We start from the raw sequence: 115343 nt of genomic DNA, 5'->3' as shown, positions 1-115343 counted from the left end.
TCTTCCGGAAGCACCTCCATTTTAATTGCCCCATTATCGGAATGACTTGCTCCATTTAATGGTGCAACAGAATCACTGGCTGCATTCTCTTTGACAACCACATTTAGTGCAGCTGATGTTTCAGGCCGAGCAGAAATAGCCGCGGTAACAACTTCCGTCAGAGGTTCGCCGTCAATTTGATATTTTTCTGGCAGATCATCAAAATCAACTGTGCCATAGGGATATAAAATCACCAGCCTTTCCACCACATTAGCAAGCTCTCGAACATTTCCGGGCCAGCTGTAACGACATAACGAAGCGATTGCCGCCGGGGTAAATCTCACAGCCCCACGGTTTTCATGTTCTATGCGCTGGGTCAGCTCATGAATCAGTAATGGGATATCTTCTGGTCGTTCACGTAACGCTGGCATATCAATCGGAAAGACGTTTAAACGATAAAACAAGTCCTCTCGGAAACGACCATCATCAATATGGGTTTCTAAATTCCGGTGAGTTGCCGCAATGACTCTGACATTGGCTTTTTGCGTTTTATTACTACCAACCCGTTCAAACGTTCTTTCCTGTAATACCCGCAACAGCTTGACCTGCATGGGTAATGGCATATCCCCAATTTCATCAAGAAACAGGGTGCCACCTTCGGCCATTTCAAAACGTCCTTTTCGGGCCGTTATCGCACCAGTAAAAGCGCCTTTTTCATGTCCGAACAGTTCACTTTCAAGAAGCTCACCGGGGATCGCGCCACAGTTTACTGGCACAAAAGGTTTTTCCCGACGGGAAGAAAAGTAATGTAAATTGCGGGCAACCACTTCCTTACCCGTCCCGGATTCCCCCAGAATCAATACATTTGCTTCAGAGTCTGACACCTGCTGAATCATTTTCTGAACCCGCTTCATTTTTACACTGTTTCCAACCAAGGAGCGAAACAATGGTTCGGTTTCAACTGTATTTTGAGCCTGATTTTTATAAACCGAAGCTTGCTGTAAGGCATTACTTAACTGAGGATACTTAACAGGATAATGCAATGCGCCGATGGTACCGGGGAATTCGCCAGTAACATTTTGAGGATAATCAAGCGTGAAAACCGGAACTCTTGCTTCATGATTGACCAGTTCACGAAGTAATTGTTTGGTCTGGCTGCCCCCTCCACAATCACCAACCAGCGCCAACGCAATATCATTTAAATCATCAATGCTATCAAACCAACTTTCCATGTCCTTCACCACCACTGCGTGGCAATTCAAAAACGCAATAAGCGTGGAAAGCGTTTCTCGGCGTTGGGGGTCAATATCTATCACCAAGATATTACACGCATTCATAACTGCTCCTGAAGACAAGCTCACTCCGTACCTGACGGTATCACTACAAGGATTTGTGAAATCAAGTTAAGCACTTTACGGTTAGTTGTCAAAAAAATGACACTAAATTTGGGAACTTTATCAGAATTAAGTACGCTAACTAATTGGATTGATAAGCAGTTACGGCTTTTTGGGTGAATTTTGCGTCACGCATTTGCAGCTGAAGAGACTGTTTCCCTTTTTGGCAATGCGCAATAAGCTCATTATTGGTGTCTATGAGCTTTTGTAAATCTGTTGCCACCTTTTTGATTTCAACAGAGCTATCGGCTAAGGGGAAGAGTGCATCTAGCAAAAGTTGTCTTTTTTTTTCGATAGGATCAAGTGCTTCCCAGTTTTTTTGTTTAGCCAGGTTCAGCATGTTCTGAGTGAGTTGCAAAGCCTGTTGCAACATTTCAATTTTATCGTCTGAATTTGACATAGCAGATTAATGAAACTCGGCGGGAATATTATCCCATCCTGCTTTGACTTCCATCAGCAAGCTACTGACTTCATCCAGAATGGCGACATCGTTGGTCACATTAGCTTCCAGCAAACGCCGTCCCATATATTCATAAAGTGAATCAAGGTTCGCCGCGACTTCACCACCTTTTTGCGCATCAAGGCTGGTTCGTAATCCCTGGATAATATTCATTCCCCAGGTAATCTGACGACTTTTCTCTGCAATATCGTTACGAGCAATGCAACCTTTGGCCGTGGCGATTTTTGATAATGCGCCTTCCATTAACATCTGAATAATACGATGCGGAGAAGCAAAGTTCACCTCTGACTCGACTGCGCCTCGACCATAACCATCCAGCGCTTTTTTATTGATCATGTTTTGCATCATCCCAAGTTCGCTCTGTGTTAATTATTACGATTATTCAATGACGCTAACTGTTGCGTCAAAAAGCTCGACGTATTATTTAAGCTGCTGACTAATGTATCCAATGCCGTAAATTGTGCTCTAATTCTTGCCTCAACGGAAATCATTCGATCTTCCATTCGCAAAATCTGCTCATCAATACTTTTAACTTGTGTATTCAAACCATCTTCACGGGAATCAATCAAGCCATCATTGGCTAACCAGCCATCGGCCAAATTCGACAGTTTTGCAGCAAAACCACCATTTTCTGAAGCAAATAAATTGCTAAACGATTCAAAATCGGTGTTCATGATTTCAGTGATACGATCCGAATCAACCTCCATCACACCTTGTTTATTAATAGATACACCTGCTTCAATCAAATAACTAAAGGATGATCCATCAATGGCGGTACCAGCATTTAATACATCAAATATTTGCCGTTCCAGGGACAACAACGTACTGTCTGCTTCCAGTTGACCATTGCGCTGTTTATTGATTTCTGAGCGTAACGCATTAAAAGCAGAAGCAAAGGCTTCAACAGATTCGAGAATTTGCTCGTCATCTCTTGTCACGCTTAAAGTCGAAGAGCCTACAGATGCGGCATTGATAGTGACACCATCAATAGCACCGGTAATCGTATTGGTATTACTGCTGACATCAAAGCCATCAATCCTGACCAGGGCATTTTGTGCTGACGAGATTGGCGCACGGAACTCTACGCCACCTTCCGGGTTATAGGCTAAAGCCGATAAACCCGTTTCATCGGTATTATTACCGTCACTATCTGTCACACTTATCCGTAACGCATTATCGAGTCCGGTTTCTTTTGAAGACAGAACTAAACGAGCACCTTCATCACCAGTCACAATAGTCGCCGAAACACCGGTGTTGTCGGTCGCGTTATTAATGGCATCCCGGATGCCGGCAAGCGTGTTATTGGTTCCATCAATAGTCAGTTCGAAACTATCCGCTCCGATACTGATATTCAGTGTGCCTTCTCCTACAACGGTGTTGGAATCGGTATAGGCTTTGGTGGCAATTTTGTCCCTTTCAGCCAGACTCACCACTTCAATATTGTAGTTTCCCGCAACAGCACCACTGGAAACCGAGCTGGTGAAAACAGATTCACTTCCACTTGTGGCCTGATAGACTTGAAATTTCTGTGGTGAATTAAGATTCGCCATTGCCGACTGAAAATCAGCAACTTTGCTTTTTAGCGAGCCATACGCACTTATCTGGGCATTAACCTGAGATTTTTTACTCGTTAAATTGGTGATTGGCTGGCGCTCAATCTCCATCAACTTAGTCACAATGTCGTTTACATCTAGGCCAGACCCTATGCCTGGTGCTTGTATTGTAGCCATGATAATGCTCCCGATTAGTGTGTAATTTTAAGCAAATTACACGCCAATCAAACTCTCATTTCCAATAGCATGCCGCGATACTCTTCCAGAGAGCTACGAACTACCAGTAATTCTTCAGCAGGAATCTGTCTGATAAGTTCATCTGTTTCTGAATCAATGACTCTGATAACAGTTTCACCACTTTGGTCATCTACTGAAAATTGTAAAGAACGATTCAGATTTTGCATGTAGCTATTCAGCTCAACAACGCGATCCTGAATCGCTGCTAATTGCTCATCAGTTGCTTCCAATTGCCTTGAAAGTGCATTTGGCTCTGCAACGACATTAACCCGTTGTATAGTTGCAACCCCTGAAACAACTTCAGCAGGAACATTACTGCCCTGCTGAATATTGCCAGAAATTGGTAATGACAACGAATCATTTTTAACTGTGAAATCGTTTGTAGTCATCCCTTCATCCTCCAAGAGTATCGGGTAAGCGTTTCCCGGCTATATTTGCCGGGAAAGCCCCCGGTAACTTATCCGAGCAATGAAAGTGCTGTCTGAGGCAGGGTGTTCGCCTGCGCCAGGATTGATACGCCCGCCTGCTGCAAGATCTGTGCACGAGTCAGATTCGCAGTTTCTGCAGCGAAGTCGGCATCTTGAATTCGGCTACGTGCAGCCGTCAAGTTTTCGGCATAGTTCTGCAGATTGGAAATAACCGCTTCAAAACGATTTTGCAGCGCACCATAAGTTGCACGTGACTGGTTAACGGTATCCAGTGCAGTACTCAGGTTGGCAAGTGCACCAGAAGCCGCACCTGCTGTGCTGACGTCAATGGTACCTGTTGCAGCCAAGTCTGCAGAGTAACCGGCAATACCTGTCATACTTACTGTTGAAATTGACAATTGGTTTGATGCCGCACCACTGGCACCAACTTGGAAAGTCAGTGAATTCACAGCACTCAACAAGCCATTACCAGCGAATTCAGTAGTCTGGATAATACGTGAGATTTCTTGGGTCAGCTGATCAACCTCAGCCTGGATACCAGTACGGTTTCCAGTCGTAGCGTTAGCAGATTGTACCGCCAGTTCACGGATACGTTGCAGGTTGTTACCGATTTCACCCAGTGCGCCCTCGGCAGTCTGACCAAGAGAGATACCGTCTGATGCATTACGAACGGCCTGGTTGGTACCACGGATATCACGAGTCAGCTGTTCAGCAATGAAGAGACCAGCCGCGTCATCTTTTGCGCTGTTAATACGCAGGCCAGATGATAAACGTTGCAGTGACTGATTCAGACTGCTTTGTGAAGATTCAAGATTACGCTGAGCATTTAAGGATGCCAGATTCGAGTTTACAATAACCGCCATGAGAATTCTCCTAGGCTTTAAAGGGCTTTTTGCCCCACTAAACATGGCGGACAGACTGTGGAAATCCCAGTATTTACCGCCTCCGAAATGTTTAGCGTCCTGCGGTTATTTTTCTTTAATCTTTTTTTCAAAAAAACCGGAAAGCGATAAAAGCCAGTCTTTCCGGTAACTTTGAAGACCTCATTTTTAACCCTGTAGTAAGGTGAGTGCACTCTGAGGCAGACTGTTAGCCTGAGCCAATATTGACGTGCCTGCCTGCTGCAGGATCTGCGCCCGGGTCAATCTTGCCGTTTCGGCGGCAAAATCTGCATCTTCGATCCGACTTCGTGCCGCTGTCAGATTCTCGGCATAATTCTGCAGATTGGAGATCACTGCCTCAAATCGATTTTGCAAAGCACCATAAGTTGCACGGGTTTGGTTGACCGCATCAATATCCAATGACAGACCAGAGAGTGCCGCAGAGGCGTTAGCTGCATTACTGACGTCGATTGTACCGGTTGCCGTTAAATCCAACGAGTATCCACCGATACCGGTAATATTAACGGTCTCCAATACAACCTGGTTATTTGTCGATCCACTGGCACCGACCTGAAAGACTAAGGATGTCGCACCGCTTAGTAATTTGGTTCCACTGAACTCGGTTGTTTGAACAATACGTGAGATTTCTTGAGTCAACTGGTCAACTTCTTTTTGCAAACCAGTTCTGTCGCCTACTGTTGCGTTTGATGCCTGGATGGCGATTTCACGAATACGTTGTAAATTGTTTGCGACTTGGCCTAAAGCACCTTCGGCCGTTTGTCCAAGCGATATCCCATCTGCCGCATTTCGAACAGCCTGATTGGTGCCCCGAATATCACGAGTAAGCTGTTGAGCCACAAACAGACCGGCAGCATCATCTTTGGCGCTATTGACACGCAAACCGGATGATAACCGTTGTAATGACGTATTCAGATCATTCTGTGAGTTACTCAGATTACGCTGAGCATTCAAAGATGCCAGATTACTATTGACGATTAGTGCCATAACACTCTCCCTAATTGAGCGATTCTATTCAGAACCTGCCGGCGCTCCGAACAGGTATAAAATCAACTAAGCAGGGTTCATGCCAATAATCTTTATTTTTTCAATGCAACACGGCAAAACCTAGAAAAATAAAGGGCCGAGGTCGGCCCAAAATCGTTATCTACTCTTTGTTAGGCCGCTAAGCCACTCATCAAGGTAATCTTCAAGCATGTAATGCTCAAGAACCCAAGTCTTTAATAACGATCCAGCATTAGCAAGTGCCGCTTTATCGGCCAATATTTGCCGGATTGCCGCAATCCATTCATCCACCTGATTTTGCACGTAAATGACAGGTGGATTGTTGGTTCGATATGGATAGATGTCAGTACAGATAACAGGCCAGCCCAATATGCCGTACTCTAATAATCTTAGATTACTTTTAGCTTCATTAAACGGATGGATTTCCAGAGGTGCGATAGCCAAATCTAAATTCAGACTGGCAAGTTTTGCCGGGTATTCGGCCATCGACACAAAATAATGAAATTCATGGACATACGGTTTAATATCTTCCGGGCACATCCCCATAAAAACCCAATCCACTTCATCTGCAGTCGCTTTAACGACCTCGGACATAATGGCGAGATCACCTTGATGCTGCTGAGCGCCCGCCCACCCTACACGTGGTTTGGGGCCTTGATTACGTAATGAAGTGACCGATAGCCATGGTTTTTTGGGTAGCCGATTAGGAATAACCCGAATATCGGCAACCATACCCTCACACAAATCGGCTAAAGGCTGTGTTGATACGATTAAGCGATCAGAAGATTGTAATGCACGGCGCATTCTCGATTTCGCGTCAGCAAAATGACGTTTTATTTCTTTATAAGCTGAACTTTGCTCGGGCACGTTAGTTAATAAGTCATCAATACTGTAAACTCGGAAAACATCGGGTAAAAATTCTTTGAGCTGCTCTAATTGCTGTAGTTGAATATCATTTAGCGCCGCATGAAACACCACAGTGTCTGGTGCAATTCGCGCATATTCTGAGATCATAATCGGTCGGGTAATATTATTGTTGAAACGATAATATTCACATTGTGCCAATGCCGCATGACTTAATGCAGAAAACGGCTGTATCACACGATAATCCCCGCTTCCCCCCTGTAAGGGCAAGCCAAGAATTTTCGAACGATCATGAAAGTATGTATCCCAATTGGTAGGCATGGCCGATTCAATCAGACAGTCGCGATAAACCAAACTTAAGTTTCGATTAAATGCCGGATCATTGGCAATAACCGGCAACCATTTTTTAAGCATATGCTTCCGCTCACTCTGGAAGCGCTCGGTCTTGAAAGTTTGATCAACGGGTCGAGAGAGTTCACTCTTTTGGGTCACACTACCATGATGGACTAATACTGAATAAGGTGTCCATGTCACCAAAAATCCGGATTGACGCACCTTCAAACATAAATCGACATCGTTGTAGGAAACAGCAAATTGCTGTTCGTCCATTCCGCCGACTTGCTGATAAATTGATTTTCTAATCAGCAAACAAGCAGCCGTCACCGCCGAAAAATTCTGGTCTACCTGCGCTCGGCCCATATAACCTGGCTCTTTAATATCCAGCGCCCCCAGATATATATGATCGGCTATGCTCTCCATACCAAGAATGACACCGGCATGCTGAATCAATCCGGTTTCCGGATAAACCAGTCGAGCACCGACAATACCAACTTCTGGACGTTGTCCATGGGCCACCATGCGTTCAAGCCACTCAGGGTGCAATGCTTCAGTATCATTATTCAGAAATAAGAGATACTCACCCCGCGCCTGTTCTGCAGCCAAATTGCTGATCGCTGCATAATTGAAAGTATGGGGATAATCAATGACTCGAAGCGTATCTTCCGGCAGCTCGGACAGTTGTCGAAAATACTCCAGTGTATCCAGTTCTTCGCTGAGATTATTTACAATAATAATTTCAAAATTCGGATAACTGTTTTTTAATAGTGCCGCCTCGACACTAGGTCGAAGGAACTCAAGCTTATCTTTGGTGGGAATGATAATGCTGACTTTTGGAGAAGTAGGCCATTGATAGACCACTCTGACCGTTTTATCCAATAAACCCGGCTCAGCAAAAGCATAAAGTTGCTGTCGAACCAGATGCTGCTGAACAGCCTGCTGGGTCATCTGCGTACTGTAAAGTGATAACACGCTTTCGGGTAAATGCATCAACACATCGGCAATATGGCCGACTCCATCCGCCCCAACACGTTCATAAATCTTAAAAGCCAAGCTCATATTTTCATGGCCTGGAACCTTATCAAAACCACCTAAAGCTTCAAACAGCGTTGTTTTACACAGGATAGGTCCAATGTAATCCTGCGAGCGTAACAGATCCAGATTAAAGTCAGGTTTGAATCGGGGCTGACTGCGCTCCCCTGCACTGCTGATTACATCATCATCGCAATAAAAGGCCGTTTGTTCCTTAAAAAGATTTATATAATCACCAAATTGCAACCATATTTGTGGCTCAAAACAGGTTCCTGCCGGAATGAAAGCGACCCATTCGGCAGATGAAGCTGCCATATTGGCATTGAGGTAATCATAGGGCTCTGTTTGATCTGGCAATGTAAGCCATTCCAATACATCCAACTCTTCAAACATGACATCAGGTGAAGCAGAGTCGGCAATCACCGTCAGCTTCCAATTTTGATAAAACTGCTGGCCTAATGATGCCAGTGTATCGGCTAATAAATTTTGTTCCTCTTTAAATACAAACATATACAAATGGAACGTTGGTTTGTGACGCCATTGCATCATCCTTTCGGCATGAATCTGGGCATCAATTTCCATCAAAGCATGGTTATGAATCCAGTATTGATAACGTTTCTGCTCCCACCATTGGCGCAATAACAATTTGAGCTGCAGGACAGAATCGGTCACATCATTCAACGAAGTGGAAGTTAATAATTGCAGACAGTCGCGGATGCTGGTTTCTTGGTGTTTACTTAGTAATAGATTTGAGGATGTATTACTTTCTAACTCATTAAGCACTAATTGAACGGCATTGAGCACAAAAACGTCTTTCAACTGATTGTGGGTTAGCCAGTTTATGTTTTTATTTACTATCGACTTCACGATATTTTGTACACTTAAGTCGGTTTGTTGCAGGTTAATTTGCAACAGATTCAACAAATTATCCAAAGAGACCTCTTTCGAGTTCTGCTGAGAGAGTTTTAGAAAATAAACAGGATCAATCGACACTAAATTGTTTAAAACAGTTTTTAGTTCATCTTCGCTTAGTGGATCAGTTGGGCTGGCTAACAGATTTGAACCAATATCAAATGCCTGCTGTTTTAATATATCTGCTACTTTTTTATCGCTAGAGAAGTAGACAACGAGCGGATTTAACACGTTTAACCATAATAACGACCGAGAGCGTTGTGATTTGGATGACCAATAACTATCGCCATGCACTCTATAAACAGCCATTGGCTCGGAAAAATATTTAATTTTTCCATGCTGTGCAAAGTATAGATGTAATAAATAATCTAAAACCGGAGTTGTATTAAAGAAAGCAGGAAACTCTTCTGGCAGGAGATTTCGGTAAACAACCGATGGTGTATGGATGAAATTCCCGCGCGCCAAATCATAGATAGAAAACTCGTCCGCTTTTCCTTTAGTCAGGTTATCTGCTTTTTTCTCACCGTCGATATCCACATCCACAGCATGAAAACTCATGGAAAACTCAGAATGCGATTGCAAAAACGAGACTTGTCGTTGAAGTTTGTTTTCATCACTCCAGTAGTCATCACCTTCACATAATGCGATATAGGCTGTCCGGGCTGCTTTTAATGTATGGATGGTGTTGTATCGACCCGGCCCTCCCGGAAAAGCAGAACGATCGATATTGCGATCCCAACAAAACAACCTAATGATTTCTGGATACTGTTCAGCATAAGCTTCACAGATTTCACGTGTCCCATCGACAGAACCATCTTCACCAATCAAAATTTCGAAGGAAAAATCAGTCTTTTGTGCCAGGATTCCATCAAGACATTGTTTTATATATTTTTTATGTTGATATGTGATCACACATACTGAGACCAGAGGCACTGCCATATTTCAACCTATATTGCTTCAAAAAGAAAAAAAGGCTCATCTTGATTGACACCATAAACCTCTGGAGCAATATCAGATAAAACTTGTTGGTGTGACACCACCAATGAATTAAAACCAGCACTTGAGAAACGATCAAAAATATCCCGCCCATATAGACGCACATGATCCTCCTGACCATAGACTTCACGGCAGAGATAATCACCTTTTATACCGTCATCCGCAAAAGTAGTGTGTAATTGATCACTATAAGGGGTTTGTAAAATCGCCAGCCCACCCTTTTTGAGCACCCGTCTAATTTCGCTCAACGCCAACAAATCATCGTTAACATGCTCAAGTACATGATTTGCGATAATTACCGAAAAAAACTCATCTGGATAAGGTATTGCCAGCATATCTATCTGCTGTACATCGTCCGTTTGGGGAAACAAATCCGCTTTAATATAAAGCTCTGGGGACTGCAGCTGAATCACATTTGAAACCCATTTTTCTGGTGCAAAATGCAACACCTTTGCTTGACTAAAGATGGAGAGTAAATTCAAGGAAGCGAGGTAAATCAACAAGTGTCTTTCACGATCGTGGCTACGGCAGGAAGGGCATAGAAAATGATCGGTATTACTGCCGACAACTTTGAATAAGCGCATCAGAAACGGTCGGTTAGCAGTTCCCCCTCGAAAGGGTTCAAATTTGACAACATTTTGTCCGCAGACAACACAGTATGATTGGGTTTGCTGCATTGATAATCCTTTAGCTGCCTTTTATGACAAATGGAAACTTACAAAAAGTTAAACAAGGATAATCCCTGAACTTTTACATAAACCTGTTGCGCAGCTTGTAGTCCAACTGATTGTTTATTCAACTCAGTGATGGCCTCAGCATAATCGAGATCTTCAATTTGAGAAAGTGTAGCGGTCATGCTGAACTGTGAACTCTCATTAATATCACGTTGCATTTCGATGGCATTTTGTCGAGTACCGATTCGGGTACGACCTTCCAGAGAAGCATCCATCGCATAATCCATATTCGCCAGAAAATCACCGTCGTTAGGCGCTGTTCCAACAGCTCCATTGTTAAGTGCAGTAGTAAAATCCTGGATTGTCTGAAAGATTGCCTGATTAGGCCCGGCAACTGTCTGAGTAACAAATAAGCCATCTCCCGGCTCGTTTATCGCCACCAGATAACCGTCACTGACTCGCAATTGCCGCTGTCCGCCATCCCCATTGTAGGCAAATGTTGCCGTATCAAAAGGCTGCACATCGGATTGATATCCGGAAAAAAGATATTCTCCATTCGCATCCGTCGTATTGGCTAACGCGACAAGTGACTCGTTTAACTGATTGATCTCTTCAGCAATCCCCTGGCGAGCGCTGTCACTGTTTGTATCATTCAACGCCTGTACAGCCAGTTCCCGAATCCGTTGCATAATATCACCCGCACTTTTGAGCGTTCCATCGGTTGTGCTCAGACGACTGTCAGCGACATCCGCATTATCCTGATATTGCTGGGACAACCCGATCTGTCTTTGCAAGTCCAGCATTTTGACAGCACCGATGGGATCGTCCGAGGGTGTTTGAATCCGTTTTCCCGATGAAACCTGTAACTGCGTTTTCGCCAATTCATTCTGCTGTCTCAGCATGGCTTCCAGGCCCTGCTGAACAATACTATTCGTCGAGATACGCATAAGTTAATCTCCTAAAATGCGTTAATTAACGAATTAAACACGGTATTCGATACCGTGATTATTTGTGAAGCCGCCTGATAAGCTTGCTGAAATTTGATCAGATTGGCCGCTTCTTCATCCAGATTCACCCCAGATACGCTTTCCGCCCGTTGACGAATCTGACTCACCAGTCCCGCCTGAGTTTGCTGGGTAACCGTTGCCTGATTCGTTCGTGTTGCAACTTGAGACACGATGGAGCCGTATTGATCGTTAAATGATCTCGAAACAACTGGAGGGCCGGGGTCAAGTACTACCGTTGTTTTATCGGTTTGCAAAGCCGCCATCGCCAGTGCATTTTCATTATTACCCACCCCGGGATCGGTGGTAGAAGAAGCGGCGATTAACCGCGTATCCGTAATATTCAAGCTTATCGTAGCGGCAGTCGTACCTGCGGCATCAAAGAAATCTGTTCCGGCATTACCGTTCAGATCGATACCGTTACCATGGGCAGCATTAAATGCGGTAACGATTGATTCGGCCAGAACATCCAGCTCAGCACGTGTACTATCCACTACATCACTGCGTGCCAGTATCGCGCCGCCAATTTCACCGCCACTAATCTGCTGGGTGATATTAATCTGTGAAGGGCCATAACCGATAGCGGTACGCGGGGGATTCGTGCTGTTATCCGCAATAGTTGAAAGTTCAACGCGACTATTGCCTACCACCAGTCCTTGTCCATTACCGATAAAGACATTGACTGATCCATTATTCTGCTCGACCACGTTAACTGAGACTAGCTCAGACAAATCGCTGATCAGTTTATCGCGTTTATCCAGCAAATCATTGGGGTTATAACCAGCAGCCAATGACTCAGAAATAGATTGATTTAAATCTACTATCCCCTGAGAAAGCACGTTGATGTCCTTAACTGACGCTGTGATAGTGTTATCAATCTGTCTGTCCAACTCTCCCAACTGGCTGTCCATAGTATTAAACCGGTTGGCCAACAAGTCACCCTGTGTGAGCATCACCTGTCTGGCGGCAATTGAAGTTGGATCATTAGCAACTTCCTGAACAGAATTGAAAAACGCTTCCAACCCACCACTGATACTCAGTGAGGAAGAACCCAGCAGATCATCAACCTGTTTGGAAAATGTCAAAAAACCGTCTTGCTGAGACTCAGCCGAAGTATAAGTACGCAGTTGATTGACTAAAAACTGATTGAAAATACGGTCGACACCAGTGATGCCAACACCATTTCCAATGTAATAACCACCTTCAAAATTGGCCGGCTGTGGGCCCTGATCGGTTCGCTGACGCGAATACCCCGGGGTATTTACATTACTGATGTTATGACTGGTGGTCGCCAGTGACGTTTGCGCGGCTAATAAAGCAGAACTACCAATATTCAGCATGCTCATTTAGATGATCCTCTGAGAGCTTTTACAGGGGGTTAGTACCCCATATTCTGAATATATTTATGCGAAATCTGTGCCAGCGTATCACCCTTCATGATGCGTTTTATTTTGTCAGCATATTGCGGATCGGTGGCATAGCCAGCTTCATGCAATTTCTCTACAAATCGTTCCGGTCGGCCGACATGTTTTAATGCTTCCTGATAACGCGGCTGTGACTGCAGGAAACTGACATAATCATCAAAGGATTGCTGATAATCTTCGTATGAACGGAAGCGGGACTGTTCTGTTATTGGCTTGCCATCACGATATTCCAGCGCGTTTTTCGCAACATACTCACCATCCCAGCGACTATCGGCTTTGATATTGAATAAATTAAAACTGGATTGGCCTTCACCATCTTTAAGCACATACCGACCCCAGCCGGTTTCCAATGCGGCCTGCGACAAAATAACATCGGCGGTGGTACCCAATTTATCTGCAGCTTTCTGGGCCAAAGGCCACAGTTGTTCTACAAAGTCTTCAGGCGATTTAAAACGCTGTGGCATGATTTTTAATTTACTGCTGTCAATGCTATTGATGCTTTCTTCAGAAGTTTTATCAGCGTTATCATGAATCTCTTTGACCATACGCCGTAAATCTTGCCGTACCGTCACGGTATCAAAACTAAACGTCCCGCCACCAATTGGGATATCGGATCGTACTTCGCCCCCCAGTTGGCGAATAATCACGTCCTGCAGGCCTAATCCGCCACGTTTGGATAAATCCATCGCCAGCTGCTGATCGGCCATATCACGATAGGTTTTGCTGTGATTGGAATCGAATATTCCCTCCGCCAGACTGGCCTGACGCATGCTTTTCAGCATCATTGTGGTAAACAAGGATTCAAATTGAGCGGCAACCTGACGTAATGTTGTTGCATCATTATCAGAACGTATTGCCGATTGACGCAGCTGATTTAAACCATGGAAATCCGTTGCGTTTTGCTGAATATCAGAAGGAATCGTCATGACTTAATCTATAAACTCAGATAATCACCAGCTCAGCGCGTAACGCACCCGCCTGTTTCAAGGCCTCTAAAATAGCCACTAAATCTCCCGGCGCTGCTCCCACCTGATTGACTGCACGCACAATTTCATCCAAAGAAACCCCCGGATTGAATACAAACATCCGGCTGTTTTCTTCCGATATTTCAATATCGTAATTCGGTGTGATAACCGTTTGTCCTGCTGAAAAGGCATTGGGTTGAGAAACCTCTGGATCTGCTGAAATGGTCACGGATAGACTGCCATGTGTAACCGCTGCTGGACTCACCCGGACATTCTGTCCGATCACGACAGTACCACTACGCGAATTGACCACCACACGGGCCGCCGCCTCGCCTGGGCTTAATTCCAGATTTTCAATCAATGATAAAAATGGAATACGTTGATTCGGATCTCTCGGCGCATTAACTCTAACTGATGCTGCATCCATAGAGCTCGCCGTCCCACGTCCCAACGTTTGATTAATGGCATCTGATAATCGACTGGCCGTAGTAAAGTCGGCCTGATGTAGATTCAGAATAATGTGATCGCCAACATTTAACGCGTTCTGTACCGTACGCTCAACGGTAGCACCATTGGGTATACGGCCCGCACTGGGAATATTCACCGTCACTCGGGATCCATCCCCTGCTTCAGCACCAAAACCACCTACCACCAGATTACCTTGTGCCATAGCGTATATTTCACCATCAGCACCTTTTAGCGGTGTCATGATTAAACTGCCGCCTCGCAGACTTTTTGAGTCACCCAATGATGAGACTGTAATATCAATCGTTTGACCGGGTTTGGCAAAAGGCGGCAAATCGGCATGGACAGAAACTGCCGCTATATTTTTGCTTTTGGGGTCCACACCTGCCGGTATGGTCACACCCATTTCTCGCAACATACTGCGTAAGGTCTGGCCGGTAAATGCGGTCTTATCTCCTGTGCCACTCAGCCCTACAACCAAACCATAACCAACTAACTGGTTATTACGAACGCCACCAATAGAGGCCAGATCTTTAATGCGTTCTGCCTGAGCGGCTGACATCATCACCATCAGCAAAGCGGCAAAAAAGGTATTTATCGACGTTTTCATTTTTATAACCTCTTAGAAAGGCATTAATGCGCTGATGAAGAAACGGCTCAGCCAGCCCATGGTGTTTGAGTCATTGGATGGACCATCACCGACATAGGTAATTTGGGCATCGGCAATCCGAATGGACGAAATGGTATTGGTGGAATCAATATCACGTGGGCTGACAATACCGGTTAAACGGACGTATTCATTACCCTGATTAATGGTGACCACCTTCTCGCCACGAACAATCATATTGCCGTTGGCTAACACCTCAACCACAGAAACACTGATATCACCGCTTAACCGGTTGTTCTGTTCACTTTCGCCTTCCCCTTCAAAACTACTGTTGGCACCGGTACTGAAGGCCAGATTATTATTATCTGTGTTCGCCAGTGGTAATCCACTGGGGAGGCTGAATTGGGGCGTAGTACCGAATAAAGTCGGATTGTTGATATTGTTGGTACTGCTTTTATCAATAGTTGTCGTTGCTTCTTTCTCGGCATCCGTCCGTTCCTGCAACCGCACTGTCAAAATATCGCCGACACGACGTGCTTTGTAATCTTCATACAATGCAATATTGCTGCGCGTGTCAAAGATTGCACCATCATTACGTTCCGCCGGAGCTGTAGCTACGGGACGAACAGCCGCGTAGGCCGGGTCACGTTTTACTTCATTACTGACACAGGCGGAAAGCAAAACGACGGATGTGATTCCCAATAGTCGGTAAATGAATTTCATACGAATCTCCAGGACAAGCTCATGTACAGAAATTAACTTGCAGAGTCCATGCCAAAATATTATTACATTGAGAAATCCAACACCTTATTCTCACACACAAAAAAGCCCCGACATACAAACACTGTAATACCGGGGCTCTCAGTATGGGTCTATAGATTCTGGCTAGCGTACTGCAACATTTGATCAGCTGTAGAGATGGCTTTTGAATTCATTTCATAAGCCCGTTGCGTTTCGATCATATTAATCAGCTCGGTCACAACGTTAACGTTGGAAGTCTCCAGTGCACCACCAATGACTCGCCCAAAACCATCCAGCGTCGGCGTACCGGCAATGGGTACGCCACTGGCACCGGTTTCTTTAAATAAATTCTCACCGACAGCCTGTAAGCCAGCAGGATTTACAAAATCGGCCAACTCTATTTCACCGATGACAGTGGGCTCATTATCACCAGGCTGAGTCACACTGACCGTTCCATCAACACCTACGGTGATACTCTGAACATCATCTGGAATATTGATACCCGGATCCAGCAGATATCCATTTGACATCACCACATCACCATCAGCATTAATTTGAAATGTGCCATCGCGGGTATAGGCAAGATCACCATCTGGCATCAGGATCTGGAAAAAACCACGGCCATCAATAGCCACATCCAACGCATTATCCGTTTGGATAATATTGCCTTGAGTATGCAGTTTTTCGGTGGCAACCGTTCTGACACCGGTACCAATCATCAATCCCGAAGGCAACTGATTATCAGTAGTGGTTTGTGCACCAGGTTGACGAATAGTCTGATACAACAAGTCTTCAAACACTGCCCTATCCTGCTTAAAGCCGGTGGTGTTAACGTTGGCCAGATTATTCGAAATGACCGACATTCTTGTCTGCTGAGCATCAAGCCCGGTTTTTGCAATCCATAATGCCTGATTCATAAGGTCTCTCCTAAAAGCATGCTTGCGATGTTACTAACCATTCAGTTGCAACATACGTGCCGAAGCGGCGCTATTTTCTTCTGCGGTGCTCATCATTTTGACTTGCATCTCATATTTGCGCTGTAACTCAATCATATTCACTAAGGCACCCACGGCATTAACATTGCTGCCTTCTATCGTGCCTGATGCAACTTTGACAGTTGCATCCAGGGGGGCTTCTGTACCATCTGCCATTCGCATTAAGCCATCCTGGTCTTTGAATACATTTTGCAGGTCAGGCTTGACCAGTTTAATCCGGTCAATCACGGCTAACTCATTTTCAGCCCCGCCAATCGGACGAACGGAAATGGTGCCATCCGCGCCGATATCAATTTTTTCAGCCGGCGGAATGGCGATTGGTCCGCCCTCTCCCATCACCGGCAAACCAGTGCCGGTCACTAATTGGCCAAGCTCTGTGACATGCATATCACCGGCACGGGTATAACCTTCACGACCGTCTTTGCCCATCACGGCAATAAAGCCTTCACCTTGAACCGAAATATCCAGTTCTCGACCGGTAGATTGCACACTGCCTTGTTGATAATCGGTGGCAGGCCGTTCCGTCATTGAATACACTCGTGTCGGCAAACCTTCACCAAATACCGGCATAGAACGGAACTGTTCCAAATCAGCTCGAAAACCAGTGGTGTTGACGTTCGCCAGATTATTGGCATTGGTGGCCTGCGCCAGCATGGTTTGCTGGGCTGCATTCATGGAAATAAACAGCATGCGATCCATAATTAGCCTCTTTTTTCTGTATTAAACATCATTCACTCTGGCGAAATTAACGCAGGTTGATAATGGTTTGGGTGATAGCATTATTGGTTTCTATCGCTTTTGAGTTCGCCTGGAAATTACGCTGAGCTGTAATTAAACCAACCAGTTCTTTAGTCAAATCCACATTGGATGTTTCCAAAGCACCCGACTGAATCAAACCAAAACTGCCGGTTCCCGCCTCACCGATACGCACATCACCGGAATCCAGTGTGGCTTCCCATGCCGTATTACCTATCTGTTTTAACCCTTGCGGATTAGGAAAGTCAGCCAACACAATCTTGGCAACATTGGTCGTTTGACCATTAGAGTATTGAGCCTGAACCAAGCCGCTATCATCAATATCCAGCCCAGTCAGCCGTCCAGTCGGAAAGCCATTCTGATCGGTATCCAAAACGGCAAAAGCTGCCGAGTTCTGAGTGGTGCCGGCAAAGTTAATATCAAAAGTCAAATCCACTGCACCACTGCTTAAACCGGTAAAAGTGTACGTTTCGGTTGGTGTGACACCCGCATCCAGAGCTCCGCCTAAAGCTGGATCAAAGGTTAGCGTTTTGGTAGTTTGTCCGCCCCCGAACTCCACAATCGTTTGACTGCCAGCTGGCTCATTGATGTAGACCTGAACATTCCATTCATTGGGAACATCCGTTTTTTGATAATAATAAGTCAACGTACTTTCATTACCCAGAGAATCAAAAATATTGCTGGATGTAGAATTGGTATAAGTCGTAGGGTCTGTCGGATCGATAGGTGTCGCCACGGGATCAATATCATCAGCTGTCGAGGGAAGATTTGCAGCTATATCAACTTCCGTGGTTGCCCGGGGCACACCTGCCGATACAGGCAAACGAATTGGATCTGTTCCGCCCAAAGCTGTAGATGAAACACTGCCATCAGCATTAACTGGGAACCCCAATAAAAACTGACCTGAACTGTTGGTCATATAGCCATCGCGGTTAATATTAAAAGCCCCTGCCCGGCTATAGAGAACCTGCTGGGTATCTAAAGCTGGTGCAAGTGCAAAAAAACCCTGCCCATTACCGCTTATCGCCAAATCCAGTGAATTATTGGTGACTTCCAGATTTCCCTGGTTGAATTGCTGAGCTACGTTATTCAGTACCACACCAGTACCGATAGCCGTATTACTGTTACCAAACGTTGACAGGGCGTAAACATCACCGAACTCTGCTCGTGAACCTTTGAAACCAATGGTATTGATGTTGGCAATATTGTTTGATTTCACATTCAAATCGGCAGTGGCGGCATTAAGGCCTGTTAGAGCTGTATTAAATGACATGATGCTTACCCCTTAAATAATTTCTTGAACTTCACTAAATGGCACCGAACCGATACCCGCCAGATTCATGGTCAGGCCTTGCCCGCCAGAGCCCACCAATACGCTATCTACTTTAGCCATCACAGCAGTAGCAAAGGCGGTGTTTTGTCCATCAACTGTGCCTGTTGCCATAAATTGATAAACACCTTCAGGCATGGCTTCACCATCATTATTCAAACCATCCCATTCAAAATTGGTGTAACCAGATGCCGCTCCCATCGGAATGGTTCTGACCAACTCACCCGTATCGCTATATATCTTCATTTCTAAATTAGATACGGGCTCAGCCACATTAATCTGTCCTCGCATTGGAGAGTCGGCTGTCATCACGCCAATTGAAGATGGAACCAACACTGAACGACCAACTAATGAAGAACCTTGTAAGGCCTGGTCAGATTGCATTGCCTTAGCAAAACTGGCAAATGAATCCTGTAAATCACTGATACCACTCACTGTGCTGAAAGAAGCGATTTGCCCGAGAAAATCACCACTCTCCATTGGTTTGAGTGGATCCTGATTCATCAGCTGCGTCGTCATCAAGGACATAAAATCCTCCATCTGCAACTTGCCGGGATCCTTTTCCTCTTCAGTTGAACTTGTCTTGTTTGTACTGTTGAGAAAAGCATAGGGATTTTCATTTACACCATTTATTGCCATTTCAATGACTCCCTGCGTTATTTGCCAAGCTGCAGAGTCTGCAGCAGCAATTGTTTGGAAGTGTTGGCAATCTCAACATTGTTCTGATACGAACGAGATGCCGACATCATATTTGCCATTTCTGCAATGGCATCCACATTAGAGTGATAAACGTAACCATTTTCATCAGCCAATGGGTGTGATGGATTGTATTCCTGACGCACCGGTGCCTGACTTTCCGTAACGCCAAGAACCTGAACAGAACCTGATTTATAACCTTGTTGAGCATCATCCAAGACCGTGGCAAAAACGGGTTGCCGGGTACGATACGTTTCATTCACGCTGCTGCTGACACTATCTGCATTAGCCAGATTACTGGCTGTGGTATTAAGCCGCAGTGACTGTGCACTCATGCCGCTACCTGCTATATCGAAAATATTAAATAATGACATGGCAGATTATTCTCCTTTGATCGCCTTGGTCAGCCCCTGAAAGCGCGAACCTAAAAATTCCAGGCTAGCCTGATATTGAACAGCGTTCTGCATAAACTGTGCCTGCTCTACCTGCTCATCGACCGTATTGCCATCTAATGAATCCTGAAGTGTTGTGCGGTATAACGTTGCCGCCTCAAATGGATTTTCACCGTTACCGGCAAGGTGTTTTTGATGGGTGGTGTTCAAAGCGGCAGATTTTTGCCCGGATGCCGCCATCTGCAATGCCGTTTGAAAATCCATATCCTTCGCTTTAAAGTTTGGCGTGTCCGCATTCACCAGATTGGTTGCCAGCATTTCTGCACGCTGGGTGCGAATTCGCAATGCATCGGCATGAATACCAAGGGCAGAATCAAAATTTATCGGCATGCTGTTTCTCCACAACAAACATTCACTTTCACTTGGATAAGCATCAAGCATGCCACAAATTATTTACATTACTTATCAACAACTTAACCATTCTGCGGCAAACTCAATAAACCAAAGCGGCAAGCTATTGCCACTCGGCATAATCAGTCAGATACAACTGATATAATTCCCTTTTTACTAATGTGTAGATTGAAGAAAACTTCGGCATGGACGATACATTTGCCAACTGGCTCACGTATTTAAAAAATAGATAGTGATGAACCAGCATAAGTGCTTGACCCACAATGCTTTTAGCGTTAAAACCGAATACCTACAAGGAGCGTCACCAAAGTGAAAAAGTTTGCGGCAAATAATGGTTTCACACTGATTGAATTAATGATCACACTGGTCGTGGTCATCATCTTGGTAGCAATTGCCGCCCCGAGTTTTACCTCCATGATTCGTGAAAACCGTGCCGCTACTCAGGCAAATAATCTCCTGTCTTCCCTACAAGTCGCTCGTTCTGAAGCCATTAATCGTGGTGTTCGGGTCAGTATGCGTCGTCTAAGTAACACAAATAGCGTTTGGGAGGATGGATGGCGTATTTTTACCGACTGGAATGGAGATCTACAAATTCCTAATGCAAACTTGAACATAAAGGATTGTAGTGTCGATGGTCAGGATTGCTTGTTAATGGAGCAACAAGCGTTAGGGAACAATATCACTATCAGGACAGGTGGAGCTTTTCTAGTCGGATTAACTTTTTTGCCGTCTGGAGAAATCATTTCTGCAGGGGGTGGGCTTGGAATAGGTACATTCAGTTTGTGTATTCCTGGAGCAGTTCAAAGGAACATCACTATCAGTCCGGGCGGCAGGGCTAGAATTGCTCAGGGGGGAGTATGTCCATGAAACAACAACGTGGTTTCACATTACTCGAAGTAATGATTGCCGTATTTGTTCTTGCTGTTGGATTACTTGGTATGGCCCATTTACAAATTACTTCTTTAAAACACAATCAAACTGCCGAGTTTCGTACACAGGCCGCGCTTTTGGCTGCAGATATGCTGGATATGATGCGCGCCAACCGTGATGCGGCCCAAAATGGAAACTATGCAATAGATATTGATGCTGAGCCACCCAGCAGTACCAGTGACATGGCGGATGCGGATATTGTGGAGTGGCGAAATAAACTTTCTCAATATTTACCCAATGGGACGGGACAAATAGCTTGTGGGGCATTTAATCCCAATAGCGAGTTTATTTGTGACATTACCATAGGTTGGACGGAAACTCAGATTGACACTGATTCGAGTTGTGAGTTAGGCAATAACACTTCTTGCTTTACGCTTAGTGGAGCTATTTGATGAGTCATCTAAAAAAACAACAAGGCTTATCATTAGTAGAATTGATGGTCGCTATTGTCCTAGGGTTGATTCTCGTTGCAGGTGTTATCGAATTATTTGTCAATAACCGGCAGGTTTATCGTGTTCAGGATGCTCAATCCCGACTGCAGGAAAATGGCCGCTACGCTATGAAAGTTCTTACGCAGTCTATAGAACGTGCAGGCTATCTTGGCTGTGCAACACGTTCCGCTCTCAATATTAATAATATGCTGAATACCCCTAATACTTATTTATGGGATATCACTACCCCCATTGAAGGGCAAGAAGCAACTGGAGCAAATTCATGGACTCCACCGCGTGATGCCAGTACCAATAGTTCTGTAAGTGGCTCAGATATTCTCACCATACGCACTATTGAGCCGCCTGAATTGCGAGTGGTCTCACATCCTACAACCGGCACACCGGGCAGTGCTGCCATCACAGTTAGCAACAATAATGGACTGGAAGCTGGAGATATCGTATTAGCTCATGACTGTGTTGCTGGGTCAATTTTTCAAATTACTTCTGATCCCACTGCCGGCACTATAGAGCATGCTACAGGGGCTGGTACGCCTGGAAATGCAACCGAAACATTAGGTTATAACTTTGGTTCAGGTTGGGTTAACAAAATTTCCACCAACAGCTTTTTTATCTCGAACAATCCTGACAATGTGCCCTCTCTCTATCGCAAAACTGGGAACGACAATGCTGTTGAATTAATTGAAGGCATTGATTCAATGCAAGTTCGTTATGGTGTAGATACTTCTGGTAATGGCTCTGCTGACGCATATCAAACAGCAAATCAAGTTGGCAACTGGAACAACGTTGTCAGTGTTCGTATCAGTTTAGTGATGGTCAGCGTGGAAAATAATCTTACGGTGGATGGCGCCCAATCTTATAACCTGGAAGGGGCTACCGTTACACCTGCTGATCGACGCCTAAGACGCGTATTTACCCGAACAGTCACCTTACGTAATCGTGTTTCATAGCAGGAACAGTAAATGAAAAATCAAACCGGGGCTGCCCTTATTGTAAGTTTAGTCATATTAGTCATCATGACGATGATTGGCCTTGCCGCGATGCGCACCAGTTCGATGGCCGAAAAAATGGCGGCTAATACCATGGACGTTGAAATTGCTTTTCAAGCAACAGAAATAGCATTACGTGGCGCAGAGGCATGGATTTCAGGTTTAACTGTTGAACCTGATCCAAACAACACCGGCTCCGGCAATATCTGGGTAGCTGACGTAATGGATCCTGATGATGGTAATGCTGAAAGCTGGTGGCATGAACGTGATGCAGCCTGGTGGGCAGCTAATGCAATTCCCTTTCCCACTGCGATTACATTTGAAACAAATTCCGGTACATCAACCATTACCACACCAAGATATATTATCGAATATCAACAATTTGTCACTGACGATCTGGTTGTCGGCACAGGGGGCGGGCCATCAACTGGCCGGGTATATTATCGAATAACCGCACGCGGTACTGGTGGTAGCAATCAATCCCGTGTATTGCTGCAAAGCACTATGGCTAAGAGGTTTTAATCATGAACAAGTCCCCTCATCAGTTATTACACTTCTTTTTTGTATTGCTGCTGGTACCAGTTATCTCAATCGCTGCCCCATTAAACTTAAGTAATGCACCTTTATATCTAGGTGGAAATGCCGATCCCAATATCATGTTCATATTGGATGACTCAGGCTCCATGCAATGGGAAGTGTTACCCGACGAAGAAATTTCACAAAGCATTTATCATATGTTTCCAACCAATCAATCAATGTATGGAAGTAGCTGGTACGATGTTTGGAGTAATAGTACTTATACCTCCAATCAAGGAGGGTTTGAAGATGATAATATCCACAACTATCGCAGACGTTCCAGCCATAACAATAAAAACTACTATGATCCAACCAGACGATATCGGCCTTGGGTAACTTCTGAAAATGAAACTTGGCCTGATGCCATTACCAGTTGTGCATATCATAATCCTGCTGATACCTCATTAGGTTGCAGAGACCTTACCGTGCAGAATGCCGGTAATGCTAATACAAGTACGGATAGTTACGGTCGCTGGCGTCGTCGTGCTTCCGGTGGTGGCTATAGCTGGTCCACGGGTAACTATGTTGATGCACAAACAGGTGAAGCAGGATTTTGGCCTGCCACCTATTTTGTCTGGTCACCGGGAAATGTAGGTTGTAATAACAATGCAGATACTCGAGCTTGTTATACCAAAGTTGAAATCCGAACAGGAAACACATACCAAGGCAGTGATGCACGAAGTGATTGTGCCAGTAAACCAAGCTGCACTTATTTGGAAGAAATACAAAACTTTGCAAATTGGTATACCTATCATCGCTCCAGAGTGCTAACTTCCCGAGCAGGTATAGGCCGCGCTTTCGCTCAACAGGCTGAAAATATGAGGGTTGGGTTTGGAGCAATAAATAAAGGCGCTTCTGACATTGATGGGCTTAATACTAGTGCAATTATTTCCGGTGTTCGCCGCTTTACCAGTTCAGATCGAGACAACTTTTTCCAAAATTTATATGAACACCCCATGCCTGCATCCAATACCCCTTTGAGGTGGGCGCTAGATCGAGCGGGAAGATACTACTCATATGATGACAATAGTGGACCATGGGGACAAACACCCGGCAGTAATAATTCAGCTGAACATTTACAATGCCGAGCGAGCTACACCATTTTAATGACCGATGGTTATTGGAACAGCTCAACAGCGGGAGTTGCAGCGGCTAGAGCCAATAATGATGGAACTGACGGGCCGACAATTACCGGACCTGGAACAACTTCATTTACCTTTGAAGCTGAATCACCTTTTAGTGATGAGCATGATGATACCTTGGCAGATGTTGCCATGTATTATTGGAAAAATGATCTTCGAACCGATTTAGGTAACAAAGTACCAACTTCTTCTATCAATCCAGCATTTTGGCAACATATGGTCACGTTTGGAGTTGGATTGGGAGTATCAGGATCAATCGATCCAGATACTGCTTTTGCGGCCATTGATAATGACACTATTATTAACTGGCCTGACCCTACTTCTAGTAATGCAGCGAAACTTGATGATGTGCTACATGCGGGAGTTAACAGTCGTGGTGGCTTTTTTAGTGCCAGTGACCCTGATAGTTTCGCCGAACAATTGAGCGGTGTATTGAGTAACATCGTTGACAGGACATCTTCAGCTTCTTCTGTCGCTTTAAACTCCGGTTCAATATCCAGTGATAGCAGAGTGTATCAGGCACGTTTTAATAGTGAAGGTTGGACAGGTCAGTTATTAGCTTTACCGATTACAGGAGAAGGGACTTTAGGTTCGCCAATTTGGGATGCGAGAGATCTGATCCCTGCTGCAAATGACAGGATAATCATTACCTTTGATGGTTCCGATGGTAAGCCTTTCATTTTTGACAATCTTAATGATGAACAGAAAAGTTTGCTTAATAATGATGAGGATCTTCTTAAATATCTGAGAGGAGATCAAACACAAGAAATAAGTAATGAAGGAACTCTGAGAAATCGTAATAGTATATTAGGGGACATCATTAATTCGGCTCCAGCTTTTGTTGGTGCGCCAATACAACGCTACCCAGACAACTGGGGTGAACCTAACGAAGATGATCTCAAACTTGAAAATTCAGCACCCTATTCAACCTTTAAAACAGGCATCAAAAATCGCCAGGCTATCATCTATGTAGGAGCTAATGACGGTATGTTGCATGCATTTGATGCAGTTACCGGTGCGGAGGTATTTGCCTATGTACCTCAAAGTATTTACGACAAGTTAGCAAGCTTAACTGATCCGAATTACACGCATAAATACTTTGTCGATGGCAGCCCCACAATAGTCGATGCATTTATCAATAATCAATGGCGAACAGTTTTAGTTTCTGGTTTAGGTGGCGGTGGCCAGGGTGTATTTGCTTTGGATGTAACAAATCCTGGTGATTTTTCAAATGAAGCTACCGCTGCCAATCGAGTTTTATGGGAATTTACCGATGAGTATGTGAATGGTTCTAAAAATGGAAAAGATTTAGGCTTTACTTATGGGCAACCTAGTATTGTCAGACTTCAAACCGGTGATTGGGCGGCAGTATTTAGTGGTGGTTATAACAATACCGTTGATAACAATGGGGATGGTAATGACAGTACTGACAGTTCTTCTGGCAATGCAGTCTTGTTTATTGTTCGTCTTGCAGACGGAGAAATAATTGAAGTCCTTGATACAGGTGTTGGATCAGAAGATACTCCAAATGGCCTGGCATCTCCTGCGGCAGTGGATGTTGATGGGGATTTTATTGTCGACTATATCTATGCTGGTGACTTGCTGGGTAATATGTGGAAATTTGATTTAACTTCTAGTAAATCGGAAGAATGGGGAGTTGCCTATGAAACGGGTGGGAATCCACAACCGCTATTTAGAGCCTGTTTTGACAACAACTGTATTCCAGAAAATATCCAACCAATAACCACTCGACCACAAGTTGTTAGACATCCGACCTCAAATGGTTTCCTTATTTTATTTGGTACGGGTAAATATCTTGAGGTAGATGACAATAATATTGATAATCAGACTACACAAACATTCTATGCCATTTGGGATAAGCGTGAGGAAGATTTAACAGCATTTGACCGCTTAGATTTAGTACAACAAGAAATAATCAATCAAGGAACCGTGACCTGTACTGATGAGGATGGCTGTATTTTGACTCCAGATCTTACCGGTGGAACAACCCGGATTACTTCAGACACCCCGATTACATCAACTGACTGGGCAACTAAGCTTGGCTGGTACATTGATCTGATTGGTCCAAGTACCGCAAATAACTTTGGTGAGCGTCAAGTCAGTAACTCAATTATCCGTAACGGCAAGGTTATCTTTACCACCCTGTTACCATCTGATGATCCTTGTGATTTTGGTGGCTCTGGCTGGTTGATGGAGTTAGATTTAGCTTCTGGCGCGAGACTACAATATTCTCCCTTTGATACGAATGATGATGGTAATTTTGATAGGGCTGACTATATTTGTATCGCGAATTGCGACCTGGATGCGGATGGCAACCCTGATCCAGACAGAGTCGACGTACCTGCCAGCGGTAAAAAATCTGAGGTAGGTATTATTCCTACGCCAAGCATAGCTTCTGAAGCGGGAGGACAAAAAGAGTACAAATATACCAGTGGCTCTTCAGGTCAAATTGAAGTAACCGTTGAAAATCCTGGTCCAGGTTTCGAAGGCAGACAATCATGGCGTCAACTTGATTTTCAATTCAGGTAGGAGCAGCAAGCCAAATGAAGTTACTATTTAGTACATTCGTTTTATTAATGAGTGCTGTTGTATATGCAATGGCCCCTTTTCAACAAACAGGTTCAGTAACAGACCATTTCAATGACTCATCTACTATAGAGATAAACGGGCAGACTTTTTTAGTGAATAATGAGACCACGATTCATCATTATGAAAATGGTATTTTAACTGAAAAAGTTATTCCAGAAGGTACATCTATCGGATATGAGATCAATACAGATGCGGATGGTATTTTAAAAACAATATCGACTATATGGCTTATCAGAAATGATGAGTAAATCATTTAGGAATACCAATGAAAAATAAGTTTGTCGGTGGATTTACCCTGGTTGAATTAATGATTACTGTTGCAATCATTGCTATCATCGCTGCAATTGCTTATCCATCCTATCAGGAGCAAGTTAGAGAAACTCGAAGATCGAATGCTCAAGCTGATTTACTAGAGCTATCCAGTTATATGGAACGGTTGTACACACAAAACTTTTCATATGCTGCCGCAGCTCTACCGTTTGATGAGTCTCCCAAACAAGGTAATCCCAAATTCTATGACCTTGATCTGCAAAATGTAGGTGCAAATGCATACACATTAAGAGCCATCCCAAAAGGTGGTCAGGCAGGTGACCGTTGTGGCACCATGACACTCAATGAAGTTGGTCAAAGAACCCCTGCAAATGATTGTTGGTAAAAACCTTAAACCCATAAAAAACCCGCTTAACGCGGGTTTTTTTATTGTTTAAAACCGCTGCTGGTTAAGGTTAGCTATCTACATTCACATGGCCATCCTGCACCAGTTTATTGATAATTTCAGCCTGTTGCGTTGAGGCATCAAAGCCACCGACGCCTAAATCAGCGAGTGATTTACCCTCAAGCGTGATCGTCTGTGTTACATCACTCGCGTCAGGTTTGAGTTCAATCACAATATCCGAACCATCTTCAGTAATCGAAATATAATCCGTTAGATTACCCGACTCTTCGCCAACAAGGATGTCTGAAAAATCCAGAACATCACCTTCTGCAATATTAAAATCCGTAACCGTATCATTCGCAGGGGCTCCAGCGACACCGTCGTCCCCGGCATTCCAGACAAAAATATCTTTACCCTCACCACCGGTTAAAATATCATCACCTGCTCCCCCGATAATTAATTCATCTGCATCCGTTCCGAGTAATTCATCATTGGCATCGCTTCCTGCCAACTCAGCGTAGGCAGTAGATGAAATATCCACAACTGTACCGTCATCCGACACAAAGGTTAAAGAACCCTCAATAGAATTGATTATCTCAGGGGTTAAAGGGTTATCAGAAACCAACGTTAATGTCAGTGGTTGATCATTTTCAACTTCGATTTCAAATGTTCTGTTTGGAAAACTGATCACCGGATCGTAACCCAGAATGTCGACACCCAGAGCAAACAATTTAGTTGCATCAATTTTGACAACACCAGCATTACCATCCGTATCAAAAGCAGCTGATGCCAAAATACTTAAATCATACTGATAGTAAGCATTTTCGATATTTGGTGTTAACGCGACATTATCAATGGCTATACCATGGTTATCAATTGAACCAATCTCATTGAAAACTAAAGTGTTACTGCCATCAAAGCTTCCGCCAATAACGGTAAAGTTAACCGATTGCCATGTAAGATTATCGCCATCAATCGTTGCAATCACTTCGCCATTCCAAATGACTTGCATAGCGCCCGAGTCGGCGTTATTGGCCATTTTTAATGCTTTATCAAGATAATCGAAGCTTAACGTATACTCCAAACCGTCCACTAAACCGGATATTTGTTGATATATTGCACTGTTGCCGGGTGTGGCCCCCAAGTCCATATAGTGGCTGCCATCGGTTGTACCTAACTTACCATGTCCACCGGAATGCGGCTCCATCGGAGGCATTGAATCATCGACGAGTTGCCAGCCGGTAATCGATTGCATTGACACCAGTTGACCACTGCCCGCCAGGCTTCCTTCAGCGACGCCTGAAACGATATTTCCATTGGCATCAATGCCATTTATATCCTCAAAGCTGCCATTGACAATAAAGTTAGTTGAGCTTTCAATTAATGTTTCACTACCAATGCTCATTTGTAATGAGATTGGTGTTTCAGCAATTGCCGGCAGAATCGAATATTCAGCTGCAAAAGTTGTTGTGTCACCATCCCCATCTGTCACGGTTAGTTGAATGGTTTCAATGGCAGGTTGCTCGGCGCCTGACGTCGATTGATATTGGTAGTCGCCTTGTTCGGTTACGCGAATAAAGCCAAATTCTGTGTCGACTGATTGAGACCAGCCATCATTACCAAAGATAAGAACCGTGCCATTGATAGCACTTAATCCACCGCCATCAGCCCCAACATTAAAGCTGAATTGTCCTGAAGTTGATTCTCCAGAGGCAGTCTCCTGTCCAACATAATCTGTAGCAGAAGGGCCATCGTCATTAAAGGCAATGATAACGCCAAGATCAATACTGGCATCTGCCGTATCACCATCGCTATCAGTGACGGTCAGTACCGCATCAATGGCTCCCGGATTAATGGTTGCCGGTGTGAGTAACTGCAATGAGTCGGTAGGATCGTCATGAAACACGGCCCTTAACTGCTCAAGCGTTACCAGGCCAGTCTGATCAATGGATAATGTAAAGACGACCAACGTATCAGAGCCATCGTTAATAAATCCTTCAACCACACCGGATTGGGGATCATCATTTTGATAGCGTAAAGACACCATTTCTCCGGTTTCGGTATCATTTAAACCGGTGGCTACACTGGTATCGATATTTAAAGAATATTCAGAACTCCCTGCCCCATCGGCCCCATACTGTGTCGAAAAGTAATTACTTATATCAAGGGTGGCAATGGCTGCAGTTGCATCATCACCATCAGCCAGTAAATTTTCGTTTACTGTTAAGCCTTTGGATTTTATAAACTCTACGTTAATGTTGACGTCATTATTATCTTGATCACCACCACCAATAACATCCTCCCAGTTCTGATTTCCAGGATTTTCATTACTGTTTAAGTATTGATAGTTATTCAGGTTTAATTCCGAGTTATCAAATAATGCAGGTGCTTTGTCGAAATTACTTATTAATGCGACACCATCACTTGTCACTGCTTGCCAGCTCCCATTCGGTAGCTGTTCAAAGGTGACTTCTGCTCCATTTTCCAACTCTGAGTTCAACCGGCCACCGTTGGAAATAATAAAAAATCCAATATCTTCCGGGTTAACACCCTCAACCTGAACAGTGGAGGAAATATTCTGTTTCACATTAGCAAACAGCACGACACCGGTGGTAGGCTGACCGTTTTCCCCTTTAACATAATAACCATAGCTGTTGTCGTAACCAGCAGATATGGAACCCAAATTAGTGATCTGCATCTCAAAGCCCATTTCAGGCTGTGTAGCAGAAACTAATGGGGCGTCATCCGTAATGGATACGTCGACATTAGCAGAGTCACTTAAACCATTAGCATCGGTTACAACAATTTCAAAACTGTTGCTTAATTCATTGTCATTGTCTGGTTGAGCATGACCGACTGCGTTATTCAGTGTATAACTATAATTAACTGTATAAGTGCCATTCGGATTAAGCGTAATATCCGTGATACTCAGTGTATTACCAGCTCCGCTTGTGAGCGTTGGAAGGTTGTTTACGATATTGCCATCCTGAATAATGGGTTCTCCCCCAATGCTCAGGGACTCCACACCTGAAGATGCGCTCACCGTAAACATTCCTGTTTTTGTCAATAAACTGCCATCAGGATCGGTACCGGAACTTAAGTTTTTCTCAGCAAAATTGAGTTGATCCGGAGAAAGGATTGAGATTGAGGATTCAGGTGGTGGCGGCGGATTTGGTGAGTCCGTACCATCACCAGAGTCCGTTCCAACCAGATTAAGTAGCTGCTCTTCTTCCGGGGTTGTAAAAATAATGCTGGGGCCAATCGTTTCAAATCCCGCTTGCGGGGTAACTCGTGGAGCAAGATAGTCCACTTGAACCGCATCGCTTCCACCTTCACTAGCAGGTTGTGCACCAGGACCAGCAGCCGTCGGGTCAGCAATCTGTGTTGGATCCTCGCCAGCTAATAACGCTTGTTGAATAGCTTCGATATCATCCAGGTCATCTGCTAAAGGTGCTGGGCTCTCTGATTCTGCAATATCAAGTTCAAATGTTTCGGTGTCAAGAACAGCTTGAGAGTTACGCCCCAAGTCCATCACGCTACCATCAGGAAATTCTATTTCAATAGCGCCAGCCAGACCGGTTGTAATAATCTCGTTGGGGTAAACCTTGTCACCAACCTGTAAATTTCTAACTGTCCCATCGACTGCTGTAGCAGTTGCAGTACCAATTAAGGCTGAAATAATACCGGCTTCTGTAGCCATAATGCTTCTCCGATGAAATGCTGCTTCCTAGGCCACCAAGAAATACGCTGACCAACTTTGCAGATAGTCTCCCACGACAATGACCAGCGATCTACTGTACGTTGGTACTAAATATTGAATAATTTTGAAAAAAATTTTTCATTTATTTATGCAAAATTTCAGCCAGATAAGATTTTTTAATTGATTAGTGGTTATTATTATCCTAAATCCCCAGCAGCAAAATGGTTAAGCATATCGGCAACTAAACGTCTTGGTAGCCAAGCCTCGCCATCATGTACAGCACGAATGGCTTTAACTAACTTGTCATGTTGTGAAGGTGTTATGTAGCCCCTCGCTCTGAACCCTGTTGCTTTGAGCTGTTCAAAATCCGGCGTTTGATCTGAAAGAATAATGGTCTGATTTTGCGGAAGATTCGTTGCCAGAATCAGACATAAAATATCTGTATTTATTCGATCATGGTGTTGTTCCAACACGGTAATGTCAGTGTTAGCCGCTTTTATTTCCAAAACAGCTGAATCAATTGTGTCGGGATCAATCACAGTAATATTCAGATCTTCATTGCCAGCCACATTAATCAGACTGGGTATTGAAAGACCTAACACCACCACATTGATCATGCGTATGTCCTGAGTATCGGGTTGATGAGTTGCCATTGTTGCTCCCACCCCTGAAGTGGTGACTGACGGAATCCACTACGAACAAACTGCTGAAGACGCCCCTCAACAATACTGAGTAATAGATTAGCCGTCTCATTAACGGGTCGTCCGCCAGCCTGAGTCAACGTTAGTTCCCTTTCACGCAGAATTTGCCGGAACTGTGTTTCCAGCCGGTCAAAAAATTGACTGACTCGTTGGCGGAGCCGCTCCGTTTCGCCGGTTAATGCAGTTCCAACGAGTACACTACTGATACCCGGGTTTTTTGCGCTGAACCCCAGTATCAGCGCCATAATTTTTTCACATCGGGAAACTGCATTATCATCTTCATCAAGGATTCTGCGGATAAGGCCAAAGACCGTATCTTCTGAAAACTCGATAAGCCCTTCAAACATTCTTGCTTTACTGGGGAAATGGCGGTAGAGCGCCGCTTCAGAAACCTCTAAACTTTCAGCTAGCTGTGCTGTGGTAATGCGTTGACCGGGATGGAGTTCCAGTTGCGTTGCCAATGCTTCCAGTATGGCTTGATGACGCGACTGTTTATTCAGGGCGCGTGTAGATTTTTTTTCTGTCATCGACCGCCTCCACGAATCAGCGTACCAACACCCTCATCCGTAAACATTTCCAACAAGACAGCATGCTGTACACGACCATCGATGATGTGTGAACTGGTCACCCCTGCTTGAACTGCATCTAATGCACAACCGATTTTAGGCAACATTCCACCGTAAATGACACCTTCCGCAATTAAATCATTGACTTGTTTTGCATTCAAGCCCGTGAGCAAATTTCCGTCAGCATCCAGTAGCCCGGGCGTGTTTGTCAATAGGATCAACTTTTCAGCCTGCAAAACCTCAGCAATCTTGCCGGCAACCAGATCGGCATTGATATTATAGGATTGTCCATCCTTGCCCACACCAATTGGGGCAATGACCGGAATGAAATCACTATGAATCAACATATCAATGACACTGGTATCAATACTGGTCACACGTCCGACAAAGCCCAGATCAATAATTTCTGGCGCATCAATGGTGATGTCCTCTGGTGAAGCAAATTTCATTTTTTCGGCAAATATCAAACTGCCGTCTTTGCCTGTGAGGCCAACAGCGCGTCCACCATGATTATTGATCAGGTTAACAATGCTTTTGTTCACCTGACCGCCAAGCACCATTTCCACAATATCCATGGTCTCGGTATCAGTCACCCGCATGCCGTTGATAAATTCAGATTCTTTGCCGATTTTTGCCAATAGTTGGCCGATTTGTGGGCCACCGCCATGCACAATGACCGGATTAATACCAACGGCTTTCAGTAACACCACATCGCGTGCAAAACTATTTTTCAATGTTTCATCAATCATGGCATTACCACCATATTTGATGACCAGTGTTTTACCGGAAAAACGTTGGATATAGGGCAACGCCTCAGTGAGAACCTGAGCAATATGTGACGCTTTTTGTGTATTCAAACTCATTAAAAATTTCTTCCTTGTCCCGCGCGTTATAACCCGGGAATTTTTTATTATTGTTACTTATGCAAAATAACGACCAACTTGAATTAATTTATGCCGTAAATACCATAAGTTTAAAAATTCAGACTTAGATTAGGTTTCACCTGCAACATCTGCTGAATGAATTGCTGCTTTATCTGTTCCAAATCTTCTTCTGTTTCTGCCTCAAATCGCAATGTTAAACCCGGCACCGTATTCGAGGCTCTCACAAGGCCCCAGCCTTTGCCAAAATTAACGCGTACACCATCAATTGTAATAACGTCAGCATCATCAAACTGCGCATTCTTGATAAATTGTGTCATAAACCGACGGCATTCTGCCGTATCTAAATCAATTAAAATTTCTGGAGTGTTGAAACTCTGCGGTTGCGCAGCAAAAATTTCGGTTGCTCCACGACGTTGAGGGTCATCGGCAATCAGTGCCAGTAAACGGCCAGCGGCAAATAAGGCATCATCAAAACCATACCAGTTATCGGCAAAAAAGATATGCCCGCTCAACTCTCCAGCCAATTTGGCTTCATGCTTTAACATTTCGGCACGAATTAACGAGTGCCCGGATGGGCACATCATGGCTTTACCACCCGCTTTAGTAATAACCTGCTCCAATAATCCGCTGCTTTTAACGTCGTAAATAATAGTTGAACCTTTATGACGTTTAAGGATATCGCTGGCAAATAACATCAAAAGCCGATCCGGCCAGATAATTTCACCTTCGCCGTTGACCACACCCAGCCGATCACCATCCCCATCAAATGCCAGACCAATGTCAAGATGTTTATCACGGACCAGTTTGGAAATATCCTGCATATTCTGCGGGTTAGCCGGATTAGGATGGTGATTAGGGAAATGGCCGTCAACATTGCAATACAGTTCATGAACATCGCAGCCTAGCGCTGTTAACAATTTCGGAACAACACGTCCGGCAATACCGTTACCACAATCCACCCCCACCTTCAGTGGACGGGATAAAGTGATCACCTGTTTCACTTTTTCAATATAACTGTCAATGATATCGGCCTGACGCAGCTGTCCTTCTCCATCATACAAACGAGAGTTCTGTATTCGGTGATAAATCCCTTGAATCGCATCGCCTGACAGGGTCTTATCATTTATGACAATTTTCAGACCGTTGTAGCCTTGTGGATTATGGCTGCCGGTAACGACTACGCCGCAATGTGTTTGCATATGCTGAGAAGCAAAGTAAACCAATGGCGTTGGTACAGCACCTATATCAGTAACATCACAGCCACTGGCCAGAATGCCTTCAATTAATGCATCGCTAAAACTTTCACTGGAAAGCCGTCCGTCACGCCCTACGATAATTCTTGTCTGCTCCTGGTGTTGCGCCTCGGTGCCTATCGCCAGTCCCAATACCCGCATGATAGGTTCACTGAGCTGGGTACCCACAATACCGCGAATATCATAGGCTTTAAAAATAACGGGTTTGATGTCAACGGGTCTGACTCTGTCAACGGCTTCTGTTTTACTGATTTTAGGTGCCGCGACCCGGATCACTGCAGGTGTTGGTGTGTTATCAATATTGACCTCATTTTCCACATATTCAACAGGCCTGGGCCGAGCTCCGATCTGTGCGTGTTTTTTAGGTCTTAACGTACTGAATCTGTTTATAACCAGCCAGCTTAAGACAAAGATAATAATGCTTAACATGGCTAATGCAGGCCAGGCAGCTGATTTAGGCACTCGATCAGCCGGCCAGAAAGCTAATCGCCAATAGGCACCCGGCAGAGCCTGTGTATAAATACGACTGGATTGCTGAAATTTACTTTCGCCCTGCTCCAGCAGTGTTAACCAGTTTTGAGCGCCCTGCTGTAAAGCCAGATTTCCTGAACCAATTGTTAAATAGCGTTCTCTGAGTTTATTCTCCAGTTCTGTTGTCTGCAGTGTTACCACCAGATATCCAGCATTATCATCCAGCTTTTTAGCCAGCAAAATATGCGCCTGGGGTGTGTTTGGCTGCATAACCGCTATATCAGCTATACCCTGTTTTTCTGCCTGACGAAGACTGTTAATCGTACCAAAACTGACGGGAATACAGGCTTCGGATGTCGGAGCAGAAGGTATGGTGGAAAATACACACGCGTTCGATGCATCAGTCCAACCATAGGCAACCGGATCTTCTGCATCTGCTGCGGACATCCCAACAAAACGCTGCTGCCAGACTTGCAACAGATCGGTAAGCCCGGATGCAGCCAGCGCCAATTTTTCAGTTTGTTTTTGATTAAATGCTGTTAAAGCAGTTTGTTTTTGATAATCATTGATCCAGATTGCTACCGCCAATCCTGAAACCAAAATCAAAATTATCAGCAAAATGGCCAGAGAGCTTAGCCTTCTGCGAAAGATTTTCAGATTTTGCAAGGTTAACAGCACCGTTGTGCTCAGTTTCTGCCAGTATGACCAAAACCACCACTGCCGCGCTCGCTGGCAGTGAATTCGGTAACCTGTTCAAAACCAACCTGAATGATTGGAACAAACAGCATCTGTGCGATACGTTCACCCACAACTATTTCAAATGGGGTATCACCGCGATTCCAACAGGAAACAAAAATCTGCCCCTGATAATCACTATCAATCAGGCCCACCAGATTACCCAGCACGATGCCATGTTTATGACCCAAACCTGAACGCGGTAAAATCATCGCAGCTAAAGCAGGATCATCAATATGAATGGCAATCCCTGTAGGGATCAGGATAGTTTCACCAGGATGTAACGTCAGGTTTTCGTCGAGGCAGGCCCGCAAGTCCATGCCTGCCGATCCCTCTGTCGCATAATCAGGAAGCTCGATCGACTTGCCCAATCTCGGGTCAAGTATTTTAAATTGAATTTTTTGCATGGTAGCGCTCTGTTATTACTTTTATAAGTTCGCGTGCAATTTCAAGTTTCGGAGCTTCGGTCAAAGACTTATGGCCACCCTCCCAGAAAATTTCCAGCGCATTATTCTCCTGACCAAAAGCCAGTCTATCGCCCACTCGATTCGCTGCAATTAAATCCAGACGTTTTTGCTGTAATTTCTGCTGTGCATATTGTTGCAAATCGTCTGTTTCTGCAGCAAAACCGACGACCAGTTCAGGTCGGTTATCACTGTTAGCAACCGTATTAATAATATCGGGATTCAATTGAAGTTGCAGTGTTAAATCATTATTAGTCGATTTTTTTAATTTTGCCTGTGCCTGATGTGCGGGGCGATAATCAGCCACTGCGGCACAACCGATAAAAATTATCGTTTGGGTTAGATACTGCATAACGGCGTCATACATCTGCTGAGCTGTTTCCACATCCACACGATTCACCCCATCCGGCGTCCCCAGAGCCACTGGCCCGGAAATCAGCGTAACATTTGCCCCGGCTTCCACTGCCGCTTGCGCCAATGCATACCCCATTTTTCCTGAACTACGGTTGGCAATGAAGCGCACAGGATCAATAGGTTCATAAGTAGGACCTGCCGTAATTAATAACTGTGTTCCACTGAGCGGGCCAGGTTGAAGTTTTGTCAGCAGCAGAGACACAATTGCATCAACCGCCATCAACCGGCCTTCGCCCTGTTCACCACAGGCCTGATCACCGCTTTCCGGGCCAAAAAACTCAACGCCGCGTTGTTTTAACAGCTGATAATTCTGCTGCGTAGCAGGGTGTGACCACATCTTATTATTCATGGCTGGCGCCAGTATCAGCGGCGCTTCAGAGGCAAGACAGACCGTTGAGATCAAATCATCAGCATGGCCATGCGTCAGTTTTGCCAGACAATCTGCGGTCGCGGGAGCAATCACTATCCAGTCTGCCCAGCGCGCCAGTTTAATATGCCCCATTGCCGCTTCTTCATCAGCATCAAAGAAATTCAACGACACCGGATGACCACTGACAGTCTGCATGGTGAGCGGTGTGATGAATTGCGTCGCCCCATGACTCATCATCACCCTGACCTCAGCCCCGTGTTCTTTTAATCTACGCACCAGATCTGCCGCTTTATAAGCGGCGATACTGCCAGTAATACCCAGCAGAATATGCTTGCCCCGAAAAGCATTGCTCCCAATCATGCTTTATTTTTACCTGTGGCTAAATCACGCAAACTCAAATCATCCAAAACGTTTTCCTGTGCCTCACTTATTTCGGTAAAGAATGCTTCGATACCCGGCTCAGTATGTTGTTGTAATTTTGAAATACCGACTTCTTCAGCACTCCGTAAACTGGCCAATATGTCACTGACACGGATTTTGCTGACATCGCCAGCCAATGTATAGGAAATTTTATCGCCAGCCACTTCCACCAGAAAACCACCTTTCTCTAACATACTGAGTAAATCCATCAGGTTTTCACTGCTTAATGCTGTCAGCTGCTCCAGCTCAGTGACGGTATATGCTGGCTGTTGCTCACAAAACCGACGAGCCATAATTGTCATTAACCACAAACCTTTTTTCTCGCGTAAACGCGGGCTCAAAACCAGTGTTTTTCCACCCATCAAGACAAATTTAGGATGCTGCAGATAAAAGGCGACCTGCGATCCAGTCAGTAGAATATACCAGCCGAGATAAAGCCAGATCATAAAGAAAAACAGAATCGCAAAACTGGAATAAATTGCCGTGTAATTTGATGATGAAGCAACAAAGGTGGCAAACAAGGTTCCCAGACCAATCCATAATGCACCGGCTACCATTGCACCACCAAGTGCAGGCCCAAGTTTCACCTTGGTATTAGGAATAAAAGTGTAGAGAAAGGTAAAGGCAAGCACAATCATGAAATAGGGTAATAACTTGCTCATTATCAGTAACAACGTACCGAATGGTTCTATCGATTGTAATGTCTGAACCACATCATGATTCATTACGGTCGCAGCAAGGCCTAAAGCCGAAAATACCAGCACGGGTCCAATCATGACGACACTTAAATAATCGGTAAAACGCCTTGCCAGGGTCCTCGGCCGTTTCACTCGCCAGACATAATTAAATGCACTTTCAACTTTCTGCACTAATGCAATAATCGTGTAAAACAACATACCCAGACCAATTGATCCGAGTACACCGACTTTGACATTTTCCACGAAACCAATAATGTTGGAGGTCATTTCTGCACCACGTTCACCAAGTGGCGCCATGAAATTCAACAAGACGGGTTCTATCTGATTATGCACTCCAAATGCTTTAAGCACTGAGAAGGCCACAGCAATTAACGGGACCAAAGACAGTAAAGTGGTAAACACCAGACTCATTGCCCGTAAATTTAATTCGCCGGTCGATAATTGCCTGACCATCACGTATGCCACTCGTACAAAGTGGCGAAACACACGTTTCATTTTACTGGCACTTTCGGCAGTTTCCTGCCAGAGCTGAACCTGGAAGAAATGCTTAAGCCTGTCTATATAGTCATTCATATTGGTTACCATCCTGATGGCAGTTCGTTTATCCATTAAACCGGATTATCAATATCGATAAAATGATGTTGCAAATCAAAGTGCTCCGCAAGATGCTCACCTAAGGCCTTGGCGCCATATCGTTCAGTGGCATGATGCCCCGCGGCAATGTAATGAATTCCAAGCTCCCGGGCTAGATGCGTGGTTTGTTCTGAGGCTTCCCCGCTGATAAAGGCATCCAGACCTAACTCTGCCGCCTGCTGAATATAACCTTGTGCGGCTCCTGTACACCAACCAAGGGTATTGATATCGCGATTATGGCCGGCAATCGTTGTGGGCTCACGTCCAAGCCGGTTGGCAATAAACGATGAAAATTCACTTAACGATTGCGCCACTTTTAAACAACCGCACAACCCAATAGCGGGTTCTCCGGTTCCTGAAATACGACCATCAACTTCAAGATCCAGTATTTTGGCTAACTGCGCGTTGTTACCAAGCTCTGCATGCGCATCTAAAGGTAGATGGTAGGCAAACAGATTAATATCCCGGGTTAACAAGGTTTTTAAGCGCTGGTATTTGAGCCCGGTAACCGCTGGCGCTTCACCACGCCAGAAATAGCCATGATGTACCAGTATTGCATCAGCATTATTGGCTACTGCTGCATCCAATAAAGCCTGACTTGCCGTGACACCGGTCACCAGGATGTTAATCTGCTGTTTACCTTCGACCTGTAATCCGTTTGGACAATAGTCCTGAAATCTTGATGGTTCCAGTAACTCATCAAGATAGGCGAGCAGCTCTGTTCGGGTTATCATCCAAATTACTCCACATAAACTCCAAGGTCTGATTATCCAGACCCTCGCCACTATAACAAACAGGAGTCTTAAATGGATGCTGTGAGTATTATTGCACTGAGTATGGGGGCCGCCTGGGCCAGTGGCATCAACCTGTATGCTGCCGTTTTTATGCTCGGTTATATGGGATCAACAGGTCATATTGTCTTACCGGATGAGTTACAGGTACTCAGCGATCCATTAGTGATGACCGCCGCCGCTGTCATGTATTGCGTAGAGTTTTTTGCTGATAAAGTTCCGGGGGTCGATACCGGCTGGGATACCCTGCATACCTTTATCCGTATTCCGGCAGGAGCCATGTTGGCGGCCAGTGCTGTAGGAGATGTCAGCCCCGCAATCGAACTTACAGCGGGTCTGCTGGGAGGCAGTCTGGCTGCAGCCACACATGCCACTAAAGCGGGTAGTCGATTACTGATCAACACCTCACCAGAGCCATTCAGTAACTGGGGGGCCTCCGTAACGGAAGACTTGCTGGTGATTGCCGGCCTGTGGACAGCGCTTACTTATCCAATCTGGTTCCTGGCCGCGCTTGTTATTTTTATCGTGTTAATGATATGGCTACTGCCGCGTTTATGGCGGTTAATCAGAACAGTATTGCAATATATCGGAAGTTGGTTGGGGTGGTGCGAAAAACCGGAAACATCCTCTACAGCGAAAACGGCCGAACCGACAATGGTGAAGTCTGTAACAGATAAAACGGAAAGTTAACGGCGACGATATACCACACCATGCGGCGTGCGTTGCAGGTCAAATGCTTCGGTATAGCCGCTAATAGTCTCAGATGCCCCTAAAAACAGGTATCCGCCCGGATTCATTGCCTGGGCCAGTCGGGTCAGGATGTCCGTCTTGCGTTGCATTGAGAAGTAAATCAACACATTACGACAGAAGATCACATCAAAGCGGCCGAGACCAGTGTAGTTCTGTAACAGGTTCTGTTCTCTGAATTGCACCCGCTGTTTTATTTCATCAGTAATTTGCCAGCGTCCTTCGAGCTGTTTGAAAAACTGTTGGCGTCTTGCCGCAGAAAGTCCCCTGACCAACGCATGTTCCTCATAAACACCTCGCCGGGCCAAAGCAAGCATACTGTTAGAAATATCGGTCGCAATGATCTGCGTACTTTTCAGGCGACTGTCTGGTTTCTTGCGTGTGTATTCACTCAAAATCATGCTGATGGTGTAGGGTTCCTGGCCTGAAGAGCAGGCCGCCGACCAGATTTTACAGGGTGAAGTAATCCGGGTTTCCAGGTCAGCCAGAGTCATCTTTTCAAAGACTTCAAATGGTCCACCATCTCTGAACCATGAGGTTTCATTGGTCGTCATCGCGTCGATGACCGAATCACGTAAATGACGTGGATGACCACGTTGAATGGCGTTTAGCAGATCGGCTACCGACGGAATGTTCTCATCGCGTAATAGTTTAGTGAGGCGGCTGACAATTAAATATTGCTTACCATCACCTAAAACAATGCCGCAGGCTTGTTCCAAAAAAAGTCTAAACCGTTCGTAATCGGCCTGACCAATGTCGTTTCCTTGTAACATACCTGCGTTTTGCCCACCTTAATGATTCGGTCTATAGCATTTAGCGGTCAATGTGCTTAAATGTTTAGCCGTTATAATTTAACCATACTCTGATTGCTTATATGTCAAAAAACAAGCCAAATATGACACGTCGTAATATTTTGATCACCGGATGTTCAAGTGGCATTGGTTTGGCAGCCGCTCAAATATTACACCGCCGTGGCTACCATGTGATCGCTACTGTAAGGAAACCTGCAGATCAATCCATGCTCTGTGAAGCCGGCATCAGTAGTTTGTTATGCGATTTGAATAACAGCGCAGCTATCCGGCAGATGGTTGAATCGGCGTTAAAAGCCTTCGATGGGCGAATCGATGTGTTATTCAACAATGCCGCCTATGGCCAACCCGGCGCAGTGGAAGATCTATCACGTGAAGCAATGCGAGATCAATTTGAAACCAATGTGTTTGGTACGCAGGAGCTGACCAACCTTGTTATCAGACAAATGCGACAGCAGGGATTTGGCAGAATTATCTATAACAGCTCGGTATTAGGTTTAATCGCGCTACCTTATCGTGGTGCATACAATGCCAGTAAATTTGCCATAGAAGGCCTGGCTGACACGCTAAGATTAGAGTTGAAAGGCACGGGGATAGATATTTCTCTCATTGAGCCCGGACCGATAACCAGTCACTTCCGGCAAAATGCCTTTGTAAAATTTCAACAGCATATTGATAAAAATAACAGTGCTCATCTGAGCAACTATAACGCGATGGAAAGGCGTCTGTTAACGCCTGGGCCAACAGCACCTTTCACCCTTCCAGCAAAAGCTGTTGTTGATAAATTAGTACATGCAATTGAATCAAACCGACCTAAAATACGTTACTACGTTACCTTTCCGACCTACTTATTTGCCTATCTCAAACGCGTATTGCCGGCCAGTGGTTTAGATTGGGTATTGAATCGGGTTTCTCGTGGTGAACAACGTTAAGTAGTCTATATTTTTTCAGCTAATTGATATGCCATAATCGTCTGCATAATACTTCCCATGGACGTGATTAAAATGGCCAGGATGTCAAAACGCCAACTTCAGTGGAAAACCGCTCTGAGTATTTTTTTAGGCAGCTGTTTGACCGGGCTTATTATTCTGATACTGATTGGCTATTTACACTTTCAGCATGGTCATTTTGAAGCGTCACAGATCACCCGCATTTATCTACTGCCATTTTTGCTTATTACAGGCTTTTCAATGGCATTAACGTGGTGGGTATTACACCGACTCTCCCAACCTTTAACACAGATTGAACAGATATCGCTGGCATTACCATTACTGTCAGCAAAAAAATATCAGCAAGCCCGCCAGTTATTATCAGAAAACATCAGCAGCAGCCTCGATCAGGAAGTCGTTGACCTGTCTCATCTTACACACCAGCTGATAAATGTGCTGGATCATCTTGATCAGCACAGGCGGCTACGTAACCAACAGGTACAGATTAAAAATCGTGAGCTGCGCAAAGATCGTGACTTCATTAAAAGCCTGCTCGATACCGCCCAGTTAATCGTTATAACCATCAACAAACAGTTTGAAATTTCGCTGTTTAATGACTATGGCGAAAAAATAACGGGATATAGCAAAACTGAAGTTCTCAATTCCAATGTCGCCAGAATGTTTCCTGCCAGTCACTGGACTGAGGCCAATATCCATTTTAATGAATTACTGGCGGGCCATCAGCGTATTGCACAACAGGATGCCGAACTCATTGATAAAAGCGGGCTTATCCGCCAGATTTCCTGGTTGCATTCACGATTGGAGCACGACAATCAACAAGCCGTAATTTTATCGGTTGGCCTGGATATGACTGATAAAAAAGAGGCTGAAAAACGTATCGTCTGGATGGCCGAACATGATCCGCTGACCGACTTATGCAATCGCAGAAAATTTATTGAGGAGTTTGAAAAATCCTTGCGGATGGCGATTCGTTATCAGCATCGCAATACTTTGCTGTATCTCGATTTGGATCAATTCAAAGATATTAACGATACCAGTGGTCACCGCGCAGGGGATGAACTGCTGATTCTGGTGGCCCGGGCGCTCAAACGGGTCACTCGTTTTACCGATCTCGTTGCCCGGTTGGGTGGAGATGAGTTCGCAATATTAATGCCGGAAAGTGATGCTGAGGGTGCTATTACTCTGGCAAAGAAGATAATCAATGAACTAAGCACCATTCAGCTTGAATACGGTACGGTTCATCATAAAGTCTCAACCAGTATCGGCATTGTGCATTTTCCATTGCAGGACGCCAGTATCCATGAGTTGATGGGGTTTGCGGATTTGGCAATGTATCAGGCTAAAGCGATTGGCAAAGGCAGTTTCCATACATTCTCGGTTGACGATCGCACGCGTGAGCAACTCCAGGCTCGAGTTTTATGGAAACATCGGATTGAACAGGCGCTTGAACAGAATCTGTTTGTGTTGTTTTATCAGCCCATTCTCGAATTGCAATCCGACAAAATAGAACATTACGAAGTATTGATCCGTATGCGGGATCCGCAGACGGGTGAGATGCGACTACCCGGTAAATTTATTCAGATTGCCGAGCAAGTCGGTTTGATTCAGCAAATCGATCATTACGTTATCAGGCATGCGCTAAAACAATTAGGCGCATTACAAAAACTCGGACGAAAAGTCACCTTTGCAATCAATTTATCAGGGCTGGTGATTGATACCTCGATATTATTGCCGCTTCTGGAAGATGCCATCACTGACTATGCTGTGGATCCCAAAGGCATCATTTTCGAAATCACCGAAACCGTTGCCGTCTCCAACCTGCAACAGGCCAAAGCGATGATGCACGCCATTAAAGCATTGGGATGTCAATTTTCACTGGATGATTTCGGAGTTGGATTTTCGTCATTTAACTACATGCGTGAACTGCCTGTCGATATCATCAAAATTGATGGCATATTCATTAAAAATCTCGATAAAAATGCCGATGATCAGCTTTTTGTCAAAGCCTTGGTAGATGTCGCCAAAGGACTGAACCGGAAAACCACTGCAGAATTTGTTGAAAACACAGACATACTGGCGCTGCTCAGAGGTTATGAGGTTGATTTTGCACAGGGATATTATATCGGTCGGCCACAGCCCGATTTGCTTGATACCGTTGTCTGGACTAATTCTTCATTAAACCAATAGTATTCCTGATACTGCGCTTCATGCTTGTGCATGCATTTCGTTCATCCGATACAAATTGGTGCAAACACCCTCTCTTCAGTAGCACATAAAAACAATAAGTAATTGATATTGTTAAACAAATAAAGTTAGGCATAAAACATGCAAACTGCTTACCTGTTTACATCAATTCTATCTGGAGTTTTTATGTCTTATCTCATACCAAGTGAATTCACCAAAAAAATGGTCGATGCCGGTGAAGCCAAGCTCAAAATGGCTACCCGGGACGTACTGATACGATCCTATATGGCAGGAGCTATTTTAACTCTGGCCGTCGCATTTGCTGTCACCACTGCCGTTCAGACGGGTTTGCCGATTGTTGGTGCTCTAGTTTTCCCTGTTGGCTTTGTCTTATTGAATTTACTCGGTTTTGACTTGTTGACCGGTGTATTTGCCCTCGTTCCATTAGCGTTATTGGATAAAAGACGCGGCTGTACATTCAAAGGGATGATGAAAAACTGGCTGCTGGTCGGTTTGGGTAATCTCTTAGGTGCATTAACCACCGCTTTATTAGTAGGCATCGCCTGGACATTTGCATTCACCACTGAACCGGGCGCCGCAGGTCAGGCGATTGCCAAGGCAGCCGAAGCACGAACCTTAGGATTTGCAGCACATGGTGGCGCGGGTTGGTTAACCGTCTTTGTCGCCGGCATTCTATGTAACTGGATGGTTTCAACGGGTGTGGTTGGCGCCATGTTATCCAATTCAGTTGCCGGCAAAGTCGTGGCCATGTGGCTACCGATTGCAGTGTTTTTTGGATTGGTGTTCGAACATGCCGTAGTCAATATGTTCCTGTTCCCTATGGGAATGCTGATGGGTGCGGATATCACTATCGCTGACTGGTTATTGTGGAACGAAATCCCGGTTATCTTCGGTAATCTGGTGGGCGGTCTGGTACTGACTGGTGGGATGTTGTACGCGACGCATTACAAAACCGGTGCACCTACTGCCGAATTTTCAGAAAAAATGAATTAATTTCCTCGTTGGCCTGGCATCTGTTATGGGTGTCAGGTTTTTTATCCAAATACAAACAGACATCCTGGAGTAACAATGAATAAACTTGCTATGACGCAAGCCATCATGGTGGCAAAAGAGACTAAAGAAATGACTTGGGAAAAAATCGGTGAAGCCATTGGCATGTCACCGGAATGGACGGCATCCGCCTGTCTCGGCATGAACAGTATGCCAGTCGAAACAGCCAAAAAACTATGTCAGGTAATGGACCTGGGTACTGAAGTCGAGCTGGCTTTGCAAAAGTATCCTAACAAACAATGGGAGCAAACCGTGCCCACCGATCCATTGCTTTATCGTCTTTATGAAATGATGTCGGTTTATGGGCCGACCATTAAAGAAATTGTCCATGAAAAATGCGGTGACGGCATTGTCAGCGCGATTGACTTTGCGATGAATATCGAGAAAAAACCCGATCCCAAAGGGGATCGGATTGTGATTACACTGGACGGTAAATTTTTACCTTATAAGTCCTGGTAATCATGCTGAAAGGTGCACTGTATAAACAGTGCACCTGATTTCTAGCGATTTGGCCGTGCGTAAACATAAACAAGATAATAGGCCATCGCCACAAAGCCTGCTCCCCCGACAATATTGCCCAGGGTGACCGGGATAAGATTACCCATCAAACCCGCAAAATCCAATGTGGCCAGCTGTGCCGCATCAAAATGTCCTGCCGCCACAATGGCTTGATCAGTTGCCGCAATCATCGCAATTGGAATCATGTACATATTGGCGACGCAGTGTTCAAACCCCATAGCCACGAAGCCTGAAATAGGGAATAACACGGCCATCACCTTATCCGTCACACTGCGAGAGGCATAAACCATCCAGCTGCCTAAACAGACCAGTACATTGCAGAATAACCCCCGGACAAAGGCTTCGGTGACAGAATGATCGACTTTAACTAAACCGGATTTTATCGCTGTGACCCCCACTCCATAATCACCATCGGTCAAATACCCCGATAAATACACCAGATAAACTGTCACCAGCGCCCCGATCAGGTTACCGACATACACAATGCCCCAGTTCCGCATGAGGGATTTGAAACTCACCTGTCCCTTGGCGTAAGCCATCACCACCAGCGTATTACCGGTAAATAATTCAGCCCCGGCAATGACCACCAGAATAAAGCCCAACGCAAAAACCAGCCCACCGACTAACCTGGCCAAACCATAGGCATCACCGGCATCGGTCATCACTACCGTGTAATACATCGCAGCAAACGAGATAAACGCACCCGCCATCAGCGACAGAATGACCAATGGAATGAGTGACATATTGGCCTTGTCAACACCGACGGTTTTAACTTTTTCCGCGACTTCCGCTGGCGTGAAGGCATCGACAAACTTGCCGAAATCAGACATGAGTTGGGGCCCTATGAGAATTGGGAGAAAAGTTTGGCATTATATCAGTGACTTGTAATGCTTTACAGGAATTACCTTCCCGGAATAAGTGATGATTATTAAGGTTTACTGCCTGAACAATCCGGGCTTTTTAATTTTTCCAACAGAAAACTGAACGTTGAATAAAAAAATACCGGGCTGTGAAATGTTTCGCCAACCCGGTATTCGCCAGGTTTCACTTAGTGTCTCAACTCACTGGTAAAAACCAGCTCCTCATCCTGGACATCCACTTTGATCACTTGCCCTGCCACGAAACGACCTGATAATAAAGCCTGAGCCAGCGGGTTCTCCAGTTCATGCTGAATCACCCGTTTCAATGGGCGCGCACCGTAAACCGGATCAAACCCGGCTTCGGAGAGCATATCCAACGCCGCATCAGATAGTTCCAGTCCCATCTCTTTTTCTGCCAGACGTGCACGCAAATGTTCCAGTTGAATATCGGCAATGGCACGAATTTGCGATTTTTGCAGCGGATGAAATACCACAACATCATCCACACGGTTAATAAATTCCGGACGGAAATGTTGTCCGACAATTTCCATGACGGCATTTTTCATTGTCTCGTAATTATCTTCACCGGCCATTTCCTGAATCACATTGGATCCGAGATTGGATGTCATGACAATCACCGTATTTCTGAAATCCACGGTGCGCCCCTGACCATCAGTCAAACGACCATCATCCAGTACCTGCAGCAGGATATTAAATACATCCGGATGGGCTTTTTCGACCTCATCCAGCAGAATGACTGAATAGGGTTTACGTCGCACGGCTTCAGTCAGATAACCGCCTTCTTCATACCCCACATAACCGGGAGGTGCGCCCACCAGACGCGCCACCGAATGTTTTTCCATAAACTCGGACATATCTATGCGCACCATGGCTTCTTCGGTATCAAACAGGAAGGTTGCCAAAGATTTACATAGTTCGGTTTTACCGACACCCGTAGGCCCCAAAAACAGGAAAGAACCATTCGGACGATTCGGATCTGATAAACCGGCACGGCTGCGGCGGATAGCATTCGCAACCGAATTCACCGCTTCGTCCTGACCAATTACCCGCTCGTGCAACGCTTCATCCATTTTCAGTAATTTATCGCGCTCACCTTCCAGCATTTTGGAAACCGGAATACCGGTCCATTTGGAAACCACTTCGGCGATTTCTTCTTCACCAACCTTGTTTCTCAGCAGCGTGAATTCCTGCATTTCCGCCTGAGTGGCAATATCCAGCTGCTTTTCCAATGCCGGAATACGGCCGTATTGCAGCTCGGACATTTTTTCCAGATTACCGCTTCGGTTGGCCGATTCCAGCTCCAGACGTGCCTTTTCCAGCTCTTCCTTGATGTGCTGACTGCCATGTAAAGCCGCTTTTTCCGACTTCCAGACTTCTTCCAGATCGGTATATTCGCGCGCCAGCTTTTTCATCTCGGTTTCCAGCGTATCCAAGCGTTTTTTGGAGGCTTCATCCGACTCTTTCTGCAAGGCAACACGTTCAATTTTTAATTGGATTAAACGTCTTTCCAACCGATCCAAAACCTCCGGTTTGGAATCAATCTCCATACGAATCCGACTGGCCGCTTCATCAATCAGATCAATGGCTTTATCCGGCAAATTCCGGTCGGTGATATAACGATGCGATAAGGTGGCTGCAGCAACAATAGCCGGATCAGTAATATCTACGCCATGATGCACTTCATAGCGTTCACTCAGGCCACGTAAAATAGCAATGGTTGATTCAACACTGGGCTCTCCCACCAGCACTTTCTGAAACCGGCGTTCAAGGGCGGCATCTTTCTCAACATATTGACGATATTCATCCAGCGTGGTGGCACCGATACAATGTAATTCGCCCCGCGCTAAAGCTGGTTTCAGCATATTGCCTGCATCCATTGAACCTTCGGCTTTACCGGCACCGACCATGGTATGAATTTCATCAATAAACAAAATGATCTGTCCTTCCTGTTTAGATAGATCACTCAACACTGCCTTTAGGCGTTCTTCGAATTCTCCACGGAATTTGGCACCCGCGATCAGGGACCCCATATCCAGTGACAAAACGCGTTTGTGTTTCATGCCTTCCGGCACTTCGCCATTGACGATACGCTGAGCCAGACCTTCAACAATCGCGGTTTTTCCGACACCCGGCTCACCGATTAACACCGGATTATTTTTGGTGCGGCGTTGCAAAACCTGAATAGTGCGACGTATCTCATCATCCCGACCAATGACCGGGTCCAGTTTGCCGCTTTCGGCACGGGCCGTCAGATCGATAGTGTATTTTTCCAACGCCTGCCGTTGTTCTTCAGCATTTTGATCAGTCACGCGTTCGCCCCCACGAATTTTATCAATCACGTTATTAATATTGGTTTTGTTAGCACCATGTTTACGGAGCAACTCACCGGTCTGATTTTTTTCTTCAACTGCAGCCAAAATCAGCAGTTCACTGGAAATAAATTGATCCTGACGTTGCTGCGCCAGCTTATCGGTTTGATTTAACAAGCGGTTCAAATCAGATGAAATACGAATATCACCATTGCCGCCCTCAACCTGAGGGAAACGCTTTAACTGGGCTTCAAGATCCGCCTGATAGGCTGGCACATTGACACCACTTTGCGCCAATAATGGTTTTACCGTTCCCCCCTGCTGGTTCAATAATGCCAACAATAAATGAGCAGGCTCTATTACCTGGTGATCACGGCCAACGGCCAGACTTTGTGCCGCCCCCAGTGCTTCCTGAAATTTGCTGGTGAGTTTATCGATTTGCATCGTCGTAATATCCCTGTAAAAAATAAGTTAATTACAAAATGGGGGGTATCGAATCAGAAATCAAGTGAACGTCATCAGAAAAAGATGACCATATTGAAAAACAACTAAGCTGTTGAATTAATTTTGATTATAGTCAGTTAACCAAACATCTCGCTATGGATGTTTACTATTAACAGGCGTCTCAATCGCCACACTAATATCCTGCAGGCATTGCAGCATAGATTCAGGTGAGCAGATTAATGCTGGTGTCATTGTCAGCTGTACCCGACTCGGAACAAAAGGCGCGGTAAACACTTTACCTTCAGCAGTCACCCCATCAATACGAACCGGAAACACCGGCGCAGCTGACCAGCTCGCCAGACGGCCTACACCGCCTTTGATTTTTCTGGGAGGATCACTATCCAGATGTATTTTTCCGTGGGGAAACAATGCGATCACTTCGCCTTTCTGTAAGGCCCTTAATGCCTGCCTTAAAGCCTGTTCCGGACGACCATTGCGATCAACAGGAATACAACCCGCTTTTTTAAACACCCAGCTAACCAAAGGTCGTTCATATTCTTCACGCGCAATCAAAAAGCGTAATGGTCTTTTGCTGGCGGAGATTAACAACAATGGATCGGCACCTGACACATGATTGGCCACCACTATCGCCGGCCCCGTTTCTGGTAAATTAATTTTTTGTTCTGGCAAACGCTGAATATATCGACAGATAAGACGCGTCCAGCCATCTAACCAGTTAACAGAAGGCCCGCCCCAATCAGCTTCGGCATTTTGCAGCCCGATAATCCAGATAGCGACTGCAATAATAATAATGACCAGCAGATAAACGATCATTCCACCTCAAACGGTGCTGGATCGCCCATACCGACACGAACCACTTCTGGCAAATCATTGATAAACTCGATAACCGTGGTTGGCTCATGGCCACAGGCACCGCCATCAATAATTAAATCGACGTGTTTACTCAACTGATCCGCGATCTCATCTGCCTCTGTCATCGGCATGGTGTCACCCGGAAGAATAAGCGTTGAACTCATTAAAGGTTCATTGAGCTCTTCCAATAAAGCGAGGGCAATATTGTTTACGGGTATCCGCAAACCAATGGTTTTGCGTTTCGGATGTTGCAATCTTCGAGGCACTTCCTTGGTGGCCGGCAATACAAAGGTATAAGGGCCAGGGGTATGTGCCTTAATCAAACGAAATACCGCATTATTAAATTTGGCATAGACCGACAGTTCGGATAAATCTCTGCAGACCAGCGTGAAATTATGATCATCATCCAATTGACGCAATCGACGGATACGATCCATCGCCGCTTTATCGCCCAAGTAACATCCCAGTGCATAGCCCGAATCAGTCGGATAGACCACCAGGCCGCCACTCATAATGATCTGACAGGCTTGTTTTATTAAACGAGGTTGCGGATTATCCGGATGAATTTGAAAATACTGACTCATGTGAAATCGTTGAAACCTTCTTAGTTAATTTAAGGACAGATATACCATAATCCATGTGCTGTGCCTGTTTTACTGCCACAACGTCCATACCGGTTTGCATGAAGCAGGCAGTGGAAGAAAACGTCCGAGTTCGCTCCAGCTTTGATCCGGACTATGAAAGTCAGAACCGCAGGAAGCGAGCAAATCATATTGTTTGGCGAGCGCCGCAACATTTCTTAATTGATCGGGATGTTGATGTCCGGAGCTGACTTCTATCGCCTGACCGCCCGCGGTTTTAAAATTATCAATCAATCGACGCAGCTTGCTGGCCGTCATTTTATAACGCAACGGATGGGCAATAGCCGCCTGGCCACCCGCACCGGTTATCCACTCAACGGCGGATTCCAGATCTGTCCACTGACCCGGAACGTATCCGGGCTTGCCTCTAACCAGAAAGCGTTTGAACACGTCTTTTGTATCAGACGCATGACCTTGTTCGACCAGAAACTGCGCAAAATGCATGCGTCCCAGCATGGTCTTTGAAGCATATTGAGCGGCGCCCTCCAAAGCACCTGAAATGCCGGATTTTTCCAATCGGTGCGCAATTTCTTCAGCTCGTTGCTGGCGATAATCGCGGATTTTGGCTAAACCGGTTTGCAATTTTGCGTTATCAATATCAATGTTAAGCCCGATAATATGGATAGTACTGCTATACCAGCTGACCGAAATCTCCACCCCGGGGATCAGCGTTAATGGTTGCTCTTCAGCCGCCCGAAGCGCTGCTACAATGCCTTCTGTCCCATCATGATCAGTAAGCGCCAGCACATCCACACCTTGCTGAATGGCTCGTTCAACAAGTGCTTGAGGTGAAAGTGCGCCATCAGAGGCGGTGGAATGGCAATGCAGGTCATAGTGCGTCATGGTATTGATTTTACGTTAGAATGTGCCATCACTGTAATAACTGAAAAAAAAGATGAAACTATTTACTGATTTTCTGCCCATTATTCTGTTTTTCATTGCCTATAAATTCGGTGGCGGCGTCTACCATTGGAATGGTCAGGAGTATGAGGTTGCCGGTATCTATGCTGCAACAGCAGTTATGATGGTAGCCACCCTGATACAGGTGCTATGGGGCCAGTTACGCCATGGCAAAGTCGAAAGACAGCACATGATCACGCTTATTCTGGTCATGGTGCTGGGTGGGGCAACCATCTGGTTACAAAATCCGGAATTTGTGATGTGGAAACCGACCGCGGTGAACTGGTTGTTTGCTTTAGCCTTTCTTGGCGCCCGTATATTTACTGATAAAACATTACTCGAACGTCTGATGGCCGCGCACTTGCAGTTGCCAACGGTGGTCTGGTCACGATTAAATACTGCCTGGATCCTGTTTTTTGTGTTTTCCGGCTTTCTTAATATCTATATTGCCTATAACTACTCAGAAGAAACCTGGGTGAACTTCAAACTATTCGGATCATTAATCATTACGGTAGTGTTTATTGCCGGGCAGGCCATCTATCTGTCTCGCCATATTAATGACAATACCAATTCGAAGGATGCATCCTGATGTTATATGCCATCATCAGCGAAGATAAACCCGATAGCTTGCAGCGACGCCTGGCTGCACGACCTGCTCATGTTGCCCGTCTACAGGAATTACAAAACGAAGGCCGTTTAGTGCTGGCGGGTCCACATCCCGTTATTGATAGCGAAGATCCCGGTGAAGCCGGATTCAGTGGTAGTCTTGTGGTCGCAGAGTTTGACGACTTGCGCAGTGCCCAAATCTGGGCTGGAGCAGATCCTTATGTCGAAGCCGATGTGTACAGCAAAGTCACCGTCAAACCGTTTCGTAAGGTTTTTCCATGAGCGCCACTACCCAACAAAAGCTGGAACAGGCTTTACTGAAGCTGCAACCCACACAGTTACAAATTACCGATGACAGTCATCTGCATGCTGGTCATGCCGGCAATACTGGCGGTGGTCATTTCACGGTTTTTATTGTCAGTGAAGCTTTTGCCGGGCTCTCACTAATCAAACGGCATCGGCTTGTTTATGACGCTGCAGCTGAACTATTACCTTCAGCCATTCATGCGCTAAGCATTAAAGCCAAAACGCCCAGTGAATTAAATTAACCAGCCCAATGGCGACGGAAAGCAGCAAATCTCAAAACCAAACCTTTCTGGCACAACTGGAACGTCAACGTTTACAAAAAACCTGTCAACGCATTATTGATTTACGCGGCAAGGTGACTGGAGAATGCCAGCCTTATGAATTCGGTGGTGTCACCCATTATCTGGATGACCGCAGCTATCTTATCCTGAAACAGTTAATTGACCGGATGGAGGGGCATTATACTGTTGGGGTTTATGAAGCATTGATACAAGCTGTTCGTCAGTTCCAGCAACAAACACCACCAGCTTTCGAAGTTGAAGATAATGGCGTTTTACTTATCCGTCTTGATCAGTCGTTAAGGCGGCTGGCACAGCGGGTGTTACTGACGTTGCCCGTCACGATCCGCAATGCTGAGCTGAGTTATCATGCGATGACACTGGATGTCAGTACTGATGCTATACGCGTCAGTATGAAACGGGTAGCCACACTGGAAAAAAACGATACGGTCGAGGTGGGGTTCGAACACTTTCCTGATGCGAAAAGCCCTGAATCCACGCTGATTGCATTCGATATTATCCGTCTGGAGCAGGATGAACAGCGTACATTTGCTGTATTACGATTCAATGATTCTGTTGGTAATGATGTCAGACAAGCCTGGCAAAACTGGCTCAGCAATAAGCAAAAACACAGTTCCACCGATCTGACTAATGAAATTCTCAACCTGACCCAGAATTCACTATTACGTTTATACAGCCGACAGATACCCAGCCTGCTTTGCTGGATAGGTGAACAAAATAATAAACCCGTTGTTACTGCACTTCACAGCAGTACCCTTTGTGACCAGATTTTTATCCATACACCCAACTTACTCAAGCAAATAAAAATACTGCTCTCGCAGATTGAACAAAATCAATTTACCAGTGGCATTTTTGCATTGACTGCAGACCGCATGAGCATTATCGGTCTTAATGAACTGCAACGCCTAAAACAATGCTGGCCATGGTCAGCTGACACGCAGTTATTACATTTCAGCATGATCCCGCTGAAAATCAATGAAGCAGATTACCATCCGAATTTCGACATGATTGCTCAGGTCGATCCGCGTATGGCGGTCGATTTTTCCGGAAAGGTATCCAGTTTAAAACGTCTGCTGCATATAACCGATATTACAGCCTGTCTGGATCAGTTACACCATGACGATACATCACTTGCTGCCGACAGTATTGATATCGACCAGTCAGGTCAGACGAGTATGCTACCTCCGGTCAGCAATCTGAAGCCCTATATTCAACGACAACAGAGCCGCTATACGGTGCTCACACCGGTTAACCTGTTTTTAAACAGCCAGGAGATTGTTTCACAAACCAACGAAGTTTCTATCAACGGTTTGTCTTTATCGGTTGATGCTGATTTGCCGGTGACCATTGGCAGTCGTGTGACATTGCATTTCACTCGTTGGCAGGCACAGCGACCACAGTTAAATTTACGCAGCGTTCCCTATGAAGTGAAACGCGTACAAAAATTTGCCGGACAGACCGAGCTGGGATTGCAGCGACTGGTGACACAATGCCCATGGGCCGTGAATCAGTTTTTTGAAAAAGCGATCAACGATAACCAACATTCATTAGCGCGTCGGGAAGATGATCTAATTCAAATGCAGCATAGCCGCGTGTATCTGGATATGCTGAGCCATACCCCGCTTGATACAGCGCTGTTTTTTGGGTTGGATATTCAGCAAAAACGCGTTTTGCAAGCCGTTGCAGGGTACTCCGAGGTAATAGATGAAACTGACAAAAAACTATGGCAGGTCATCTCCAATGCGATTCCACGGATTACCCTGCAGCTGAAAACCGTCAACACTGAAAACATGGTGACCCAGGCCATGGGATTGTATTGTTACCGCTCCGGGCAGCAGCCATGGCAGATAATCTGTGAGCATGAGCTGCAATCGACAGAGGCCAAAAACCTGCTACTGCACCGACTGTTCAGCTCTCAACATCATTACGTCTTTCATTGTCAGCTGGTCAATAATAAAACCGACTGGCTCCATGATGAACTGGATTTAATCCGCCAGATCAATGCACTACGCAGTCATAGCGCGCATCGCATCAAAAATCTGCGACAGATGTTGGGTTCAATATTTGCCGTCGCCTATCTGACAGATATCACGCAGTTTGTCCGGGATAGCATGCAGAGCTAGGAACTTGTTAATCTCTCATTTACCGCATCTGTTGTGACTGGTTTTACGCGGCCACCATCATTTTATCGATCCAGACCGAGCCGCTACGGATATTACTGCGTAAATCCACATCATTCGCCACGGCCTGAATGCCTTTAAACATATCCTGCAACTGACCGGCGATAGTAAATTCGTCAATAGCGTACTGAATTTCACCATTTTCCACCCAGAAACCCGCCGCACCCTGCGAATAATCTCCGTTAACAATATTGACACCCATGCCCATGGTTTCAGTGACAATCACGCCCTTATCCATCGCTTTCAGCATGTCTTTAAATGACAAATCGTTACTATCCACTGTCAGGTTATGCACACCCCCAGCATTGGCGGTGGTCGTCATGTTCAGACGTCGGGCTGAGTAACTATCCAGAACATAGCCTTGTAAAATACCATCGCGGATAATGTCACGATTCTGCGTTGCGACACCTTCGGCGTCAAAAGCTGAACTGCCTAAGGCTTTAAATAAATGCGGCTGTTCGTGAATATGGATAAACGATGGAAAAATTTGCTCGCCCAGTTTATCCAGCAGAAAACTGGATTTACGGTATAAAGCACTTCCACGAATACCGCCAACCAGCTGACCAAACAAAGAGGAGGCAATTTCACTGGCAAAAATCACGGGATAATGCCCAGTTTCGATTTCACGGGCATTCAGACGCTTCAATGTCTGCTCGGCGGCTTTTTGACCAACAGAAATGGCCGAAGCCAAATCCTGACTGTCACGCGCTACATCGTACCAATAGTCGCGCTGCATTCCCTCCGCATCACGAGCAATTAATGTGCACGACAAACTATGACGGGTAGATTGCGTCTGACCGATAAAACCGTGACTGTTGGCATAAATTCGCTGACCTTCGTGCGATGACACACTGGCGCCTTCTGAATTGCTTATCAGTGGATCAAAATCACGTCCCGCCTGCTCACATTCCATTGCCAATGCAATGGCTTGTTCCGGAGATAACGCCCAGGGATAGTACAAGTGCAGGTCCGGAAATGCGGTGGCCATTAATTCTGCGTCGGCTAAACCGGCAAATTTGTCTTCCTGAGTATGTTTGGCAATACTGCAGGCCATCGCTACCGTTTCATGGATGGCTTCCGGCCGCAAATCAGATGTACTGGCAGATGCTTTACTTTGCCCCAGATACACCGTCACACCCAATCCGGTATCTTTATTGTGTTCCAGGGTTTCAATTTCAGCCTGACGTACATTGACTGATAAGCCCAGGCTTTGGCTGATGCCAACTTCAGCGGCTGTAGCGCCCAGCTTTTTAGCCACATCCAGCGCCTGTTGCGCTGCCGTTTGTAATGTTGATGCGTCCAGTTTACTCATATAATCAAATTTACCTCTTCGATGTTCTGTCCCTGCTTTTGAAAGCCCCGCATTTCCAGAACACCACGTGTATTCAATGAAATTATCAGATACAAAGCCTGTGGATAATCGGCCACATCATCATCGATGACCGACGGTAAGGCAGGCGCATCAGGATGGGAGTGATAAATAGCAAACAGCTCCTGATTGCGTTCTTTCATTTCTTTCAGTGCGGCCAGCTGTTCACTGGCACTCAAGGCAAATAAAACGCTGGCATCCGTTTTGACGCTGTCTATCGGGTAACACATACAGCGTTGCCCATGACAGCCAATTAAGCCGGAGATTTCCTGGCTGGGTGAAAGTTGCGCCTGATGTAATAGCTCATTCACCAATGTGCGAGGTAAACGTATGGTCGTTTTAACTGTCATTTAGCTATTCTCATTATCGTGACATACCGGGCAGGCCGGATCCTGTTTCAAATTTATTTCCCGTATCTGCATGGCCAGGGCATCTACCATGATCAAACGACCACTGAGCGAACAGCCGGTATTGGCGAGCAATTTGAGCGTTTCAATCGCTTGAATCGATCCCATCATTCCCAGCAATGGAGAGAGCACCCCGCTCTCTGCACAGCTTTGTTGAATATCACCACCATTATCGTCGTACAAGCAACGATAACACGGTGCGTCAGCTTGTCGAGCATCATATACCGAAATTTGCCCTTCCCAACGGATGGCCGCCGCTGAAACCATCGGCGTTCTGGTTTTTTTACTGGCCTGATTCAGTAAAAAACGACTACTGAAATTATCGGTACAATCCACGATCACATCAGCCAGATCAGCTTGCTCGATGAGCTCGGACTCACTCAAACGGTGATCGATGGTCTCAACCTTAATCGTGTCATTCAAATTTTGCAAAGTGGCCGCGGCAGAGCTGGTTTTACTCTTACCCACTGTTGACTGACGATGCACGATCTGCCGCTGCAGATTGGTCAGCTCAACCTTATCATCATCCACCAGCACCAGATGCCCGACTCCGGCAGCGGCCAGATATAAAGCGACGGGTGATCCCAGCCCCCCCAAACCGATTACCAGCACCCGGCTATCCAAAACACGTTGTTGACCGGTGATATCAAAATCAGGCAATAAAATATGGCGGCTGTAACGCAGTAATTGTTCGTCATTCATCTGCAGTATGTTACCTCAATTCAAGGCTTGCCGAGCGTTAGCCACGTTTGCCAATCACTACCCGATCCTGCTGCCCATAATCCTGAAACGCTTGTATCTCATTAAACCCGTATTGCTGAAACATACCTTGTACAGCAGAAGACTGATCATAACCATGTTCAATCATTAACCAACCCTCGGGCTTTAACACTCTGGCGGCCTGTTGAACCAGTTGCCGGATATCCTGCAAACCATCCTCGCCGGAAGCCAATGCCGTCAGTGGTTCAAACCGCAAATCTCCAAGGGTTAAATGCGGGTCATCTGAACGGATATAGGGGGGATTGGATACGATGATATCCAGACTTGAGGAGTGCATTGACTCCAGCCACTGCCCGCAAACAAACTGCACGGCAAGCTGATTTTTTTCAGCATTATATTTAGCCATAGTTAACGCCTGCAGCGAATAATCGCTTGCCAGCATCCAGATATCATCACGTTCGGCTTTAATGGCCAAGGCAATAGCGCCACTGCCGGTTCCAAGATCCGCCACCCGCATCCCCGGCTGGATTTTTTCCAATGCCAAAGACACCAGCAGCTCGGTATCAGGGCGCGGGATCAAAGTGTGTTGATTAACGGCAACCTCCAATGACCAAAATCCACGAACACCGGTTAAATGCGCAACCGGTACACCTTGCCGGCGCTGTTCAATCAGTGAAACAAATTGCTGCTGCTCTTCAGCCGTAAGCGTTTGTTCGGGATAGCTGATTAAACGTAACGGCTGACAGCTCAGCACATGACATAACAGGCTTTCGATATCCTTACGCAGGGTTGGACTGATATCCAGCTGAACTCTGGCCCATTGCAGAGCCTCCTGAATGGTCATACTTTTTTAAACCGTTTTTGGCGGCACCACATCAAAACAAATTGATTTGCAGCAGCGCCAATACACCGGCAGCCAGTGCCACCATCAGTAATGCATTGGTCATACGCTGCCGTTTAACCATTTGATCCTGCACGAGCTGCAGTTGCGCCAATGCTTGCTGAAGTGTTTCCAGCGCTGGCGCGGTTGAGTCCGGAACAGCTGCCAGCTGTTCGGCAATCACCTTTTCAATTTCCGGTTGCAATGCGGTCATCAATTGTTGCTGAAGATCCTGCTGCTGACGGGTCAGCCAATGCTCTGTCTGAGAAGCCACCTGTTGTTGCCAATGATTGGACTGATTCAGGTTTTGCATGGCTGTTTCGGCAGCATCGGCGGCTTTTTCGGACAGTACGGTCTGCATTTGCATGGCCTGGGTGGCCAATTGTTGGTCTACCTTGTCTTGCACACCCACACTTATCTGCTCTGTTATTTCTGCTGAAAGCCTTTCGGATAATCCGTTAAGTCTTTCATCGATGAGTTGTCTGACGATATTTTCGGCGATTTGCTGACTGATCTGCTCCGCTGAATCTTGTGACTGCTGCAGCCAGGAAGGTAATACCTGTTGCTCAAGCTGAGCCATCACCTCATCCATTGTTAAAGCTGCTGAAATGTCAGCAGCAGGCTCAGGTACCACTGATTGTTCCGCTTCACCCGTTATTGCTGGAGTACGCAAATCATTAAGTATCATTTGCAGCTGCCGGGCTTCGGGTGGTTTCGATAATAAAGCCAGCACACCACTGTCATGGGCTGATAATTTATCGGCTTCACTGTCATTGCTGGTGCAAAGTACCACCGGAATTGCTTGCCAGCGTAAATCGTTTTTGATCTGGCGGGTAGCAGTGAGGCCATCCATTCCCGGCATCATCAAATCCATAAAGATAATTAACGGTGACTGCTGCGTGGTTTGCAGCCAGGCCAAAGCATCGTCGGCACTGCCCTGTTCGACGACTTCAAATCCAGAGGATTGCAAAAGTTTGCATAACATCATGCGGGCCACACGTGAATCATCAACGACCAATGCAAGCTTGTTTGTCATACCCTCTTCCTCTGATGACTTAACTGAAACGGTGTGGATCCAGCTGGATCGACTTCACGCGTTTTCCCAACATAACGACTTCACCACGATAACGCTGTTGCATATCGCTGGCAAACTCAAAAAAATAGGTTCGTTCAAATTGCATTCTGCCGTTCGAACCACGCCTGAGACGGATTTTTTTCCAGGCCACCGTATCATTGAGAAAACTGACCCCCATCGACTGACAGTATTGACTGGCAACACGACTGGCATGTTCCGCAACCCCACGGCTATCCCACCATAACCAGCCAATCACGGCCAGAATCAGCAATACGATAGTACCGTCATTCATCCTATGTCTCCCCAGCCAGCCTGTACCATGGCCAATGCGGCTGCAGAGGCGGTTTCGGTTCTTAATATTCTTGGACCAAGACAAATACCGGTAAACCCGGCATCATTCGCCCGCGCAATTTCGTCATCACTTAAACCGCCTTCTGGTCCAATCAGTAATGCAATGCGGCTGGCTTTAGTCATACTGGAAAACCCCTGTTTGGCCTCCGGTGCCAAAACCAGTTTGCATTTATCATCGGTATTTTCCAGAGCATCATTAAATGCAGTAATTGGCAATAATTCCGGCAAATAACTCCGACCACTTTGCTCACAGGCACTGATCATCACACCTTGCCAGTGATTCAATCTTTTCTTGGCGCGATCGCCCGAAAGTTGTACATTACAACGCTCCGTCACCACAGGCATAATACGTTTTACACCCAGTTCGACGGCTTTTTGTATGGCATAATCCATCCGTTCTCCGCGTGAAATGCCTTGCATCAACAGAATATCCAGGGGAGATTCGTTATCGGTTGTTATTGGCTGCTGAAGAATGACAGTGGCCTGGCGTTTGTCCACCTGCTCCAGTTGCGCCTGATACTCAAGCCCCTGTCCATCAAACAAGTTCAATAATGCGCCGGGTTTCATCCGCAATACTTGTACGGCATGGCGAAACACTTCATCCGGTAAAAGCATTGGTGATGTCGCAGGCACCAGACAGGCGCAATAAAATCGTGGAACACGCATAAAAAAGCTTCAACTGACAAAATGAATCAGCAGTTTACAGACTGCATCGCAGAGTTTGAATAATTATCCTTACATCGCTGATATACTTTTTATCCATGGATACCGACCTCGCCCAACTGCAGCAATGTCTGACTGAGACCGTTCAGCAACATTTGATGCCTTTATTTACGACTGTCAGTCGTCAATATAAGCACGATGGCAGTGTGGTCACCGTCGCTGACAAATTGATGCAGCAGAAAATGACCGAGGTTTTACAGCGGGATTTTCCCGAGATTAAATTACTCGGCGAAGAAATGACCGTAAACGAGCAGGCTGAACTGTTGAACAGCGGAGAAGCCTTATGGTGTCTGGATCCCATTGATGGCACCAGTAACTTTGCCTCCGGCATGCCTTTCTTTTCCATTTCTCTGGCATTAATTGAAAAAGGTGAGGTCACGCTCGGGGTGGTTTATGACCCGGTGATGAATGAATGTTTTTCGGCTAAAAAAGGGGCTGGTGCATGGTTGAATGGTCAGCGACTTAATGCTGAGATCTCAGGCCTTGCACTGAATCAGACCCTGGCTATCATTGATTTTAAGCGTTTACCCAAATCGCTTTGCCAAAGGCTGGTTGATGAAAAACCTTATGGTTCGCAACGCAGCCTGGGGTCTATTGCTCTGGAATTGTGCTGGCTGGCGGCGGGCCGAGCTCAACTGTATCTGCATGGTCGCCAGCAGATTTGGGATTATGCGGCGGCCCAGCTGATTATTAAAGAAGCAGGTGCCTTTGCCTGTACTCTGGATAACGAGGCCGTTTTCAGTCGAAGTTTAACGCCACGTTCTACCTGTGCAGCCAGTGACGAAAATTTGTTTTCCGCCTGGCGTGATTATCTGCACGTGCCGCGCTGTGATGGCTGATTCTGTTCTAACGGTAAACTGGCCGGCTCCAAAGCATATTAAAGCAATAACCACTACCCGAAACGGTGGGCAGAGCAGAGCTCCCTTTGATTCGCTCAATTTAGGCGATCATGTCGGTGATGAGCCCGCTTTAGTGATTGCTAATCGACAGCGCTTAATTCAGTCCGCATCACTGCCTGCTACACCGTTATGGCTGAAACAGACTCATAGCAGCAATGTTATTGAGGCAAATCAATGGCAAGTCAATGTTGAAGCCGATGCGATTTTCTGTGATTCGGCAAATACCGTCTGTGCCATCATGACGGCAGATTGTCTACCGGTTTTAATGACTGATAAATCGGGTTCGCAGGTGGCTGCGATTCATGCAGGTTGGCGTGGCTTGCAAGCCGGAATCATTGAAAATACGCTGGCTCAATTCAATATGCCATTATCAGAAATTATTGTCTGGCTAGGGCCAGCGATTGGTCCGCAGGCTTTTGAAGTTGGACCGGAAGTAAAATCGGCTTTTATGGCCAGTGATGGCAATGCAGAATCCGCTTTTACTGCAACACATTCAGATCGTTTTTTGGCCGATATTTATCTGCTTGCCAGACAACGCCTATCTGCGCAGGGTGTTACCGCAATCTATGGTGGGGATTATTGTACCTATAGCGAAAAAGACCGTTTTTTCTCCTTTAGACGCGATGGCGTCACCGGGCGAATGGCGTCGCTTATATGGATAGCGGCTGAATAAGGTATGATTTGCGCATTCATTTTCTGTTTCAGGTGCATATGGACTTATTACTCTGGATAATCATCTTCAGTATTCTCGGCGGCTTACTAAGTGTCATAATTGCTTCAAGCTTTCTGCTATTACCGACTCAAACCCGTCATTATGCTGTGCCCCATCTGGTTAGCTTTGCAATTGGAGCATTGCTTGGTGCATCGTTTTTAGGGCTACTTCCCCATGCGATTGAGCATGAATATTTTGTCGATCCCCATCATCTTGGACTGACATTACTCATTGGTTTGTTAAGCTTTTTTTTGCTGGAAAAAATGGTGTTATGGCGACATTGCCATAGCCATCATGGCCATGAGAACATTCCAGAACTTGGTGAAGATCATCATAACCACCAACATGAAGAACCTAAGAAAGCCGCAGGAGCGTTAATTCTTATCGGCGATGGCATTCATAATTTTGTCGATGGTGTATTGATTGCTGCAGCTTTTTTAACGGATGTGCATCTGGGCATTGTTACCGCGCTGGCAATCGCAGCACATGAAATCCCTCAGGAACTGGGCGATTTTGTGATCCTGTTGCACAGTGGCTATACGCGCCGCAAAGCACTTTATTTCAATATGCTTTCCAGTCTGGGAACCGTGGTGGGTGCCGTTCTGGCCTACTTCCTGCTGGCCGATATGCAGCATCTTTTGCCCTACATTCTGGTGGTGGCAGCCTCCAGCTTTGTTTATATCGCGGTGGCTGATTTGATTCCTGGCTTGCACAGCAAAGTGAAACCTTCAGAGACACTACAGCAGATCTCATTAATTGCGGCTGGCGTGATATTTATTTATCTGGCGCACAGCACGCTGCATTAATCATTTATGTCCGTTAAACACGTCATCCTGATCATTGGCCCTTCATGGGTCGGTGACATGGTAATGGCACAGTCGTTATTTGCTGCACTTAAACAGCAACATCCGCAATCTCATATTGATGTGCTGGCACCTGAATGGACTCGTCCATTACTGGCCCGTATGCCCGAAATCCGTGAAGCGATAAGCATGCCGGTAACGCATGGTGTGTTCGGCTGGAAACAGCGGCGCCAGATTGGTCTCGGTCTGCGTCACAGGAACTATGATCAATCCATTGTGTTGCCTAATTCCTGGAAATCAGCGCTAATCCCCTGGTTTGCCAATATTCCACAACGCACAGGCTGGTTAGGCGAGATGCGCTATGGCCTACTTAATGATCCCCGCAAACTGAATAAACAAAGATTACCACTTATGGTGCAACGCTTTGTTGCGTTGGCTCATCCTGCTTCCCAAGCACATATAGCACCCGACTTTCTGCCACCTAAAATGATTGCAGAAGCCGTTTCCAGTGAGTTAAATCCAGCTAAATTGGCTGAGCAAAAACGCTTGGTTTTATGTCCTGGCGCAGAGTTTGGTCCGGCCAAACAATGGCCGACATCGCATTACGCTGCTTTAGGGGAGCTGCTTACTCAGCAAGGCTGGCAAGTATTGATTATGGGCTCCAAAGCCGATGCGGTGACAGGTGAACAAATTGTCGCAGGCATTACCGATAAACAGAATGTCATTAATTTGTGCGGCAAAACCCAGTTGGGTGAAGCCATTGATTTGATTGCCACAGCCGACCAGGTGGTCAGTAATGATTCCGGATTAATGCATATCGCTGCTGCATTGCAAAAACCGCTTATTGCTATTTATGGACCAACGTCACCGGCATTTACGCCCCCCTTATCGGATAATGCCACGATTCTGCAAATTCCCGTGGACTGTGGTCCGTGTTTTCAACGCACCTGCCCCGAAGGGCATCATAAATGTATGCAAGATATCCAGCCTGAACAGGTTTTACGACAACTGCAGTCATCAACGAGTTGAAAGATGGCTATTTTCAATAAAAAAACCAGCGCTTTTATCAATCGTGTTTATTGGTCGAGTCGCAGAGCTTTATCTTTTGAACGCGTTTGGTCTTTACCCAAAAACTGGTTTGATGCACCTAATGAAGCACGCGGTGGCTGGAGTGGCGTGACACGTACGGAGTTTGATACCCGTAAAGGCATAACCAAGGTTTTTGTGAAACGCCAGCAAAATTACTACAGCCGGACCTGGCGGCATCCGTTCAAAGGAATCCCCACGTTTCAAAAAGAGCTGGAAAATATTCAGCAACTGAAAAAACTGAAAATCCCCACGTTAAACCCATTGTATTTTGGCAAACAAGATGACCGTGCCGTTTTAATCACCAAAGCGCTGGATAACTACACCTCTCTGGATAACCTTGACCCGACACAGCTGACCAAGGAAAAACGCTATCAACTTATTCGCAAGCTTGCCAAACTGACACGTAAGCTGCACCGCTCACATTACGTGCATAATTGTTTTTACTCCAAGCACGTGTTTGTTAAGTTAAACAAAAAAGGCAAATGGAAGATTCGTCTGATTGATCTGGAAAAACTGCGCTGGCGTTTCAGTTCAAAACTGGCGATGAAACGGGATTTATCCAGTTTTAATCGTCATGCAGATCACCGCTGGACTTTAAAGGATCGTTTGTATTTTTTTAAAGCCTATCTGCAAGTCGAGAAGCTTCGTGCCAAAGATAAAAAACTCTGGCGTAAACTGACGCCTCGCAAGCAACGCACGCATTAGCGGAAACGTAGACTATGACCAGCATCGAAAACACTAAGCAAACCCCGTACATTCTGCATATCTGTCACAGTTACTACGACCCCTTTCTGGATTGCGCGCGCCAATATGCCGTGCTTTTTAAAGACACACCTTATAAAGTGATTACCGTATTTTTATCAGGTGAACCCGATCCGCTCGTGGCAGAAAAAGCCTGTTCTGATGAAGTGATATTCCTTAATTACAAAAGCAAACAATTAAGTGGGCTCAAGCTTGGCATCATCAGAAAAATCCATCAGCTTGCCAAGCAATACAACTTTGTTGCCTGCATCGCACACCGAGCGAAACCAACTTACATCGCAGCTCTGGCGACTCATTTGCCCATCTTGAGTATCCGACATTCTTTTGGTGACTTTGATCGTCCCGGACGTCGTTTTTTAGTCAACTTTTTTAAATCACGTTTAACATTATTAGCAGTTTCCAATGCAGTGCGAGATGAAATCCGAGGTCATTTGCCGGATTGGCCGGAAGAAAAGATCCAAACGCTCTACAATCGTATTGATGTTGAGTTAGTACAAAGTGAGCTTTTGCCAAAACCTGAGGCCAGAGCAAAACTCAATCTTTGTATGGATGATTGGATAGTGGGAAGTGTCGGTCGCATTCACCCTGACAAGGATCCACAAACCCTAATCCGTGGATTTGCAAAAGCCTTACCCTCTCTTCCAGAGAATGCAAAGCTTTGTTTAATTGGTAAAGGAAAACTGGAAGCAGAACTTAAAACACTAGTGCTAGCACTCGATATTGATAACCATGTTTTGTTTCTTGGTTCGGTTGCTGAAGCCAGACGCTACTTTAAGGCATTCGATGTATTTGCTTTGAGTTCAGACCGCGAGCCTTTCGGAATGGTGCTTCTTGAAGCCATGGCAGCAGACTTGCCCATAATTTGCACCGATTGTGGCGGTGGCGCTGAAATCATTGATGGAATTGGTCAGTTATTTAAATTCAGAGACATTGATGCACTGAGCGATGCTTTAATCAAAACAGCTAACGTCGAAACCTCAATAGCCAACAAACAAGCCATTAATAGCAGACTGGAAACCTTATTCTCCGACTCGGCTGTTAAACAGGCATTTTGGTCTAATTCCCGGATTTCACGCCTGTTAAACGCTTAAGACAAATCAGCTGCTACGTTCTTATTGGACATCCGGAGAGTCATTCCGAACTGACATTTTATTGCTGCTGATTTCATAGATAGCAATAACCAGTAACGGCATCCAGAAAATCAGCCATTGTGAATTCATCCGCGTCAATATGCCATGACCAAATGTGATACCTAAAATACAGGTATAGATAAAGACTATCGCGGCAACTTTAACAATAAAAATATTCCGCATTTTCCATGCAGCAGACAAGGTGGTGACGATGAGGAGCAGATGCAAAAAAAGTCCCGCCAGCCCCATTTCAACTAAAGAAGCAACATAGGTACTATGATAGTGATACCAGCCATCAACATAATCGACGGGTGAAGAAATGGGTACGTTCGACCCACCACCATGACCGAGAAAAAGGTGTTCTTTCGCCCGTTCTATAAAACCAAACCAAAGATCTAACCGGTAACTCTGGCCTCTCCCCATCTGTTCCTGAATAAAGGGGAGCGAATATAACAGTGTTATTACACCAATAATTCCACTTGTTAAGATAACACTTATTTTTATTTTTAATGATTGTTGCGACACCATCACAATAAACAAAGAGAGCATTATCGTTGCTGCAATAGGTGTTCTGGATTGGGTAAGAACAACCGCACCCAACATCAATACATATGCGAGTAAAAACATACCTCTGAATACTGGCTTGAACTGATTAAACTTATCCAACAAAATGGCCAGTATGGTTAATGCTGTTGCCCCATACATTGCTGCGGCCCAAAGTGGATTCCACAATCTGCCCATTCCAAAAAATCTGGCAGACATGTCTTCTCCATTGATTGCATAGAAAACAAACAAATTGATTAATAAACTGATAACAGCAGCAACAATTAAAATGTTGACTACAGTAATCATCCTTTTTGACTGGCCGTTGATCACGTACAAAAAGACCAATGCAAAAAAAATCAAATACAAAAAAGTTTTGATGTCTTTGAATTTAGCAGAAAAACCGAGATCATTAGACCAGGCGATACTAATCAGGAAGAGCAAGGCATAAAATGAGGCTGACATTAATACTTTGGAGTTTAACAGGCTTCTGTAGTTAATTTTCTGAGCAAAAATCAGCCAGAAAGCACTTAATACGATTGATAGAATAAAGAATTGATAGTGTTGCTTGCCGGTGGGAGAAAGAAAAAAACCCGCTAGCCATATATTCATTAAAACGAAAATAGTTTTTTCAGCAGCAGGAAAACTTTTTAAGCGATTCAGCATTTTATTAACATCATATTATTTCGAGGTTCTACACACTGTTTAAATGAAAGTTAGGCTTATCATCTGGGCGCTAACGGTTCCTAATTCAAATTGACGTTTTAAACGAATGCCAGCAAATTAGTTTAAAACGAAAACACTTCATTTAAAGAGGTTATTATCTCATATTATTTATACTGGTAGCTTGGCAAAATAAGCTGGCAGAACTCATAGCTGTTCATCCAGAGCATACAAATTAAACTGTTTTTGAAGTCGATTTAATCATCAGCATTTTTATAGGTAACTTTTTTTGAAACAACCGACAATTGTGATTGTTATCCCCTATTTTGGTCAATGGCCGGAATGGTTCGAGTTATACCTCGAAAGCTGCAGTCGTAATCCGGGCATCCACTGGCTTTTTTACACCGACTGTGGTGAGCCGATAAATCAGTGCTCAAATGTCAGCTATGTGCCTATGACTTTTGAAGAATATAAACGCTTGGTAAGTGATCGTTTAGCCATCCATTTTAATCCTACAAGCCCTTATAAATTATGTGATTTGAAGCCTGCCTTAGGGTTTATTCATGAATCAGATATTAAGGATTATGATTTTTTTGCTATTGGGGATATTGATATTATCTATGGTCAGATAAGAAGCTTTATTACTGACGATTTACTGCAAAAATACGATGTTATCGGCACACATAACCGCCGTCTTTCAGGGCATTTCGCTATTTTCCGCAATACGGATAAATATCGACAGGCGTTTCGAAAAATCCCAGATTGGCAGAAATTAATGGAAATGGACAAACATCTCGGCCTGGATGAATCAAAATTTTCCAAGTTGTTTGTTCGCCATAAAAATCACCCATTGTGGTTACGCAAGTTGTGGTCTTTCAGCTCGCCTTATCAAAGACGGGTTTTATATAAGGAACAGTTTAGTACGGTTCTCTCACCAATTAAGTGGCTTGATGGAAGTTCAGATCATCCTCAACAATGGTTTTGGAAAGATGGTCACCTGACCAATGACAGAGATAACAGGGAATTTATGTATCTCCATTTCATGAACTGGAAATCGAATCGCTGGTTACCTAAAAATCTACGTGATGCGCCAGCGGCATGGTCTTCACTGGATAAGCTGGTGCAAATTGATATCAATCAGGCCCGTCAAAATGGTTTCCAGATCTCCCCGCAGGGGTTTACGCCGATTAATGACGGCCCTCTGACAGGTTAAATGGTCTCCCGCCCTCCACGCTTGATATACTGAACAACATTTTTACGCAACTCGAAGATAATTTATGATCGTTTTAGGCCTTTCCGGCGCGGTAAACCACGACGCCTCAGCTGCTTTGTATATTGATGGAAAACTGGTGGCAGCTGCCGAAGAAGAACGCTTCCTGCGTGACAAGCATGCCAAGGGCAAGATGGCTTATGAAGCCACCAGATACTGCCTTGAACAGGCCGGTATCCGCCCTGATGAGATAGATATCGTCGCGTTTCCTTATGCGCAGATTGGCCTGCAATCACCTGCTCGCTGGCATTATGCCAAACGTCACTGGTATGCACCTGACAGAGCATTGACTGCTTTATTTTCCGGTAATCGTCGTTACTGGCGTAATCACAAAAACGTGATGAAACTGCTGGATGATTTAGGCATTGATTCAAAGCGCGTTAAATTTGTCCCGGTTGAGCATCATCTGGCCCATGCCAGCAGCGCTTATCATCTGAGTGGTTTTCTGGAAAAAACCGCGATTATCGGCATTGATGGTAAAGGGGAATATGCCACCACGTTTTTCGGTTATGGCGAAAACGGCAAAATACACAAAATCAAAGAATTTTATGATCCCGATTCACTCGGCGGTGTTTATGGCGCGATGACCGAATATCTCGGTTTTGAAATGCTTGATGGTGAATTTAAAGTCATGGGCATGGCACCTTATGGTGATCCCAACCGTTTTGATTTCTCACGTTTGATTCATTGTGAAAATGGCGAGTTCAAGGTCAACACCAAACTGGTCAATACCGTTGGTTTCCGGCGCTATAAAAAAAATGGCAAAGGTTATTTCTTCAGCCCCGAACTCATTGAATGGCTGGGCCCGATGCGTGAAGGTGATGAAAAGGACGAGCCCTATATTGATTATGCCGCCAGCATTCAGGCATTGCTGGAAAAATGTGCTTTGCATCTGATTGATTTTTACCTGGGCGATATTATTCGTGAAACGGGTAAAGTCGCTTATGCCGGTGGGGTGGCATTAAACGTCAAACTCAATCAGCGCATTATTGCCATGCCCGGTGTCAAAGAATTGTTCGTGCAACCGGCTTCCAGTGATGCCGGTACGGCCATTGGCGCGGCCAGTTATGCTTCACAACTGGCTGGTGTGCCAGTGGAAAAAATGGATCATGTATATCTCGGCCCATCCTATACCACCCAGCAATGCATTGAAGCCTGTGAACGCTATACACAGCCGGTCAGCTGGCAATATTTAAATGATGTGTGTGCCGACACGGCAAAAATTCTGGCTGATGGTAATCCGGTCGCCTGGTTTCAGGGTCGTATGGAATTCGGGCCTAGAGCGTTGGGTAATCGTAGTATTCTCGGTTCGCCAAATCATTCAGGCGTTGCTGATCGCATTAATGCCCAAATCAAATACCGTGAACGCTGGCGCCCCTTCTGCCCGAGTATGCTGGATAAAGTGGCGCCGGAAATTCTGCAGACTGATCATCCCAGCCCGTATATGACCTTTACCTTTGATGTGGCGGAAAGCTGGAAATCACGTATTCCGGAAGTCGTGCATGAAGATGGAACTGCTCGGGCTCAAATCGTGACCCGTGCAACCAATGCACGTTATTACGAACTAATTGAGGAAATGGAAAAACTCACCGGCAACGCGGTAGTGTTGAACACATCACTAAACCGTCGTGGTGAGCCCATGGTTTGCAGTCCTACTGATGCATTGAATATGTTCTATGGTTCGGATCTGCAATATCTGGTGATGGAAGATATTCTGGTCACCAAATAAGTTTGATGAATGGATGACAAAGCCCGATTAGGGCTTTGTCATTTTTTTATCGTTTTTTCTCAGCCAGCTCTAAAATCAACTCCGCAGCGCGCTGCGGCATGCTATACAAATCATGTGTGGCGGCATAATCCAACGCATTTTGTGACAGTTGCTGCAGGCGTTTTTTATCAAGCATCTTAGCCAACTGTTGTGTAAAAGCTGATGTATCTTCCGGCTGGTCGATACATTCACCACCGTTTGAGTCTTCAACATAATTGGCATAACCACAGGCACTGCTGACCATACTGGGCAGGCCAGCCACCATGGCTTCGAGAATCACGGTGCCGGTATTTTCAGAACGCGCCGGGTGTAAAAATACATCTGCCGCCAATAGCCATTTCGCTACATCATCGCGTCCACCCATAAAATGGGTTCGTTCAGCGACATCCAGCTTTTGTGCCAGTTGTTCAAAGGGTTTGGCATTATCTTCACCCACCACATACAAATGTGTTTTTTCACGTAACGCCTGTGGTAAAGCGGCCATGGCTTCAATGGCAAAATCAGCGCCTTTGCGTTTAAAGCCGGAGCCTATCATCAGCAGTAAAAAGTCATCAGCATTTAACGATAATTGCTGGCGAAATTGCTGACGTTGTATTTGCCAGTCATCCGGACGCACTCTATCTGGATCGATACCGGGCGGCAGGTCGACCAGTCTTTCCGGTGGCGTCTGATAATACTGCTCAAACAGTTTGCGCTGTACCGATGAGATCATCATTGATACGGTGTGGCTTTGTGGTCCAAAAACGGCCCGTTCCCAGGCTTCGTAGAATCTTACCCGGCCAAAAAGCTGTTTGACGATATAGCTTGGCTCTTGCCTGACCCGCGCCAGATAACAGGGGTCGGCCGCGTAATACAAATCCAGGCCCGGCATTTTGTTAAACCCAATCACCAGATCATAATGACCGGCAGCAATTAATGGCTGCGATTTATTATAAAAATCGCGTACTTTGGCATGATTTGTCAGCCCTGAAACTGAAATTGGTATTTGGTTAAAACCGGGAATGGGATCGCCTTGCCATTCAATGTAATACACATCAATGTTATCTCCGGCATCACGACGGATTTCCAGAATCCGCCGAAAATCACGCGCCAGGCCGCCATAGGCAAAATATTTATACAGGCATACCGCCAGTTTCATAAATGCGTTCCGTTTAACACTGTATGACTACCTTTATGCTTTGATCGCTTTGGTTAACAGGTGACGCGTTTCACCTACCGGCCAATTGCGTAAAAATCGTTGCTGATCCTCTCTATGTAAACGCTTGAAACCGGTTTTTGTGATTTGCTGCATCGCGTCCAAATCAATCAGCCAGATTTTTTGCTGATTATCGACCAGCCAATTGGTGGCTTTTAAATCGCCATGATAAATATGATGGCGACGTAACTGCTCAAATAATTCGCTGATTTGCTGAATCATTTCAGGATGCTGAATTTCTGAATCATCCAGCTCTGCCAGAGAACGTCCGACAATATGTTCACAGATAAAATAGGCTTTTTGCCGCAGGCCAAGAAATCGTTGTTCCACAAAGCCTAAAGGTCGCGGGGTGGCAATGCCCAGATATTCCAGCAGATTGGCATTGTACCAGGACACATTGGCGCGACTTTTTCGCAGACAACGCCGTAAAAAATGTAACGGCGTTTTCATGTTATAGCGTTTAATCACCACCGGCTGTCCCGCCAGTTCACTTTTGACAACAGTTGCAGAGTTGCCTTTTTTCAGAGAGATTCCATCCTGCATGGCTTGATTTAATAACGTTAACGGCTGCTCTGTTAAAGCGGTAGATAAATTGCCACGCCAGGCCGCTTCGATCATTAGCGATTTTCGATAGCGTGTCATAGTGCAGGATCGAAACTGCTTTTTCAGATAATGCGTTTGCCGATAAAGTCGAGCTTTGCTGACCTTACCAAGCAACTGTTGTTCAACAATCGGATCCAGCACCATATTTCGAGCCGCAAAATATGTCGGTAAGGCGTTCAACAACCATTCCTGCTGATGCAATGGAAACTGGGCAATTAACCGAGACAGATTGTTCAGGCAAGTCACCATTTTCAGTGGCTTCTTTTGTATAACCACTGACGCTAAATCCAGTAAATATAATGTGTTATTGGATAACACAAAGTTATCCAGATGCGGATCCTGCTGATAACACCGCTGATGATGGCAACGTCCAAACAAATCAAATAATGCTGTAAGTGGGAACGCGTCCTCTGATAATTCATTTAAGGTGACTGCCTTTGGCAAAAAGGCATAGATAATAAAGCTGACACCCTGCTGATCTTCGGTATTATGTAATATCTGTGCTACGGCAATATCTGCTTGCATGCAATGTTGATGCGCTTTCAGTTCGCGTTGATATTCCTGCTGACCTTTGCCTTGCGCGGCAAAGATTTTGAGCACAAATTCGCCACTGTCATTGCTGGCATGTAAAACAATCCGCCGTCCGGCCAGAAAACGTAACATTGATTGGATTTGGTATTTCGTCCCACCCAACTCAAGTTCAACCGGAAAAGCGACAGGTAATTCTTTTAATAAATTTTGAGCACTCAGCATAACCATTATTCCGCCAGCAACTTCTGCGCGCGACGCTCCACCTCACGCCATAAATCGGCCTGCTCTTTCAGCATCGTACGCAAGGGTAAGCCTGAATAAATCTGCATAAAGCGTAATTTGTCCCGTTTAGTCAAAGGTACTCTGGAAGCCGAAAAATACAGGCTTCCCAGATCTTTTATCTGCCAGCGTTTCGGTGTTTTATGTCTGATGGTCGCACGGTGCAAATCAATCAGATACACCGGCGTGTTGTCATCGAAGGTATTGTTCTCGGCAAAGCGTTCATCCAACAGAAAATGACACAGATAAAAATCGCGGTGATTCATGCCGTTTTTATGCATGGTGCCCGCCATGTTGGCCAGCTTGCGGATAAGCGCCTGTTTGGTGGCAAAACCCGGTGGCCGTTGTTGCCATTGCTCGCCAACATATTCCAGGCTCATGGTATTCACCAGATCATCAGTAATTACAAACGAACGTAATGCCGCCGGATTAATGCCCTGTTCGCCATAACCGGCCAGCGTCATGGTTTCGATACCGTGTTTTTCGAGAAAGTGAATCGCCTGCCATTCATTGCGGGCACTGATAATTGGCAAACGCATTTGCAGCAGATTTTTAATGATTTCGGCCCAGCCGACACCTTGATGATATTTCAGAAAATACGAGTGATCATTCAGCTCGAAGCGCAAGGTCCGGCGGCCTTCCTTATCACGAAAGATCTCACCGTCAATGTTGGCCACAACATCAAACACCGGTTTATCGGCCCAGGCCCGAGCCAAATCTTGTCGCAAATAACAGGAATTCTTTTTCATTAAGGCCATCTAAAGGCTTTGCCAAGCAGTGAGTTGTGCGATCGCGCACAGCGTTTTGTTACACTGTTTGCAGGAAACCACAAATACTACCACTAGAGCCGAAATGAGGTAAGCCGTGTCATTTAAATCCACCTTGCAACGCCACCAAAAGATGATTGAAAGCTTGTTTGAAATGGAGCCTCAATTAAATGATTTATTGGCCCTTATCAGCGACTGCGTGCTGAATGACAATAAAGTATTGTTCTTCGGCAATGGCGGCAGCGCTTCTGATGCCCAGCATCTGGCGGCGGAATTTGTGATTCGTTATAAAGAAGATCGCAGACCGCTGGCCGCAATTGCGCTGACGACCGACACCTCAATTCTCACTGCACACAGCAACGATTACAGCTTTGAAACCGTATTCGATCGGCAAATTCAGGCGCTGGCCCGACCCGGCGATGTGGCAATTGGTTTATCGACTTCCGGTAACAGTGCCAATGTCATTAACGGCATTAACACTGCCAAAAAAGCGGGTTGTGCAACCATTGCCTTTACCGGCCAAAGCGGCGGACAGCTTAAAGCTATCGCTGATCATTGTGTCTGTGTCGCCGATACCGAAACCGCCCGGGTTCAGGAAGGCCATATCCTGATTGGTCACTGGTTATGTGAAGCACTGGACGAGAAACTCAGCAACGCATGAGTCAAAACATCATTACAGCAGACGTCGTTATAGTTGGTGCCGGCATTGCCGGATTATGGCTGCATAATCGGCTGAGCCAGTTGGGTTATCACTGTCTGTTGCTGGAAAACCAGAAAATTGGTCATGCTCAAACCTTGAGTGCTCAAGGCATTATTCATGGCGGCAGCAAATACGCACTAAATGGCATTTTATCTAACGCCGCGCAAACCATCAGCGGTATGCCCGCCCGCTGGAAAGCCTGTCTGCAAGGCAACGGTGAAATTGATTTATCCGACGTTAACGTGTTTACCGAACATCAACTGCTCTGGTCCACCCAAAGCCTGTCTTCCAAAATGGTGTCGTTTTTTGCCAGCAAAGCGCTACAAAGCCGGATGCAGAATATCCCTAAATCTGAGCGCAATGGTTTGTTTGCCGATGACGGTTTTAAAGGCGCGTTATATCAATTGGATGAACCGGTGCTGGATGTCACCAGTTTACTCAAAGCCTTAATCAAACCCTATGCCGCAACGATTTTAAAAACGCCTGACAGCATACTGGAATGGATAAAACATGATGGCAACATTACCGCCATGCGTTTTGGTGATGAACTGGAAATTCAGGCACAGCAGTTTGTGCTTACTTCTGGCGAAGGTACAGGCGAGATATTAGAAAGCCTGCAACTGAGCAAACCCAAAATGCAGAAACGGCCATTACAAATGTTGCTCTGCAAAGCTAAAGATCCGGCTAATCCTTTACCGCAGATTTATGCCCATAGCCTCGGCAGTGGCAGCAAACCAATTGCCACCATCAGCAGTCATCCCGATAAAACCGGCAATATCGTCTGGTACCTCGGCGGTAATATTGCTGAAGAAGGTGTCGGCAAAGATCCAGATAGTTTGATTGAGGAAGCATGCGATTTACTTAAACAAATCCTGCCGTGGTTTACCCTGCCGGAACTGGAATGGACCACCCATAATATTAATCGCGCCGAACCAAAACAAAGCGGTTTTGCACGTCCCGACAGCGCCTATGTCAGCAGTCGTAACAATCTGCATATTGCCTGGCCGACCAAGTTAGCTTTATCACCCGATCTAGCCGATAAAGTCATTGAAGCGCTGGCAAAGCAAAAGGTGCAAAAAACGGTGCATCCCGAGCAGCATATTTTGCCCCTGGCACAACTGGCCGAACCGCTTTGGGATCGGGCATTTACTAAATGAACAAGCTACCTAAAAAAAATATTCCCGGCACCCAATTGGATGTTTCTGTGCTGGGGCTTGGCACCGTCAAACTGGGACGCGATAAAGGTGTTAAATACCCCGAATCGTTCACCATTCCTAATGATGAAACCGCCCTCGCCTTAATGCAGCAAGCCTGGGATTTAGGCATCAATCTGATTGATACCGCACCCGCCTACGGCAACAGCGAACAACGTCTCGGCGAGTTATTGCCACAACTACCGCACGACTGGATTATCTGCTCCAAAGCCGGTGAACAGTTTGATGCCAATACCGGTGAGTCACATTTCGATTTTTCCCGTGATGCAATTATTAGAAGTGTTGAACAAAGCCTGCAACGTCTCAAACGTGAGGTGATTGATATTGTATTGATTCACTCCGACGGCAACGATGTGCCGATCATTGAACAGCATCGGGCACTGGAAACCCTCAATGAGCTTAAACAACAAGGTCTGATTGCTGCCACCGGCATCTCCAGCAAAACCGTCGACGGCGGCCTGCTCGCCCTGCAAAAGTCCGATATCGTCATGGTCACCCATAACCTCGCCTATCAGGACGAACAAATCGTGATAGATACGGCTGAACAGCTCAATAAAGCCATCTTTATCAAAAAGGCCTTTGCCAGTGGGCATTTGCCAGCCAACTCAACCAAAGACAGTGTCAGTGCCAGCTTTGAAATGATCTTTGCTAACCCGGCGGTGGCTAGTGTGGTGGTTGGGACGATAAATCCGTTGCATTTGGCTGACAATGTGGCTAAGGCTATTCGGGCTTTTGATAAGTAATTAACCACAGAGACACAGAGGGTACAGAGTTTTTTTGGGGTTAATATTTATCCGCAGATTTCGCAGATGGACGCAGATTTAACTTTAAATACATGAATTATTTTCTGCTTTACAGCTTCTTGATGCTTGATATTTGATAGGAACAGTTAATGAAACTATTGAAGAATATGGAAAGTTTAATAATTTTTTTCGTTACGATAGTTTCTGTAATTGTCATAACGTCCTACTCTTTAGCTTACTTTGCTTTCAATTGGACTATTTCAAAAAATCCTTCTGATTGGGGAGTATTTGGTGATTTTTTTGGTGGTATTTTAAACCCTTTAATTGCCATAGCTGCACTGATAACACTTATTAGAGCTGTTAAACTTCAAAAATCAGAATTTCTAGCCACTCGCAATCATTTAGAAAACGAAGCAAAAAAAAATGAGCTATATCGACTCATTTCCGGCTTGGAACAAAAAATTGAATCACATTTACAAATCGATGTAAAAAATGATTCTGGTGAAGAAGTACTTACTTTTGGTCCTCTAAATCAATTTTTGAAACCGGGATGGGCTCCGCCCAAAAAAACATTCGTATCTTTAGGAAATTCTAATTTATGTACTTCTATTAAGGACTACTCTGCTCAAATACTAAATTTGATAATAAAATTGGAAGATTTATTAAAAGAATATGATTCATTAAGCGGTGGAGAATCAGTGGTAGCTCAACATTTTATGGGGTTGTATCAAAAAACAAAGGAAGCATGCCAAGATCAAATTGGGGAAGCAAGGTAGGTTGGGTTGAGCTTGTGAAACCCAACATTTTGGCTTGAATATTCGATATTTGTTGGGTTTCATTGCATTCAACCCAACCTACCAAAAATACCTTGATAATTTACGGATAGTTTATTTAAAACCTCCGTGCCCTCTGTGTCTCTGTGGTTGATTAATTTTGATGAATATTAATTAAAAATCTGCGTCCATCTGCGTAATCTGCGGATAGATCTTTTTGAAACCTATGTGCCCTCTGTGTCTCCGTGGTTTATTTATCAGCGAGGAATCCCAATGAACAACCAACGTCGAGCATTATATTTATCACATGGTGGTGGACCGATGCCGCTGCTGGGCGATGAAAGTCATGAGGAGATGGTTAGCTGTTTGAAGAATATCGCGGCATCCATAGAACGCCCATCGGCAATCATTGTTGTCAGTGCTCATTGGGAACAAGCTTCTCCGACCATCACTTCTGGTGAAAATCCTTCGCTTATCTATGATTACAACGGGTTTCCCAAAGAATCCTATGAGATTGAATATCCCTGTCCGGGGAATCCTGCGTTATCACAATCAATGGCTGAAGTGTTGAAACAGGCTGGTATTGAAGCAAAACTTGATGATAGCCGAGGGTTCGACCACGGTTTGTTTGTACCGTTAAAAATAATGTATCCGGAAGCAGATATCCCCTGCGTTCAATTATCCTTGGTTAATAGTCTCGACCCTGAGCTGCATATCAAGATGGGACAGGCTTTGCAAACTTTGGGCGATCAATCCTTGCTGCTGATAGGTTCCGGGTTTTCCTTTCACAATATGCGGGCTTTTTTCACGCCGGAGACGGATGAAGCAAAAACCATGAATGAGTCATTCGAAGACTGGTTACTTGAAACGTGCTGTGATGAAAACCTGACTGAAACTGAAAGAGAGCAAAGGCTTATCAATTGGCAGTCTGCCCCTTATGCACGCTATTGCCACCCAAGAGAAGAACACTTGCTCCCCCTTCACGTCTGTTATGGATTTGCTGCATCGGCCTGTTCAAAATCATATGAATTACAGGTGCTCAATAAAAAAGCGAGCATGTATCTCTGGGCGGATCAGTAACCACAAAAATCTAATCTTTCTCTGTGCCCTCTGTGTCTCTGTGGTTTATTTTTTGGATGAACAATCTGCTTCCATCAGCGTAATCTGCGAATAAATCCTTTTACACCTACCAGCCTTTAAATTCATGGGTTAACGCATGCGTGACACGATTTTTTAACCAGGTCGCGACCTTGCGGTTTGCCTGTCGGGATAAGCATTGGAAATACGTGGCAGACAATGCCGTTTCGGTTGCCAGGCTGACCAGCTGTTGTTGTTTGAGGTGGGTTTGAATCAGCGTTGTGGGCAATATGGCCCAGCCATCGCCACGTAATACGGCGTCTCTGATTAATTCATACATCGTAAGGCCTGAATACTGCCAACCTATCTGGTTCTGAATGACCAGCTGCCCGTTTTGCAGGAAGGTCAGACAGATCTGTGTGTACTGGCTTAAATCGCTTTCTGTCACCTGGGCCAGATTGGCTAGCGGATGGGCTGGACTGACAACGGTTCGCTGTTCGATCATGCCAAGCCGAAAATTGGGATCTACCGCGTTATTGACGCCAAAGCTGATATCGACAATTCCATTATCAATAAACTCGTTATGCTCTTGTGTGGGTAATAAATAAACCGAGGTGGAGGTTTGCGGAAATTCGACATGCAAATCATGCATGCACTGATGCCAGAAGATTTCTGGCAATGCATCATCCCGTGCGACTCGGAGCTCTGATTCGATACCTTCCAGATGCTGATTACTAAGCTGTCTGATACGGTTGGCGGATTGCAATAAACGTTGACTGTCCGCCAATAAAGATTGTGCAATGGGAGTTATCTGCAGGCTGTTGCCAGTGCGTTGAAAAAGGTGGATTGCCAGCTCATCTTCCAATGCAGAAACCGCAGCACTTACCGTGCTTCGCCGCATTTCTAATGCGATAGCGGCGTTGGCGAAAGACCCGCATTCCGCTGTTTTTACAAACGCTTCAACTTGTTCAATACGCATAGCTAGTCCACTTTAAAATTTGTTTAGCACCAACTATATTGGCGCTGAGCGATTTTGTCGAATACCCGCTTGCCTCTAAAGTACCTGCCATTACTTGGAGAACAGTTATGCGGAAAAATAGTGAACGGAAAGTATTAATGGTATCGGCAATATCCGCCGCCTGCTTTTCGATATCGGGGCTTATCCTGGGCTTACTGAGCGGTTCAGTGATGATTTTATTTGATAGTGCGTATTCATTGCTGTCGTTAGCGTTGGCCTCCTTGTCTTTGCTGGCCTTGAAGCTGGCAAATCAGCCTGCGAACAATGACTATCCTTTTGGCCGACTGACCATTGAACCGATTGCGATCCTGGTAAAAGGTGTAGTCATCGCCCTGGTATGTTTTGTATCAATGATCTTTGCGGTGGTCAGCCTGTTGCAGGGTGGTAGAGAGGTCAATCTGGATCTGGCCCTGGTGTTTGGCGTCGTCAATGTTATCGGTTGTGCGATTACCTGGGCTTATATCAAGCGCCGCAAAAAGGATGTGAAAACGTCGCTGGTCGACGCTGAACAGCGTCAGTGGCAGATGGATACCTGGTTAAGCACGGCTGTGTTGTTGGGCTTTATCGCCACATTTGTGATTATTCATACGCCTTATGCGGATTACGCTCGCTACGCCGATCCACTGATGGTGCTTATCATTTCCGGTTATTTTTCCTATATTCCGGTTCGAATGATTGCCCAGGCTTTACGTCAAATACTGTTTGCCGCACCGACTGATGATCTGCGTGCACAGATTGATGCACAGTTAACGACTAGTGGTGTTCAGCCTCACAAACCTTTACGTATTGCCCAGGTAGGAAGCTTTCTGATTGCTCAGTTACCAGCAAGGCTGGATGCGAATGTTCATGAACTGATGCACATTGCTATCAATGAGATAGCCGAACAACAGCAACTGAAGTTGTTGTTGGTTCAAGGTGTTCACATTCAGCAGGACTGAGTAACTTTTCAGTTGACCCCGCAAATAGTAATAATTATCATTTGCATCTTTATATTGTTCCAAGAGGTGCATCATGGTTGCAATTGTCTACGGGTCAACAACAGGGAATACCGAAGACGCCGCCAAAAAAATTCAGCAATTCTTTGGCGCGGATAAAGCCGAATTATTTGATGTGAAAGATGCCGGATTAGCGGCCATTGAGTATTTCGACAAATTCATTTTTGCCCTGCCCACCTGGGACTATGGTGAAGTTCAAGCCGACTGGCAAGATGTCTGGGATGAGATTGATACCACGGACTTTACTAATAAAACGGTCGCTTTTGTCGGAATGGGCGATCAGTTTGCCTACGCAGAATGGTTCGTGGATGCCATGGGCATGTTGCACGATAAAGTGGTGGCAAAAGGTGCCAATGTTATCGGTTACTGGTCTACGGAGGGTTATGACTTCGAAGCATCCAAAGCGCTCACCGAAGACAAAAGTTCGTTTGTGGGTTTGGCACTGGATGAAGACTGCCAACCAGAACTTACTGCTCAACGCGTTGAACAGTGGTGCAAGCAGATTAAACCAGCTTTTTTATCGTAGTTTTGGTTAAGCCTGTAAAACTCAACGCTCTTCATTTGCTCTTTTTGTGCTTTAGGGGTTTATTACATTCAACCTTTTGAATACTATGTGATTTAAACTATTTTATAAAAGGAAGGGACGCCATGAAACTCATTAATGCTGCATTTGGATGTATCTTAACTTTTGCACTTAGTACACTCACAACCGCTCAGGCAGATACATCGAAAACCTTTCAGTTATTCATAAAAGAGATTGTTGAAACCTGTATCAACGCACCGGAGAATGCTTCTTCGATCTTAACCGCACACGGCTTTCAGACTGATGGCGTTAAAGGGAGAGCTCAGCACCCGGTTCATACATGGACGATAGATCAGCGAGTGCTCAGTATGCGACCTCCCGAGCAAAGTCAACGTAACGGGTTATGGGGCCCCTGTAAGATCATTGCAAAGCCTGCTTTTAGCCGAGAAGAGGCAGCGGAACTCATCGACCCCATCTTCCCTGTAATCCCAAATCCTCCGGGTAGTCTGCCACCAAAAGGCACGTTTGGCGGGCAGTGGTGTCCGGAACCAGCTCAAGTGCTAAGTTATACACTCTCCAGACCTAATACAGGCGAATTCTATATCGCTCGCAATACCTCAACTTCCTGCTGAAAAATCTGCAAAACTTTGAAATCTCAGATTCCGACGGATTCTTTTATCCTTGTTGGGCTTCGCAATCCAGTGGTCAGCAAACTTGATTCAACTCAAATACCCTTGATCGCAAAGTATAATGCCATGATGATTTCATCACGAAAGTGATTTAAAGAACCAATAGGATCTTTTAGTAAATAGGCAGGGATAGAGGCGATTTGCGGTGTGAGTAGTAGAAGTTTCTCACCTTCATATTTAATTTCTGGCGTTAGATTAGCCAGATTTTTGAAGTTTTTCCGTCTTCCAAGCGGAATAACGATTCTGGTGACGATTTCTGAGATAACGAAGCTTTGAATATCAACTCTAAAAAGAAATGCATTACAGTTGGGTTTGATAAACTTCAAATTGCGCCATTAAAACTCTCTGAATTCATCTCCAAAACAGCCATGCTCATCAACAAACTCATTGTAAGCTTGAATGGCATTTTTATTTTCTTCGGCCCATTTTTCAGTATTGAATTGAGCCAATTTTTCTTGTTTAAGAGGGAACAAATCATCAGAGTTCATCATATTGCCAACAGCTAGGTTAGAAAAAAATTACGGTAAAGAATAATTAAATGAAAATCTAATCTTTCTCTGTGCCCTCTGTGTCTCTGTGATCTATTTATCTTAATAAATAATCTGCGTCCATCTGCGTAATCTGCGGATAAATATTGTTTATCTATCCTGATGAATCTTATTCACAATCGCCGTGGTGGAGCAGTTTTCGGTTAAGCCCATCACTCTGACTTCACCGCCATAGCCTTCGACAATTTCCCAGCCAACCACGCCTTTTTTATCGTAGTCGCCGCCTTTCACCAGGATATCCGGCTGAATTTCTTTGAGCAGTGTTTCCGGGGTATCACCTTCAAAGACGCTGACCCAATCCACATCTGCCAGGCCTGCCAATACGATCTGACGACGATCCGCAGTGTTAATCGGACGGCCTTTGCCTTTGAGTTTGGTGACGGATTCATCAGAGTTAATGGCAACAATCAATCTATCGCCCTGAGCGCGCGCCTGATGCAGATAGCTGACATGACCGGCATGCAGAATATCGAAACAGCCATTTGTAAAGACGATTTTTTCGCCACGCTTTTTGGCTTGGTCGACGGCAATTTTTAATTGCTCGACCGTCACCGCACCGGCAAAGGAATGATCACTTTGATGGGTGCCCTGATGGCGTTGGTATTCGGCAAACAGTTCGGGTTCACTGACGGTCGAGGTGCCCAATTTGCTGACCACAATACTGGCGGCAACATTGGCTAAGGTTACGGCTTGTTGCAAAGACTGTCCGGCTGCCAGTGCGGCTGCCAGCGTGGCAATCACAGTATCCCCTGCTCCGGTGACATCGGCGACTTCTTTGGCAATGGCTGGTAAATGGAATTCGGTATTGTCATTGGTTATCAGCGACATGCCCTGTTCACTACGGGTGATTAATACGGCTTTAATATCGTAGTCGGCAATCAGTTTTTTGGCTTTTTCTATCAAGTCAGCTTCTGACTGAATTTCGCCCGTCACCGTTTCAAATTCGGTGAGATTGGGGGTGATTAAATCCGCACCACGGTATTTACTGAAATCATTACCTTTTGGATCCACCAGCACGGTCATGGCATTGGCTTTAGCCAGTTTAATCCATTGTTGTGGATCGTGAAGCGTGCCTTTGTCGTAATCCGACAGGATCATCACCCCGCCATTAACCAGCAATGGTGCGACTCTGTCGGCCATACCTTCACAGCTTTCGATGGTAAATCGGCTTTCAAAATCCATCCGCAACAGTTGCTGATGCGCACTGATAATGCGGGATTTTATGATGGTGGGATGCTGTGTGGTTTGATGAAACGCACATTCGATACTGACAGAACGCAGTCGTTCTTCTAAAACCTGAGCGGCTTCATCCTGACCGGTAATGCCTGACAGGCTGCATTTAGCACCCAGCGAAGCAATATTCATTGCGACATTGGCGGCCCCGCCCGGAATATCTTCCAAACGTTCAATATTGACCACCGGCACCGGCGCTTCGGGTGAGATGCGTTTGGTTTTGCCGAAATAGAAACGGTCCAGCATCAAATCACCAACGACAACAACATTGGCCTGCCGAAAATCCGGGAATGCATTTTTCATAACGTTTGAATTATTGATTAGGGAAAGCGGTTATTGTGCGGCTAAAAGCGGTTGCAGTCCATGCCAAACCATTTCCGGTGTCATTTCGGTCATGCAGACGGGTTCGCCATTGCGTGAGGCGGGTAAAGGGCATTTGCGTTTGTAACATGGGGCGCAGTTAAAATCGCTGACCAGATGCTGCTGATGTTTGCCATAGGTGCCAATCAGCGCTGTGTCTGTCGCACCGTATAAGGTTAATGCCGGCGTTCCGGCCACGGCAGCAAGATGGGCCAATCCGGTATCACTGCATACCGCACCTGCCGCATGGTGCATAATCGCTGCGATATCGTTTAAGCCTAAACGCGGTAAGGCAAACGCCATTGGATCGACCGAGGCAATCTGTTGAGCACGCAGATATTCTTCATTATTGCCGCAAGGCAATAGCACCGCGTAACCTTCGGCTCGCGCCTGAAACACCAATTGCTGCCAGAAATTAATCGGCCAGAGTTTGGTCAGCCAGCTGGCATTGTGAACAAACATCAGATAACGCTCGGGTAAGGCAAACTCGAGCTCCGGTAACGGATATTTACTGAAATTCGCCGCGTATTTTGCGGGCGTTTTAGGCAGCGGATAGTCCAGCGCCTTTGAGAGGATCTGCCGCATCCGATCCACGGCATGTTGTTGTGGATTAACCGTTATTGGATATTGATAGGCCAGATGTGCCGGACGTTCACGACAGGATTCCTTGTCCAGTCCATAGACCGGACCGCGACGTAATTTACTGACAAGTGCGCTTTTCAGATTATTCTGCATATCAACGACAGCATCATAACCATCCAGATTCAAATCACGATAAAACTGACGTAATTCACCACCGGTCAGCGTTTGCCAGGCGGATTTCTTCCAACGACGATGTGAGGTGGTGATGACTTTACGAACATTTGGGTGCCATTTGGGTACTTCGGCAAAGGCTTCATCGACCACCCAATCAAATTCAATGCCAGGAAAGGCTTTGGCCGCATCGGTCAACGCCGGTAAGGCATGCATTAAATCGCCCATGGAGGTGAGCTTGATGATTAATACTTTCATAAACGGAAAAACGCTTGATGAAATAACATCAAGCGTTTTGCAAAGTATTTAAAGACAATGGGTTGTGCCGATGCTGCTGCAGGATTTTCAAAAATGCATCGGGATTTTTAATCTGTGTCATTTCACCTTCACGCGGGAAAAGCTGATCCTGCAGACGTGACAGCCAGAAACGTAATGCTGCGGCACGACAAACCAGATTCCAGTTGGATTGTTCGGCTTCGTTGAGTTGACGGCGTTGCAGATAGGCATCCATCAAACGCTGATAGCGCTCGTGATCAATCAGCCCCTGTTCATTAACACACCAGTCATTAACCGCCACGGCCAGGTCATATATCAGAAACTCATCGCAGGCATAGTAAAAATCAATAATGCCTTGCAGTTCATTGTCGACAAACAGGGCATTATCGCGGAATAAATCCGAATGGGTGACACCCCACGGTAATTCCAGATCGCTGTAATGTTGCTGAAAATCGAGTTCTGCCTTGAGCATTTGTGCCTGCTCAGCGGACATATGTGGCAATAAGGTTTCGGCCATCGATTCGCGCCAGTCGGCACCCCGTTGCGTTGCCCGACGATGTTTAAATTTCTCACCGACCAGATGCATCTGTGCCAGCATATCGCCGATGGCTTCGCATTGGCCCAGCGTGGCAAGCTGATCGACAGTATGCCCCGCCAAACGCATAACAAGCGCTGCTGGACGACCGCATAAGGACTTGAGGTAATTCCCCTGTTTATCTTCAGCGGGATGTGCCGAGGGAATGCCATGCTTGAAGAAAAACGTCATGACTTCGAGGAAATAATCCAATTCGGCAAATTCATGCTGCTCGAACAGGGTAAGCACAAATTCCCCCTGGTCAGTGGTCACAAAATAATTGGTGTTTTCGATTCCGGCAGAAATGCCCTGGTAATCAATCAGATTACCAACGGCATACTCGCCGATAAACGCAATTAATTCATCGCGCCCGACTTCGGTATAAACAGACATGAAAATCTCAGTTAACGGGAGTTTTTGTTACCATTCCAACAGGATCCAGTTCGGCACTTCCGGATTGGCAAGGTTATGTTTGGTCGTTTCCAATGAACCATCGCCGTCAGTATCCATCAGGTAATATGAAGGACCGATATCCGGGGTGATTTTGATCATATAGAGCTGACCATTGACGCGGTATTCTTCGATGGTGCGATCTTCTTCCTGAATAATGGTAATTTCAGGTTCGATGCTTTCGCCATCCTGCAAAGGTGGCGGCAATACTGGAGGTTCAGTCAAATCAGGACCGGCAGCACCTGCCCAGGCACTTCCAGTGATCATCGCGCTGATTGCGCATACAATGGCGAACGGTTTTAACATGACTTAGCTCCACTAAATTTCCGATAAAGATAGCATTTCCGCTACGATGATTAAAGCAATCTGTTTGCCACTAATTTCAGGCCTTGTGAACTATGACTCAAACTGCACCACTTATACTCGTTGATGGCTCATCCTACCTGTATCGCGCTTATCATGCGATGCCGCCACTGACCAACAGCGACGGCGAATCAACCGGCACAATTTATGGCGTCATCAACATGCTGCGTAAATTAATCCGTGACTATCATCCTGAACATATGGCCGTGGTATTTGATGCCAAGGGCAAAACGTTTCGAAATGATCTGTATGCCGAATATAAAGCCACCCGGCCGCCAATGCCGGACGATTTACGCGAACAGATAGCACCTATTCACGAAATTGTTAAAGCCATGGGTTTGCCGCTGCTGTGCATTGATAACGTGGAAGCCGACGATGTAATTGGCACGCTGGCAAAACAGGCTACCGCTGCCGGAATTGAAACGGTGATTTCCACCGGCGACAAGGATATGGCGCAGCTGGTCAGCGAGCATGTGACGCTGGTCAACACCATGAATAACAGCAAAACCGATATCGCCGCCGTAAAAGAAAAGTTTGGTCTGACACCACAACAAATCGTCGATTATCTGGCGTTGATGGGCGATAAGGTAGATAACATTCCCGGCGTTGACAGTGTTGGTCCGAAAACCGCGACTAAACTGCTGCAGCAATATGGCAGTTTGCAGGGTGTTATCGAACATGCTGACGAAGTGAAAGGCAAGCTGGGTGAGAAGTTGCGCGCAGCCGTTGATGCTTTGCCGCTCTCCTATCAGCTCGCAACCATCAAGATGGATGTCGAGCTGGATTTCACCCCGGAAACGCTGGATATGCAGGCAGCGGATAACCAGAAACTGGCTGAACTTTATCGTCGTTACGAATTTAAAAGCTGGTTACAGGAATTAGACTCTGCGCCTGTTGCTGCGGCTTCGACAAAAACGGATGAACCTGCCACCAGCAATGAAACCTATTACGAAACCATTCTGACACAGCAACAGCTGGATAAATGGCTGGCAAGACTCAAAAAAGCCGAATTGTTTGCCTTTGATACCGAAACCACCAGCCTCAATTATCTGCAGGCACGTATCGTCGGTATGTCATTTGCCATTCAAGCGGGTGAAGCCGCTTATCTGCCGCTGGCACATGATTATCCAGGCGCACCGCAACAATTGGATTTTGATGCCACATTGGCGTTGATCAAACCGTTGCTCGAAGATCCCAAGGCGCTGAAAGTCGGGCAAAACCTGAAATACGATCGACATATTCTGCTCAATCATGGCATTGATTTGCAGGGCATTGCCCATGACACCATGTTGCAGTCCTATGTGCTCGACAGCACCGCCACTCGTCATGATATGGATTCACTGGCAGAAAAATATCTGAATCGCAGCACCATTCATTTTGAAGACATTGCCGGTAAAGGCAAAAAACAACTGACCTTTAATGAAATCGGTTTGGAAGAAGCCGCGCCGTATGCCTGTGAAGATGCCGATATCACCTTGCAGCTGCATCACATCTTGTGGCCAAAAGTGCAGGCCATTCCGTCGCTGGAAAAAGTATATCGTGAACTGGAAATGCCGCTGCTGCCGGTGTTGAATACACTGGAACGCAATGGTGTGCATATCGATATCTTTATGCTGCAACAGCAAAGCGATGCCTTGGCACATGATATCGACCGGCTGGAAAAAGAAGCGCATGTTTCTGCTGGCACCAAATTCAATCTGGGATCGCCCAAGCAATTACAGGAAATTCTCTACGACCAGCAACAATTGCCTGTTCGTAAAAAAACGCCCAAAGGCCAACCATCGACTGCAGAAAATGTGCTGCAAGAATTGGCGGATGATGGTTATGAATTGCCGCAAATCATTATGAATTACCGCAGTTTAAGTAAGCTCAAATCCACCTACACCGACAAACTGCCGCAGCAGGTCAATCAGCAGACTGGCCGCGTACATACCTCCTATCATCAGGCGGTGACTGCGACCGGAAGATTATCTTCTTCCGATCCGAATTTACAGAATATTCCGATTCGCACTGAAACCGGTCGTAAAATCCGTGAAGCGTTTGTGGCTGGGAAAGGTGCCAAGATCCTGGCAGCCGATTATTCACAAATTGAATTACGCATCATGGCGCATTTATCCGGCGATAAAAGCCTGTTGACCGCGTTTGCCGAAGGTGAAGATATCCATCGCCATACGGCTTCTGAAATCTTCGGTGTGGAACCGGAAAACGTCACAGGTGATCAACGTCGCAGTGCCAAAGCCATCAACTTTGGTCTGATTTACGGTATGTCTGCCCATGGTCTGTCGAAACAACTCGGTATCGAACGTCATCAGGCTGCCAAATATATGGAAACCTATTTCGAACGCTATCCCGGCGTAAGAAACTACATGGACAACACCCGCGAACAGGCCAAAAAAGACGGTTACGTTGAAACCATTTTCGGCCGGCGTTTATATCTACCAGAAATCAACTCCAGCAACGGCCTGCGTCGCCAGTACGCGGAACGCACCGCCATTAACGCCCCAATGCAGGGCAGTGCTGCAGACATTATCAAGCGCGCAATGATTTCCATTCATGACTGGCTGCTCGAAGCCGATACCGGCATCCGTATGATTATGCAGGTACATGATGAATTGGTATTTGAAGTACCCGAGGATCAGCTTGATTTGGCTAAAACTGAAATCGAGCAGTTTATGATTAAAGCTGCAGAACTTGCCGTACCGTTAGAAGTTGGTATTGGAGTTGGGGATAATTGGGAACAGGCGCATTAGCTGGATTATTAACCACAGAGACACAGAGACACAGAGACACAGAGACACAGAGGACACTGAGACTTTAAAAGATTTTATCCGCAGATTACGCAGATAGGCGCAGCTCCCAAAGGCTTTCCTTGAATCCCCTTTTGTGTTGGGGGATAAAATGGTTATCGCAGGATTAGAAATCGGAATGTTTGAGCGAAGCGACAAATTTGTCTGGAACAAATTTGGACGCCGGAGGCGCCCGAAGGCGAAATTATGCTCTTAGTTTCATTCCTCAAATTAAGATTTATGTCGCTCTCGCGAGTCAGGGGCTTGCGTGCCCAAGCCCCTAACAACCCAAGGGCCCCCCTTGAACTGGCCTGCGGCTCCACTGCGTTGTGTTTTTTGTCAGGGAGTCTTACCAAACTCGCTGCGCTCAAACAGGTAAGCCTCAATTTCCTGACAAAAAGCCGCTACTCGTCAGTTCAAAAGGGGATTTAGGGCATAACCATTGAGCTCTGTGCCTGTATCAATTTATATTTTTTTATGTTTCTCTCTAAAAATCTGCGCCCATCTGCGTAATCTGCGGATAGATTTTTAAGAACCTCCGTGCCCTCTGTGCCTCTGTGGTTAATATCCTAAGAACGTTTCTTAGCCCGAGGATGCGCAGCATCATAAACCTTTGCCAGGTGCTGAAAATCCAGATGAGTATAGACCTGAGTCGTGCTGATATCCGAATGCCCCAATAATTCCTGAACGGCTCTCAAGTCGCTACTGGATTCCAGCATATGCGAGGCAAATGCATGACGTAACCGATGCGGATGCACATGTTCGGAGATACCGTGTTTTTTACCCCAGAAAGCCAGACGCTGCTGGATGGAACGAACCCCAAGTCGTTTGCCTTGTTGGCTGGTGAATAATGCGGGTTGTTGATACAGACCGTTCTGATCACGTTTATCGAGCCAGACTTTTAACGCATCAATCGCGGTGCGGCCAATCGGCAGAATCCGTCCTTTATTACCCTTACCGGCTATAACATGCACCAGCTGCTGGCCGAAATCGACATCACGTAGATCCAATGCCGCCAGCTCTGCCAGTCGCAGGCCGGAGGAATAAAATAATTCCATAATCGCCCGATCCCTGCAGGCGACGAAGGTATCCGCGGGTGTGCTATCAAGTAAGGAATTCATCTGATCGACATCAAGGGTTTTCGGTAAACGTTTTTCAGCTTTGGGTGCCTGTACTGATTGCGCCGGATTATGATCCACCAGACCTTCTTTGAGCAGATAGCGATAAAAACTGCGAACAGCTGAAAGTAAACGATGAATACTGCGAGCGCTCAGACCTTTTCGATGCAGCCGGGCAATAAATAAACGAATATCTGCCGGTTTGAGTTGTTGCCACTCGGTAAATGATTGCTGTTGGCAGTAATCAACTAACTGCTGACAATCGCGCTGATAATTGAGTACGGTATGCGGTGAAACCCGGCGCTGCTGCTCCAGATACTGCAGAAAATCCTGCAGTGGTGTTTGCAGCTCAGCTGTCATTCTGGCCGTGACAGAAACGACGCATTAACCGCATAAATACTTCGCCGAGAAAACTTAAATATTCAGTGCCCATATCGGCATGGAAGCGATTGGCATCACTACTGGCAATGGCGAGCAAACCGGCGCAAGGCGTGTGGCCTAACGGTAAACAGGCGACCGAATGGACTACATCGGCCTTTTCACCGAACAATAATTGTTTCTGCGCTTTGGTCAGTCGGCCACAAACCGGTTGCTGTTTGGCCAGAATATGGTCAAAGGCTTTCAGTTGGCTATCATCGGCATGTAATTCGGCAATATTGCCTTCAACAGGCGGTAATTTCGGTTTTTGTTCACCGCTGTAAAACAATCTTAACGACACTTCGTCAGCCGAGAATTCTTCTTTTAATTGTTGCATCAAAGTGGCCAACAGGCCTTGTAGATCATGGCAATCCATTAGTCGCAAGCAGAGTTGATGCACTCGTTGTTGCAACGCGGCATTGCTATGAGCATTATCAATTAACGCATGCAATTGATCATGCAGATGCTGATTTTTCTGGCGTAATTGCTGCCGCTGTCGTTGCGCCAGCGAAATCGTGCCTTCAGGTGATTTATCGAACTCAAGTTCAGACAATAAGTCAGGCTGCTCGATCAGAAAATCTGTGTGCTGTCGTAAAAATTCACTGACCTGTTCAGCGTTTACAGATTGTTGAGTGTTGCCCACGCAATTTCTCCATCAAATACATGTTGTGCCGGTCCGGTCATCCATACTGAGGAATCCTCATCAGGCCAGCTGATTTCTAATGTGCCGCCCGGTAATAAAACACTAACCTGCCGCCCAAGTATTCCACGACGAATGCCGCTTACTACTGCCGCGCAAGCCCCAGTACCACAAGCTGTTGTTTCAGCAGAGCCACGCTCATAAACGCGTAATTTAATATGTTCATGATCTACCAGCTGCATAAAGCCGACATTCACCCGTTCCGGAAATTGGGCATGGCTTTCTATTTTCGGACCCAGCTCACCGACGGGCGCTTTTGCGACATCGTCTACCAACAAAACAGCATGCGGGTTACCCATTGACAGTGCAGCGATTTCAACCTGATGGCCTGGTTCAACCACCAGCATATAGGTATTGCTGGCTTCAGGTGTTTTAAAGGGGATCTGTTCAGGTGAAAAGCGTGGTTTTCCCATATCAACACAAACCTGACCATCGCTCTGTAAAGTCGGATAAATCACGCCAGAGGCAGTCTCTACGGCAATCGAATCTTTGTCGTTCAGGCCGTTATCACGTACATATCTGGCAAAACATCGCGCACCATTGCCGCATTGGGAGACTTCCCCGCCATCTGCATTAAAAATCCGGTAACGGAAATCCACATCAGGTCGCTCTGATTTTTCCACCAGCAATAGCTGATCACAGCCGATACCAATATGCCGATCGGCCATAAAGCGAATTTGCTCAGTGGTCAGCTGCACAGACTGATTGATGGCATCAATGACCACAAAATCATTTCCCAGACCATGCATTTTGCTGAATTTCAACATAGGGTTAATCCTGCAATATCTGCTCACCAGCATAAAGGCTTTCAACAGTTTCCCGTTGACGCGCCACATGCATGGTTTCGCCGTCAACCATTATCTCTGCTGCCCGTGGACGTGAGTTGTAATTTGAACTCATGGTAAAACCATACGCTCCAGCAGAACGAATCGCCAATAAATCTCCGCTTTGGATTGCCAGACTTCGATCTTTGCCTAAAAAGTCGCCGGTTTCACAAACCGGGCCGACTATATCAAAGTCTTGTTCTGCTTCATCTGAGCGAGGTTTAACCGCTTCAATCGCCATCCATGATTGGTATAACGCCGGTCTGAGTAAATCATTCATAGCCGCATCAACAATTGCGAAGTTTTTGGCTTCTGTGGCTTTGATATATTCCACTTTGGTCAGCAAAATTCCGGCATTGCCAGCAATTGCCCTTCCTGGCTCCAGCATAATTTCCAATTCACGTCCATTTAATAAACCATGCATCGCGTGAGCATATTCAGCCGGAGTGGGCGGTGTTTCGTCGCGATAGCAAATACCCAGTCCACCACCAATGTCGAGATGCTTGATCATAATGCCCTGTTCTGCCAACGCGTCAATCAGTGCTAAAACTCGCTGCAATGCATCAACAAACGGGGAAACAGAAGTCAGCTGCGAGCCAATATGGCAATCCACGCCGATTATCTGCAGGTTAGGTAATGATACTGCCTGCTGATAAACATCTAACGCATCATCAATCGCAATGCCAAATTTGTTTTCTTTCAGTCCGGTCGAAATATACGGATGGGTTTGTGCATCAACATCCGGATTGACACGAATAGAAATTGGAGCCGTTTTTCCAAGGCTGACGGCGACGTCGCTGATACGTTGCAGCTCAGGAACCGATTCCACATTAAAACAACGGATGCCGATGTTCAGGGCGTAGCTGATTTCTTCAACCGTTTTGCCGACACCGGAAAAAACCGTTTTTTCTGCTTTACCGCCAGCGGCAATCACTCGTGCCAATTCACCGGCAGAAACAATATCAAAGCCGGATCCCAATCTGGCAAGCACATTGAGCACGGCAAGATTTGAATTGGCCTTGACGGCATAGCAGACCAGGTGCGGATAGGCTTTAAACGCATCGTCAAACGCTTTCCAGTGCTGTTCTAGTGCCGCTCTGGAATAGACATAGGCAGGTGTGCCAAACTCCGCCGCTAATTCGGTCAGGGATTGCTGCTCAGCGTATAATTCACCGTGTTTTTGTACGAAATAATCTTGCATGTTTTTAGGAAACCTTCACAGTATTGGCCTGGCCTTCCGGCAGGTATAAATCGCCCTTCAGACCACATGAAGTGAGTATTGCCACGGTACTAAGAACTAAAGCCAGAACTTTCCAGCCAGATATTTTCCGCATGATGTCTTCCCCGATGCTTTAATGGCAGGCAGTATACACAGGAAATTCCGTGACAGGCCCACATTGGAAACTAGAATTTATTATTTAAGTTACATACTATTAGGGTCTGTTTATCTTTCACAGCCAGCAGTGATGATGATGAAATACAAACAGGCCCCAGCGCATTGAATGTAGGCATTATATTAAGGAATCGCGTCCCGTAATGGCAAATACAACAGCACCTATCCGGCTAAGCGGTCTCGCCAGGCGACTTGTAAGTGAAGGCTTGCTGAGTGAGGAGCAGGCCCAGACAGCCCAGGTCACCGCCAAACAGGCTTCTCAGTCCTTCGTAACCTATCTGGTCAATAATAAATTACTTAATAGTGATGTTATTGGTGCCATTGCCTCACAAGAATTTGGCGTACCATTATTCGATCTCGACAGCATGAACATGGAACTGGCACCGACCAGCCTGTTTCAGGAAAAACTTATTCGTCAGCATAATGCCTTACCACTGTTCCAACGGGGCAAACGTTTATATGTCGCGGTGTCAGACCCGACCAACCTGCAAGCTCTTGACGAATTTCAATTTAATACTGCGCTGAATACCTACCCCGTTCTGGTTGATGAACAAAAATTATCGGTCACCATCGAAAAAGCGCTGGATAACAAAAATCAGGTTTTAGATGATTTTGATGATGCCGAACTGGACGACATTGATCTGGGACCAGATGATGAAGCGGATCGCGGCGCTGAGCTGAGTGAGAAAAATATTGATGACACGCCTGTTGTCAGATTTATCAACGGTATTCTGACTCAGGCAATTAAAGCAGGCGCTTCAGATATTCACTTTGAACCCTATGAAAAAAAATACCGTGTTCGGGTGCGTATTGACGGTATTCTGCATGAAACCAAAACAGCTCCTGTCGCCTTAGGGGGACGTATAGCAGCCCGTCTGAAAGTACTTTCAAGAATGAATATTGCGGAGCGCAGGGTACCGCAGGATGGCCGGATGCGATTGAAAATTTCCAAATCCAAAGCCATTGATTTTCGTGTCAGTACCTGTCCGACCTTATTTGGCGAAAAAATCGTTTTGCGTATTCTGGATCCGACCAGTGCACAGCTGGGTATTGATGCATTGGGATATGAAGAAGATCAGAAAAAAATCTTTATGGAAACCATGCACAAACCCTATGGGATGGTGCTGGTTACGGGTCCGACCGGTAGCGGTAAAACCGTTTCGTTATATACCGCATTGAATATCCTTAATACCGATGACCGCAATATCTCCACCGCCGAAGATCCGGCTGAGATAAACCTTCCGGGTATCAATCAGGTCAATGTGCATCCGCAGATTGGTTTGGGATTTACCGAGTGCCTGAGAGCATTCTTACGTCAGGATCCTGACGTTATCATGGTGGGTGAGATTCGCGATCTGGAAACTGCTGAAATTGCCATTAAAGCCGCACAAACCGGCCATATGGTGTTTTCTACTTTGCATACCAATGATGCACCACAAACGCTGACCCGCCTTGCTAATATGGGGGTTCCAGCCTTTAATATTGCCTCTGCGGTGACGTTGATTATTGCGCAGCGTCTGGCACGTCGTCTTTGTCAGCACTGTAAAAAGGGAGAAACATTGCCAAAAGAAACCCTGATTGAAGAGGGGTTCAGCCCGGAACAAATTGCGACAGATTTCAAAGTTTACCATGCTGTCGGTTGCGAACATTGCACCGAAGGGTATAAAGGACGGGTTGGTATCTATCAAGTCATGCCCGTATCCGAAGCAATGGGACGTATGATCATGGAAGGTGGAAATTCGATTCAACTTGCAGATCAGGCAAAAGCTGAAGGGATTGATGATTTGCGTGCATCCGGTCTTAAAAAGGTCATGGCCGGAGCGACCAGTCTGGAAGAAATTAACCGCGTCATTAAGGAATAAATCGTGGCTACAGCAAGTAAACCTAAAAAAGCCGAGCTGCCGACGTTATATTTATGGCAGGGCACAAATAAATCTGGCCGCAAGGTTAAAGGCCAGCAAGCTGGTGAGAGTGTGCAGGCTGTCCGAGCAGATTTACGACGTCAGGGCATAACTCCCGGTAAAGTGCGCCGTAAACCCAAAGATTTATTTGCTCCCCGTAAACCCAAAATCAAACCGGTTCATATCGCCATTTTCAGTCGAATGCTGGCCACGATGATGTCATCCGGTGTGCCAATGATGCAATCATTGCAAATCATTGGTGAAGGCCACGAAAATGCCAGCATGCAGGAAATGATTCTGGCTATTAAAGCCGATGTGGAATCAGGTACCAGCCTGGCAGAATCATTGGCAAAATTTCCATTACACTTTGATGATCTGTATATCAGCTTGATCAATGCCGGTGAACAGTCCGGTACGCTGGAAGCCCTGCTTCACGAAATCGCAACCTACCAGGAAAAAACCGAAGCACTGAAATCCAAAATCAAAAAAGCGCTGGTATACCCTACCGCCATTATGGTGGTGGCGTTCATTGTGACGGCTATTTTAATGATCTTTGTTATTCCGCAGTTTCAGGCGTTATTTACCGGTTTCGGTGCGGACTTGCCTGGCCTGACCAAAATAGTCATCAGTATTTCTCAGGTATTCCAGGACTACTGGTGGTTAATTTTCGGCAGCATTATCGGTTCTGTAATGGGCTTTATGGCAGCCCGCAGACGTTCCCGGAAAATCCAGCATTTTATGGATCGAATGCTATTAAAATTGCCCGTCATCGGTGATGTCTTGACCAAAGGTGCTATTGCACGTTTTGCCAGAACCTTTTCCGTTATGTTCAAAGCCGGTGTGCCGATGGTGGAAGCAATGACTTCGGTAGCTGGGGCTACTGGTAATATTGTTTACAACGAAGCTACTTTGGAAATGCGCGATGATGTCGCCACGGGTACACAGTTAAATAAAGCCATGACCGACACCGAACTGTTTCCTAATATGGTGATTCAGATGGTGTCGATTGGTGAAGAATCCGGTTCACTCGACGCGATGCTGGCCAAAGTGGCCGATTTTTTTGAACGTGAAGTGGATGATGCTGTTGATAATATGACGGCGTTAATGGAGCCCTTTATTATGGCATTCCTGGGTATTTTGATCGGTACGCTGGTTATTGCCATGTACTTGCCGATTTTCAAACTCGGCGCAGTCGTTTAATCCTATGTCGCTTATTTATCTGCTGGAAACCTCCAGCACATTTTTTATTGTCAGTACTTTTATTCTGGGTTTATTAGTCGGCAGTTTTCTCAATGTGGTGATTCATCGTCTGCCCCTTATAATGCAGCGCGAATGGGAACAACAATGCCATGACTTAATTGGTTCGGCGGCCCCTAAATCAGATGAGCTGACATTAAGTAAACCCCGCTCTCGCTGTCCGCATTGCGGTCATGCCATTACCGCATTAGAAAATATTCCGGTTATCAGTTACCTGATACTCAAAGGCCGTTGCAAAGACTGCAAAGCACCGATTTCGAAACGCTATCCACTAATTGAGTTGCTGACCGCTATTATTTCAGCGTTGGTTGCATGGCATTTTGGGTTTGGGATTGCAGTCTGTGGCGCGTTACTTCTAAGCTGGGCTTTGCTGGCATTGACATTTATTGATGTGGATCACCAGCTGTTACCGGACAGTATTACCCTGCCATTATTGTGGCTGGGGCTTTTCTTTAATCTATTTGGTACATTTACCGATATCAGTTCGGCCGTGATTGGTGCCATCGTCGGCTATCTTGCCCTCTGGCTGGTCTATCATGGCTTTCGCTTGGTAACCGGTAAGGAAGGCATGGGCTATGGCGATTTCAAACTGCTGGCAGCTCTGGGGGCCTGGATGGGTTGGCAAGCACTGCCAATGATTATTTTATTGTCTTCTCTAGTGGGTGCATTGGTCGGTATCAGCCTGATTCTGTTAAAACAGCAGCATCGGGATAATCCGATTCCATTTGGGCCTTATCTTGCCGCAGCAGGTTGGTTAGCCCTGGTGTGGGGAGAAAGCCTGACCAGCGGTTATTTGAACTGGAGCGGGTTAAGCTGAAATGGTATTTCGGGTTGGCCTTACCGGAGGCATCGCATCGGGCAAATCAACGGTCTCAACGTTATTCGAAAATCTGGGTATTGAGGTCATCGATGCCGATAATATTGCCCGTCAGCTGAGTCAACCCGGTACGGCTGAATATCAATCCATTGTTCAGCAGTTTGGTGCTGATTATCTGCTGGCAGATGGGCAGTTAAATCGAGCCGCATTACGCAAACGGTTATTCTCTGATCGCAGGGCCAAACAGACTTTAGAACAAATTCTGCATCCATCAATCCGCCAACAGCTTTTGCAACAGGCTGCAGACGCCACGGGCAGTTACTGTATAGTGAGTATTCCTTTATTGATTGAAGCGAATATGCAGTCTTGTGTGGATAGAATTCTGTTAGTAGATGTAGATCACGAAACCCAACTGGCACGTCTGCAAACCAGAGATCAGCTTTCCGTTGAAGAGGCCATTCAACATCTTGCGGCTCAATCAAATCGTGCAGAGCGATTGCAATATGCTGACGATATCATCGACAATAGCGATGGAATTGAAAAATTGAAATTTCAGGTCACACAACTGCATGCGTTATATTGTCAGTTGGCTGAGGCAGCAGAACATTAAATCAGGTCAAAATGCTGACCTTATGGCGAAATCATAAAACACACTATGTCTGACGTAATTACATACGAACAACCTCTCAATGAACGCATCAGAACCTTCCTGCGCCTGGAATTTCTGCTGGCACGTGTGGACTATGCCATGCAACACGATGATGAAATGAGTCATCGTGAAGCCATTGATGCCATGCTGAATATGCTGCTGGTGTTTGAACGTGGAGACATGAAATCCGAAGTCACCAAAGAAGTTGAACGGCTGATTACCAATTTATCTGCGCTGGAAAACTCGCCGGGTGTTGATAATGAGACACTGGATGCGCTGCTCGCTGAATTGGATCAGACGCTTGACGCGTTGCAAATCCGTAAATCGGCTATCGGCCAGGTGTTAAAAGAAAATGAATTTCTGTACAGCATCCGCCAGCGTTCCAGTATCGCCGGGGGCACCTGTGATTTTGATTTGCCAGCTTATCACTACTGGTTACAACACAGCTCAGTTGAACAGCGACAACAACAGCTGAATTATTGGCTGGAACAGTTTGTTGCTGTTCGCGGAGCAATCAATATCAGTCTCAAGCTGATTCGTGGCAGTTCTGGTTTTTCTACGGCTCAAGCAGAGAAAGGCTTTTATCAGCGCAGTCTGGATAGTAATTTACCCACACAATTGATTCGGGTTCGTATACCGGCCTCAACACCTTACTACCCTGAAATCAGCGGCGGTAAACACCGTTTTACAGTACGTTTTATGACGTTTGATATCAATCAGCGTCCCCAACAAATTAATGATGATGCGGATTTTCAGCTTAGCTGTTGCACGATGTAATTATGGTTTTGAAAGTAAATTGTCCACAATGCGGACGTAAAGTGGAATGGACGGACGAAAACAAATGGAAGCCGTTCTGTTGTGAACGTTGCAAACTCATCGATCTGGGCGAGTGGGCTGCGGGCAATCATCGCATTCCCGGTGAACCGGTTATCGATCCTGAAGATGATCCCAACTCGTTTCACTAAACCACGTAAAGTCTTTGCAGTCGCTCTATAATTTCCACGTTCGCAGCAGGAAACTCTTTTTCTTTTAAATCTGCTAAAGCACACCATTGCAATGGCTGCCCTTCCTTACCGGTTGCTTCACCAACAAAGTCGGTCACTAACCAGACATCAAGCTCGACCTGCAGGTCTGGATAATCATGAACAATCTGCATTAAGGGGTCAGCCTGCTCAACCTGTAAACCGACTTCTTCCTGAATTTCCCGCTGCAAAGCCTGTAACCGGGTTTCATCGGCTTCACGCTTGCCTCCCGGAAATTCCCACAGATCACCTTGATGCTGATGTGCATGGCGACGGGCAATTAATACCTGTTCATCATTATTAAGAATGATCGCAACCGCAACTTGTAAACGTTTTTTCATCAGTTAATTTTTCAGCACAAACAGTGTGCCGCAGTATGGACACAGCACTTCACCATGGCTTTTTATTTCAAGGTAAACACGAGGATGAGCATTCCATGCCGGCATATCCGGCATGGGACAACTGATGGGCAGATCTTGTTTGGTCACTTCATAGCGTCGCTGTGTACAGGCTTGTGTGGTCTCTGACATAACGCGCTATCTCCTGTTTTAAATCGGTAAAGCGAGCATCCGGTCCAGCGCCAGTTTGGCTTCTTTGGCAGTCACCGGATCCACTGATACCTGATTGACGACATGACCTTCTACCAGATTTTCCAATACCCATAATAAATGCTGAGGATCAACGCGGAACATGGTTGAACACATGCACACCGTTGGCGACATGAAATGTACCGATTTACCCTGATCCTGGAAACGTTCATGTAAACGATTCACCAGATTCAATTCCGTACCCACCAACCAACGGGTATTGGGTTCACTATTGGCAATAGTATTCACAATATATTCGGTTGATCCCACATAATCCGATTTCTGGCAGACTTCAAAACTGCATTCCGGATGGGAAATCACTTTGGTTTCCGGATATTTTTCCAGAAAATTATCAATTTGTTGCGGCTGGAACATCTGGTGTACTGAGCAGAAGCCTTTCCACAATATGATCTTGGCTTTTTTCAATGCTTCCGGCGTCAAACCACCCAGTGGCTTATCAAAATCCCACACCACCATCTCTTCAAGTGGAATGCCCATTTTATAACCGGTATTACGCCCTAAATGCTGATCAGGAAAAAACAGTACTTTTTCACGCTGGGCGAATGCCCAGTCCAAAACATGTGGGGCATTGGTAGAAGTGCAAACTATGCCACCATGTTTTCCGCAAAAGGATTTCAGGTCTGCTGCCGAGTTAATGTAAGTGATCGGCGTGATCATTTCGTCCGGATCCAGCACTTCACTCATTTCCTGCCAGGCCCGATCAACATTAACCCGATTCGCCATATCCGCCATTGAGCAACCGGCCGCCATATCCGGCAAAATCGCAATTTGATCGGGACGGGAAAGAATGTCCGCTACTTCCGCCATAAAATGCACACCACAGAAAACAATGTACTGAGCATCTGACTCAGCGGCATTACGGGATAATTTCAGTGAGTCACCCGAATAATCTGCGTGTTTGAAGACTTCATTGCGTTGGTAATGGTGACCTAAAATCACAAGGTCATCACCCAACTTTTGTTTAGCCTCAGCGATACGTTGATCGCAGGCCTCATCATCTATTGAGAAATAGTGTTCAAACGGGATTGCCGTTGCTGCTAGTTTTGTAGCCACTTCGCTTTCCTCTTAAAATCAAGTTGATCTGAGTGATAACTCAGGAGTCAACTGTCGGCACTTTACGTAAACGAATATTCAACTCTTTCAGTTGCTCATCGCTTACAGCACTTGGTGCATTGGTCAACAGACAGGCTGCTGATTGCGTTTTAGGGAAGGCCATTACATCACGAATCGAGGCAGAACCGGTCATCAACATCGCCAGACGATCCAAGCCAAAGGCCAAACCACCATGTGGTGGGCAACCGTATTTTAATGCCTGCAGTAAAAAGCCAAATTTCTCTTCTGCTTCTTCCGCCGGTATCCCCAGCATTTCAAATACTTTTTGCTGAACATCAGTTTTATGAATACGAATTGAACCACCGCCCAACTCTGTACCATTTAACACCATGTCATAAGCACGAGACAGACACTTGCCCGGATCGTTGCTTAATAAATCAATATCTGATTCACGCGGCGCAGTAAACGGATGATGCAAGGCATACCAGCGCTGGGTTTTCTCATCCCATTCAAACATCGGGAACTCAACCACCCATAATGGGCGCCAGCCATGTTCAACCATATTCAGGTCATGCCCGATTTTGACACGCAATGCACCTAAAGATTCATTCACAATGGAAGCTTTATCAGCACCAAAAAACACTAAATCTCCTGATTCAGCACCGGTTCTTTGCAGAATCGCCTCTACCACGTCATCCGGCAGGAATTTCAGAATCGGTGACTGCAAGCCTTCACGTCCCACATCAATATCATTGACCTTGATGTAAGCCAGACCTTTGGCTCCGTAAATACTGACAAACTTGGTGTAATCATCAATTTCTTTACGGCTAAGTGAATTACCACCGGGAACGCGTAATGCAGCAACTCGCCCATTGTCATCATTAGCCGGTGCCGAGAACACTTTGAAATCAACCGCTTGCATCAGATCACTGACTTCAACCAGTTCCAAATCAATTCGCAGGTCCGGTTTATCACTGCCATAACGATCCATGGCTTCCGCATAAGTCATCCGCGGGAAAGGGTTTGGAAGAGGTTGTTCCAGGACATTGGCAAACAGGTCACGGATCATGTCTTCCATTAACTGCATTAAGTCCTCTTCTTCAACAAAAGAGGTTTCAATATCCAACTGAGTAAATTCGGGCTGACGGTCAGCGCGCAAATCTTCATCACGGAAACAACGCACGACTTGATAATAACGATCCATGCCAGCGACCATCAGTAGTTGTTTAAATAACTGTGGAGATTGTGGCAATGCAAAAAAGTCACCCGGATGCGTACGGCTAGGTACCAGATAATCACGTGCACCTTCGGGAGTGGCTTTGGTCAGGATCGGTGTTTCTATATCCATAAAGCCATGATTATCCAGATACTGACGCAACTGACGGATAATCTGCGAACGGAAACGCAGCTTTTGCAGCATTTCGGGGCGACGTAAATCAATATAACGATGACGCAGGCGAATGTCTTCATTGACTTCGGCCTGTTCTGTCAACGGGAAAGGTGGCGTTTCAGAACTATTCAGAATAGTGACCCGCTTGGCGATAATTTCGATTTTGCCACTTTTCAGATCAGTGTTTTCACTGCCAGCAGGACGCGGATTTACGACACCTTCAATCTGCAATACATATTCACTGCGGACTTTCTCTGCAACGGCAAAGCTTTCGGCATCTTCCGGATTACAGACGATTTGCACCAGACCTTCGCGATCCCGTAAATCAATAAAGATCACACCGCCGTGATCCCGGCGACGATGCATCCAACCTGCAACCGTTACCGTTTGTTCAATCAAAGTTTCGTTTACATCGCCGCAGTAATGGCTACGCATAATTATTCCAACATTCCAAAAATACTGTTTAACACTACACCTTTCATATAGACGAAAGATGTCCGAAATTTTTATTCTACGCTGTGCTGTTGCTGAACTTTTTTTCGATATGCCTCTGAATTTGGCACCACAACGCCCATCGAAATAATCATTTTCAGACCTTCTTCGACAGACATATCCAATTCAATCACATCTGATTCCGGCACCATCAACACAAACCCGGAGGTCGGATTTGGCGTGGTCGGAATAAAAACGCTGATAACATTGGCAATCGTCTTATCCTGCACTTCACCTAAATCATTTGAAGTCATAAATGCCAGACTCCAGACACCTTTACGCGGGTATTCAACCAGCAATACTTTGCGAAACGATTTGGCGTCTGTCGCCAACACCGCTTCCATAATTTGTTTAATCGCAGAATAAATTGTTCTGACCAGCGGGATCCTCGCTAGTTGGGACTCCCAGAAAACGACTAATCTGCGACCTAATAAATTGGCCATTATCATGCCGGTGACTAATACCATGACCACCGCCAGAACGACTCCCAATCCGGGAATATTAAAGCCCAGCAGCCTATCTGGCTGAAAAGCATCCGGCAAGAGTAATAAACTCTTATCTAAAAAACCAACAATGGCCCGGACTACCAGAAAGGTAATGCCGAGCGGCATCCAGACCAGCAGGCCTGCTATTAGGTATTTTCGCATTTAAAACTTAATGACTGCATCCAGTTCCGCAGGTATGACCCGCAGAAGAGGCACTCTCTGAAGAACCACTTTCAGCAAGGTTACGTTTAGTACCCGATTTAAAATCGGTTTCATACCAGCCCTGCCCTTTGAGACGGAAACCCGCCGCTGAAATAAGTTTTTTCAGGCTGGGTTGATTACAGGCCGGACAATCCACCAGCGCATCATCACTGATCTTTTGCAATGCTTCAAAATTATGATTACAGGCATCACAGCGATATTCATAAAACGGCATGAGGTTTTACTCCCTAAATAATGAATCAAAAAAAAACGCTGCTTATAGATGCGGCAATATAAATTAGTTTCAAGCTTTCAAAGCGCTTGATTATACCGAAAAATTACTCTTTCAGTCTCTGGCATTTTCACAGAGAATTCTGAAAGCACTTAAACTTATATGATGCATCTTATTTTATAACCTCTAAGCGCTTACCGGCACCCAATATGTTTTCATAATATCGGTTTCAGATCTTCGTACCCGACGCTGATAATGTTGAGGTTAAAAACACAGGAAAACCATCCATTAATCTCCATTCTTATCTAGGGTCTGTTGATCTTTCAGAGCCACCACTGCTGGAGGCTATTTTTTCGTCCAACAAGGCGGAAATGATGCGATGTAGTTGTTCTACATAAGTCATTTCCAAGACCGTGGGGCGGAAAAATAGTCCCAGCCCTTCGGGTTGTGGCTGAAAATCCACCACTCTGCGTTACTCGTCATTTATTTAGAACGACTACAAAAACGTCGGGAGCGTTTTTGAGCGTCAGCCCCGAAGGGGTAAGATACACGGATGTATCTCACAAACGACATTCCTCGCGCCTTGATTGGTGCATTTTCAGTCACAACAGAGGCGGCTATGAAAGATCAACAGACCCTAGCAATCATCGCTATATATTTCAGGAAGTTGCCCAGCACTGACAGATGGAATAACCATTGTGTTATATGACACAAATTTTCGATTTAGCATGGACATATCCCCCAAACAGTCAGTATAGTTGGACGTTTTTGTGCTGGTATTGCCAAGAAAATTACGTGTTAAAACACGTGGCTAAATGTGTTCAGTGTGGGTTCAGGTTCACTATGGGAAACTGGCACCGCACTGAGGCAAATAACTCAATAAAGAGAGGAAATATTCATGAAATATGGTAAATCACTTTTGACAGCAGCAATTGGCGCAGCATCTTTATTTTCTGCTGCTGCAATGGCTGAGAATCATGTTGTTAACGCAAGTTTGACTGCTTTTGATCCTTTGGTTGTCAAAATCGCTCCGGGTGACACTGTTTCCTGGCAACAAATGAATGGTCACCTGGTAAATACTACTTTTACTGATTCAAGTGGTGAGCAAGAATTCATTCCTGAAGGCGCTGAAGGTTTCATGTCACAAATGGGTGAAAACTACCAAACCAAACCATTGACTGTAGAAGGTGTTTACCTTTACAAGTGTGACCCTCACTGGGGTGCCGGTATGGGCGGCGCGATCATTGTAGGCGAACCGACTAATTTGCAAGCCATTGTAGACTCAAAACCTAAAGGCGCATTACGTCGTTTAGTTAAAAAAGTAGAACAGGCTACTGCAGAGTAAGTCTATACTCCTCTAGAAGTACTCCTAAAAGCCCGCATAAAAATGCGGGCTTTTTTGATCCAAAAACTTCCTTGCTATGCTAGAATTTACTGGTTTTATCTCAGCAATCCCGAGACATTGATGCTCTGCTGGATTCACATTAAATAACATATCAGGGGATATTCATCTGATGAGCGACTCTATAGATACTGGCAAAAGACGGTTTTTAACCGCCGCAGCTAGTGTAGTAGGCGGTGCCGGTGCGGTGGCTGTTGCCATACCTTTTGTTTCTTCCATTGCGCCAAGCGCTAAAGCAGAAGCTGCCGGTGCCCCGGTGCAAATTGACATCAGCCAACTTGAACCCGGTCAATTATTGACTGTCGAGTGGCGTGGCAAACCGGTTTGGATTTTCCGCCGTACCGAAGAAGTGTTAAACACTCTCGTCACCTTGAACGATGAGTTGCGCGATCCACAGAGTGAACAAACCCAGCAACCTGAATATGCGCAGAACGAAACACGCTCGATCCGAAAAGAAGTTATGGTCATGGTGGGAATATGTACACATTTGGGTTGCTCACCAACCTACCGTCCAGAAATAGCCCCTAATGATCTGGGTGCCAATTGGAAAGGCGGTTTCTTCTGCCCTTGTCATGGCTCTCGTTTTGATTTGGCTGGCCGTGTTTACCAGGGTGTTCCTGCACCGACCAATCTTGAAGTGCCCCCTTATCATTTCCAGGGTGACAATGTTGTTATTGTTGGTGAAGACGCCCAAGGAGCCGCATAATGTCTATGATGGATTGGATTGATGCTCGCTTTCCTGCGACCAAAATGTGGAAGGAACACCTTTCAGAATATTACGCACCAAAAAACTTTAATTTCTGGTATTTCTTTGGTTCTCTGGCTTTATTGATTCTGGTTTTACAGATTGTTACCGGCATATTTTTAACCATGAACTATAAACCGGATGCAGAGCTCGCCTTTGCTTCGGTTGAATACATTATGCGAGACGTAGAGTGGGGCTGGTTAATTCGTTACCTGCATTCCACCGGGGCTTCAGCATTCTTTGTCGTTATCTACCTGCATATGTTCCGTGGATTGATGTATGGTTCCTATAAACAACCCCGTGAATTAATATGGATCTTCGGCATGCTTCTGTATGTCGTGTTAATGGCCGAAGCTTTTATGGGGTATTTGTTACCTTGGGGACAAATGTCTTACTGGGGTGCTCAGGTTATTATCTCTTTGTTTGGCGCTTTACCGGTTATTGGTGAAGATCTTGCTTTATGGATTCGTGGTGATTACGTTGTCGCTGATGCCACATTAAACCGCTTTTTTGCCATGCATGTCATAGCCTTGCCTATCGTCTTATTAGGTTTGGTTGTTGCCCATATCCTCGCTCTGCATGAAGTGGGTTCAAACAATCCTGACGGTGTAGAAATCAAAAAACACAAAGACGAAAACGGTAAACCTTTAGATGGCATTCCGTTCCACCCTTATTACACGGTAAAAGATCTGGTGGGCGTAGTGGTATTCCTGTTTATATTCTCTCTGGTGCTGTTCTATCTGCCAGAATTCGGCGGCTGGTTCCTTGAAAAGGATAACTTTATTCCGGCAGATCCTTTAAAAACCCCGGAACATATTGTGCCTTTATGGTATTTCACACCGTTTTATGCCATTTTGCGTGCAGTACCGGATAAGCTGTTTGGTGTTATTGCTATGGGCTTGGCAATTGTCATGCTGTTCCTGTTGCCATGGCTGGATCGGAGCAAAACCCGTTCGATACGCTATAGAGGTCCTTATTTCCGTACGGCTCTGGTAATTTTTGTTATCAGCTTCTTAGCCTTAGGTTACCTGGGAACTCAGCCAGCAACATCGCTTTACACCTTGCTGGCACAAATATTTACGGTTCTGTATTTTGCTTTCTTTCTCCTGATGCCTATCTATACGGCATTTGATAAAGATAAACCTGTACCAGAAAGGGTGACGACCAAATGAGAAATCTGACTTTAGCAGCTTTCATTTCGATATTCAGTCTGTTCTCGACACTCGCCATTGCGGCCGGTCCGTCATCCAAACTGGATCAAGTAGATATTGATTTGACCGATAAAGCCTCATTACAGCGTGGCGCTCACACCTTTATGAATTATTGCCTGAGTTGTCATGGAGCATCGTTGATGCGTTATAACCGTATGGCAAAAGATTTGGGTTTAACCGATGAGCAAGTTACCGACAATCTAATGTTTACCACTGATAAGATCGGTGAAACGATGCAAATTGCAATGCGCCCCGAAGATGCAAAAAAATGGTTTGGTGTAGCACCACCAGACTTATCTGTCATTGCACGTGCGCGGGGTACAGATTGGTTATATACCTATTTACGTACTTTCTATTTGGATAACAGTCGTCCGATGGGTACCAACAACCTTGCGTTTAAAGATGTGGGCATGCCACATGTACTCTGGGAACAACAGGGTTATCAGGCATTGGGTGAAGACGGTCATCTCAGTGTTGCACAAGAAGGTGCGCTGACTCCTCGACAATACGATATGATGAGTCGAGATCTGGTCAACTTTCTTGCCTATATCAGTGAACCATCCAAATTACAGCGATTAGCGTTAGGTAAGTGGGTTTTACTCTATCTTGCGATCTTCTTTGTTATCGCATTGGCACTGAAAAAAGCTTACTGGAAAGACGTTCACTAACGCTACATTCAGAAATAATAAGCAGTACTGCTAATGACAACACGTAATCGTAAACCACTGATGACATTGTACTCGGATGCACAATGTCCATTCAGTCACCAGACCCGCATTGTCGTTCAAGAAAAACAAATTGAATGCCAGCTTGTAGAACTTGTTGACGGCCACTGGCCCGAAGAAGTTGCTTCAGCGAATCCCTACGGGCAGGGTCCTACATTGTTTGATCGGGACATTGTGATATTTCATTCCCCAATCATTATGGAATATCTTGACGAACGTTTCCCGCACCCATCGTTAATGCCCAATGACCCTGGGGCCCGAGCTCAAATGCGACTGATGTTACATCGCCTGGAAACCGACTGGCTTGCAATGTGGCCACAATTATCAGGGCGGGATAAATCCCCGGCCACTAAAGCAAAAAAGACTTTACGTGAAGATCTGACTGTTCTGGCTCCGCTATTTGAGCAATATGACTATCTGATGAGCGATGAATTTTCGTTGATAGACTGCTATATAGCCCCATTATTATGGCGTCTGCCTCATTTGGGTATTAAACTGCCTGATTCGGCCATCGCTGTTGAACGTTATGCGCAGAAAATATTTGATAGAGCCACATTTCAAGCGAGCCTGAGCACAGCGGAGAGAGGAATGCGCTAATGAGCATGTCTTCACAAAAACCTTATCTGATAAGGGCCATTTACCAATGGTTACTCGACAATCAATCTACCCCTTATTTATTGGTCAATACAAACCATGAAGGTGTGGTCGTTCCTGAACAATACATCCGAGATGCCCGCATTGTATTGAATCTGGCCCCTGATGCAATTAGTGGTCTGAATATGGATAATGAGTGGGTGAGCTTTTCAGCCAGATTTTCTGGCAAGGCAATGGACTTATTTATTCCGGTAATTGCTATTCAGGCTATTTATGGCAAGGAAAATAATGAAGGCATGTTCTTTCCTGAGGAAGAAAACCCTACTCCTCCGACTCCACCATCAGTCGAACCAACTAAAACGACAAACGGCAAACCCAGTTTGAAACTGGTCAAATAATTTATAGTTTGTATTTTTCCATACGATAACGCATGGCCATACGAGTCAGCCCAAGCTGCCTGGCCGCCCGCGAAACATTACCAGAACTCCGGTTCAGAGCACTTTCAAGTAAATATTTCTCAACTTGATCCATCGTCATTTTTTCTATCTCTGGTAAGACCTTTTCAGAATTATCATTCTGGCTGAAAGGTCTCAATAGCAGATCGTCAAACTCAATGATACTTTGCTTGCATAGCATAACTGCTCGTTCAAGCACATTTTCCAACTCCCTGATATTGCCCGGCCAGTCATATTGTTGCATTTGACGCATGGCATCATAAGCCAGTCTTGGCTGTTCAACGCCATAGCGTTTAGCGAATTGTTCGATGAAAAACTGTGCCAGCTCCGCTATATCCTGCTGTCGATGCCTTAGAGGAGGTAGTGTTATCTCAACGACATTCAGGCGGAAGTAAAGGTCTGCACGGAATTCCCCGGAAGCAACTAACTGGTGCAGATCACGATTGGTTGAAACAATAACATGCGAGTTTACCGGTATTTCTCTTGTTGACCCCAGTCTGCGTAATTGTCGCCTTTCAATTACATTAAGTAGCTTAGTTTGGGCAGACAACGATAACTCAGCAATTTCATCAAGAAAAAGCGTACCATCTTCAGCTACTTCGATAAGTCCAGGCCGAGCTTTTGATGCTTCATTAAGGCTATAATAGCTTTCCTGGCCAAACAACTCAGCCTCTACAGCGTCATCAGGCAAAGCAGCACAATCCACATTGACGAAAGGTCGGTCATATCGATGACTGATTTGATGAAAATACCGTGCTAATACACCTTTCCCACTCCCCGTCTCACCAGTGATTAAGACCACTGGAGTGGTATCTTTATTTTTGTCCATCAGTTCAGAAAGCTGCTTGGCCTGATTCCGAATAGTCATAATCTGTTGACTGCTGCCAATGAGATTGATCAGTTGCTGTGTTTTTTGGGCGCGCTGCTCTGAAAAATCCAGCTGACGGCGAATGGCATGGTTATGTACTACTTTATCGATTGTCAGCATTAATTCATCGAGATCTACTGGCTTTTTCAGATAATCAGAAGCGCCAAATTTCATAGCACTGACAGCATCTTCCAACTCCCCGTATGCCGTCATCACGATAACAGGCAGCGTTGCCATGGGATGCCCCTCAGCACGAATTTCTGTCAATAAATCCAGACCATTACCATCCGGGAGCCTGACATCCAACAGTAAAATATCTGGAGATTCACTCTGTAATAATTTTTGGCCTGTACTGATGTTATCTGCAATTTTGGCGTGATGACCTTCCCGTTCAAGTCTGCGCTTAACAGACTTGGCAAACAGACTTTCATCCTCTATCAATAAGAAATTAAGCATAGAACATCCTATTTATTTGCCTGTTTATCATTAACGTGCAAGGTCAGTGATACTCTCGCACCACCATGAGAATTTGTCTCAAATGCTAAATCGCCATGATGTTGTTTAATGACTTTTTGTGCGAATGGAATTCCCAGCCCATAACTCAATTTTTTATGTAATTGGCTGTTTTTTTCATCCGGCTTATGAGAAAACCCACTCCCCTGATCATCAATATGTAAACCGATCATTTGAGGGGTTTCCCAATAATGAATATTGATGGATGAATCAACTGGAGAGGCTTCAATGCCATTCTGAATCAAATTAAAAATAGCCTGCTCCATCAGATTATTATCCATATTGATCTGCCTGGCTGCTTGCTGCCACCCATGACGATTTAATTGAATCGATTTCTCGGTTAGCTGCAACTCTATTAAGGACAATGCATTATCTGTCAGTTCCGTTAAGGTAACTTCGATCATATGTGGCTTTAAGGGGTGTAAATACATCAATAAGGAAGTCACCCAATTTTCCAACCTGTCGACAGCAATGATGATGTCTTTCAGAACAGCGCGGCTTTCTTCATTCGCATCGTCAATCGATACCTGTGCAGCAGCACGAATACCCGCCAAGGGATTACGAATATTATGTGCAACCAACGGTACTAACTCACCTAAAGCAGCTTGTTTTTTGGTTTCAATTAACTGATCTCTGTTACTGGCTAATTCATCTGCCATGCTATTAATAGCCTGCGACAGTCGCTGCAGTTCTTCCAGGCCTTTTAACGGGATATGATGTTTAAAGTCTCCCGTACTGATTATTTTAGCGCCTTTGGTGACATTTCTGAGCGGGGCCAGCATATTGCGACGCACAAACCATTTGGAGATACTGAGCAAAATCAGCGCCAATATGATTGGCAGTGCTTCACTGAGAATCATCTTGCCGAACATACGTTCATCAGAAGCGGTTAATTGCAACTGCTGTTGTTTCAGATAGTCCTCAATATCACTGAAAACCATTTCAAGCTGGCGGAAGGTTTGTTCTTCAAGCTGCTCATCAAGCCAAACCTTGTCTTCAGAGCTTAATTCTTCCAAATCTAGAAATCGGCTGGTTTCCTGATAAAACTTGTTATAGACATACTCAATTCTGACAATCAGAATTTCTTCCGTGGGTGTCTGCGCTAATACTTTCAACCGTAACAAATAGCTATCTATCTGATTGCGAAATTGATAATACTCTTCAATAGCCAGGACATCGTTAAGAAAGACAACATCAAAGACCTCCTTGAGCTGACGATAAAGATCGCCACGCAAATGTTGCACATGCGTGTTCATTGAACTCAAGCGAAGGGATTCTTCTGAACTTTTTTGCCAGGCTAAAGCCCAGTTAAAACTCATGAGGGCCGTCATGACAATCAGCACCACAAAACTCAGTTCATGGAACCGCAAAGCACCTTGTATGGATTGAAGCTTTTTAAAGATTCTTTTCATCTAAAAAAACGGGCTCAATGGCCCGTTTTAAGAATATTCATAGAAGTGCCACGTTATTCAGGCTTAAACCCAGTAAAGGTAACTTTCTCTTCGACTAAAATCGCCTCACCTTCCTTCCAGGTTTTACCATCAGGAACGACCGTTTTTATCTCGTAAATTTCACCTGGAATTTCTTCTGATAAGGTAAAAATATAATACTTCGAAGAATACAGTTTATAACGATCATTCTTGGGGTCATTAATATAAGGTTGCACGGTATATTGCCATGCTTTTACTTTGTCACCGTTGTAATCTACTTCAACCTGTTTTTTATCAGCACCTTCCGCAAATGACCAACGTAATAAACGTTGGAAATACCGCCATTCACCACCTGTTAAACGCTTCATTTCATGTACGTCATATTCCAGAAATAAAACGAATACACTATTACCACGTTGATCTAACCGTTCCTGATATGGACGTTTGTTCTGACCGGTAAAAAATTCAAAGTAGGTATCCGCTCGGCCGGTATTACGAATATTTTTAACAATGACATCAATGGTATCGGTGTAATCACCATCAACAAAGCTGGTTTTAGTAAATTTATATTCCAACACGCCTGGCTGGTCGATGTTTTTAAGGTGGGACTTATCAAATAACTCATTATTAATCTCTGACATACCCGGAGCTGCAAACGCTTTACCAGTTAACAGCAGCATCAATCCGAGCGAAAACACGATGTATTGATTTATTCTCACTGTTTGTTACCTCACGATTTTTTATAGGTGTTATGCTTAAACTTATATTTCAATTATTATTTTTATCTGCTTATGACTCTATTTACTCACTTAAAGATTCCCGGAATTTTGATTTCCAGTCTGTTTTTTATTATCGCATGTCAGCCTGCGAATACTAACCGAATAATTGAAATAAATAGCCCTTATAGTTACCAAGAAACCTTGGAAAACCTGAATATTGCGATATCGGAACACAACTATCGAATTATTCATAAAAGTGACATAGGCTCTGCTATCCGCGAACGCGGGGATGAAGACTTTCCTTTATCCATTGTCATCAGTTTTTGCAATATTACTTATGCAAAAGAAATGATGCTGATTAATGAACAATTGATTAATGATATGCCCTGCATTATGACGGTTCGGGAAAGTAGTAATGGAGTCATTATTGGTACCCGTTTAATGGACGAAAACGTTGCCGATAAAAAACAGGCTGAGTTTGCTGCACGAATAAACGACAACCTGAAAAAAATAATGGAGGCTACAGTTTTGTAGCCACCATTAATTTTCGGGTATCACTTTAATCGAACGTTCTACTAATCATCGTCATCCTTGCGCGGCTTTTTGGCTGGTGTAGGACTGACGTTTTCAAGCGATGGTAAATTATATTCAGCAATAATGGCATCAATCTTATCTTTGTTCTGATCGATGAATGTATTCAATAATTTATTCCATTCTCTGCTTGAGTAGCGAGTTGCCATGCTGAAACTGAATACATGCAGCTGACCCAATTCATTTAATGGATTAACTGTAATCGGCACATCAGAAACCTTCGCATAGTATCCTGCTACAGGTCCCCACATTGGAATAACATCAATTTTACCTGCAGCTAGATCTTCAATTGCTCTTCCTGGACTGGCATTCACATCACCACTCATTAATTGATAATAAGATATCTGATCGCCCAATCCCATCTCGATAAGTGCTTCAGTTGAAACAGCCCTGTCAAACAAACCTATTTTTAGTGGTCCATGTTTTTCATTTACTTCTTTCAAATCGGCAAGTTTCGTAATTTCATAACCTTCACCGCTACGATAGGCGATTGCTTCAATTGAACTGAAATACGGTTTGGTGGGCAGCATAAAATCTGTATGTTCTGGAACAGTCATGGCTAAGTCACACATGTAACCACCACGTTCTGGATGTTCTTTTTTAATGGTGTTCCGTGCAAAACCAATTCGTTGCGGAAACCAGTAATACTCAACTGGAATTCCCAGTTGCTCACCTAATAACTCCGCAATTTTATTATCAAAACCTTCCTTGTTCTTATTTGAATAAGGCATGTTGTTTGGATCAGCGCAGACTCTCAGTACTTCTTGACCTGGTAAAGGTTTCAAATTTTCTGCATTGACTGCAAACGAGGCACCCAGTAAAGCCGATGCCAGGATTGCCATTTTCTGTAGCTTAATCATTCTCTCTTCCTTATTTCTTATGGGAATAAGTGTGACACTTCATATGCCGTTTTTGTTCAAAAAAAAACCCGGCATCTATTAAAGATACCGGGTTTTCTTGTCTAACTTAAGTATATTTTTAATACACTTATTGGTCTTACAGGCTAAATACGCTCAGAATACCACCCAGGTTAGTCCAGCTAGACAGTGCACGATATGCACCAACTGCGCCAAGACCGTCTGAGTCATTTTCCAAACTTGGGATAGCCATACCGATACCAGCCCAACCACCTACACCAGACAGTACTGAAATATACTGTTTGTTGTTGTGTTTGTAGGTGTTGACGTTACCGATGATGCCAGACGCTGTTTTGAATCTCCACAGTTCACGACCAGATTGCGCATCAACTGCTTTCAGGTAACCTTCCAGTGTGCCGTAGAACACAACATCAGAGGCAGTTGCCAAAGCACCTGACCAGACTGAGAAGCGCTCTGGGTTTGACCAGACGATTTTACCTTCACGCGCATCCCAGGCAATGAAGTTACCCAAGTGTGTATCACCTTCTGGTGGGTACATGCTCAGAGTAGCACCAACGTATGGTTGACCCGCTACGTATTCAACTTCGAATGGTTCGTAGTCCATGCAAACATGGTTGGTTGGTACATAGAACAGACCGGTACGTGGTGAGAACGCTGCTGGCTGTTGATCTTTTGTACCCAATGCTGCAGGGCAGATACCAGTAGTGTTCACGTCTTCACCGTTACGTGCAGTAGAGTATTTCGCTACACGATCAGGCAGACCGGTTTTCAGGTTAACGCCAGTTGCCCAGTTAACCGCTGGGTCATATTTTTCAGCAACCAGCAATTCACCTGTTTCACGATCCATGGTGTAGGCAAAACCGTTACGGTCAAAATGCACTAACATTTTACGCATTTTGCCTTTGATTTTCTGGTCTACCAGGATGTTTTCGTTTACACCGTCATAATCCCACTCATCGTATGGGGTCATTTGGTAAACCCATTTCGCCATACCAGTGTCTAAATCACGACCAAACAGCGTCATTGTCCATTTGTTGTCGCCTGGACGTTGTACCGGGTTCCAGGTAGAAGGGTTACCTGTACCATAGTAGAACTGGTTCAGGTCAGGGTCATAAGAATACCAACCCCAGGTTGTACCACCACCGATTTTCCACTGGTCGCCCTGCCAGGATTTTAATGAAGAATCCTTGCCAACCGGTTTCAGCATAGACATGGTTTTTTCTGGATCAACTAACATTTCATCATCAGGACCGACGCTGTAAGCTTTGTACTGCACGTTACCGTCTAAATCGTAAGCTTGTACATAACCACGGA

At 45.4% G+C, this 115343-nt stretch carries 114 protein-coding genes (1 of these 114 only partly in view); 45 read left to right on the top strand and 69 right to left on the bottom strand.

The window, feature by feature from the left end; genetic code table 11:
- The 20 genes from B2W60_RS11905 to flgB form a co-directional block, all read right to left on the bottom strand.
- On the bottom strand, positions 1–1316 hold the 5' portion of the coding sequence (locus B2W60_RS11905) for a sigma-54 dependent transcriptional regulator (protein WP_292360305.1). It extends 175 nt beyond the left edge of the window; only the first 1316 of its 1491 coding nucleotides appear in the window; its start codon is at positions 1314–1316; its stop codon lies beyond the left edge, outside the window.
- Between the two features lie 139 nt (positions 1317–1455).
- Positions 1456–1773: a flagellar protein FliT gene (locus tag B2W60_RS11900; RefSeq protein ID WP_292363976.1), complete on the bottom strand. Its 318-nt coding sequence runs from the start codon at positions 1771–1773 to the stop codon at positions 1456–1458.
- 6 nt (positions 1774–1779) lie between these two features.
- Positions 1780–2169, bottom strand: a complete 390-nt coding sequence (fliS, locus tag B2W60_RS11895; RefSeq protein WP_292360308.1) for a flagellar export chaperone FliS — start codon at positions 2167–2169, stop codon at positions 1780–1782.
- A gap of 29 nt (positions 2170–2198) precedes the next feature.
- Complete coding sequence (fliD, locus tag B2W60_RS11890) at positions 2199–3563, bottom strand: flagellar filament capping protein FliD (protein ID WP_292360309.1); 1365 nt, start codon at positions 3561–3563, stop codon at positions 2199–2201.
- Between the two features lie 47 nt (positions 3564–3610).
- Positions 3611–4012: a flagellar protein FlaG gene (locus tag B2W60_RS11885; protein WP_292360311.1), complete on the bottom strand. Its 402-nt coding sequence runs from the start codon at positions 4010–4012 to the stop codon at positions 3611–3613.
- 68 nt (positions 4013–4080) lie between these two features.
- Positions 4081–4914: a flagellin gene (locus tag B2W60_RS11880; protein ID WP_292360313.1), complete on the bottom strand. Its 834-nt coding sequence runs from the start codon at positions 4912–4914 to the stop codon at positions 4081–4083.
- 186 nt (positions 4915–5100) lie between these two features.
- Complete coding sequence (locus tag B2W60_RS11875) at positions 5101–5937, bottom strand: flagellin (protein WP_292360315.1); 837 nt, start codon at positions 5935–5937, stop codon at positions 5101–5103.
- Positions 5938–6093: 156 nt separating this feature from the next.
- A complete protein-coding gene (locus B2W60_RS11870; RefSeq protein ID WP_292363975.1) occupies positions 6094–10011 on the bottom strand; it encodes a glycosyltransferase in 3918 nt (1305 codons plus the stop codon).
- Positions 10012–10046: 35 nt separating this feature from the next.
- Complete coding sequence (locus B2W60_RS11865) at positions 10047–10772, bottom strand: class I SAM-dependent methyltransferase (RefSeq protein WP_292360319.1); 726 nt, start codon at positions 10770–10772, stop codon at positions 10047–10049.
- Between the two features lie 38 nt (positions 10773–10810).
- Positions 10811–11716 carry a flagellar hook-associated protein FlgL gene (gene flgL, locus B2W60_RS11860; protein WP_292360321.1) on the bottom strand — a complete coding sequence of 302 codons (906 nt, stop codon included), beginning with the start codon at positions 11714–11716 and terminating at the stop codon, positions 10811–10813.
- Positions 11717–11727: 11 nt separating this feature from the next.
- A complete protein-coding gene (flgK, locus tag B2W60_RS11855; protein WP_292360323.1) occupies positions 11728–13119 on the bottom strand; it encodes a flagellar hook-associated protein FlgK in 1392 nt (463 codons plus the stop codon).
- Between the two features lie 32 nt (positions 13120–13151).
- Complete coding sequence (gene flgJ / locus B2W60_RS11850) at positions 13152–14123, bottom strand: flagellar assembly peptidoglycan hydrolase FlgJ (protein WP_292360325.1); 972 nt, start codon at positions 14121–14123, stop codon at positions 13152–13154.
- Positions 14124–14139: 16 nt separating this feature from the next.
- Entirely contained in the window at positions 14140–15237 is a 1098-nt protein-coding gene (locus tag B2W60_RS11845; RefSeq protein ID WP_292360327.1) for a flagellar basal body P-ring protein FlgI, read from the bottom strand.
- Between the two features lie 12 nt (positions 15238–15249).
- Positions 15250–15957 (bottom strand): flagellar basal body L-ring protein FlgH, encoded by a 708-nt coding sequence (flgH, locus tag B2W60_RS11840; RefSeq protein ID WP_292360328.1) that lies wholly within the window; start codon positions 15955–15957, stop codon positions 15250–15252.
- A gap of 149 nt (positions 15958–16106) precedes the next feature.
- Positions 16107–16892, bottom strand: a complete 786-nt coding sequence (gene flgG / locus B2W60_RS11835; RefSeq protein WP_292360330.1) for a flagellar basal-body rod protein FlgG — start codon at positions 16890–16892, stop codon at positions 16107–16109.
- A 33-nt stretch (positions 16893–16925) separates the two neighbouring features.
- Entirely contained in the window at positions 16926–17669 is a 744-nt protein-coding gene (gene flgF, locus B2W60_RS11830) for a flagellar basal-body rod protein FlgF (RefSeq protein WP_292360332.1), read from the bottom strand.
- A gap of 46 nt (positions 17670–17715) precedes the next feature.
- Positions 17716–18999, bottom strand: coding sequence for a flagellar hook protein FlgE (flgE, locus tag B2W60_RS11825; RefSeq protein ID WP_292360334.1), 1284 nt, complete (start codon positions 18997–18999; stop codon positions 17716–17718).
- A gap of 12 nt (positions 19000–19011) precedes the next feature.
- The gene (locus tag B2W60_RS11820) at positions 19012–19695 is read right to left on the bottom strand and encodes a flagellar hook assembly protein FlgD (RefSeq protein WP_292360337.1); all 684 of its coding nucleotides are present in this window, start codon (positions 19693–19695) and stop codon (positions 19012–19014) included.
- Positions 19696–19712: 17 nt separating this feature from the next.
- Complete coding sequence (gene flgC, locus B2W60_RS11815) at positions 19713–20126, bottom strand: flagellar basal body rod protein FlgC (RefSeq protein WP_292360339.1); 414 nt, start codon at positions 20124–20126, stop codon at positions 19713–19715.
- A gap of 6 nt (positions 20127–20132) precedes the next feature.
- The gene (flgB, locus tag B2W60_RS11810; protein ID WP_292360341.1) at positions 20133–20534 is read right to left on the bottom strand and encodes a flagellar basal body rod protein FlgB; all 402 of its coding nucleotides are present in this window, start codon (positions 20532–20534) and stop codon (positions 20133–20135) included.
- A gap of 330 nt (positions 20535–20864) precedes the next feature.
- Here flgB and B2W60_RS11805 point away from each other — a divergent pair, with 330 nt between their 5' ends.
- From B2W60_RS11805 to B2W60_RS11775, 7 genes are read left to right on the top strand one after another with little or no spacing between them, the layout of a single operon-like run.
- Positions 20865–21422 (top strand): GspH/FimT family pseudopilin, encoded by a 558-nt coding sequence (locus tag B2W60_RS11805; RefSeq protein WP_292360343.1) that lies wholly within the window; start codon positions 20865–20867, stop codon positions 21420–21422.
- The gene (gene pilV, locus B2W60_RS11800) at positions 21419–21877 is read left to right on the top strand and encodes a type IV pilus modification protein PilV (protein WP_292360345.1); all 459 of its coding nucleotides are present in this window, start codon (positions 21419–21421) and stop codon (positions 21875–21877) included. The genes B2W60_RS11805 and pilV overlap by 4 nt, the downstream gene beginning before the upstream one ends.
- Positions 21877–22884: a PilW family protein gene (locus B2W60_RS11795; RefSeq protein WP_292360347.1), complete on the top strand. Its 1008-nt coding sequence runs from the start codon at positions 21877–21879 to the stop codon at positions 22882–22884. Before pilV ends, B2W60_RS11795 begins: the two co-directional genes overlap by 1 nt.
- 12 nt (positions 22885–22896) lie before the next feature.
- Entirely contained in the window at positions 22897–23445 is a 549-nt protein-coding gene (locus B2W60_RS11790; protein WP_292360349.1) for a pilus assembly PilX family protein, read from the top strand.
- A 2-nt stretch (positions 23446–23447) separates the two neighbouring features.
- The gene (locus B2W60_RS11785) at positions 23448–27191 is read left to right on the top strand and encodes a pilus assembly protein (RefSeq protein WP_292360351.1); all 3744 of its coding nucleotides are present in this window, start codon (positions 23448–23450) and stop codon (positions 27189–27191) included.
- 14 nt (positions 27192–27205) lie between these two features.
- The gene (locus B2W60_RS11780; RefSeq protein ID WP_292360353.1) at positions 27206–27499 is read left to right on the top strand and encodes a hypothetical protein; all 294 of its coding nucleotides are present in this window, start codon (positions 27206–27208) and stop codon (positions 27497–27499) included.
- 17 nt (positions 27500–27516) lie between these two features.
- The gene (locus B2W60_RS11775) at positions 27517–27906 is read left to right on the top strand and encodes a type IV pilin protein (protein WP_292360355.1); all 390 of its coding nucleotides are present in this window, start codon (positions 27517–27519) and stop codon (positions 27904–27906) included.
- A 70-nt stretch (positions 27907–27976) separates the two neighbouring features.
- Here B2W60_RS11775 and B2W60_RS11770 read toward each other — a convergent pair whose 3' ends face one another.
- The 9 genes from B2W60_RS11770 to B2W60_RS11730 all read right to left on the bottom strand — a co-directional run bounded on the left by B2W60_RS11770 (position 27977) and on the right by B2W60_RS11730 (position 39949).
- Positions 27977–31606 (bottom strand): retention module-containing protein, encoded by a 3630-nt coding sequence (locus tag B2W60_RS11770; RefSeq protein WP_292360357.1) that lies wholly within the window; start codon positions 31604–31606, stop codon positions 27977–27979.
- Between the two features lie 197 nt (positions 31607–31803).
- Complete coding sequence (locus tag B2W60_RS11765) at positions 31804–32259, bottom strand: hypothetical protein (protein WP_292360358.1); 456 nt, start codon at positions 32257–32259, stop codon at positions 31804–31806.
- The gene (gene slmA / locus B2W60_RS11760; RefSeq protein ID WP_292360360.1) at positions 32220–32834 is read right to left on the bottom strand and encodes a nucleoid occlusion factor SlmA; all 615 of its coding nucleotides are present in this window, start codon (positions 32832–32834) and stop codon (positions 32220–32222) included. Before slmA ends, B2W60_RS11765 begins: the two co-directional genes overlap by 40 nt.
- On the bottom strand, positions 32831–33736 hold the full coding sequence (gene argB / locus B2W60_RS11755) for an acetylglutamate kinase (RefSeq protein WP_292360362.1): 906 nt from the start codon (positions 33734–33736) through the stop codon (positions 32831–32833). Before argB ends, slmA begins: the two co-directional genes overlap by 4 nt.
- 110 nt (positions 33737–33846) lie before the next feature.
- Positions 33847–36147, bottom strand: a complete 2301-nt coding sequence (locus B2W60_RS11750) for a phosphomannomutase/phosphoglucomutase (RefSeq protein ID WP_292360364.1) — start codon at positions 36145–36147, stop codon at positions 33847–33849.
- Positions 36148–36167: 20 nt separating this feature from the next.
- Positions 36168–36623 carry a dUTP diphosphatase gene (gene dut / locus B2W60_RS11745; RefSeq protein ID WP_292360367.1) on the bottom strand — a complete coding sequence of 152 codons (456 nt, stop codon included), beginning with the start codon at positions 36621–36623 and terminating at the stop codon, positions 36168–36170.
- On the bottom strand, positions 36604–37824 hold the full coding sequence (gene coaBC / locus B2W60_RS11740) for a bifunctional phosphopantothenoylcysteine decarboxylase/phosphopantothenate--cysteine ligase CoaBC (RefSeq protein ID WP_292360368.1): 1221 nt from the start codon (positions 37822–37824) through the stop codon (positions 36604–36606). The genes dut and coaBC overlap by 20 nt, the downstream gene beginning before the upstream one ends.
- Positions 37821–39155 (bottom strand): YhjD/YihY/BrkB family envelope integrity protein, encoded by a 1335-nt coding sequence (locus tag B2W60_RS11735; protein WP_292360369.1) that lies wholly within the window; start codon positions 39153–39155, stop codon positions 37821–37823. The genes coaBC and B2W60_RS11735 overlap by 4 nt, the downstream gene beginning before the upstream one ends.
- A 35-nt stretch (positions 39156–39190) precedes the next feature.
- Positions 39191–39949 (bottom strand): Nif3-like dinuclear metal center hexameric protein, encoded by a 759-nt coding sequence (locus tag B2W60_RS11730; RefSeq protein WP_292360371.1) that lies wholly within the window; start codon positions 39947–39949, stop codon positions 39191–39193.
- A 72-nt stretch (positions 39950–40021) separates the two neighbouring features.
- Here B2W60_RS11730 and B2W60_RS11725 point away from each other — a divergent pair, with 72 nt between their 5' ends.
- Positions 40022–40696 carry a DUF4126 domain-containing protein gene (locus B2W60_RS11725; protein ID WP_292360373.1) on the top strand — a complete coding sequence of 225 codons (675 nt, stop codon included), beginning with the start codon at positions 40022–40024 and terminating at the stop codon, positions 40694–40696.
- Here the strand turns inward: B2W60_RS11725 and B2W60_RS11720 are convergent.
- Positions 40693–41526 (bottom strand): CheR family methyltransferase, encoded by an 834-nt coding sequence (locus B2W60_RS11720; protein ID WP_292360375.1) that lies wholly within the window; start codon positions 41524–41526, stop codon positions 40693–40695. The two genes, B2W60_RS11725 and B2W60_RS11720, sit on opposite strands and share 4 nt — an antisense overlap.
- A 101-nt stretch (positions 41527–41627) precedes the next feature.
- Between B2W60_RS11720 and B2W60_RS11715 the strand changes: the two genes are divergently transcribed.
- The 4 genes from B2W60_RS11715 (at position 41628) to cynS (ending at position 46226) form a co-directional block, all read left to right on the top strand.
- Positions 41628–42494 (top strand): SDR family NAD(P)-dependent oxidoreductase, encoded by an 867-nt coding sequence (locus B2W60_RS11715; protein ID WP_292360376.1) that lies wholly within the window; start codon positions 41628–41630, stop codon positions 42492–42494.
- 138 nt (positions 42495–42632) lie between these two features.
- Positions 42633–44699: a putative bifunctional diguanylate cyclase/phosphodiesterase gene (locus B2W60_RS11710; RefSeq protein ID WP_292360377.1), complete on the top strand. Its 2067-nt coding sequence runs from the start codon at positions 42633–42635 to the stop codon at positions 44697–44699.
- 183 nt (positions 44700–44882) lie between these two features.
- A complete protein-coding gene (locus B2W60_RS11705) occupies positions 44883–45710 on the top strand; it encodes a formate/nitrite transporter family protein (RefSeq protein ID WP_292360378.1) in 828 nt (275 codons plus the stop codon).
- Positions 45711–45785: 75 nt separating this feature from the next.
- Positions 45786–46226, top strand: coding sequence for a cyanase (gene cynS / locus B2W60_RS11700; RefSeq protein WP_292360379.1), 441 nt, complete (start codon positions 45786–45788; stop codon positions 46224–46226).
- Positions 46227–46267: 41 nt separating this feature from the next.
- Here cynS and B2W60_RS11695 read toward each other — a convergent pair whose 3' ends face one another.
- The 5 genes from B2W60_RS11695 to B2W60_RS11675 form a co-directional block, all read right to left on the bottom strand.
- A complete protein-coding gene (locus B2W60_RS11695) occupies positions 46268–47116 on the bottom strand; it encodes a formate/nitrite transporter family protein (RefSeq protein ID WP_292360381.1) in 849 nt (282 codons plus the stop codon).
- A 218-nt stretch (positions 47117–47334) separates the two neighbouring features.
- Complete coding sequence (clpB, locus tag B2W60_RS11690; protein ID WP_292360383.1) at positions 47335–49920, bottom strand: ATP-dependent chaperone ClpB; 2586 nt, start codon at positions 49918–49920, stop codon at positions 47335–47337.
- A 153-nt stretch (positions 49921–50073) separates the two neighbouring features.
- Positions 50074–50754 (bottom strand): lysophospholipid acyltransferase family protein, encoded by a 681-nt coding sequence (locus B2W60_RS11685; RefSeq protein ID WP_292360384.1) that lies wholly within the window; start codon positions 50752–50754, stop codon positions 50074–50076.
- A complete protein-coding gene (locus B2W60_RS11680; protein WP_292360386.1) occupies positions 50751–51377 on the bottom strand; it encodes an L-threonylcarbamoyladenylate synthase in 627 nt (208 codons plus the stop codon). The genes B2W60_RS11685 and B2W60_RS11680 overlap by 4 nt, the downstream gene beginning before the upstream one ends.
- A 69-nt stretch (positions 51378–51446) precedes the next feature.
- On the bottom strand, positions 51447–52277 hold the full coding sequence (locus B2W60_RS11675; RefSeq protein ID WP_292360387.1) for a PHP domain-containing protein: 831 nt from the start codon (positions 52275–52277) through the stop codon (positions 51447–51449).
- Positions 52278–52329: 52 nt separating this feature from the next.
- Between B2W60_RS11675 and B2W60_RS11670 the strand changes: the two genes are divergently transcribed.
- From B2W60_RS11670 to B2W60_RS11655, 4 genes are read left to right on the top strand one after another with little or no spacing between them, the layout of a single operon-like run.
- The gene (locus B2W60_RS11670; RefSeq protein ID WP_292360388.1) at positions 52330–52923 is read left to right on the top strand and encodes a septation protein A; all 594 of its coding nucleotides are present in this window, start codon (positions 52330–52332) and stop codon (positions 52921–52923) included.
- Positions 52923–53222 carry a YciI family protein gene (locus B2W60_RS11665; protein WP_292360389.1) on the top strand — a complete coding sequence of 100 codons (300 nt, stop codon included), beginning with the start codon at positions 52923–52925 and terminating at the stop codon, positions 53220–53222. Before B2W60_RS11670 ends, B2W60_RS11665 begins: the two co-directional genes overlap by 1 nt.
- The gene (locus B2W60_RS11660) at positions 53219–53488 is read left to right on the top strand and encodes a BolA family protein (protein WP_292360390.1); all 270 of its coding nucleotides are present in this window, start codon (positions 53219–53221) and stop codon (positions 53486–53488) included. The genes B2W60_RS11665 and B2W60_RS11660 overlap by 4 nt, the downstream gene beginning before the upstream one ends.
- Before the next feature lie 8 nt (positions 53489–53496).
- A complete protein-coding gene (locus B2W60_RS11655) occupies positions 53497–55668 on the top strand; it encodes a PilZ domain-containing protein (protein ID WP_292360391.1) in 2172 nt (723 codons plus the stop codon).
- A gap of 43 nt (positions 55669–55711) precedes the next feature.
- On the opposite strand, the gene pmbA is transcribed toward B2W60_RS11655, so the two are convergent.
- From pmbA to B2W60_RS11620, 7 genes are read right to left on the bottom strand one after another with little or no spacing between them, the layout of a single operon-like run.
- On the bottom strand, positions 55712–57037 hold the full coding sequence (gene pmbA / locus B2W60_RS11650; protein WP_292360392.1) for a metalloprotease PmbA: 1326 nt from the start codon (positions 57035–57037) through the stop codon (positions 55712–55714).
- Positions 57034–57444, bottom strand: a complete 411-nt coding sequence (locus B2W60_RS11645; RefSeq protein WP_292360393.1) for a M67 family metallopeptidase — start codon at positions 57442–57444, stop codon at positions 57034–57036. Before B2W60_RS11645 ends, pmbA begins: the two co-directional genes overlap by 4 nt.
- Positions 57445–58203, bottom strand: a complete 759-nt coding sequence (locus tag B2W60_RS11640) for a HesA/MoeB/ThiF family protein (protein ID WP_292360395.1) — start codon at positions 58201–58203, stop codon at positions 57445–57447.
- A gap of 37 nt (positions 58204–58240) precedes the next feature.
- Positions 58241–59065 (bottom strand): peptide chain release factor N(5)-glutamine methyltransferase, encoded by an 825-nt coding sequence (prmC, locus tag B2W60_RS11635; protein WP_292360397.1) that lies wholly within the window; start codon positions 59063–59065, stop codon positions 58241–58243.
- Between the two features lie 31 nt (positions 59066–59096).
- On the bottom strand, positions 59097–60137 hold the full coding sequence (locus B2W60_RS11630; RefSeq protein WP_292360398.1) for a response regulator: 1041 nt from the start codon (positions 60135–60137) through the stop codon (positions 59097–59099).
- Between the two features lie 19 nt (positions 60138–60156).
- The gene (locus B2W60_RS11625) at positions 60157–60468 is read right to left on the bottom strand and encodes a DUF3301 domain-containing protein (protein ID WP_292360399.1); all 312 of its coding nucleotides are present in this window, start codon (positions 60466–60468) and stop codon (positions 60157–60159) included.
- The gene (locus B2W60_RS11620) at positions 60465–61193 is read right to left on the bottom strand and encodes a 16S rRNA (uracil(1498)-N(3))-methyltransferase (protein WP_292360400.1); all 729 of its coding nucleotides are present in this window, start codon (positions 61191–61193) and stop codon (positions 60465–60467) included. The genes B2W60_RS11625 and B2W60_RS11620 overlap by 4 nt, the downstream gene beginning before the upstream one ends.
- A 95-nt stretch (positions 61194–61288) precedes the next feature.
- Here B2W60_RS11620 and B2W60_RS11615 point away from each other — a divergent pair, with 95 nt between their 5' ends.
- Genes B2W60_RS11615 through B2W60_RS11590 form a run of 6 tightly spaced genes read left to right on the top strand, consistent with a single transcriptional unit; the run spans position 61289 to position 66606 of the window.
- Positions 61289–62089, top strand: a complete 801-nt coding sequence (locus B2W60_RS11615; protein ID WP_292360402.1) for an inositol monophosphatase family protein — start codon at positions 61289–61291, stop codon at positions 62087–62089.
- The gene (pgeF, locus tag B2W60_RS11610) at positions 62082–62822 is read left to right on the top strand and encodes a peptidoglycan editing factor PgeF (RefSeq protein ID WP_292360403.1); all 741 of its coding nucleotides are present in this window, start codon (positions 62082–62084) and stop codon (positions 62820–62822) included. Before B2W60_RS11615 ends, pgeF begins: the two co-directional genes overlap by 8 nt.
- 38 nt (positions 62823–62860) lie before the next feature.
- On the top strand, positions 62861–63667 hold the full coding sequence (locus B2W60_RS11605) for a ZIP family metal transporter (RefSeq protein WP_292360405.1): 807 nt from the start codon (positions 62861–62863) through the stop codon (positions 63665–63667).
- 6 nt (positions 63668–63673) lie between these two features.
- Complete coding sequence (gene waaF, locus B2W60_RS11600; RefSeq protein ID WP_292360407.1) at positions 63674–64693, top strand: lipopolysaccharide heptosyltransferase II; 1020 nt, start codon at positions 63674–63676, stop codon at positions 64691–64693.
- A gap of 3 nt (positions 64694–64696) precedes the next feature.
- Positions 64697–65458: a lipopolysaccharide kinase InaA family protein gene (locus B2W60_RS11595; RefSeq protein ID WP_292360408.1), complete on the top strand. Its 762-nt coding sequence runs from the start codon at positions 64697–64699 to the stop codon at positions 65456–65458.
- Positions 65459–65472: 14 nt separating this feature from the next.
- A complete protein-coding gene (locus B2W60_RS11590) occupies positions 65473–66606 on the top strand; it encodes a glycosyltransferase (RefSeq protein WP_292360410.1) in 1134 nt (377 codons plus the stop codon).
- A gap of 21 nt (positions 66607–66627) precedes the next feature.
- On the opposite strand, the gene B2W60_RS11585 is transcribed toward B2W60_RS11590, so the two are convergent.
- Complete coding sequence (locus B2W60_RS11585) at positions 66628–67407, bottom strand: O-antigen ligase family protein (protein WP_292360412.1); 780 nt, start codon at positions 67405–67407, stop codon at positions 66628–66630.
- Between the two features lie 733 nt (positions 67408–68140).
- Here B2W60_RS11585 and B2W60_RS11580 point away from each other — a divergent pair.
- Complete coding sequence (locus B2W60_RS11580) at positions 68141–69064, top strand: DUF6625 family protein (RefSeq protein ID WP_292360413.1); 924 nt, start codon at positions 68141–68143, stop codon at positions 69062–69064.
- 64 nt (positions 69065–69128) lie between these two features.
- Positions 69129–70850: a carbamoyltransferase family protein gene (locus B2W60_RS11575; protein ID WP_292360415.1), complete on the top strand. Its 1722-nt coding sequence runs from the start codon at positions 69129–69131 to the stop codon at positions 70848–70850.
- Positions 70851–70896: 46 nt separating this feature from the next.
- On the opposite strand, the gene B2W60_RS11570 is transcribed toward B2W60_RS11575, so the two are convergent.
- The 3 genes from B2W60_RS11570 to rfaP are packed head-to-tail and all read right to left on the bottom strand — an operon-like array spanning position 70897 to position 74246.
- Positions 70897–72027, bottom strand: a complete 1131-nt coding sequence (locus B2W60_RS11570; RefSeq protein WP_292360417.1) for a glycosyltransferase family 4 protein — start codon at positions 72025–72027, stop codon at positions 70897–70899.
- Positions 72028–72060: 33 nt separating this feature from the next.
- Positions 72061–73440, bottom strand: coding sequence for a lipopolysaccharide kinase InaA family protein (locus B2W60_RS11565; RefSeq protein ID WP_292360419.1), 1380 nt, complete (start codon positions 73438–73440; stop codon positions 72061–72063).
- 5 nt (positions 73441–73445) lie between these two features.
- Complete coding sequence (gene rfaP, locus B2W60_RS11560; protein WP_292360420.1) at positions 73446–74246, bottom strand: lipopolysaccharide core heptose(I) kinase RfaP; 801 nt, start codon at positions 74244–74246, stop codon at positions 73446–73448.
- Positions 74247–74361: 115 nt separating this feature from the next.
- Here rfaP and B2W60_RS11555 point away from each other — a divergent pair, with 115 nt between their 5' ends.
- From B2W60_RS11555 to B2W60_RS11535, 5 genes are all read left to right on the top strand, one after another.
- The gene (locus B2W60_RS11555) at positions 74362–74925 is read left to right on the top strand and encodes a D-sedoheptulose-7-phosphate isomerase (RefSeq protein ID WP_292360423.1); all 564 of its coding nucleotides are present in this window, start codon (positions 74362–74364) and stop codon (positions 74923–74925) included.
- Positions 74922–76121, top strand: coding sequence for an FAD-dependent oxidoreductase (locus tag B2W60_RS11550; protein ID WP_292360425.1), 1200 nt, complete (start codon positions 74922–74924; stop codon positions 76119–76121). The genes B2W60_RS11555 and B2W60_RS11550 overlap by 4 nt, the downstream gene beginning before the upstream one ends.
- Positions 76118–76921, top strand: coding sequence for an aldo/keto reductase (locus B2W60_RS11545; RefSeq protein ID WP_292360427.1), 804 nt, complete (start codon positions 76118–76120; stop codon positions 76919–76921). Before B2W60_RS11550 ends, B2W60_RS11545 begins: the two co-directional genes overlap by 4 nt.
- Before the next feature lie 149 nt (positions 76922–77070).
- Positions 77071–77697, top strand: coding sequence for a hypothetical protein (locus B2W60_RS11540; RefSeq protein WP_292360429.1), 627 nt, complete (start codon positions 77071–77073; stop codon positions 77695–77697).
- A 270-nt stretch (positions 77698–77967) separates the two neighbouring features.
- The gene (locus tag B2W60_RS11535) at positions 77968–78774 is read left to right on the top strand and encodes a DODA-type extradiol aromatic ring-opening family dioxygenase (RefSeq protein WP_292360430.1); all 807 of its coding nucleotides are present in this window, start codon (positions 77968–77970) and stop codon (positions 78772–78774) included.
- A 106-nt stretch (positions 78775–78880) separates the two neighbouring features.
- Here the strand turns inward: B2W60_RS11535 and B2W60_RS11530 are convergent, their stop codons facing one another.
- Positions 78881–79750, bottom strand: a complete 870-nt coding sequence (locus tag B2W60_RS11530) for a LysR family transcriptional regulator (RefSeq protein WP_292360433.1) — start codon at positions 79748–79750, stop codon at positions 78881–78883.
- Between the two features lie 107 nt (positions 79751–79857).
- Here B2W60_RS11530 and B2W60_RS11525 point away from each other — a divergent pair, with 107 nt between their 5' ends.
- The gene (locus tag B2W60_RS11525; protein ID WP_292360436.1) at positions 79858–80727 is read left to right on the top strand and encodes a cation diffusion facilitator family transporter; all 870 of its coding nucleotides are present in this window, start codon (positions 79858–79860) and stop codon (positions 80725–80727) included.
- Between the two features lie 73 nt (positions 80728–80800).
- Positions 80801–81310 (top strand): flavodoxin, encoded by a 510-nt coding sequence (locus tag B2W60_RS11520; protein WP_292360438.1) that lies wholly within the window; start codon positions 80801–80803, stop codon positions 81308–81310.
- 721 nt (positions 81311–82031) lie between these two features.
- Here the strand turns inward: B2W60_RS11520 and B2W60_RS11515 are convergent.
- The 6 genes from B2W60_RS11515 to B2W60_RS11490 all read right to left on the bottom strand — a co-directional run bounded on the left by B2W60_RS11515 (position 82032) and on the right by B2W60_RS11490 (position 86496).
- Positions 82032–82322, bottom strand: a complete 291-nt coding sequence (locus B2W60_RS11515; RefSeq protein WP_292360442.1) for a CcdB family protein — start codon at positions 82320–82322, stop codon at positions 82032–82034.
- 9 nt (positions 82323–82331) lie between these two features.
- A complete protein-coding gene (locus B2W60_RS11510; RefSeq protein ID WP_292360444.1) occupies positions 82332–82487 on the bottom strand; it encodes a type II toxin-antitoxin system CcdA family antitoxin in 156 nt (51 codons plus the stop codon).
- A gap of 147 nt (positions 82488–82634) precedes the next feature.
- Complete coding sequence (hldE, locus tag B2W60_RS11505; RefSeq protein WP_292360445.1) at positions 82635–84080, bottom strand: bifunctional D-glycero-beta-D-manno-heptose-7-phosphate kinase/D-glycero-beta-D-manno-heptose 1-phosphate adenylyltransferase HldE; 1446 nt, start codon at positions 84078–84080, stop codon at positions 82635–82637.
- 30 nt (positions 84081–84110) lie between these two features.
- On the bottom strand, positions 84111–85148 hold the full coding sequence (gene waaC, locus B2W60_RS11500; protein WP_292360447.1) for a lipopolysaccharide heptosyltransferase I: 1038 nt from the start codon (positions 85146–85148) through the stop codon (positions 84111–84113).
- 28 nt (positions 85149–85176) lie between these two features.
- Entirely contained in the window at positions 85177–86133 is a 957-nt protein-coding gene (locus tag B2W60_RS11495) for a homoserine kinase (RefSeq protein WP_292360449.1), read from the bottom strand.
- Between the two features lie 27 nt (positions 86134–86160).
- Positions 86161–86496, bottom strand: coding sequence for a DUF2782 domain-containing protein (locus B2W60_RS11490; protein ID WP_292360451.1), 336 nt, complete (start codon positions 86494–86496; stop codon positions 86161–86163).
- A 92-nt stretch (positions 86497–86588) separates the two neighbouring features.
- On the opposite strand from B2W60_RS11490, the gene polA reads away from it, so the two are divergent.
- Positions 86589–89303, top strand: coding sequence for a DNA polymerase I (gene polA, locus B2W60_RS11485; RefSeq protein WP_292360453.1), 2715 nt, complete (start codon positions 86589–86591; stop codon positions 89301–89303).
- Between the two features lie 605 nt (positions 89304–89908).
- On the opposite strand, the gene xerC is transcribed toward polA, so the two are convergent.
- From xerC to lptM, 5 genes are read right to left on the bottom strand one after another with little or no spacing between them, the layout of a single operon-like run.
- A complete protein-coding gene (gene xerC, locus B2W60_RS11480) occupies positions 89909–90805 on the bottom strand; it encodes a tyrosine recombinase XerC (protein ID WP_414673278.1) in 897 nt (298 codons plus the stop codon).
- 1 nt (position 90806) lies between these two features.
- Entirely contained in the window at positions 90807–91517 is a 711-nt protein-coding gene (locus B2W60_RS11475; RefSeq protein ID WP_292360456.1) for a DUF484 family protein, read from the bottom strand.
- A complete protein-coding gene (dapF, locus tag B2W60_RS11470; protein ID WP_339612390.1) occupies positions 91493–92341 on the bottom strand; it encodes a diaminopimelate epimerase in 849 nt (282 codons plus the stop codon). The genes B2W60_RS11475 and dapF overlap by 25 nt, the downstream gene beginning before the upstream one ends.
- A 4-nt stretch (positions 92342–92345) precedes the next feature.
- Positions 92346–93599, bottom strand: a complete 1254-nt coding sequence (lysA, locus tag B2W60_RS11465; RefSeq protein ID WP_292360458.1) for a diaminopimelate decarboxylase — start codon at positions 93597–93599, stop codon at positions 92346–92348.
- 4 nt (positions 93600–93603) lie between these two features.
- Entirely contained in the window at positions 93604–93732 is a 129-nt protein-coding gene (gene lptM, locus B2W60_RS11460; protein WP_292360460.1) for an LPS translocon maturation chaperone LptM, read from the bottom strand.
- Positions 93733–93934: 202 nt separating this feature from the next.
- On the opposite strand from lptM, the gene pilB reads away from it, so the two are divergent.
- The 6 genes from pilB to yacG are packed head-to-tail and all read left to right on the top strand — an operon-like array spanning position 93935 to position 99380.
- Positions 93935–95653 carry a type IV-A pilus assembly ATPase PilB gene (gene pilB / locus B2W60_RS11455; protein WP_292360462.1) on the top strand — a complete coding sequence of 573 codons (1719 nt, stop codon included), beginning with the start codon at positions 93935–93937 and terminating at the stop codon, positions 95651–95653.
- 3 nt (positions 95654–95656) lie between these two features.
- Positions 95657–96892, top strand: coding sequence for a type II secretion system F family protein (locus B2W60_RS11450; protein WP_292360463.1), 1236 nt, complete (start codon positions 95657–95659; stop codon positions 96890–96892).
- A gap of 4 nt (positions 96893–96896) precedes the next feature.
- On the top strand, positions 96897–97766 hold the full coding sequence (locus tag B2W60_RS11445; protein WP_292360465.1) for a prepilin peptidase: 870 nt from the start codon (positions 96897–96899) through the stop codon (positions 97764–97766).
- Between the two features lies 1 nt (position 97767).
- Positions 97768–98376, top strand: a complete 609-nt coding sequence (gene coaE, locus B2W60_RS11440) for a dephospho-CoA kinase (RefSeq protein ID WP_292360467.1) — start codon at positions 97768–97770, stop codon at positions 98374–98376.
- 45 nt (positions 98377–98421) lie between these two features.
- Complete coding sequence (gene zapD / locus B2W60_RS11435; protein WP_292360469.1) at positions 98422–99192, top strand: cell division protein ZapD; 771 nt, start codon at positions 98422–98424, stop codon at positions 99190–99192.
- Between the two features lie 2 nt (positions 99193–99194).
- A complete protein-coding gene (yacG, locus tag B2W60_RS11430; protein ID WP_292360471.1) occupies positions 99195–99380 on the top strand; it encodes a DNA gyrase inhibitor YacG in 186 nt (61 codons plus the stop codon).
- Here yacG and mutT read toward each other — a convergent pair.
- The 6 genes from mutT to B2W60_RS11400 form a co-directional block, all read right to left on the bottom strand.
- Positions 99377–99778 (bottom strand): 8-oxo-dGTP diphosphatase MutT, encoded by a 402-nt coding sequence (mutT, locus tag B2W60_RS11425; RefSeq protein ID WP_292360473.1) that lies wholly within the window; start codon positions 99776–99778, stop codon positions 99377–99379. The genes yacG and mutT overlap by 4 nt on opposite strands.
- Positions 99779–99781: 3 nt before the next feature.
- Positions 99782–99967 (bottom strand): zinc-finger domain-containing protein, encoded by a 186-nt coding sequence (locus B2W60_RS11420; RefSeq protein ID WP_292360475.1) that lies wholly within the window; start codon positions 99965–99967, stop codon positions 99782–99784.
- An 18-nt stretch (positions 99968–99985) separates the two neighbouring features.
- A complete protein-coding gene (gene nadA, locus B2W60_RS11415; protein ID WP_292360477.1) occupies positions 99986–101098 on the bottom strand; it encodes a quinolinate synthase NadA in 1113 nt (370 codons plus the stop codon).
- Positions 101099–101138: 40 nt separating this feature from the next.
- On the bottom strand, positions 101139–102923 hold the full coding sequence (aspS, locus tag B2W60_RS11410; protein WP_292360478.1) for an aspartate--tRNA ligase: 1785 nt from the start codon (positions 102921–102923) through the stop codon (positions 101139–101141).
- 71 nt (positions 102924–102994) lie between these two features.
- On the bottom strand, positions 102995–103627 hold the full coding sequence (locus B2W60_RS11405) for a DUF502 domain-containing protein (RefSeq protein ID WP_292360480.1): 633 nt from the start codon (positions 103625–103627) through the stop codon (positions 102995–102997).
- Positions 103628–103634: 7 nt separating this feature from the next.
- Complete coding sequence (locus tag B2W60_RS11400; protein ID WP_292360481.1) at positions 103635–103901, bottom strand: FmdB family zinc ribbon protein; 267 nt, start codon at positions 103899–103901, stop codon at positions 103635–103637.
- A gap of 895 nt (positions 103902–104796) precedes the next feature.
- On the opposite strand from B2W60_RS11400, the gene B2W60_RS11395 reads away from it, so the two are divergent.
- From B2W60_RS11395 to B2W60_RS11370, 6 genes are all read left to right on the top strand, one after another.
- Positions 104797–105243: a plastocyanin/azurin family copper-binding protein gene (locus tag B2W60_RS11395; protein WP_292360483.1), complete on the top strand. Its 447-nt coding sequence runs from the start codon at positions 104797–104799 to the stop codon at positions 105241–105243.
- Positions 105244–105409: 166 nt separating this feature from the next.
- Positions 105410–106006 (top strand): ubiquinol-cytochrome c reductase iron-sulfur subunit, encoded by a 597-nt coding sequence (gene petA, locus B2W60_RS11390; RefSeq protein ID WP_339612411.1) that lies wholly within the window; start codon positions 105410–105412, stop codon positions 106004–106006.
- Between the two features lie 5 nt (positions 106007–106011).
- Positions 106012–107217 (top strand): cytochrome b, encoded by a 1206-nt coding sequence (locus B2W60_RS11385; protein ID WP_292361025.1) that lies wholly within the window; start codon positions 106012–106014, stop codon positions 107215–107217.
- Entirely contained in the window at positions 107214–107924 is a 711-nt protein-coding gene (locus B2W60_RS11380; protein ID WP_292360487.1) for a cytochrome c1, read from the top strand. The genes B2W60_RS11385 and B2W60_RS11380 overlap by 4 nt, the downstream gene beginning before the upstream one ends.
- Before the next feature lie 33 nt (positions 107925–107957).
- A complete protein-coding gene (locus B2W60_RS11375) occupies positions 107958–108578 on the top strand; it encodes a glutathione S-transferase N-terminal domain-containing protein (RefSeq protein ID WP_292360489.1) in 621 nt (206 codons plus the stop codon).
- Entirely contained in the window at positions 108578–108973 is a 396-nt protein-coding gene (locus B2W60_RS11370; protein WP_292360490.1) for a ClpXP protease specificity-enhancing factor, read from the top strand. The genes B2W60_RS11375 and B2W60_RS11370 overlap by 1 nt, the downstream gene beginning before the upstream one ends.
- 1 nt (position 108974) lies before the next feature.
- Here the strand turns inward: B2W60_RS11370 and B2W60_RS11365 are convergent, their stop codons facing one another.
- The 3 genes from B2W60_RS11365 to B2W60_RS11355 are packed head-to-tail and all read right to left on the bottom strand — an operon-like array spanning position 108975 to position 112560.
- Positions 108975–110354, bottom strand: a complete 1380-nt coding sequence (locus tag B2W60_RS11365) for a sigma-54-dependent transcriptional regulator (RefSeq protein ID WP_292360493.1) — start codon at positions 110352–110354, stop codon at positions 108975–108977.
- An 8-nt stretch (positions 110355–110362) separates the two neighbouring features.
- Complete coding sequence (locus B2W60_RS11360) at positions 110363–111823, bottom strand: sensor histidine kinase (protein ID WP_292360495.1); 1461 nt, start codon at positions 111821–111823, stop codon at positions 110363–110365.
- A gap of 53 nt (positions 111824–111876) precedes the next feature.
- Positions 111877–112560: a hypothetical protein gene (locus B2W60_RS11355; RefSeq protein WP_292360497.1), complete on the bottom strand. Its 684-nt coding sequence runs from the start codon at positions 112558–112560 to the stop codon at positions 111877–111879.
- A 201-nt stretch (positions 112561–112761) separates the two neighbouring features.
- Here B2W60_RS11355 and B2W60_RS11350 point away from each other — a divergent pair, with 201 nt between their 5' ends.
- Entirely contained in the window at positions 112762–113094 is a 333-nt protein-coding gene (locus B2W60_RS11350; protein ID WP_292360499.1) for a DUF302 domain-containing protein, read from the top strand.
- A gap of 41 nt (positions 113095–113135) precedes the next feature.
- Here the strand turns inward: B2W60_RS11350 and B2W60_RS11345 are convergent, their stop codons facing one another.
- On the bottom strand, positions 113136–114011 hold the full coding sequence (locus B2W60_RS11345) for a quinoprotein dehydrogenase-associated putative ABC transporter substrate-binding protein (protein WP_292360501.1): 876 nt from the start codon (positions 114009–114011) through the stop codon (positions 113136–113138).
- A 136-nt stretch (positions 114012–114147) separates the two neighbouring features.
- Positions 114148–115343 (bottom strand): PQQ-dependent dehydrogenase, methanol/ethanol family (locus tag B2W60_RS11340; protein ID WP_292363974.1); only part of this gene is annotated, 1196 nt, incomplete at its 5' end.

Source organism: Methylophaga sp. UBA2496 (genome assembly GCF_002341635.1).
Lineage (GTDB): Bacteria > Pseudomonadota > Gammaproteobacteria > Nitrosococcales > Methylophagaceae > Methylophaga.
Note: the sequence above shows the minus strand (reverse complement) of the source record. Positions and strands in the feature narration are given on the sequence as shown.

Excerpts from the sequence above, each read along its gene's own strand:
- B2W60_RS11370 (WP_292360490.1), top strand. The coding sequence starts at position 108,578 with ATGAGCATGTCTTCACAAAAACCTTATCTGATAAGGGCCATTTACCAA.
- waaF (WP_292360407.1), top strand. The coding sequence starts at position 63,674 with ATGTCCGTTAAACACGTCATCCTGATCATTGGCCCTTCATGGGTCGGT.
- flgH (WP_292360328.1), bottom strand. The coding sequence starts at position 15,957 with ATGAAATTCATTTACCGACTATTGGGAATCACATCCGTCGTTTTGCTT.
- B2W60_RS11795 (WP_292360347.1), top strand. The coding sequence starts at position 21,877 with ATGAGTCATCTAAAAAAACAACAAGGCTTATCATTAGTAGAATTGATG.
- B2W60_RS11885 (WP_292360311.1), bottom strand. The coding sequence starts at position 4,012 with ATGACTACAAACGATTTCACAGTTAAAAATGATTCGTTGTCATTACCA.
- B2W60_RS11685 (WP_292360384.1), bottom strand. The coding sequence starts at position 50,754 with ATGATCGTTTATCTGCTGGTCATTATTATTATTGCAGTCGCTATCTGG.
- flgB (WP_292360341.1), bottom strand. The coding sequence starts at position 20,534 with ATGCCGATAAATTTTGATTCTGCCCTTGGTATTCATGCCGATGCATTG.
- B2W60_RS11735 (WP_292360369.1), bottom strand. The coding sequence starts at position 39,155 with ATGAATGACTATATAGACAGGCTTAAGCATTTCTTCCAGGTTCAGCTC.
- B2W60_RS11395 (WP_292360483.1), top strand. The coding sequence starts at position 104,797 with ATGAAATATGGTAAATCACTTTTGACAGCAGCAATTGGCGCAGCATCT.
- flgJ (WP_292360325.1), bottom strand. The coding sequence starts at position 14,123 with ATGACGATTCCTTCTGATATTCAGCAAAACGCAACGGATTTCCATGGT.
- B2W60_RS11770 (WP_292360357.1), bottom strand. The coding sequence starts at position 31,606 with ATGGCTACAGAAGCCGGTATTATTTCAGCCTTAATTGGTACTGCAACT.
- flgC (WP_292360339.1), bottom strand. The coding sequence starts at position 20,126 with ATGTCATTATTTAATATTTTCGATATAGCAGGTAGCGGCATGAGTGCA.
- B2W60_RS11670 (WP_292360388.1), top strand. The coding sequence starts at position 52,330 with ATGAAACTATTTACTGATTTTCTGCCCATTATTCTGTTTTTCATTGCC.
- flgG (WP_292360330.1), bottom strand. The coding sequence starts at position 16,892 with ATGAATCAGGCATTATGGATTGCAAAAACCGGGCTTGATGCTCAGCAG.
- B2W60_RS11385 (WP_292361025.1), top strand. The coding sequence starts at position 106,012 with ATGATGGATTGGATTGATGCTCGCTTTCCTGCGACCAAAATGTGGAAG.
- B2W60_RS11550 (WP_292360425.1), top strand. The coding sequence starts at position 74,922 with ATGAGTCAAAACATCATTACAGCAGACGTCGTTATAGTTGGTGCCGGC.
- B2W60_RS11730 (WP_292360371.1), bottom strand. The coding sequence starts at position 39,949 with ATGATAACCCGAACAGAGCTGCTCGCCTATCTTGATGAGTTACTGGAA.
- flgF (WP_292360332.1), bottom strand. The coding sequence starts at position 17,669 with ATGGATCGCATGCTGTTTATTTCCATGAATGCAGCCCAGCAAACCATG.
- lptM (WP_292360460.1), bottom strand. The coding sequence starts at position 93,732 with ATGCGGAAAATATCTGGCTGGAAAGTTCTGGCTTTAGTTCTTAGTACC.
- pgeF (WP_292360403.1), top strand. The coding sequence starts at position 62,082 with ATGGCTGATTCTGTTCTAACGGTAAACTGGCCGGCTCCAAAGCATATT.
- B2W60_RS11880 (WP_292360313.1), bottom strand. The coding sequence starts at position 4,914 with ATGGCGGTTATTGTAAACTCGAATCTGGCATCCTTAAATGCTCAGCGT.
- B2W60_RS11510 (WP_292360444.1), bottom strand. The coding sequence starts at position 82,487 with ATGATGAACTCTGATGATTTGTTCCCTCTTAAACAAGAAAAATTGGCT.
- aspS (WP_292360478.1), bottom strand. The coding sequence starts at position 102,923 with ATGCGTAGCCATTACTGCGGCGATGTAAACGAAACTTTGATTGAACAA.
- B2W60_RS11620 (WP_292360400.1), bottom strand. The coding sequence starts at position 61,193 with ATGCGTGTTCCACGATTTTATTGCGCCTGTCTGGTGCCTGCGACATCA.
- B2W60_RS11790 (WP_292360349.1), top strand. The coding sequence starts at position 22,897 with ATGAAAAATCAAACCGGGGCTGCCCTTATTGTAAGTTTAGTCATATTA.
- B2W60_RS11715 (WP_292360376.1), top strand. The coding sequence starts at position 41,628 with ATGTCAAAAAACAAGCCAAATATGACACGTCGTAATATTTTGATCACC.
- lysA (WP_292360458.1), bottom strand. The coding sequence starts at position 93,599 with ATGCAAGATTATTTCGTACAAAAACACGGTGAATTATACGCTGAGCAG.
- B2W60_RS11625 (WP_292360399.1), bottom strand. The coding sequence starts at position 60,468 with ATGAATGACGGTACTATCGTATTGCTGATTCTGGCCGTGATTGGCTGG.
- pmbA (WP_292360392.1), bottom strand. The coding sequence starts at position 57,037 with ATGAGTAAACTGGACGCATCAACATTACAAACGGCAGCGCAACAGGCG.
- B2W60_RS11590 (WP_292360410.1), top strand. The coding sequence starts at position 65,473 with ATGACCAGCATCGAAAACACTAAGCAAACCCCGTACATTCTGCATATC.
- B2W60_RS11595 (WP_292360408.1), top strand. The coding sequence starts at position 64,697 with ATGGCTATTTTCAATAAAAAAACCAGCGCTTTTATCAATCGTGTTTAT.
- B2W60_RS11875 (WP_292360315.1), bottom strand. The coding sequence starts at position 5,937 with ATGGCACTAATCGTCAATAGTAATCTGGCATCTTTGAATGCTCAGCGT.
- B2W60_RS11720 (WP_292360375.1), bottom strand. The coding sequence starts at position 41,526 with ATGTTACAAGGAAACGACATTGGTCAGGCCGATTACGAACGGTTTAGA.
- waaC (WP_292360447.1), bottom strand. The coding sequence starts at position 85,148 with ATGAAAGTATTAATCATCAAGCTCACCTCCATGGGCGATTTAATGCAT.
- B2W60_RS11780 (WP_292360353.1), top strand. The coding sequence starts at position 27,206 with ATGAAGTTACTATTTAGTACATTCGTTTTATTAATGAGTGCTGTTGTA.
- B2W60_RS11665 (WP_292360389.1), top strand. The coding sequence starts at position 52,923 with ATGTTATATGCCATCATCAGCGAAGATAAACCCGATAGCTTGCAGCGA.
- fliD (WP_292360309.1), bottom strand. The coding sequence starts at position 3,563 with ATGGCTACAATACAAGCACCAGGCATAGGGTCTGGCCTAGATGTAAAC.
- polA (WP_292360453.1), top strand. The coding sequence starts at position 86,589 with ATGACTCAAACTGCACCACTTATACTCGTTGATGGCTCATCCTACCTG.
- B2W60_RS11405 (WP_292360480.1), bottom strand. The coding sequence starts at position 103,627 with ATGCGAAAATACCTAATAGCAGGCCTGCTGGTCTGGATGCCGCTCGGC.
- B2W60_RS11865 (WP_292360319.1), bottom strand. The coding sequence starts at position 10,772 with ATGCAGCAAACCCAATCATACTGTGTTGTCTGCGGACAAAATGTTGTC.
- dapF (WP_339612390.1), bottom strand. The coding sequence starts at position 92,341 with ATGTTGAAATTCAGCAAAATGCATGGTCTGGGAAATGATTTTGTGGTC.
- B2W60_RS11630 (WP_292360398.1), bottom strand. The coding sequence starts at position 60,137 with ATGACAAACAAGCTTGCATTGGTCGTTGATGATTCACGTGTGGCCCGC.
- pilB (WP_292360462.1), top strand. The coding sequence starts at position 93,935 with ATGGCAAATACAACAGCACCTATCCGGCTAAGCGGTCTCGCCAGGCGA.
- B2W60_RS11640 (WP_292360395.1), bottom strand. The coding sequence starts at position 58,203 with ATGAATGACGAACAATTACTGCGTTACAGCCGCCATATTTTATTGCCT.
- B2W60_RS11540 (WP_292360429.1), top strand. The coding sequence starts at position 77,071 with ATGAAACTATTGAAGAATATGGAAAGTTTAATAATTTTTTTCGTTACG.
- zapD (WP_292360469.1), top strand. The coding sequence starts at position 98,422 with ATGTCTGACGTAATTACATACGAACAACCTCTCAATGAACGCATCAGA.
- cynS (WP_292360379.1), top strand. The coding sequence starts at position 45,786 with ATGAATAAACTTGCTATGACGCAAGCCATCATGGTGGCAAAAGAGACT.
- fliS (WP_292360308.1), bottom strand. The coding sequence starts at position 2,169 with ATGATCAATAAAAAAGCGCTGGATGGTTATGGTCGAGGCGCAGTCGAG.
- B2W60_RS11675 (WP_292360387.1), bottom strand. The coding sequence starts at position 52,277 with ATGACGCACTATGACCTGCATTGCCATTCCACCGCCTCTGATGGCGCA.
- coaE (WP_292360467.1), top strand. The coding sequence starts at position 97,768 with ATGGTATTTCGGGTTGGCCTTACCGGAGGCATCGCATCGGGCAAATCA.
- B2W60_RS11655 (WP_292360391.1), top strand. The coding sequence starts at position 53,497 with ATGGCGACGGAAAGCAGCAAATCTCAAAACCAAACCTTTCTGGCACAA.
- B2W60_RS11820 (WP_292360337.1), bottom strand. The coding sequence starts at position 19,695 with ATGGCAATAAATGGTGTAAATGAAAATCCCTATGCTTTTCTCAACAGT.
- B2W60_RS11585 (WP_292360412.1), bottom strand. The coding sequence starts at position 67,407 with ATGTCTGCCAGATTTTTTGGAATGGGCAGATTGTGGAATCCACTTTGG.
- mutT (WP_292360473.1), bottom strand. The coding sequence starts at position 99,778 with ATGAAAAAACGTTTACAAGTTGCGGTTGCGATCATTCTTAATAATGAT.
- B2W60_RS11765 (WP_292360358.1), bottom strand. The coding sequence starts at position 32,259 with ATGGCAACTCATCAACCCGATACTCAGGACATACGCATGATCAATGTG.
- B2W60_RS11615 (WP_292360402.1), top strand. The coding sequence starts at position 61,289 with ATGGATACCGACCTCGCCCAACTGCAGCAATGTCTGACTGAGACCGTT.
- flgL (WP_292360321.1), bottom strand. The coding sequence starts at position 11,716 with ATGCGTATCTCGACGAATAGTATTGTTCAGCAGGGCCTGGAAGCCATG.
- B2W60_RS11490 (WP_292360451.1), bottom strand. The coding sequence starts at position 86,496 with ATGTTAAAACCGTTCGCCATTGTATGCGCAATCAGCGCGATGATCACT.
- B2W60_RS11375 (WP_292360489.1), top strand. The coding sequence starts at position 107,958 with ATGACAACACGTAATCGTAAACCACTGATGACATTGTACTCGGATGCA.
- B2W60_RS11785 (WP_292360351.1), top strand. The coding sequence starts at position 23,448 with ATGAACAAGTCCCCTCATCAGTTATTACACTTCTTTTTTGTATTGCTG.
- B2W60_RS11695 (WP_292360381.1), bottom strand. The coding sequence starts at position 47,116 with ATGTCTGATTTCGGCAAGTTTGTCGATGCCTTCACGCCAGCGGAAGTC.
- B2W60_RS11575 (WP_292360415.1), top strand. The coding sequence starts at position 69,129 with ATGATCGTTTTAGGCCTTTCCGGCGCGGTAAACCACGACGCCTCAGCT.
- B2W60_RS11360 (WP_292360495.1), bottom strand. The coding sequence starts at position 111,823 with ATGAAAAGAATCTTTAAAAAGCTTCAATCCATACAAGGTGCTTTGCGG.
- B2W60_RS11535 (WP_292360430.1), top strand. The coding sequence starts at position 77,968 with ATGAACAACCAACGTCGAGCATTATATTTATCACATGGTGGTGGACCG.
- B2W60_RS11845 (WP_292360327.1), bottom strand. The coding sequence starts at position 15,237 with ATGAAAACGTCGATAAATACCTTTTTTGCCGCTTTGCTGATGGTGATG.
- B2W60_RS11725 (WP_292360373.1), top strand. The coding sequence starts at position 40,022 with ATGGATGCTGTGAGTATTATTGCACTGAGTATGGGGGCCGCCTGGGCC.
- B2W60_RS11525 (WP_292360436.1), top strand. The coding sequence starts at position 79,858 with ATGCGGAAAAATAGTGAACGGAAAGTATTAATGGTATCGGCAATATCC.
- B2W60_RS11380 (WP_292360487.1), top strand. The coding sequence starts at position 107,214 with ATGAGAAATCTGACTTTAGCAGCTTTCATTTCGATATTCAGTCTGTTC.
- coaBC (WP_292360368.1), bottom strand. The coding sequence starts at position 37,824 with ATGATTGGGAGCAATGCTTTTCGGGGCAAGCATATTCTGCTGGGTATT.
- hldE (WP_292360445.1), bottom strand. The coding sequence starts at position 84,080 with ATGAAAAATGCATTCCCGGATTTTCGGCAGGCCAATGTTGTTGTCGTT.
- flgE (WP_292360334.1), bottom strand. The coding sequence starts at position 18,999 with ATGTCATTTAATACAGCTCTAACAGGCCTTAATGCCGCCACTGCCGAT.
- B2W60_RS11775 (WP_292360355.1), top strand. The coding sequence starts at position 27,517 with ATGAAAAATAAGTTTGTCGGTGGATTTACCCTGGTTGAATTAATGATT.
- B2W60_RS11495 (WP_292360449.1), bottom strand. The coding sequence starts at position 86,133 with ATGTCTGTTTATACCGAAGTCGGGCGCGATGAATTAATTGCGTTTATC.
- B2W60_RS11660 (WP_292360390.1), top strand. The coding sequence starts at position 53,219 with ATGAGCGCCACTACCCAACAAAAGCTGGAACAGGCTTTACTGAAGCTG.
- B2W60_RS11365 (WP_292360493.1), bottom strand. The coding sequence starts at position 110,354 with ATGCTTAATTTCTTATTGATAGAGGATGAAAGTCTGTTTGCCAAGTCT.
- rfaP (WP_292360420.1), bottom strand. The coding sequence starts at position 74,246 with ATGAAAAAGAATTCCTGTTATTTGCGACAAGATTTGGCTCGGGCCTGG.
- B2W60_RS11705 (WP_292360378.1), top strand. The coding sequence starts at position 44,883 with ATGTCTTATCTCATACCAAGTGAATTCACCAAAAAAATGGTCGATGCC.
- B2W60_RS11605 (WP_292360405.1), top strand. The coding sequence starts at position 62,861 with ATGGACTTATTACTCTGGATAATCATCTTCAGTATTCTCGGCGGCTTA.
- B2W60_RS11645 (WP_292360393.1), bottom strand. The coding sequence starts at position 57,444 with ATGACAGTTAAAACGACCATACGTTTACCTCGCACATTGGTGAATGAG.
- B2W60_RS11530 (WP_292360433.1), bottom strand. The coding sequence starts at position 79,750 with ATGCGTATTGAACAAGTTGAAGCGTTTGTAAAAACAGCGGAATGCGGG.
- B2W60_RS11565 (WP_292360419.1), bottom strand. The coding sequence starts at position 73,440 with ATGCTGAGTGCTCAAAATTTATTAAAAGAATTACCTGTCGCTTTTCCG.
- B2W60_RS11400 (WP_292360481.1), bottom strand. The coding sequence starts at position 103,901 with ATGCCGTTTTATGAATATCGCTGTGATGCCTGTAATCATAATTTTGAA.
- B2W60_RS11445 (WP_292360465.1), top strand. The coding sequence starts at position 96,897 with ATGTCGCTTATTTATCTGCTGGAAACCTCCAGCACATTTTTTATTGTC.
- B2W60_RS11680 (WP_292360386.1), bottom strand. The coding sequence starts at position 51,377 with ATGAGTCAGTATTTTCAAATTCATCCGGATAATCCGCAACCTCGTTTA.
- prmC (WP_292360397.1), bottom strand. The coding sequence starts at position 59,065 with ATGACCATTCAGGAGGCTCTGCAATGGGCCAGAGTTCAGCTGGATATC.
- pilV (WP_292360345.1), top strand. The coding sequence starts at position 21,419 with ATGAAACAACAACGTGGTTTCACATTACTCGAAGTAATGATTGCCGTA.
- B2W60_RS11570 (WP_292360417.1), bottom strand. The coding sequence starts at position 72,027 with ATGAAACTGGCGGTATGCCTGTATAAATATTTTGCCTATGGCGGCCTG.
- argB (WP_292360362.1), bottom strand. The coding sequence starts at position 33,736 with ATGAGTTTGAATACACAAAAAGCGTCACATATTGCTCAGGTTCTCACT.
- B2W60_RS11345 (WP_292360501.1), bottom strand. The coding sequence starts at position 114,011 with ATGATTAAGCTACAGAAAATGGCAATCCTGGCATCGGCTTTACTGGGT.
- yacG (WP_292360471.1), top strand. The coding sequence starts at position 99,195 with ATGGTTTTGAAAGTAAATTGTCCACAATGCGGACGTAAAGTGGAATGG.
- slmA (WP_292360360.1), bottom strand. The coding sequence starts at position 32,834 with ATGACAGAAAAAAAATCTACACGCGCCCTGAATAAACAGTCGCGTCAT.
- flgK (WP_292360323.1), bottom strand. The coding sequence starts at position 13,119 with ATGAGCATGCTGAATATTGGTAGTTCTGCTTTATTAGCCGCGCAAACG.
- B2W60_RS11545 (WP_292360427.1), top strand. The coding sequence starts at position 76,118 with ATGAACAAGCTACCTAAAAAAAATATTCCCGGCACCCAATTGGATGTT.
- dut (WP_292360367.1), bottom strand. The coding sequence starts at position 36,623 with ATGCAAAAAATTCAATTTAAAATACTTGACCCGAGATTGGGCAAGTCG.
- clpB (WP_292360383.1), bottom strand. The coding sequence starts at position 49,920 with ATGCAAATCGATAAACTCACCAGCAAATTTCAGGAAGCACTGGGGGCG.
- B2W60_RS11520 (WP_292360438.1), top strand. The coding sequence starts at position 80,801 with ATGGTTGCAATTGTCTACGGGTCAACAACAGGGAATACCGAAGACGCC.
- B2W60_RS11420 (WP_292360475.1), bottom strand. The coding sequence starts at position 99,967 with ATGTCAGAGACCACACAAGCCTGTACACAGCGACGCTATGAAGTGACC.
- B2W60_RS11900 (WP_292363976.1), bottom strand. The coding sequence starts at position 1,773 with ATGTCAAATTCAGACGATAAAATTGAAATGTTGCAACAGGCTTTGCAA.